Origin of the sequence: Stakelama flava, from assembly GCF_019351405.1 — a bacterium.
GTDB lineage: Bacteria > Pseudomonadota > Alphaproteobacteria > Sphingomonadales > Sphingomonadaceae > Sphingomonas > Sphingomonas flava_A.
The window spans coordinates 115,343-229,778 of the sequence record NZ_JAHWZX010000001.1 but is presented as its reverse complement, the minus strand read 5'-3'; the positions used below and the strand labels follow the sequence as shown (position 1 = coordinate 229,778).

Annotated in this window: 108 protein-coding genes, 2 tRNA genes, 1 other RNA gene and 1 pseudogene (2 of these 112 cut by a window edge); 61 read left to right on the top strand and 51 right to left on the bottom strand. The window is 62.8% G+C overall.

Annotated features, from left to right (window positions below):
- Both trmD and rplS read left to right on the top strand, forming a co-directional pair.
- A protein-coding gene (gene trmD / locus KY084_RS01050; RefSeq protein WP_219236571.1) for a tRNA (guanosine(37)-N1)-methyltransferase TrmD crosses the window boundary here: on the top strand, positions 1-390 show its 3' portion. It extends 342 nt beyond the left edge of the window; the window shows 390 of its 732 coding nt (coding positions 343-732); its start codon lies beyond the left edge, outside the window; it ends in the stop codon at positions 388-390.
- Positions 391-393: 3 nt separating this feature from the next.
- Positions 394-783 carry a 50S ribosomal protein L19 gene (gene rplS / locus KY084_RS01045; RefSeq protein WP_219236570.1) on the top strand — a complete coding sequence of 130 codons (390 nt, stop codon included), beginning with the start codon at positions 394-396 and terminating at the stop codon, positions 781-783.
- Between the two features lie 133 nt (positions 784-916).
- Here rplS and KY084_RS01040 read toward each other — a convergent pair whose 3' ends face one another.
- The gene (locus KY084_RS01040) at positions 917-2,221 is read right to left on the bottom strand and encodes an OmpP1/FadL family transporter (protein WP_219236569.1); all 1,305 of its coding nucleotides are present in this window, start codon (positions 2,219-2,221) and stop codon (positions 917-919) included.
- 139 nt (positions 2,222-2,360) lie between these two features.
- Positions 2,361-3,380, bottom strand: coding sequence for a zinc transporter ZntB (locus KY084_RS01035; RefSeq protein ID WP_246586757.1), 1,020 nt, complete (start codon positions 3,378-3,380; stop codon positions 2,361-2,363).
- A 105-nt stretch (positions 3,381-3,485) separates the two neighbouring features.
- On the opposite strand from KY084_RS01035, the gene KY084_RS01030 reads away from it, so the two are divergent.
- From KY084_RS01030 to KY084_RS01015, 4 genes are all read left to right on the top strand, one after another.
- Positions 3,486-5,735: a S9 family peptidase gene (locus KY084_RS01030; RefSeq protein WP_219236568.1), complete on the top strand. Its 2,250-nt coding sequence runs from the start codon at positions 3,486-3,488 to the stop codon at positions 5,733-5,735.
- Positions 5,736-5,789: 54 nt separating this feature from the next.
- Entirely contained in the window at positions 5,790-7,457 is a 1,668-nt protein-coding gene (locus KY084_RS01025) for an MFS transporter (protein WP_219236567.1), read from the top strand.
- Positions 7,458-7,623: 166 nt separating this feature from the next.
- Positions 7,624-8,652 (top strand): aspartate-semialdehyde dehydrogenase, encoded by a 1,029-nt coding sequence (locus KY084_RS01020; protein WP_219236566.1) that lies wholly within the window; start codon positions 7,624-7,626, stop codon positions 8,650-8,652.
- Positions 8,653-8,716: 64 nt separating this feature from the next.
- A complete protein-coding gene (locus tag KY084_RS01015) occupies positions 8,717-9,478 on the top strand; it encodes an alpha/beta fold hydrolase (protein ID WP_343227923.1) in 762 nt (253 codons plus the stop codon).
- A 435-nt stretch (positions 9,479-9,913) separates the two neighbouring features.
- On the opposite strand, the gene KY084_RS01010 is transcribed toward KY084_RS01015, so the two are convergent.
- The 3 genes from KY084_RS01010 to KY084_RS01000 form a co-directional block, all read right to left on the bottom strand.
- The gene (locus KY084_RS01010) at positions 9,914-11,353 is read right to left on the bottom strand and encodes an AMP nucleosidase (protein ID WP_219236565.1); all 1,440 of its coding nucleotides are present in this window, start codon (positions 11,351-11,353) and stop codon (positions 9,914-9,916) included.
- 82 nt (positions 11,354-11,435) lie between these two features.
- Positions 11,436-11,729: a hypothetical protein gene (locus tag KY084_RS01005; RefSeq protein ID WP_219236564.1), complete on the bottom strand. Its 294-nt coding sequence runs from the start codon at positions 11,727-11,729 to the stop codon at positions 11,436-11,438.
- A gap of 83 nt (positions 11,730-11,812) precedes the next feature.
- A complete protein-coding gene (locus KY084_RS01000; protein ID WP_219236563.1) occupies positions 11,813-12,292 on the bottom strand; it encodes a peroxiredoxin in 480 nt (159 codons plus the stop codon).
- Between the two features lie 112 nt (positions 12,293-12,404).
- Here KY084_RS01000 and KY084_RS00995 point away from each other — a divergent pair, with 112 nt between their 5' ends.
- From KY084_RS00995 to trxA, 9 genes are all read left to right on the top strand, one after another.
- Positions 12,405-12,965 carry a YqgE/AlgH family protein gene (locus KY084_RS00995; protein ID WP_219236562.1) on the top strand — a complete coding sequence of 187 codons (561 nt, stop codon included), beginning with the start codon at positions 12,405-12,407 and terminating at the stop codon, positions 12,963-12,965.
- A gap of 163 nt (positions 12,966-13,128) precedes the next feature.
- Complete coding sequence (ahcY, locus tag KY084_RS00990) at positions 13,129-14,532, top strand: adenosylhomocysteinase (RefSeq protein WP_219236561.1); 1,404 nt, start codon at positions 13,129-13,131, stop codon at positions 14,530-14,532.
- 202 nt (positions 14,533-14,734) lie between these two features.
- Entirely contained in the window at positions 14,735-17,086 is a 2,352-nt protein-coding gene (locus KY084_RS00985; protein ID WP_219236560.1) for a sensor histidine kinase, read from the top strand.
- A complete protein-coding gene (gene tsaE / locus KY084_RS00980; RefSeq protein WP_219236559.1) occupies positions 17,083-17,526 on the top strand; it encodes a tRNA (adenosine(37)-N6)-threonylcarbamoyltransferase complex ATPase subunit type 1 TsaE in 444 nt (147 codons plus the stop codon). The genes KY084_RS00985 and tsaE overlap by 4 nt, the downstream gene beginning before the upstream one ends.
- Complete coding sequence (locus KY084_RS00975; RefSeq protein WP_246586756.1) at positions 17,511-18,500, top strand: aminoglycoside phosphotransferase family protein; 990 nt, start codon at positions 17,511-17,513, stop codon at positions 18,498-18,500. Before tsaE ends, KY084_RS00975 begins: the two co-directional genes overlap by 16 nt.
- Positions 18,497-19,258: a nucleotidyltransferase family protein gene (locus KY084_RS00970; RefSeq protein ID WP_219236558.1), complete on the top strand. Its 762-nt coding sequence runs from the start codon at positions 18,497-18,499 to the stop codon at positions 19,256-19,258. Before KY084_RS00975 ends, KY084_RS00970 begins: the two co-directional genes overlap by 4 nt.
- Positions 19,251-22,217, top strand: a complete 2,967-nt coding sequence (addB, locus tag KY084_RS00965) for a double-strand break repair protein AddB (protein ID WP_219236557.1) — start codon at positions 19,251-19,253, stop codon at positions 22,215-22,217. The genes KY084_RS00970 and addB overlap by 8 nt, the downstream gene beginning before the upstream one ends.
- A complete protein-coding gene (addA, locus tag KY084_RS00960) occupies positions 22,204-25,635 on the top strand; it encodes a double-strand break repair helicase AddA (protein ID WP_425516708.1) in 3,432 nt (1,143 codons plus the stop codon). The genes addB and addA overlap by 14 nt, the downstream gene beginning before the upstream one ends.
- A 53-nt stretch (positions 25,636-25,688) precedes the next feature.
- Complete coding sequence (gene trxA / locus KY084_RS00955; protein WP_219236555.1) at positions 25,689-26,009, top strand: thioredoxin TrxA; 321 nt, start codon at positions 25,689-25,691, stop codon at positions 26,007-26,009.
- A 2-nt stretch (positions 26,010-26,011) separates the two neighbouring features.
- On the opposite strand, the gene KY084_RS00950 is transcribed toward trxA, so the two are convergent.
- Complete coding sequence (locus KY084_RS00950) at positions 26,012-26,806, bottom strand: inositol monophosphatase family protein (RefSeq protein ID WP_425516707.1); 795 nt, start codon at positions 26,804-26,806, stop codon at positions 26,012-26,014.
- On the bottom strand, positions 26,806-28,035 hold the full coding sequence (gene argJ, locus KY084_RS00945) for a bifunctional glutamate N-acetyltransferase/amino-acid acetyltransferase ArgJ (protein ID WP_219236554.1): 1,230 nt from the start codon (positions 28,033-28,035) through the stop codon (positions 26,806-26,808). The genes KY084_RS00950 and argJ overlap by 1 nt, the downstream gene beginning before the upstream one ends.
- 191 nt (positions 28,036-28,226) lie before the next feature.
- Here argJ and KY084_RS00940 point away from each other — a divergent pair, with 191 nt between their 5' ends.
- Together KY084_RS00940 and secA are read left to right on the top strand one after the other, a co-directional pair.
- Complete coding sequence (locus KY084_RS00940; protein ID WP_219236553.1) at positions 28,227-28,526, top strand: hypothetical protein; 300 nt, start codon at positions 28,227-28,229, stop codon at positions 28,524-28,526.
- Between the two features lie 118 nt (positions 28,527-28,644).
- Positions 28,645-31,404: a preprotein translocase subunit SecA gene (gene secA, locus KY084_RS00935; protein WP_219236552.1), complete on the top strand. Its 2,760-nt coding sequence runs from the start codon at positions 28,645-28,647 to the stop codon at positions 31,402-31,404.
- An 81-nt stretch (positions 31,405-31,485) separates the two neighbouring features.
- Here secA and KY084_RS00930 read toward each other — a convergent pair whose 3' ends face one another.
- A complete protein-coding gene (locus KY084_RS00930) occupies positions 31,486-32,082 on the bottom strand; it encodes a CC0125/CC1285 family lipoprotein (protein WP_219236551.1) in 597 nt (198 codons plus the stop codon).
- A gap of 196 nt (positions 32,083-32,278) precedes the next feature.
- On the bottom strand, positions 32,279-33,166 hold the full coding sequence (locus KY084_RS00925) for a LysR family transcriptional regulator (RefSeq protein WP_219236764.1): 888 nt from the start codon (positions 33,164-33,166) through the stop codon (positions 32,279-32,281).
- Between the two features lie 114 nt (positions 33,167-33,280).
- Here KY084_RS00925 and KY084_RS00920 point away from each other — a divergent pair, with 114 nt between their 5' ends.
- The 7 genes from KY084_RS00920 to KY084_RS00890 all read left to right on the top strand — a co-directional run bounded on the left by KY084_RS00920 (position 33,281) and on the right by KY084_RS00890 (position 39,590).
- On the top strand, positions 33,281-34,777 hold the full coding sequence (locus tag KY084_RS00920; RefSeq protein WP_219236550.1) for a CoA-acylating methylmalonate-semialdehyde dehydrogenase: 1,497 nt from the start codon (positions 33,281-33,283) through the stop codon (positions 34,775-34,777).
- A gap of 80 nt (positions 34,778-34,857) precedes the next feature.
- Positions 34,858-36,003 (top strand): acyl-CoA dehydrogenase family protein, encoded by a 1,146-nt coding sequence (locus KY084_RS00915; RefSeq protein ID WP_219236549.1) that lies wholly within the window; start codon positions 34,858-34,860, stop codon positions 36,001-36,003.
- A gap of 28 nt (positions 36,004-36,031) precedes the next feature.
- A complete protein-coding gene (locus tag KY084_RS00910; RefSeq protein ID WP_219236763.1) occupies positions 36,032-37,078 on the top strand; it encodes an enoyl-CoA hydratase/isomerase family protein in 1,047 nt (348 codons plus the stop codon).
- 15 nt (positions 37,079-37,093) lie between these two features.
- Positions 37,094-37,870, top strand: a complete 777-nt coding sequence (locus KY084_RS00905; RefSeq protein ID WP_219236548.1) for an enoyl-CoA hydratase — start codon at positions 37,094-37,096, stop codon at positions 37,868-37,870.
- 39 nt (positions 37,871-37,909) lie between these two features.
- Complete coding sequence (gene mmsB, locus KY084_RS00900) at positions 37,910-38,797, top strand: 3-hydroxyisobutyrate dehydrogenase (RefSeq protein WP_219236547.1); 888 nt, start codon at positions 37,910-37,912, stop codon at positions 38,795-38,797.
- Positions 38,790-39,377: an NADPH-dependent FMN reductase gene (locus KY084_RS00895; protein WP_219236546.1), complete on the top strand. Its 588-nt coding sequence runs from the start codon at positions 38,790-38,792 to the stop codon at positions 39,375-39,377. The genes mmsB and KY084_RS00895 overlap by 8 nt, the downstream gene beginning before the upstream one ends.
- 138 nt (positions 39,378-39,515) lie before the next feature.
- Positions 39,516-39,590, top strand: a tRNA-Asn gene (locus KY084_RS00890).
- Between the two features lie 68 nt (positions 39,591-39,658).
- Here KY084_RS00890 and KY084_RS00885 read toward each other — a convergent pair.
- Both KY084_RS00885 and moaA read right to left on the bottom strand, forming a co-directional pair.
- Positions 39,659-40,435 carry an NAD kinase gene (locus tag KY084_RS00885; protein WP_219236545.1) on the bottom strand — a complete coding sequence of 259 codons (777 nt, stop codon included), beginning with the start codon at positions 40,433-40,435 and terminating at the stop codon, positions 39,659-39,661.
- Complete coding sequence (gene moaA / locus KY084_RS00880) at positions 40,432-41,430, bottom strand: GTP 3',8-cyclase MoaA (RefSeq protein WP_246586755.1); 999 nt, start codon at positions 41,428-41,430, stop codon at positions 40,432-40,434. The genes KY084_RS00885 and moaA overlap by 4 nt, the downstream gene beginning before the upstream one ends.
- A gap of 98 nt (positions 41,431-41,528) precedes the next feature.
- Here moaA and KY084_RS00875 point away from each other — a divergent pair, with 98 nt between their 5' ends.
- The 3 genes from KY084_RS00875 to KY084_RS00865 all read left to right on the top strand — a co-directional run bounded on the left by KY084_RS00875 (position 41,529) and on the right by KY084_RS00865 (position 44,537).
- Positions 41,529-43,553 carry an EAL domain-containing protein gene (locus KY084_RS00875; RefSeq protein ID WP_343227921.1) on the top strand — a complete coding sequence of 675 codons (2,025 nt, stop codon included), beginning with the start codon at positions 41,529-41,531 and terminating at the stop codon, positions 43,551-43,553.
- 172 nt (positions 43,554-43,725) lie between these two features.
- The gene (locus KY084_RS00870; protein ID WP_219236543.1) at positions 43,726-44,121 is read left to right on the top strand and encodes a hypothetical protein; all 396 of its coding nucleotides are present in this window, start codon (positions 43,726-43,728) and stop codon (positions 44,119-44,121) included.
- Positions 44,118-44,537 carry an SgcJ/EcaC family oxidoreductase gene (locus KY084_RS00865; protein ID WP_219236542.1) on the top strand — a complete coding sequence of 140 codons (420 nt, stop codon included), beginning with the start codon at positions 44,118-44,120 and terminating at the stop codon, positions 44,535-44,537. The genes KY084_RS00870 and KY084_RS00865 overlap by 4 nt, the downstream gene beginning before the upstream one ends.
- 151 nt (positions 44,538-44,688) lie before the next feature.
- On the opposite strand, the gene KY084_RS00860 is transcribed toward KY084_RS00865, so the two are convergent.
- The 6 genes from KY084_RS00860 to KY084_RS00835 all read right to left on the bottom strand — a co-directional run bounded on the left by KY084_RS00860 (position 44,689) and on the right by KY084_RS00835 (position 50,111).
- The gene (locus KY084_RS00860) at positions 44,689-45,087 is read right to left on the bottom strand and encodes a hypothetical protein (RefSeq protein WP_219236541.1); all 399 of its coding nucleotides are present in this window, start codon (positions 45,085-45,087) and stop codon (positions 44,689-44,691) included.
- 109 nt (positions 45,088-45,196) lie between these two features.
- Positions 45,197-45,574: a glutathione S-transferase N-terminal domain-containing protein gene (locus KY084_RS00855; protein WP_219236540.1), complete on the bottom strand. Its 378-nt coding sequence runs from the start codon at positions 45,572-45,574 to the stop codon at positions 45,197-45,199.
- A gap of 69 nt (positions 45,575-45,643) precedes the next feature.
- Complete coding sequence (locus KY084_RS00850) at positions 45,644-46,771, bottom strand: helix-turn-helix domain-containing protein (protein ID WP_219236539.1); 1,128 nt, start codon at positions 46,769-46,771, stop codon at positions 45,644-45,646.
- Positions 46,772-46,791: 20 nt separating this feature from the next.
- Positions 46,792-47,463, bottom strand: coding sequence for a hypothetical protein (locus tag KY084_RS00845; RefSeq protein WP_219236538.1), 672 nt, complete (start codon positions 47,461-47,463; stop codon positions 46,792-46,794).
- Positions 47,464-47,534: 71 nt separating this feature from the next.
- Positions 47,535-49,832, bottom strand: coding sequence for an ATP-dependent helicase (locus tag KY084_RS00840; protein ID WP_219236537.1), 2,298 nt, complete (start codon positions 49,830-49,832; stop codon positions 47,535-47,537).
- Positions 49,833-49,907: 75 nt separating this feature from the next.
- A complete protein-coding gene (locus KY084_RS00835) occupies positions 49,908-50,111 on the bottom strand; it encodes a hypothetical protein (protein ID WP_219236536.1) in 204 nt (67 codons plus the stop codon).
- 155 nt (positions 50,112-50,266) lie between these two features.
- On the opposite strand from KY084_RS00835, the gene KY084_RS00830 reads away from it, so the two are divergent.
- Together KY084_RS00830 and KY084_RS00825 are read left to right on the top strand one after the other, a co-directional pair.
- Positions 50,267-50,464, top strand: coding sequence for a hypothetical protein (locus KY084_RS00830; protein ID WP_219236535.1), 198 nt, complete (start codon positions 50,267-50,269; stop codon positions 50,462-50,464).
- Positions 50,457-51,725: an MFS transporter gene (locus tag KY084_RS00825; protein ID WP_219236534.1), complete on the top strand. Its 1,269-nt coding sequence runs from the start codon at positions 50,457-50,459 to the stop codon at positions 51,723-51,725. The genes KY084_RS00830 and KY084_RS00825 overlap by 8 nt, the downstream gene beginning before the upstream one ends.
- Before the next feature lie 8 nt (positions 51,726-51,733).
- Here KY084_RS00825 and KY084_RS00820 read toward each other — a convergent pair whose 3' ends face one another.
- The 3 genes and pseudogenes from KY084_RS00820 to KY084_RS00810 all read right to left on the bottom strand — a co-directional run.
- Complete coding sequence (locus KY084_RS00820) at positions 51,734-52,750, bottom strand: 2-hydroxyacid dehydrogenase (protein WP_219236533.1); 1,017 nt, start codon at positions 52,748-52,750, stop codon at positions 51,734-51,736.
- 66 nt (positions 52,751-52,816) lie between these two features.
- Positions 52,817-53,362, bottom strand: a complete 546-nt coding sequence (rsmD, locus tag KY084_RS00815; protein WP_219236532.1) for a 16S rRNA (guanine(966)-N(2))-methyltransferase RsmD — start codon at positions 53,360-53,362, stop codon at positions 52,817-52,819.
- A gap of 296 nt (positions 53,363-53,658) precedes the next feature.
- Positions 53,659-54,435, bottom strand: a pseudogene (locus KY084_RS00810) (pseudouridine synthase); the annotation flags it as partial.
- A gap of 119 nt (positions 54,436-54,554) precedes the next feature.
- Between KY084_RS00810 and KY084_RS00805 the strand changes: the two are divergent.
- Both KY084_RS00805 and KY084_RS00800 read left to right on the top strand, forming a co-directional pair.
- Positions 54,555-54,986 carry a response regulator gene (locus KY084_RS00805; RefSeq protein ID WP_219236531.1) on the top strand — a complete coding sequence of 144 codons (432 nt, stop codon included), beginning with the start codon at positions 54,555-54,557 and terminating at the stop codon, positions 54,984-54,986.
- Between the two features lie 90 nt (positions 54,987-55,076).
- The gene (locus KY084_RS00800) at positions 55,077-56,420 is read left to right on the top strand and encodes an AmpG family muropeptide MFS transporter (RefSeq protein ID WP_219236530.1); all 1,344 of its coding nucleotides are present in this window, start codon (positions 55,077-55,079) and stop codon (positions 56,418-56,420) included.
- A gap of 12 nt (positions 56,421-56,432) precedes the next feature.
- Here the strand turns inward: KY084_RS00800 and KY084_RS00795 are convergent, their stop codons facing one another.
- The 7 genes from KY084_RS00795 to KY084_RS00765 are packed head-to-tail and all read right to left on the bottom strand — an operon-like array spanning position 56,433 to position 62,112.
- Positions 56,433-56,882 (bottom strand): DUF6628 family protein, encoded by a 450-nt coding sequence (locus KY084_RS00795; protein ID WP_246586753.1) that lies wholly within the window; start codon positions 56,880-56,882, stop codon positions 56,433-56,435.
- 45 nt (positions 56,883-56,927) lie between these two features.
- On the bottom strand, positions 56,928-58,247 hold the full coding sequence (locus KY084_RS00790) for a bifunctional folylpolyglutamate synthase/dihydrofolate synthase (RefSeq protein WP_246586752.1): 1,320 nt from the start codon (positions 58,245-58,247) through the stop codon (positions 56,928-56,930).
- A gap of 24 nt (positions 58,248-58,271) precedes the next feature.
- The gene (accD, locus tag KY084_RS00785) at positions 58,272-59,126 is read right to left on the bottom strand and encodes an acetyl-CoA carboxylase, carboxyltransferase subunit beta (protein ID WP_219236529.1); all 855 of its coding nucleotides are present in this window, start codon (positions 59,124-59,126) and stop codon (positions 58,272-58,274) included.
- Positions 59,127-59,136: 10 nt separating this feature from the next.
- Positions 59,137-59,976 (bottom strand): tryptophan synthase subunit alpha, encoded by an 840-nt coding sequence (gene trpA, locus KY084_RS00780; protein WP_219236528.1) that lies wholly within the window; start codon positions 59,974-59,976, stop codon positions 59,137-59,139.
- Positions 59,973-60,200 (bottom strand): hypothetical protein, encoded by a 228-nt coding sequence (locus KY084_RS00775; protein WP_219236527.1) that lies wholly within the window; start codon positions 60,198-60,200, stop codon positions 59,973-59,975. The genes trpA and KY084_RS00775 overlap by 4 nt, the downstream gene beginning before the upstream one ends.
- On the bottom strand, positions 60,197-61,426 hold the full coding sequence (trpB, locus tag KY084_RS00770) for a tryptophan synthase subunit beta (RefSeq protein ID WP_219236526.1): 1,230 nt from the start codon (positions 61,424-61,426) through the stop codon (positions 60,197-60,199). Before trpB ends, KY084_RS00775 begins: the two co-directional genes overlap by 4 nt.
- Before the next feature lie 44 nt (positions 61,427-61,470).
- Positions 61,471-62,112, bottom strand: a complete 642-nt coding sequence (locus KY084_RS00765; RefSeq protein WP_219236525.1) for a phosphoribosylanthranilate isomerase — start codon at positions 62,110-62,112, stop codon at positions 61,471-61,473.
- A 175-nt stretch (positions 62,113-62,287) separates the two neighbouring features.
- Between KY084_RS00765 and KY084_RS00760 the strand changes: the two genes are divergently transcribed.
- The gene (locus tag KY084_RS00760) at positions 62,288-62,434 is read left to right on the top strand and encodes a lmo0937 family membrane protein (RefSeq protein WP_219236524.1); all 147 of its coding nucleotides are present in this window, start codon (positions 62,288-62,290) and stop codon (positions 62,432-62,434) included.
- 86 nt (positions 62,435-62,520) lie between these two features.
- Here the strand turns inward: KY084_RS00760 and pyrF are convergent, their stop codons facing one another.
- The 9 genes from pyrF to KY084_RS00715 all read right to left on the bottom strand — a co-directional run bounded on the left by pyrF (position 62,521) and on the right by KY084_RS00715 (position 71,274).
- On the bottom strand, positions 62,521-63,195 hold the full coding sequence (pyrF, locus tag KY084_RS00755) for an orotidine-5'-phosphate decarboxylase (protein ID WP_219236523.1): 675 nt from the start codon (positions 63,193-63,195) through the stop codon (positions 62,521-62,523).
- Positions 63,192-63,581, bottom strand: coding sequence for a LapA family protein (locus KY084_RS00750; protein ID WP_219236522.1), 390 nt, complete (start codon positions 63,579-63,581; stop codon positions 63,192-63,194). The genes pyrF and KY084_RS00750 overlap by 4 nt, the downstream gene beginning before the upstream one ends.
- A gap of 71 nt (positions 63,582-63,652) precedes the next feature.
- Positions 63,653-65,944 (bottom strand): patatin-like protein, encoded by a 2,292-nt coding sequence (locus KY084_RS00745; protein WP_219236758.1) that lies wholly within the window; start codon positions 65,942-65,944, stop codon positions 63,653-63,655.
- 37 nt (positions 65,945-65,981) lie between these two features.
- Positions 65,982-66,674: an endonuclease/exonuclease/phosphatase family protein gene (locus KY084_RS00740; RefSeq protein WP_219236521.1), complete on the bottom strand. Its 693-nt coding sequence runs from the start codon at positions 66,672-66,674 to the stop codon at positions 65,982-65,984.
- Between the two features lie 37 nt (positions 66,675-66,711).
- Positions 66,712-68,067 (bottom strand): sensor histidine kinase, encoded by a 1,356-nt coding sequence (locus tag KY084_RS00735; RefSeq protein ID WP_343227920.1) that lies wholly within the window; start codon positions 68,065-68,067, stop codon positions 66,712-66,714.
- On the bottom strand, positions 68,064-68,783 hold the full coding sequence (locus KY084_RS00730) for a response regulator (protein ID WP_219236520.1): 720 nt from the start codon (positions 68,781-68,783) through the stop codon (positions 68,064-68,066). The genes KY084_RS00735 and KY084_RS00730 overlap by 4 nt, the downstream gene beginning before the upstream one ends.
- 89 nt (positions 68,784-68,872) lie before the next feature.
- Complete coding sequence (locus KY084_RS00725; RefSeq protein WP_219236519.1) at positions 68,873-69,532, bottom strand: EF-hand domain-containing protein; 660 nt, start codon at positions 69,530-69,532, stop codon at positions 68,873-68,875.
- A gap of 150 nt (positions 69,533-69,682) precedes the next feature.
- Entirely contained in the window at positions 69,683-70,453 is a 771-nt protein-coding gene (locus KY084_RS00720; RefSeq protein WP_219236518.1) for a thioesterase family protein, read from the bottom strand.
- Between the two features lie 122 nt (positions 70,454-70,575).
- Positions 70,576-71,274 (bottom strand): glutathione binding-like protein, encoded by a 699-nt coding sequence (locus KY084_RS00715; RefSeq protein WP_219236517.1) that lies wholly within the window; start codon positions 71,272-71,274, stop codon positions 70,576-70,578.
- Between the two features lie 437 nt (positions 71,275-71,711).
- Between KY084_RS00715 and KY084_RS00710 the strand changes: the two genes are divergently transcribed.
- Positions 71,712-74,474, top strand: coding sequence for a TonB-dependent receptor (locus KY084_RS00710; protein WP_219236516.1), 2,763 nt, complete (start codon positions 71,712-71,714; stop codon positions 74,472-74,474).
- A gap of 108 nt (positions 74,475-74,582) precedes the next feature.
- On the opposite strand, the gene KY084_RS00705 is transcribed toward KY084_RS00710, so the two are convergent.
- Positions 74,583-75,818 carry a TetR/AcrR family transcriptional regulator gene (locus KY084_RS00705; RefSeq protein ID WP_219236515.1) on the bottom strand — a complete coding sequence of 412 codons (1,236 nt, stop codon included), beginning with the start codon at positions 75,816-75,818 and terminating at the stop codon, positions 74,583-74,585.
- 177 nt (positions 75,819-75,995) lie between these two features.
- On the opposite strand from KY084_RS00705, the gene KY084_RS00700 reads away from it, so the two are divergent.
- The 5 genes from KY084_RS00700 to KY084_RS16650 all read left to right on the top strand — a co-directional run bounded on the left by KY084_RS00700 (position 75,996) and on the right by KY084_RS16650 (position 81,195).
- Positions 75,996-77,258, top strand: a complete 1,263-nt coding sequence (locus tag KY084_RS00700; protein ID WP_219236514.1) for an acyl-CoA dehydrogenase family protein — start codon at positions 75,996-75,998, stop codon at positions 77,256-77,258.
- Between the two features lie 142 nt (positions 77,259-77,400).
- On the top strand, positions 77,401-78,441 hold the full coding sequence (locus KY084_RS00695; protein ID WP_219236513.1) for a phosphotransferase family protein: 1,041 nt from the start codon (positions 77,401-77,403) through the stop codon (positions 78,439-78,441).
- Between the two features lie 49 nt (positions 78,442-78,490).
- On the top strand, positions 78,491-79,255 hold the full coding sequence (locus tag KY084_RS00690; protein WP_219236512.1) for an SDR family oxidoreductase: 765 nt from the start codon (positions 78,491-78,493) through the stop codon (positions 79,253-79,255).
- Positions 79,252-80,055, top strand: a complete 804-nt coding sequence (locus KY084_RS00685) for an SDR family NAD(P)-dependent oxidoreductase (RefSeq protein ID WP_219236511.1) — start codon at positions 79,252-79,254, stop codon at positions 80,053-80,055. The genes KY084_RS00690 and KY084_RS00685 overlap by 4 nt, the downstream gene beginning before the upstream one ends.
- A 198-nt stretch (positions 80,056-80,253) precedes the next feature.
- Entirely contained in the window at positions 80,254-81,195 is a 942-nt protein-coding gene (locus KY084_RS16650; RefSeq protein ID WP_219236510.1) for an energy transducer TonB, read from the top strand.
- Between the two features lie 9 nt (positions 81,196-81,204).
- Here KY084_RS16650 and KY084_RS00675 read toward each other — a convergent pair whose 3' ends face one another.
- The 5 genes from KY084_RS00675 to KY084_RS00655 all read right to left on the bottom strand — a co-directional run bounded on the left by KY084_RS00675 (position 81,205) and on the right by KY084_RS00655 (position 87,915).
- Positions 81,205-82,104 carry an acyl-CoA thioesterase gene (locus tag KY084_RS00675; RefSeq protein ID WP_219236509.1) on the bottom strand — a complete coding sequence of 300 codons (900 nt, stop codon included), beginning with the start codon at positions 82,102-82,104 and terminating at the stop codon, positions 81,205-81,207.
- Entirely contained in the window at positions 82,104-83,231 is a 1,128-nt protein-coding gene (locus KY084_RS00670; protein ID WP_219236508.1) for an acyl-CoA dehydrogenase family protein, read from the bottom strand. The genes KY084_RS00675 and KY084_RS00670 overlap by 1 nt, the downstream gene beginning before the upstream one ends.
- A gap of 65 nt (positions 83,232-83,296) precedes the next feature.
- Positions 83,297-84,487, bottom strand: coding sequence for an acyl-CoA dehydrogenase family protein (locus KY084_RS00665; protein ID WP_219236507.1), 1,191 nt, complete (start codon positions 84,485-84,487; stop codon positions 83,297-83,299).
- A 143-nt stretch (positions 84,488-84,630) separates the two neighbouring features.
- Positions 84,631-86,655 carry a 3-hydroxyacyl-CoA dehydrogenase NAD-binding domain-containing protein gene (locus tag KY084_RS00660; protein WP_219236506.1) on the bottom strand — a complete coding sequence of 675 codons (2,025 nt, stop codon included), beginning with the start codon at positions 86,653-86,655 and terminating at the stop codon, positions 84,631-84,633.
- A gap of 39 nt (positions 86,656-86,694) precedes the next feature.
- Positions 86,695-87,915 (bottom strand): serine hydrolase domain-containing protein, encoded by a 1,221-nt coding sequence (locus KY084_RS00655; RefSeq protein WP_219236505.1) that lies wholly within the window; start codon positions 87,913-87,915, stop codon positions 86,695-86,697.
- Positions 87,916-88,113: 198 nt separating this feature from the next.
- On the opposite strand from KY084_RS00655, the gene KY084_RS00650 reads away from it, so the two are divergent.
- The gene (locus tag KY084_RS00650) at positions 88,114-89,811 is read left to right on the top strand and encodes a class I adenylate-forming enzyme family protein (RefSeq protein ID WP_219236756.1); all 1,698 of its coding nucleotides are present in this window, start codon (positions 88,114-88,116) and stop codon (positions 89,809-89,811) included.
- Between the two features lie 45 nt (positions 89,812-89,856).
- On the opposite strand, the gene glpK is transcribed toward KY084_RS00650, so the two are convergent.
- The gene (gene glpK / locus KY084_RS00645; RefSeq protein WP_219236504.1) at positions 89,857-91,329 is read right to left on the bottom strand and encodes a glycerol kinase GlpK; all 1,473 of its coding nucleotides are present in this window, start codon (positions 91,327-91,329) and stop codon (positions 89,857-89,859) included.
- Between the two features lie 207 nt (positions 91,330-91,536).
- On the opposite strand from glpK, the gene KY084_RS00640 reads away from it, so the two are divergent.
- Both KY084_RS00640 and KY084_RS00635 read left to right on the top strand, forming a co-directional pair.
- Positions 91,537-92,712 carry an AI-2E family transporter gene (locus KY084_RS00640; RefSeq protein ID WP_246586785.1) on the top strand — a complete coding sequence of 392 codons (1,176 nt, stop codon included), beginning with the start codon at positions 91,537-91,539 and terminating at the stop codon, positions 92,710-92,712.
- Between the two features lie 43 nt (positions 92,713-92,755).
- Positions 92,756-92,832, top strand: a tRNA-Asp gene (locus tag KY084_RS00635).
- A gap of 51 nt (positions 92,833-92,883) precedes the next feature.
- Here the strand turns inward: KY084_RS00635 and KY084_RS00630 are convergent.
- From KY084_RS00630 to KY084_RS00610, 5 genes are all read right to left on the bottom strand, one after another.
- Positions 92,884-93,093, bottom strand: coding sequence for a DUF2842 domain-containing protein (locus KY084_RS00630; protein WP_219236755.1), 210 nt, complete (start codon positions 93,091-93,093; stop codon positions 92,884-92,886).
- Positions 93,093-93,656 (bottom strand): 5-formyltetrahydrofolate cyclo-ligase, encoded by a 564-nt coding sequence (locus KY084_RS00625; RefSeq protein ID WP_343227919.1) that lies wholly within the window; start codon positions 93,654-93,656, stop codon positions 93,093-93,095. The genes KY084_RS00630 and KY084_RS00625 overlap by 1 nt, the downstream gene beginning before the upstream one ends.
- Positions 93,657-93,687: 31 nt before the next feature.
- Positions 93,688-93,845, bottom strand: a non-coding RNA gene (gene ssrS, locus KY084_RS00620) — 6S RNA.
- A 12-nt stretch (positions 93,846-93,857) separates the two neighbouring features.
- Entirely contained in the window at positions 93,858-94,160 is a 303-nt protein-coding gene (gene zapA / locus KY084_RS00615) for a cell division protein ZapA (RefSeq protein WP_219236501.1), read from the bottom strand.
- On the bottom strand, positions 94,160-94,369 hold the full coding sequence (locus KY084_RS00610) for a hypothetical protein (RefSeq protein WP_219236500.1): 210 nt from the start codon (positions 94,367-94,369) through the stop codon (positions 94,160-94,162). Before KY084_RS00610 ends, zapA begins: the two co-directional genes overlap by 1 nt.
- Positions 94,370-94,509: 140 nt before the next feature.
- Between KY084_RS00610 and tkt the strand changes: the two genes are divergently transcribed.
- The 5 genes from tkt to KY084_RS00585 all read left to right on the top strand — a co-directional run bounded on the left by tkt (position 94,510) and on the right by KY084_RS00585 (position 101,145).
- A complete protein-coding gene (gene tkt, locus KY084_RS00605) occupies positions 94,510-96,489 on the top strand; it encodes a transketolase (RefSeq protein WP_219236499.1) in 1,980 nt (659 codons plus the stop codon).
- Positions 96,490-96,513: 24 nt separating this feature from the next.
- Positions 96,514-97,518, top strand: a complete 1,005-nt coding sequence (gene gap, locus KY084_RS00600; RefSeq protein ID WP_246586751.1) for a type I glyceraldehyde-3-phosphate dehydrogenase — start codon at positions 96,514-96,516, stop codon at positions 97,516-97,518.
- Positions 97,519-97,520: 2 nt separating this feature from the next.
- The gene (locus KY084_RS00595; protein ID WP_219236498.1) at positions 97,521-97,979 is read left to right on the top strand and encodes an MOSC domain-containing protein; all 459 of its coding nucleotides are present in this window, start codon (positions 97,521-97,523) and stop codon (positions 97,977-97,979) included.
- Positions 97,976-99,166, top strand: a complete 1,191-nt coding sequence (locus tag KY084_RS00590) for a phosphoglycerate kinase (RefSeq protein ID WP_219236497.1) — start codon at positions 97,976-97,978, stop codon at positions 99,164-99,166. The genes KY084_RS00595 and KY084_RS00590 overlap by 4 nt, the downstream gene beginning before the upstream one ends.
- Positions 99,167-99,354: 188 nt before the next feature.
- Positions 99,355-101,145: a methyl-accepting chemotaxis protein gene (locus tag KY084_RS00585; RefSeq protein ID WP_246586750.1), complete on the top strand. Its 1,791-nt coding sequence runs from the start codon at positions 99,355-99,357 to the stop codon at positions 101,143-101,145.
- Positions 101,146-101,181: 36 nt separating this feature from the next.
- Here the strand turns inward: KY084_RS00585 and KY084_RS00580 are convergent, their stop codons facing one another.
- Complete coding sequence (locus KY084_RS00580) at positions 101,182-102,372, bottom strand: MFS transporter (RefSeq protein ID WP_219236496.1); 1,191 nt, start codon at positions 102,370-102,372, stop codon at positions 101,182-101,184.
- Between the two features lie 140 nt (positions 102,373-102,512).
- Here KY084_RS00580 and KY084_RS00575 point away from each other — a divergent pair, with 140 nt between their 5' ends.
- A complete protein-coding gene (locus KY084_RS00575; RefSeq protein ID WP_219236495.1) occupies positions 102,513-103,400 on the top strand; it encodes a fructose bisphosphate aldolase in 888 nt (295 codons plus the stop codon).
- Positions 103,401-103,461: 61 nt separating this feature from the next.
- Here KY084_RS00575 and KY084_RS00570 read toward each other — a convergent pair whose 3' ends face one another.
- Positions 103,462-104,286 carry an alpha/beta fold hydrolase gene (locus tag KY084_RS00570; protein ID WP_219236494.1) on the bottom strand — a complete coding sequence of 275 codons (825 nt, stop codon included), beginning with the start codon at positions 104,284-104,286 and terminating at the stop codon, positions 103,462-103,464.
- A gap of 146 nt (positions 104,287-104,432) precedes the next feature.
- Here KY084_RS00570 and thiE point away from each other — a divergent pair, with 146 nt between their 5' ends.
- From thiE to KY084_RS00545, 5 genes are all read left to right on the top strand, one after another.
- Positions 104,433-105,113: a thiamine phosphate synthase gene (thiE, locus tag KY084_RS00565; protein WP_219236493.1), complete on the top strand. Its 681-nt coding sequence runs from the start codon at positions 104,433-104,435 to the stop codon at positions 105,111-105,113.
- Positions 105,114-105,187: 74 nt separating this feature from the next.
- The gene (locus tag KY084_RS00560; RefSeq protein WP_246586749.1) at positions 105,188-105,862 is read left to right on the top strand and encodes a M23 family metallopeptidase; all 675 of its coding nucleotides are present in this window, start codon (positions 105,188-105,190) and stop codon (positions 105,860-105,862) included.
- Between the two features lie 52 nt (positions 105,863-105,914).
- Positions 105,915-106,478 (top strand): elongation factor P, encoded by a 564-nt coding sequence (gene efp / locus KY084_RS00555; RefSeq protein WP_219236492.1) that lies wholly within the window; start codon positions 105,915-105,917, stop codon positions 106,476-106,478.
- Positions 106,479-106,482: 4 nt separating this feature from the next.
- Complete coding sequence (locus KY084_RS00550) at positions 106,483-106,833, top strand: hypothetical protein (RefSeq protein ID WP_219236491.1); 351 nt, start codon at positions 106,483-106,485, stop codon at positions 106,831-106,833.
- Positions 106,833-107,654, top strand: a complete 822-nt coding sequence (locus KY084_RS00545) for an inositol monophosphatase family protein (protein ID WP_219236490.1) — start codon at positions 106,833-106,835, stop codon at positions 107,652-107,654. The genes KY084_RS00550 and KY084_RS00545 overlap by 1 nt, the downstream gene beginning before the upstream one ends.
- Positions 107,655-107,694: 40 nt before the next feature.
- Here the strand turns inward: KY084_RS00545 and KY084_RS00540 are convergent, their stop codons facing one another.
- Positions 107,695-108,228 (bottom strand): YbjN domain-containing protein, encoded by a 534-nt coding sequence (locus tag KY084_RS00540; RefSeq protein ID WP_219236489.1) that lies wholly within the window; start codon positions 108,226-108,228, stop codon positions 107,695-107,697.
- Between the two features lie 193 nt (positions 108,229-108,421).
- Here KY084_RS00540 and ndhC point away from each other — a divergent pair, with 193 nt between their 5' ends.
- From ndhC to nuoG, 9 genes are all read left to right on the top strand, one after another.
- The gene (gene ndhC, locus KY084_RS00535) at positions 108,422-108,796 is read left to right on the top strand and encodes an NADH-quinone oxidoreductase subunit A (RefSeq protein WP_219236488.1); all 375 of its coding nucleotides are present in this window, start codon (positions 108,422-108,424) and stop codon (positions 108,794-108,796) included.
- Positions 108,787-109,323: a NuoB/complex I 20 kDa subunit family protein gene (locus tag KY084_RS00530; RefSeq protein ID WP_219236487.1), complete on the top strand. Its 537-nt coding sequence runs from the start codon at positions 108,787-108,789 to the stop codon at positions 109,321-109,323. Before ndhC ends, KY084_RS00530 begins: the two co-directional genes overlap by 10 nt.
- Positions 109,320-110,150, top strand: coding sequence for an NADH-quinone oxidoreductase subunit C (locus KY084_RS00525; RefSeq protein WP_219236486.1), 831 nt, complete (start codon positions 109,320-109,322; stop codon positions 110,148-110,150). Before KY084_RS00530 ends, KY084_RS00525 begins: the two co-directional genes overlap by 4 nt.
- Before the next feature lie 101 nt (positions 110,151-110,251).
- Positions 110,252-111,481 carry an NADH-quinone oxidoreductase subunit D gene (locus tag KY084_RS00520; protein ID WP_219236485.1) on the top strand — a complete coding sequence of 410 codons (1,230 nt, stop codon included), beginning with the start codon at positions 110,252-110,254 and terminating at the stop codon, positions 111,479-111,481.
- Positions 111,481-112,158 carry a complex I 24 kDa subunit family protein gene (locus KY084_RS00515; protein WP_219236484.1) on the top strand — a complete coding sequence of 226 codons (678 nt, stop codon included), beginning with the start codon at positions 111,481-111,483 and terminating at the stop codon, positions 112,156-112,158. The genes KY084_RS00520 and KY084_RS00515 overlap by 1 nt, the downstream gene beginning before the upstream one ends.
- Positions 112,155-112,313 (top strand): hypothetical protein, encoded by a 159-nt coding sequence (locus tag KY084_RS00510; protein WP_219236483.1) that lies wholly within the window; start codon positions 112,155-112,157, stop codon positions 112,311-112,313. Before KY084_RS00515 ends, KY084_RS00510 begins: the two co-directional genes overlap by 4 nt.
- A gap of 4 nt (positions 112,314-112,317) precedes the next feature.
- On the top strand, positions 112,318-112,512 hold the full coding sequence (locus tag KY084_RS00505; protein WP_219236482.1) for a hypothetical protein: 195 nt from the start codon (positions 112,318-112,320) through the stop codon (positions 112,510-112,512).
- Positions 112,502-113,803, top strand: a complete 1,302-nt coding sequence (nuoF, locus tag KY084_RS00500) for an NADH-quinone oxidoreductase subunit NuoF (RefSeq protein WP_219236481.1) — start codon at positions 112,502-112,504, stop codon at positions 113,801-113,803. The genes KY084_RS00505 and nuoF overlap by 11 nt, the downstream gene beginning before the upstream one ends.
- Positions 113,803-114,436: the beginning of an NADH-quinone oxidoreductase subunit NuoG gene (gene nuoG, locus KY084_RS00495; RefSeq protein ID WP_219236480.1), read on the top strand. Its footprint extends 1,391 nt past the window's final position; 634 of the gene's 2,025 nt are visible here — the first part of the coding sequence; its start codon is at positions 113,803-113,805; its stop codon lies off the right edge, out of view. Before nuoF ends, nuoG begins: the two co-directional genes overlap by 1 nt.

Genomic DNA, 114,436 nt, shown 5'->3' with positions numbered 1-114,436 from the left:
GGATTCGATGAACGGATTTTTGAAGGCCGCGCGGTGGAGCCGGTTTCGATCGGCGATTATGTCCTGTCGGGCGGCGAAATAGGCGCGTTCGTCACGCTGGACGCTTGCATTCGGCTGCTTCCCGGCGTAATGGGCGCGGCTTCGAGCGGTATGGACGAGAGCTTTGAAAACGGGCTGCTCGAATATCCGCAATATACCCGACCGCAAATGTGGGAAGGGCGCACGATCCCCGAAGTGCTGCGATCGGGGGATCATGCGAAAATAGCCGCCTGGCGCACGGCGCGGGCGGAAGATGATACACGGCTAAGGAGGCCGGACCTTTGGGAGCGCTATTGTGGCGCTCGGGCCCGTTCTCCCTCTGGTGCGCGGCGACAGACGAAGGAAGAATGAGCGATGAACCTCATCGAAACCATTGAAGCCGAACAGATCGCCAAATTCAGCGAATCGAAGTCGATCCCCGAATTCCGCCCGGGTGACACGCTGCGCATCGGCGTGAACATCGTCGAAGGCGATCGCAGCCGCGTCCAGAATTTCGAAGGCGTCTGCATTGCGCGCACCAATCGCGGCATGGGATCGTCCTTCACCGTTCGCAAGATTTCGTTCGGTGAAGGCGTCGAGCGCGTCTTCCCGCTTTATTCGCCCAGCATCGATTCGGTCACGGTCGTCCGCAAGGGCGTCGTGCGTCGCGCCAAGCTTTACTATCTGCGTGGCCGTACCGGTAAGGCGGCGCGTATCGCCGAGCGCCGCGACACCCGCCCTGCCAAGGACGCAGCGACCAAGTAAGCCGGGTCGCCACAAGGCATAAGAAAAGGCCCGCCGGTGCGTATCCGGCGGGCCTTTTTCTTTGCCCTTTGACGGGGGTGTGTCGGGGGGAAGGCCGAATCGTTCGAAACGCGGCCCTCCCTTGTCGATCACGTCAGAAGTTGAAGCGACCGCCCAGCGACAGCACCACCGCGCTGGCGTCGTTAAGCTGCCCGTCGACCACCACCGGGGTCTGCACCACCGTACCGGCATAGGCCGCCGTCGGCTTGTCGATCGGTGCGTCTTCGAAGCGGATATAGTTCGCCGCGGCATCGACCGCGAAATGATCCGATACCTTGATGCTGGCGCCGGTGGCGAAGTTCCAGCGGTCGGAATCGGGCACGCGTGGATCGCGATATCCGTCGCGGGTCGGCGTTCCGGCATATTGGACGCCAGCGCGCAGGGTAAGCTGCGGATCGACCTGAAGATCGAAGCCGCCCGCATAGCTCCAGGTATTCTTGTAGTTTTCGGGGATCGAGGTGTCGACCGGATCGCCGATGTCGATCGAATCGAACTTGCTCCAGCCATAGCGGATGACCTGCGCGTTCAGCGTCAGCTTGTCCGTCGCTGCGAAGCGAACGCTGCCGATCGCCTGCCACGGCGTCGAATAGGTAGCATGTACGCCGGAAAGGTCGAGATTCTGCGCGGCGAGCGGGCCGAGCAGGCCGGAAATGGACAGGTCGCCCTTCAAATCGTGCTCAATGCTCGATTTATAGCTGAGGCCGAGCGTCACCGGACCACCGTCGATCTGCGCCCCGGCGGACCAGCCCACATCCCATCCATCGCCGCTCAACGACTGCATCCCGTCGGGCAGCGCCGCGCTCAGATTGGGTAGCGCGTTGGTCAGCGTTGCTTCGGCATGTTCGATGTTCGCCGCGCCGCCAATGCGCAGCCACGGCGTCACTGCGAATGCGATCGAAGGCTGAATATCATAGGTGCGAAGCCGCGTGCGATCGGCGCTGTAGCGTGTCCACGCGCCGTCATCATAATCGGTGGTGAAGCTGTAAGGCGATGCGAAGGTCAGGCCCACCGCCAGCCGGTTGCCGATCGGCACCGCGATCGATCCCGAAGGAAGCACGCCGCTTTCGATCGGGTTGGTGGCGACCGGATCGCCGCCGACGCTGGCGGCCGACTGACCCGGACGCACGATGACGGTTCCATTGTTGCGGATTTCGCCTTCGGGCAGGATCAGGCTGGCGCTGATATCGCCCTGGATTCCGTCGATCCCGGCGATCGAGGCCGGATTCCACCACAGCGAGGACGGGCCGGTATCGGCGGCCTCACCCGAAAAGGCGCGTCCCGCCGCGCGAGCCGACTGTTCCTGAAGATAGAAGGCCTGTGCATGCGCCGAACCGGCGAACGCGCAGAATGAAGAAATCGCCGACGCAGCGGCGAGCGAAAGCTTGGTACGAGTGTTCATGACATCCTTTTGCGTTGCTGGCGGCTTCGGCAGCCGCGCGTTATTATTATTACTTCTCCCGATAGCGCACCGGAAACGGCGGTGGATACCGCAGGTTCCAATTTAGGCGATTGCTAAAAACGCAACCGTTCACTTTACGCTACAGCCACCGTAGGCGACGGAACAACATTAATTGAATGCCCAGCAATCCGGCAAGAATTGCGACCGTAACCCAGAAGGCATCCGGGTCGTGAACACCGGGCAATCCGCCGACATTGATGCCCAGCAGTCCGGTGACGAAGCTGAGCGGCAGGAAAATCGCCGCGACGATCGACAGCATGTACATGGTGTGGTTCGAACGGTTGGCGGCGCGGTTGTTTATGTCGTCCTGCAACACCAGCACGCTTTCCTTCGAAACGTCGATATCCTCCAGATAGCGTTTCAGCCGGTCGATCGTCTCTCGGATGTCGCGGCTGTTCGCATCGCTCATCCAGTTGGGCGGATCGCGCGCGATCTGCATCAGCGCCTCGTGCTGCGGCGACATATGGCGTTTCAGGCCAAGGCAATTGCGCCGGATGGTCGCGATGACGTCGAGTACCTCCTCGACATCCAGATCGTCTTCATCTTCCTCCAGTTCGTCGATACGCTCGTTCATGTCTACGATCGAACCGCCCATGGTGGCGACCAGCTGTTCGACGATTTCGGTGACCAGATCGCCAGCGCTGGACGGACCGGCACCGCGATGAAGCTGGTCCAGCACATCGCGCGGCGCCTGAAGGATGCGGCGGCGAAGCGTGATGACCCGATCCGCCTTTGCCCATATCTGAAGCGTGACCATATCCTCCGGCTCTGCGCCGGGATTGAAGTTGATGCCGCGCAATACGGCGATGAGCGTGTCGCCTTCGCGAAACGCGCGCGGCCGGGTCTGGTTGGATACCAGCGCCTCGACCGTCGCCTCCGAAATGCCCAGTTCGTCGCGCAACCAGTCGTCGACGCTTTCCACCGTACGGTCGAGATGCATCCACAAGGTTTCGCCCGGCGCGGCCGACCACTGCCCGGCCTCAGCCCAGTCGATCGGCCGTGCGCCGCCTTTTCCGTCGATCACCCGCGCGAAAATCAGCCCCGTATCGCGATCGGGCACCAGCATGGGGGGAAGCGTGTCGGCATCGGTTTGCATCATCGGGGCACGCTACGCGCTGATTTGGGGCCGGGCAATCCGCCCTTTACGTGGCTCGCTTCGCCCGCGATACGGAACGGCAAGACGATGATATGGAGCGAAAAGCGGATGAAGACACGGTTGGCCGGACTGGCGCTTGCGGCGATGACGGGATCGACGGCGATGGCCGCGGATATGCCGGCCGATCACAGCCCCCCCGACCTGACGCTGGAACGCCTGTTCGCCAGCCCTGATCTTTCGGGATCGGTGCCGCGGGGAATGAAGCTTTCGCCCGATGGAAAACTGCTGACCGTGCTGCGCAATCGTGAGGATGATCGCGAACGCTATGATTTGTGGGCGATGGACACCAGCACCGGCAAATGGCGGATGCTGGTTGATTCCAAAAAAGTGGGGACCGGTGCCGAACTGACCGAGGCGGAAAAGATGCAGCGCGAACGCGCGCGCATCACCAATCTGAAGGGCATCGTCGCCTATGACTGGGCGCCCGACGGCAAATCGATTCTCGTTCCGCTGGACGGTGACCTGTACCTCGCCACGCTTGACGGCGAGGTCCGTCGTCTGACCGATAGCGAAACCGGCGAGCTTAATCCCGTGATCAGCCCGGCGGGCGGATATGTCAGCTTCGTTCGCGACCAGAATCTGTGGGTGCAGCCGCTAAGTGGCGGAACCGCGCGGCAGGTGACCGATGATGGCAAGGGCACCGTGCATTGGGGCGAGGCCGAATTCGTCGCGCAGGAGGAAATGGACCGCTCGACCGGCTATTGGTGGTCGCCGGGCGACCGGCGCGTCGCGGTCGAACGCTTTGACGAAGCGCCGGTCGGCGTGGTCGCTCGCGCTGCGATCGGCGCGGAGGGGACAAAGGTGTACGACCAGCGCTACCCCGCTGCCGGGACGCCCAATGTCGATGTCTCGCTATGGGTGATGGACCCCGACGGGGCGAACCGGGTGAAGGTCGATCTGGGCAGCGAGCGCGATATCTATCTGGCGCGAACCGACTGGTCGCCCGACGGCAAATGGCTGTACGTCCAGCGTGAAAATCGCGATCAGACGCGGCTCGACATGCTGAAGGTCGATCCGGCGACGGGAAAGACGAGCGTGTTGTTCACCGAAAAGGCGGGCGACAAGAGCTGGATCAACCTGACCGACAACTATCACTTCATGAAGGACGGCAGCCTGATCTGGTGGTCGGAACGGTCGGGCCACGGCCATTTGTACCGGTTGTCTGGCGGAAAGTGGACGCAGCTCACCAGCGGCGACTGGGAAGTGACCGGTCTTGCGGGCGTCGATGAAAAGCGGGGACGCGTCTATTTCCTCGGCAACAAGGACGGCGTGCTCGAACAGCATCTTTATGCGCTCGACCTGTCCGCGCCGGGCAAGACCACGCGGCTGACCGAGGCGGGATGGTGGAACGGCGCGCGAATGGACGAAAATGCCAGCCGTGCGATCATCAGCCGGTCGAATACCGATCAGCCGACGCAGGTCTATCTTGCCGACGCCACCGGCAAGCGCATCGAATGGATCAGCAGGAACGACGTCAACGACCCCGATCATCCCTATCACCCCTATTTGCCCAGCCATCGCGAACGGAAATTCGGGACGATCAAGGGGCCGGGCGGCCAGACGCTGAATTGGGAAATGATCACGCCGGAACTGAAGCCCGGCAAGAAATACCCGGTCTGGTTCCAGCATTATGGCGGCCCGCATTCGCAAACGGTCAGCAAGGCCTGGGGCGGCGCGATGCAGCAATATATCGTCGACAAGGGCTATATCTTCTTTCAGATCGACAATCGCGGTTCGGCCAATCGCGGCACCGCGTTCGAGGATGCGATCTATCGCGCCATGGGGTCGGTAGAGGTCGCCGACCAGAAGGCGGGTGCACAATATCTGAAAAGCCTGAACTTCGTCGATCCCGACCGGATCGGCATCTATGGCTGGTCCTATGGCGGCTATATGACGCTGAAGATGCTGGAGGCGGACCCGGGCCTGTACGCGGGCGGCGTGTCCGGCGCTCCGGTGACCAAATGGGAACTGTACGACACCCATTATACCGAACGGTATATGGGCGACCCCAACAAGGTCGCGGACGCGTACAAAAAGTCGGACGCCATTCAGGACGCGACGAAGATCGCCGATCCGCTGTTGCTGATCCACGGCATGTCCGACGACAATGTGGTGTTTGAAAACTCCACCTTGCTGGCAAGCAGGATGCAGGCGAACAATGTGCCGTTCGAAATGATGTTCTATCCCGGTAAGACACATACCGCGGGAAGCGACATTCACGTCTGGACGACCATCTTCAACTTCTTCGACCGCGCGGTGAAGAAGGGCGAGCGCGAGGAATATACCCCGGAACAATAAGCCGCGTGACGGCTTCCCCTCCTCGCCGGGCGAAGAAACGGGGGAAGCATTGCGATGACTGACGAAGCGACCGGGGGGAAGCTGCCTGCATCCCCCTATGGCGTGCCGATCTATCGCATGGTGTGGAGCGCCAACCTTGTGTCGAATTTCGGCACGGTGCTTCAGGCGGTCGGCGCGTCCTGGCTGATGGTGTCGCTGTCCGGTTCGGCGACGCTGGTCGCGCTGGTTCAGGCGTCGACGACGCTTCCCATCATGCTCCTGTCGCTGGTGACGGGCGCGGTGGCCGACAATTTCGACCGGCGGCGGATCATGCTGGGTGCACAGACGCTTATGTTCGGTGCGGCAAGCCTGTTGACGCTTTGCGCGCTGCTCGACCTGCTGACGCCGTGGATGCTGCTCGGCTTCACCTTCCTCATCGGCTGCGGCACCGCGCTCAACGCGCCCGCCTGGCAGGCATCGGTGGGGGAGATGGTGCCCAAGCCGTTATTGTCGAGCGCGATCGCGTATAACAGCATGTCGTTCAACATCGCGCGCAGTGTCGGGCCGGCGATCGGTGGCGCCATCGTCGCCGCGGCGGGGGCTTCCGCCGCATTTTGCGTTAACGCGGTCAGCTATCTTGGCCTCATCACCGTGCTGCTGCGCTGGAAACGCGACGTGCCCGAAAGGCGGCTTCCGCGTGAGCGGCTGGGCAGCGCGATCGGGGCGGGCGTGCGCTATGTGCTGATGTCACCATCGCTGAAGGTGATCCTGACGCGATCAGCGACATTCGGGCTGTTCTCCTCCTCGATTTCGGCGTTGATGCCGCTTGTCGCGCGCGATCTGATCCGTGGCGGGCCGCTGACCTATGGCCTGCTGCTGGGCGCGTTCGGGCTGGGCGCGGTGGCGGCGGCGCTGACAATTCGCACGGTGCGCGCGCGATTTTCGACCGAAACGATCGTTCGCGGCGCATCGATTGCCTTTATGATCGGCGCGATCGGAACGGGGCTCAGCCGGAGCATGGTGTTCACCATGCCGGTGCTTGCGCTTGCCGGGGCGGGGTGGGTGATGGCGCTTTCGACGTTTAATGCCTCGATACAGCTGGGGTCGCCGCGCTGGGTCGTGGCGCGCGCGGTGTCGCTGTATCAGATGGTGACATTCGGCGGAATGGCGGCGGGAAGCTGGGTGTTCGGTGCGCTCGCCGATATGCGCGGGGTGAATATCGCCCTGATAACCGCAGGGTGTGCGCAGGCGATCGTGCTTGCAATCGGGCTCGTGCGTCGGCTTCCAGACATGGGCGGGGAGAATCTCGACCTTCTCGATCGCTGGCAAGAACCGGCGACGATGGTGCCGGTCGAACCCAGAAGCGGGCCGGTCGTGGTGACGATCGATTATCGCATCGATCCGGAAAACTGGCAGGCGTTCATGGACATCATGGCCGAACGCCGCCGCATCCGCATTCGCGACGGGGCGCGGCGCTGGCGTCTGTTGCAGGACCTGAACGACGAAACGCTGTGGATCGAACGGTATCAGGCGCCGACCTGGCTGGATTATGTGCGCCATAATCAACGCCGGACCCATGCCGACATGGCCAATCTGGAGGCGCTGCGCACGCTATATGCCGACGGGGAACCCCCACGCGTGCGCCAGAAAATCGAAAGGCACGCGGGCGGCGCATATCCCGGCCGGATCGAACCGATGGACGAAGTCACCCCTTCGCTTACCGATCCCGCACGCTATTCCTGATCTTTCCGCGCTCAGCCTTGCGGAGCGGCACGATAGTGCCCATTTCGAACGCAGCGCGCGAAGGCACGATTCGTGCGCCTTTATCCCGGCAAACGCATTTTTGTTGGCGCGCAGTGGCGCTTCGCGATAGGCGCCCATGCGCAACGAAGAAAGGAACAGCACGACCATGGGTTATCGGGTCGCCGTCGCCGGAGCCACGGGCAATGTGGGCCGCGAAATGTTGAACATCCTCGCCGAACGCGAATTCCCGGCCGACGAAATCGTCGCGCTGGCATCGTCGCGCTCAACCGGGGATGAGATCGAATATGGCGAGACGGGCCGAAAACTTAAGGTCAAGAACATCGAACATTTCGATCCCGCCGGATTCGACATGGCGCTGTTCGCCATCGGGTCGGAAGCGACCGAAATCTATGCCCCGAAATTCGCGGCGGCCGGTTGCACGGTGATCGACAATTCATCGCTTTATCGCATGGACCCGGATGTGCCGTTGATCGTGCCGGAGGTGAATGCCGAGGCGATCGACGGATATCGGGCGAAGAACATCATCGCCAACCCGAACTGTTCGACCGCGCAGATGGTCGTTGCGCTGAAGCCGCTGCACGATGCGGCGACGATCAGGCGTGTCGTCGTTTCCACCTATCAGTCGGTTTCCGGCGCGGGCAAAAGCGGCATGGACGAACTGTTCGAACAGAGCCGCAATATCTTTGTCGGCGATTCGAACGAGCCGGTAAAGTTCACCAAGCAGATCGCGTTCAACGTCATTCCGCATATCGACAAGTTCCTTGAGGACGGCTCCACCAAGGAAGAGTGGAAGATGGTCGTCGAAACCAAGAAGATCATGGACCCGAAGGTGAAGGTGAACGCCACCTGTGTCCGTGTGCCTGTATTTGTCGGCCATGCCGAATCGATCAATATCGAGTTCGAAAAGGAATTGTCGGCAGAGGAAGCGCAGAACATCCTGCGCGAAGCCCCCGGCATCATGCTGGTCGATAAGCGGGAAGATGGCGGCTATGTCACCCCGGTGGAATGCGTCGGCGAATATGCGACCTTTATCAGCCGCGTTCGCGATGATCCCACCATCGACAACGGCATATCGCTTTGGTGCGTCAGCGATAATCTGCGCAAGGGTGCAGCGCTCAATGCCGTACAGATCGCCGAACTGCTCGGCCGCCGACACCTGAAAAAAGCGGATTGAAAATAGGGTAAGCGGCGCGGACCTGCGGGTGCCCGCCGCTTTTTAAAGAAATCGAGGATAGTACGTGGCTGAGACGAGCATCGAACCGCAGTTTTTCGACAGTTTCGATGGGACTCGCATCGCATGGCGGGAAATGGGGCAGGGGCGCGACCTGCTGCTGATCCACGGCTATTTCTCGAACGCGGAAGTAAACTGGATTCGCTACGGTCATGCCGAGCGGATCGCGCGCGAGGGCTTTCGTGTAATCATGCCCGATCTTCGCGCGCATGGGGACAGCGACAAGCCGCACGACGCGGCCAGCTATCCGCCCGATGTGCTGATGCACGACCAGTTCGCGCTGATCGCGCATCTCGGCCTTAGCGGATACGACCTTGCCGGCTATTCGCTCGGCGCGCGCACGGCGGCACGGATGATGGCGAACGGGGCCGATCCGCGCCGCATCGTGTTCGCTGGAATGGGCCTGTCGGGCATGACCGATACTGCGGGGCGCGGCGAGCATTTCCGCCATGTCCTCAACAACCTCGGCAGTTTCGAGCGCGGATCGCCCGGTTTCATGACCGAGGCGTTCCTGAAAACGACCAAGGGCGATCCCAAGGCGCTGATCCGCATCCTCGACACCTTTGTCGATACGCCGCGCGAGACGCTGGCCGCGATCCAGCAGCCGGCACTGGCGCTGACCGGCGAGGATGATGACGACAATGGCTCTTCGGCCGACCTTGCCGACCTGCTCCCCAACGGCTGCCTCGCCGTCATCCCCGGTAATCACATGAGCGCGGTGACGAAACGCGAACTGGGCGAAGAAATCGCGGGGTTTTTGAGCGAGTAGGGGTAGTTATGGAAAGCCACTGAGACGGAGCAGCACTTTCTAACTTTGGTTTGACCAAAGCTGTGGATACGCTTTTAACGCCGCGGGGAACGGACAGGCCGCTAAGGCCGCTTACGGCGTCGACTCAGAACGATCCCGAAAGTCAGCGCTCCGCAAGCCAGAGCGAAATACAAGCTTCCTGCGATTATCCCTAGTCCCGACAGTCCGTCGTGAGGGGCGTTATGCACATACCAAATTGTCAGTGCTGCCCTCATCGGAAAGAAGCCAACGAGGGACGCGGTGGCTCCCAGCAGAATGGCGAGGCCAAGCTGTTTCAACATCATTCAGCAAAATTACTCAAATAAACGAACGTCTGCAAATGGCAGACGCCCGACCACCCTCGAACGGCTAACATTGGAGCGAATCTTGCCGGTCAGCCTATCTCTGCGCTCCCCCTCACCGGAACGGCGGTTCATTGAATGCGCGCAGCTTGCGGCTGTGCAGGCCGGGGCCTTCGCGGCGCAGTTGTTCGCAGGTTTCGATGCCGATGCGCATATGTTCATTGATCGCGCGTTCGTAAAAGCGGTTGGCCTGTCCCGGCAGCTTCAATTCGCCGTGCAGCGGCTTGTCCGATACGCATAGCAGCGTGCCGTAGGGGACGCGGAAGCGATAGCCCTGCGCGGCGATCGTCGCCGATTCCATGTCGATCCCTACCGCGCGGCTCAGCGAGAAGCGCAGCGCCGATTTGGAATAGCTCAATTCCCAGTTGCGATCGTCGGTGGTGACGATGGTGCCGGTGCGCAGCCGCCGTTTCAGCTTGTCGCCCGACTGGCCCGAAACGCTTTCGGCCGCGCGCGCCAGCGCCTGTTGCACCTCGGCGATTGCAGGCACCGGAATTTCGGGCGGCAATACGTCGTCAAGGACATGGTCGTCGCGCAGATACGCATGGGCGAGAACATAGTCGCCGATCCGCTGGCTGGGGCGAAGCCCGCCGCAATGGCCGATCATCAGCCATGCTTCGGGCCGCAGCACGGCGAGATGGTCGCAGATCGTCTTCGCGTTCGACGGTCCCACGCCGATATTGACCAGCGTGATCCCCGCCCGGTCGGGCGCGATCAGGTGATAGGCGGGCATTTGATGCCGCCGCCACGCGCTGTCGGTGACCAGCTTGTCGACATCCTCGCCACGTTCGACCAACACCCCGCCTGCACCAGACACGGCGGTAAAGCGGCTGCCCTCGCCAAGCTGCGAACAGGCCCAGCGAACGAATTCATCGACATAGCGGTGATAGTTGGTGAACAGGATGAAGCGCTGCGTATGTTCGGACGGCGTCCCGGTATAATGGCGCAGCCGGGCGAGCGAAAAATCGGTGCGCAGCGCGTCGAACAGCGCAAGGGGGCGTTCCTCCTGCTGTCCCTGCACCCAGGTGCCGTCGGCAATCTCGTCGCCGATATGGGCAAGGTCGGTGGACGGGAAATAGCGCGCCAGTTCGGTCGCCGAAACTTCGTCGAGGCTCAGCGCATGGCCGGGGTCAAGCACATAGGGAAAGGGAATTTCCTGCGTGCCGGGGACCGCGTCGACTTCAACGTCATAGTCTTCGAGCAGCAAGGTGAGCTGTTCGGTCAGATAGTCGGCGAACATTCCCGGCTTGGTAACGCTGATCAGATAGGAGCCCGGTTCGACCAGCCGCCCAAACGATCGCGCAGGCGTAGGGCGATCCGCGCCGCCGCGATAGCGAAGCCGGATTTCGGGGTAGGCGAACGACCCGTCCGAACGCGATTCGGGCGCAGGCGGCTTGCCGGTCGAAAGATATTGATCGAGCGCCGAGCGAAGACGGCTGACGGATGCGGTGTAAAGCCGATCAAGCTCGGCGACGATGTCAGAGGCTTGCGTCATCTCTCGCGGCTAATGCGTCAAGATTACGAGCGCAAGACTCTCGACGCCTCGCATCTATGTCGGTCGGTTCGCTGACGGTTGGTCAGTCGGCGCTGGGCTTCACCTTCGGCTTCGAATTCTTACCGTCCTTTTTGCCGGTAACCTTGAAGATACCGAAAGCCGCGCCGCCGATCGCGGCGAGCGTGCCGGTGGCGAGCGCTACTGCAGCATAGGGACGTTTCTTCGCCGCGGCTGAGGTGTCCTTCGCCGCCTTGCTTGCCTTTTTCTTCGCGCTCGCGGCCTTTTCGCGCGCCTTGTCCGAAAGCGTTTCCGAATCATCGGCCTTATCGGCCGAAGCGTTGGTCGGGGTGTCGGGGCTGGTCGGGGTGCTCGCCATAAATCGTCCTCCTTGTTCCACCGCCAACAACTCCGTGCTGCGGCGCCCGGTTCCGTTCCGGGCGCCGAACGAGATGCGAAGGATTACATGGTTTCAAGCATATGCTCGGCGGAACTCACGCGAAACTCGCCGGGTGCTTCCACATTGATCTGCTCCACCGTGCCGTCATTGACGATCATCGAAAAGCGTTGCCCGCGCGTGCCCATGCCAAAACCGGAACCGTCCATTTCCAGTCCCAGCGCCTTGGCGAATTCACCGTTGCCATCGGCCAGCATCGTCACATCGCCTGCCTCGTTCTGCTTTTGCCACGCATCCATCACAAACGCGTCGTTGACCGCAGTGCACGCGATTTCGTCGATTCCGGCGGATTTAAGGTCATCGGCCTTCGCCACGAAACCGGGCAGGTGTTTCGCCGAACAGGTCGGCGTGAACGCGCCCGGCACCGAAAACAGGGCAACTTTCTTCCCTTTGAAAAATTCCTGCGCCTGAACCTTGTCGGGTCCGTTTTCCGTCATGCGGACAAGCGTTGCGTTGGGAACCGTGTCGCCGGCCTTGATCGTCATATCCTGATCCTTCTTTCGATGCTGAAACCTGTATGTGCGCATGATAGCTTGGCGAGGTCAGCCGCATTTTCAACCTTGGAACCAAGCCCGTCCGTCCCCTATTCATGATTGCATGAAGCCAGAACCCTTTCTTACCGGTCAATTCCTGCTGGCGCTGCCTGGCATCGGCGATCCGCGTTTCGAACGTGCGGTGATCGCCGTTTGCGCGCATGACAGCGAAGGCGCGCTTGGAATAGGCATCGGCGCGGTGATCGATGGACTGAGCCTGCACGACTTGCTCGGCCAGTTTGACATCGATCCGGGGGAAGCGCCCGACGCGCCGATCCATTTCGGCGGGCCGGTCGAGCCGCGCCGTGGTTTCATCCTTCACTCGCTCGACTGGAGCGGGCAGGACACGGTGGAAGTCGCAGGCCGCTGGGCGCTGTCCGGAACGCTCGATGTGCTGAAGGCGATTGCTGCGGGCAACGGTCCTGACGAATGGCTGGTCGCGCTTGGCTATGCCGGTTGGGGCGAGGGGCAGCTTGATGAAGAGATGACCCGGCATGGCTGGTTCAACACCGATTCCAAGCCGGAGTTGATTTTCGACACCAGCGTTGCGGACCGGTGGGAACATGCCTTTTCCCAGGCGGGGATCGATCCGCGCCTGCTTGCCGCGCAAGGCGGGACCGCCTGATCGCTTGCCGGTTGCGACCGGGTGGTCTTATCGGGCGATATAAAGAATTCTTTATATTCGATTTGCTTTCGAATGCGCCAATCATTAGGTGAGGGGGCACATGGCGCCGGGTATTTTGCCCGACCGCCGCCGAACGACATTCACGATCCAGGAGATTTGACCAGTGGCAACTGTCGCCGAAGCCCAGGACTATGTGATCAAGGACATTTCGCTTGCCGCTTATGGTCGCAAGGAAATCGAGATCGCCGAAACCGAAATGCCCGGCCTGATGGCGCTGCGCGAAGAGTATGGCAAGGACAAGCCGCTCAAAGGTGCACGTATCACCGGGTCGCTGCACATGACGATCCAGACCGCCGTGTTGATCGAAACGCTGACCGCGCTGGGCGCCGATGTGCGCTGGGCGACCTGCAACATCTATTCGACGCAGGACCATGCCGCCGCCGCGATCGCCGAAACCGGTGTCCCCGTCTTTGCGATCAAGGGCGAATCGATCGCCGATTACTGGGATTATGTCGGCAAAATCTTCGACTGGGGCGATGAAACCTGCAACCTGATTCTCGACGATGGCGGCGATGCCACCATGTTCGCGCTGTGGGGCGCGCGTCTGGAAGCGGGCGACACCATGCCCGAACCGGAAAATGAGGAAGAGGTCGAGATGCAGCGCGCGCTGAAGGCGTTCGTTAAGGCGCGTCCGGGCTACCTCACCAAAACGGTCGAGAATATCCGCGGCGTTTCGGAAGAGACGACGACCGGCGTGCATCGCCTGTATCACCTGTCGAAGAAGGGCGCGCTTCCTTTCCCGGCGATCAACGTCAATGACAGCGTCACCAAGTCGAAATTCGACAATCTGTATGGCTGCAAGGAATCGCTGGTCGACGCGATCCGTCGCGCTACCGATGTAATGCTGGCGGGCAAGGTCGCGTGCGTGTGCGGCTTCGGCGATGTCGGCAAGGGGTCGGCGGACAGCCTGCGCAACGGTGGCGCGCGGGTGCTCGTCACCGAAGTCGATCCGATCTGCGCCTTGCAGGCCGCGATGGAAGGTTATGAAGTCGTGACGATGGAGGAAGCGGTGAAGCGCGCCGACATCTTCGTCACCGCCACCGGCAACGCCGATGTCATCACCGCCGAACATATGAAGGCGATGAAGAACATGGCGATCGTGTGCAACATCGGCCATTTCGACAGCGAGATCCAGATTTCGGCGCTGTCCAATTATAAATGGACCGAGATCAAGCCGCAGGTCGACCTGGTCGAATTCCCCGACGGCAAGCAGATTATCGTTCTGGCGCGCGGCCGTCTGGTCAATCTGGGCTGCGCCACCGGTCATCCCAGCTTCGTGATGAGTTCCAGCTTCACCAACCAGGTGCTGGCGCAGATCGAACTTTGGGAAAAGCATGACGAGTATAAGAACGACGTCTATGTCCTGCCCAAGCATCTCGACGAAAAGGTCGCGGCGCTGCACCTCGACAAGCTGGGCGTGAAGCTGACGAAGCTCAGCCAGAAGCAGGCCGATTATATCGGCGTTCCGGTCGAAGGGCCGTTCAAGCCGGATCATTATCGCTACTGATCGCGGCTTTCGCGATACGATGGCGACGAATGCGGGTCGCGACCGATTGGGGTCGCGGCCCGTTTCCTTATTTATGGCCATTTATGACCTAAACTGATGCATTTTTGCGCGGATGGGAATGCAGGTGCTTTTCGTTTGCCCCGATCATCGCCTAAGGAACGCGGATGATGGTTAAGGGGCGTCGGACAAAGGCGGTGGCGCCATGACAGGCATAGCGACGACGAACGCGGTGTTGGCGGGCGCGGGGCTGGCGATCCTCCTGATCGCTGGACTGGTCGCGTTGTTCGTCGGCCTGCGTCGTGCGCGGCGGGCCGGGGCGCTGGTCGCCGAAAACGCCCGCCACCGCGCCTTTGCCGACTCATCGCCTGCGCTGGCGATGGTCGTGCGTGCCGATGCGCGGATCGAAGCGCCGCGCACCCTGTCCGACTGGCTTGGGCTTGAAGGCGAACCCGATACGCTGAACGACCTTTCCACCGACGGGACCGGGCTGGCCCCTGACGATTTCGCCGCGTTGACCGAAGCGATCACCGCCGGGCAGAAGGCGGGGCGGCCGTTCCGCCTGTCGCTGCGCGTACAGCATGGCGCGCGTTCGCTGCTGGCGGTCGGGGAGCGCGCGCCGCATGCGCTGAATGCGCCTGGCGGTGTGGTCGTGTGGCTGTTCGACGCATCCGAGCTTCAGACACAGGTGAGCAGGCTGGGCGAGGAAGCGGAGGAATTGCGTGGCGCCTTCGCATCGCTGACCGCACTGATCGAAGCCGCGCCGATGCCGATGTGGTATCGCACCCGCGAATTGCGGCTGGCGATGGTCAACACCGCCTATGTCCATGCTGTCGATGCATCGACCCATGCGCAGGTGATCGAGCAGCAGATCGAACTGATCGAAGGATCGGGAATGGGCGGCCCGCTCGCCAATGCCGCGATCGCGCGCGACACGGGCGAACCGCAGACGGCGGCGGTCCCCGCGATCATCAAGGGCGAGCGGCGGATGCTGCGCATTCACGACCTGCCGTTGTTCGACGGCGGCGCGGCGGGTTTTGCGGTCGATATCGAGGATCTGGAACAGGCGCGCGGCGGGTTGAAACGCTTTGCGGAAGCGCAACGCGCCATGCTCGACCGGTTATCGGCGGGGGTAGCCCAGTTTTCGGCCGATCGCGCGCTGATCTTTTGCAACCAGCCGTTTCGCCGCATGTTCGCGATGCGCCCTGAATGGCTGGCCGACCGGCCCGAATTCGATCGCGTTCTTGAACGGATGCGCGAAGCGGGCCGCCTGCCGGAAGTGCGCGACTTTCCCGGTTGGAAAAAGGAGCATCGCGAATGGTTTCGCGCCGAAGGGGCGGAGATTGAGGAAAGCTGGCACCTTCCCGGCGGCAGCCATTTGCGCGTCGTGGCCCAGCCGCTGCCTGAGGGTGGCCTGCTGATCATTTTCGAAGACCGCACCGAACAGGTTCAGCTTGCCAGCGCGCGCGACACGCTGCTTCGCGTGCGTACCGCGATGTTCGACAATCTGTTCGAAGCGCTTGGCGTATTCGCCTCTGACGGGCGGCTGCAATTGTGGAACAACAAGTTTCGCCTCGCCTGGGGGTTCGACGAACAACTGCTTGCCGGCCATCCGCGCGTCGATGCGCTTGCCGAGGCGGGTGCACGCAAGCTTGCCAAACCCGATCGCGCCTCGTTGATGAGCGCGCTGGTCCGCGCCGCGACGGTCGAGCGGCAGCAGCGCGGTGGGCGAGCGGCCTTTGCCGACGGACGTCATTTCGAATTCACCGCGGTGCCGCTTCCAGACGGCAATGCGCTCTTCACCATGCTCGACATTTCGGACAGCAAGCGGATCGAGCAGGCGCTGCGTGACCGCAACGAGGCGTTGGAGGCGGCCGACCGGGTGAAGACCGCGTTTGTTGAGAATATGAGTTACGAGCTTCGCACGCCGCTCACCTCGATCAAAGGGTTCGCCGAGCTGCTGCATGGCGGCTATGCGGGCGATCTCAGCGAAAGCGGCACCAGCTATGCCGAGGCGATCCTTGAATCGGTTGCGCGGCTGTCGGGGCTGGTGGACGATGTGCTTGACCTGACCGAAGGCGATAGCGGACCGCTGCGCAAGACGGCGGTCGATATGGAGCATGTGGCGCAGGCCGCCGCCGAATCGCTTTCGCCGCTGGCAAAGGAACGCGGCATCGATCTGGTCGTCGAGGTGCGCGGATCGGCGGGCGCGGTGCAGGGCGATCAGCGTCGGGTTCGCCAGGCGATCGAGCATATGCTGCGCTTTTCGATCGGCGGGCTGAAAAAGGGCGGGCGCGTCCTTCTGCATGTCGACGGCGATGCCGATCGCGCGCGCATCGTGGTTTCCGACGACGGGCCGGGAATGAGCAGCGAGGCAGCGAAACATGCGTTCGACCGTTTCGCCCATTCGGCCGCAACGGGACGCGATACCGATCGCGCGCTCGGTCTTGGCCTGCCGCTCGCCAAGCGCTTTGTCGAAGCGCATGGCGGAACCATCGCGATGCTGTCCGAACCGGGCGAAGGCACGCTGATGACCATCGAATTGCCGCGCCAATGATTCTCGACGGGGAAGCCGCGAATATTTCGCTCGGTCGCCGGCTTGCGGGGATCGCGCGTCCCGGCGACCTGATCGGGCTGACCGGCCCGCTGGGCGCGGGTAAGACCAGCATCGCGCGCGGGCTGCTTGCCGAACTGGGGCTGGCGGACGAGGCTCCGTCGCCCAGCTTCGCCATCGTTCAGCCCTATGACCCGCCCGAGGTGCGTTTCCCCGTGCTCCACGTCGATCTGTACCGGATAGAGGATGCGGCGGAAGCGGAAGAACTGGGGCTGGAGGATGCGCGGATTGATTCGCTGCTGCTGGTCGAATGGCCGGAACGTCTGGGCGAAGCATGGCTTGCCGATGCCCTGTGTCTCACCCTGTCGATCGAGGATTCGGGCGCGCGACGCTTGACAGCCCGCGTGCCGGAGGCATGGAGGGGGCGATGGCCGTTGACATGAATCCGCCCCCCGCTGCCCCCGAATTTCTTGCAAAGGCCGGATGGGGCGACGCCGCGATCCAGCCGCTGGCCGGGGATGCCTCGTTTCGCCGCTATTTCCGCATCGTCGCGCCGGGGCGCAGTGCGATCCTGATGGATGCGCCGCCGCCGCACGAAGACCCGCGCCCCTTTATCGACATCGCTGAATGGCTTTCGCATCGCGGATTCGCCGCGCCCGAAATCCTGTCGCGCGACCTTGAACGCGGTCTGGTGCTTTTGCAGGATTTCGGCGATGCGCGGATGCGCGAAACGGTGGACGCCGCGCCCGAAAGCGAGCTTCGCCTGTACGAAGCGGCGGTGGACCTGCTGGTGCGCCTGTCCGAACATGAAGCCGCGCCCGTGCGGCCTTATGACGGAAAGGAATATCAGCGCGAAGCCGCGTTGATGACCGAATGGTATTGTCCGGCGGTCGGGCTTTGCGTCGATACTGCCGGGTATCGCGACGCGTGGGAAAAGGTTCTGGCCAAGGCGGACATTGCCGCGCCGGTCACGGTGCTGCGCGATTATCATGCCGAGAACATCATGCTGATCGACGGCCGCGCCGAAACGCTCGGCCTGCTCGACTTTCAGGACGCGCTGGCGGGCCATCCCGCCTATGACCTGGTATCGCTGTTGCAGGATGCGCGGCGTGACGTTCCCGCCGATCTGGAAGCGACGATATTGGGCCGCTATTGCCGCCGTACCGGCGCGGGCGAGGCGTTTCTCGACGCCTATCACGTGCTCGGCGCGCAGCGGAATGCAAAGATCATCGGAATCTTCACCCGGCTGTGGAAGCGGGACGGGAAGTCGCGCTATCCGGCGCTGTGCCCACGCGTGTGGCGCTATCTCGAACGCGATCTCGCCTATCCCGCGCTTGCGCCGGTGCGTGCGTGGTTCGACGTCAATATCCCGCCCGAAAAACGCGGTGATCCGCTGGCGTTTGCGGCGGGCGAATGAGCACGCGTCCCACCCGCCATCTGCGCCCCGATCCGGGCGGAAAGGTGCCCGAAACCGCGATGGTGATGGCTGCGGGCCTCGGCAAGCGGATGCGCCCGCTCACCGCGACACGTCCCAAACCATTGATCGAGGTCGCGGGAAAGCCGCTGATCGACCATGTCTTTGATCGGTTGCGTTCCGCCGGAATCGGCCGTGCGGTCGTGAACGTCCATTATCTCGCCGACGCGCTTGAGGCGCATCTTCGCGGTCGGGTAAAGGATATCGACATCGTCGTTTCCGACGAACGCAAGCAACTGATGGAAACCGGTGGCGGTCTGGTTCAGGCGCGCGAGCTGATCGGCGATGCACCGTTTCTTTGCGTCAACAGCGACAATCTGTGGGTGGACGGGCCGACCGACGCGATCCGCTCGCTCGCCGCGCAATGGGATGATGAGACGATGGACGCGCTGCTGCTCGTCGTACCGCTTGCACGCGCGAACAATCACGCCGGTCGCGGCGATTTCCATCTCGACGCATTCGGCCGGATTATCGAGCGACGGCAGCCCGGACGGCTTGCCCCCTTCGTCTTTACCGGTGTGCAGATGCTGTCGCCGCGCGTGATCCGCGACTGGCCGGAGGGCGCGTTTTCGACCAACCTGTTCTGGAACCGTGCGATAGCGCAGGGGCGCGCCTGGGCGCATGTCCATCAGGGACTGTGGTTCGATGTCGGCACGCCCGGCGCGATCCGGGCGACCGAGACGATGCTCGCCGATGGTTGAGCGGCGCGGACCGCGACTTTACACGATCCCGGCGCACCGGGCGTTCGCAGACGCGCTCGCCGACGGGCTGCTTCGCCGCTATGGCAAGGACCACATGGCGTTCGCGCGCGGCGTGATCCTGCTCCCCAACAATCGCGCGATCCGCTCTATCAGCGACGCTTTTGTCCGCGCGAGCGGGAAGGGATTGCTGCTTCCCCGTCTGGTCGCGATCGGCGATCCCGAACTGGATGAGGCGGCGGGACCGTTCATCGACCCGGCGGATGATGCCGAACCCATCCCGCCCGCGGTCGATCCGCTTCGCCGCCGGATGATCCTGGCGCGGCTGGTCAGCGAGGAGCGGCAGCGTGGCGGTGACAGCGTTGACGCGGCGGAAGCCGTGCGGCTGGCCGGCGATCTTGCGCGCACGCTGGACCAGTTGCTGGTCGAGGAAGTTGCGCCGCGTGCGCTTCGCGACCTTGATATGGGCGATGCGCTTTCCGAACATTGGGAGCGCTCGCTTCGCCTGTTCGAAATTATTCTCGAACGCTGGCCCAAAGAATTGGAGCGGCGGGGCAGGATCGACCTTGCCGATCGCCGCCGCCTGCTGCTCAATCGCGTCGCGAAACGCTGGCGCGACGATCCCCCGGCGGGGTTCGTATGCGCCGCGGGCATCACCGGATCGGCACCGGCGGTCGCGCGGATGCAGCGCACCGTTGCCGACCTGCCCGGCGGCATGGTGGTGTTGCCCGGCCTAGCCACCGGAATGCCGGACGATCAGTGGAACGCGCTCGGCCCGCACGCGCCCGACCCGGTTACCGGGCGGCGTCCGCGATCGGTGGAGACGCATCCGCAATATCACCTGAAACTGCTGCTCGATCGCATGGGCGTGGCGCGCGGCGAATTCACGACCTGGCGCGGCGGCAGCGACCATGACGCCGCGCCGCCGCGAAGCCGCGCGATCGCCAACGCGCTTGCCCCGGCCGAATTCACGCGCGAGTGGACCGACCTTCCGGCGGGCGAGCGGCGGCTTTCGGGCGTTTCGGCGCTCGAACTAGCGGTGCCAGGGGACGAGGCGCAGGCGATTGCGATCGCGCTGCGTCACGCGCTTGAGGAGCCGGGAAGAACGGCGGCGCTGGTAACCCCTGACCGTGCGCTCGCCCGGCGCGTTGCGGCGCATTGTGCGCGCTGGAACATCGCCGTGGACGACAGTGCGGGCCAGCCGCTTTCGATGCTGCCGCCCGGCACCTTCCTGCTTGCGCTGGCCGAGGCGGCGGCGCAGCAGTTTGCGCCGCTGCCGCTGCTCGCCCTGCTCAAACACCCGTTGGTGCGCGCGGGCGAGGCGCGTACCGCATGGCTGGAGGGCGTGCGCCGCCTGGATCTCGCATTGCGCGGGCCGCGTCCGGCGGCGGGACTTGCCGGGATCGACGCGCATCTGGCGGCGGACGATGGCCGGTCGGGTGCGGTGAAGCGCGCCGCGCGTGAAGGCTGGGAAGCAGCGCGCGCTCTGATCGCTCCGATCGCCGCCGCATTTGAACACGGCGCGCAGCCGTTGGCCGGGCTGATCGCCGCAATGCGTGAGGCGGCCGATCTGCTGTGCGGTGAAGGGCTGTGGTCGCGTCCCGAAGGACGACAGGCGGCCGAGCTGCTCGACGCGTTGGAACGCGAAGGCGCGGAAGGGCCGGACGTGGTTGACCCCGCAGCGCTTGCCCAGATGCTGCGCACGCTGATGGACGAAATCGCGGTTCGCCCGCATCAGGGCGGCCATCCCCGGCTCGCCATTTACGGCTTGCTGGAGGCGCAGCTTCAGACCGCCGACCTGATGGTGCTGGGCGGCCTGAACGAAGGCGTCTGGCCGGGGCTGCCAGCGCCCGACCCGTGGCTGGCGCCGCGAATCCGCGCAGAACTCGGCCTGCCGGGGCTGGAGCGGCGGATCGGGCTGTCGGCGCATGACCTGGCCGGTGCGCTGGGCGGGCCGCACGTGCTGCTGACGCGTGCCCGGCGCGATGCGAGCGCGCCGACCATCGCCTCGCGCTTCTGGTTGCGGCTCGAAGCGCTGTCGGGCGGGCTGGATCGGGCGAGCGACCTTGCCGACTGGGCGCAGGCGATCGACCGGCCGTCGGGTTTCGCGCCGCAAGACAGGCCCGCGCCCTGTCCCCCCGTGCCCGACCGGCCGAAAAAACTGTCGGTGACCGAGGTCGATCGGCTGAAGGCCGACCCGTATGCCTTTTACGCGCGCCGGATGCTGGGGTTGTCGCCGCTCGACGCGGTCGATGCCGATCCCAGCGCGGCGTGGCGCGGGACCGAGGTGCACCGCGTGCTGGAAATCTGGGCGCGAAGCGACGGGTGCGATCCGGCGAAGCTGCGCGGTCGCGCGCTGGACATGCTCGCCGGGGCGCATCCGATGATGCGCGCGCTCTGGCAGCCGCGCCTGATGGAGGCGGTCGACTGGATCGCGCAGCGGCTTGAGGATCAGGGGCGCGACGGGCGTACGGTCATCGATGTCGAGCAGCGCGGTGAAATCGACATCGCCGGCGTCACGCTTTCGGGCACCTATGACCGGATCGACAGGCTTCCCGACGGCGGGCTTGCGATCATCGATTACAAGACCGGAAAGCCGCCGTCGCCGCGCGCGGTTCGCGCAGGGTTCAGCCTGCAACTCGGCCTGCTGGGCCTGATCGCCGAGCGCGGCGGGTTCGACGGCGTTCGCGGCGACGCGCGCGCGTTCGAATATTGGTCGCTGTCACGCAACCGCGACGGCGGCTTCGGCTATGTCGATTCGCCGGTCGATCCGAAGAAGAAGGAGCCGATCCCGGCGGAGGATTTCGTCGCCATCGCAGCCGATAATTTCACCGATGCGGCCGGAGCCTGGCTGACGGGGAACGAACCCTTCACTGCCAAGCTGAACCCCGAATATGCCAATTATCCCGATTACGACCAGTTGATGCGCCGCGACGAATGGTATGGCCGTGAGCGCGGCTGAGGCGAAGCGACTGCCGCCGCTGAAGGGCGATCAGGCGCTGGCCAGCGATCCGGCGCGTCATGTCTGGCTGTCGGCGTCGGCGGGCACCGGCAAGACCCAGGTGCTGACCGCGCGGGTATTCCGCCTGTTGCTGCGCGGCGTCGATCCTGGCGCGATATTGTGCCTGACCTTTACCAAGGCAGGGGCGGCCGAAATGGCGTCGCGGATCAGCGCTCGGCTGGCCAGCTGGGTGCGGATGGACCCGCGCGACCTGTCGATGGACCTTCAGGCGCTGGGCGAGAAGGGCGATCCCGATCAGCGCGCCCGCGCCCGCACGCTGTTCGCGCGGGTGCTCGACGCGCCGGGCGGCGGCATCCGTATCCAGACCATCCACAGCTTCTGCCAGACGCTGCTCGCCGCCTTTCCGGTAGAGGCGGGGCTAGTGCCCGGTTTCCGCCCGCTCGAAGCGCGCGAGGAGGCGGTGATGGCGCGCGAGGCGCTTGCAGCGATGCTTGAGGAAGAGGCGCGGAACGGCGGCACGCGGCACGCCGATGCGGTGGGTGCGCTCAGCCTCAGAATGGGGGAGGGGCAGGCCGAGGCCTTTCTTGCGGCCTGCGCCCATGCACCCGATGCGCTGGAAGCGTTGCCGACCGGTATCCAGCCCTATCTGCGCCGCGCGCTCGATCTGCCCTCGGGCAATATCGGCGAAGCGCTGGCCGCGGCGTGCGGGGACGACAGCTTCGATTGCGTCGCGCTCCGCCGGATTATCGACGCCAATCGCACATGGGGCGCGACGACCGGCGTCAAACACGCCGATCTGGCCGAACAATGGCTCGCCGCCGATACGCAGGCGCGCGCCGCGATGCTGGATGCGCTGGTCGGCATCTTCCACACCGCGAAGGGCGAACCGCGCGCCTATTCCAAAAAACTGGTCGAGGCCGATCCGGACTATGCCGATATCGCCATGGCGCTTGGCACTTGCTGTGCCGATCTGATCGGGATGCGCGCGCGCGCCGCCTATGCCGATTTGCTGGCGTCCGCGCTTGATGCGGGGCGCGCCTATGCCGACAGCTATACCCGCGCCAAGCGGCGGGCCGGGGCGGTCGATTTCGACGATCTGATCCGCCGCACGCTTCACCTGCTGCGTCAGCCGGGAATGGGCGACTGGATCCGATACAAGCTGGATCAGGCGACCGAACATGTCCTGATCGATGAGGCGCAGGACACCAACTGGGAACAATGGACCATCATTCAGGCGATGGCCGACGAATTCTTCGCGGGCGAAGGCGCACCGTCGGGCAGCGTGCGCACGCTGTTCACCGTGGGCGATTACAAACAGGCGATTTTCGGATTTCAGGGAACCGATCCCTGGTATTTCCAGCTTGCCCATCGCCATTTCGAAAAGCTCGCCGATGTGCGCCCCGATTTCGAAAGCGATGCCCGGCCGCTCGAAACGCTCTCGCTCACCCACAGTTTCCGATCGACCCGACCGGTTCTGGAATTCGTCGATGCCGCGATCGCCGCGCTGCCCGACCCGGGGATGGGCAATTTCAGCGATGCCGAGCCGCATGCCAGCGAAGTGGCGGGGCCGGGCCGGGTGACGCTGCTTCCCCCCGTGGTGGAGGGCGGAAGCGATGCCGAGGAGGAAGGCTGGATAGACGACGCCACGCGAGAGGTCGCCCGGCAGGTCGCCCGGTCGGTCAGGCAGATGCTCGACCAGCGCCATATGCTCGAAAGCAAGGGAAGGCCGCTTCGTCCCGAAGACGTCATGATTTTGGTCAAACGGCGCGGCGAACTCGCCTCGCTGCTCGTCGCGCGGCTTTATGCCGAAGGGGTGCCGGTGGCGGGGGTCGACCGGTTGCGCCTCAACGCCCCGCTCGCGGTGCAGGACCTGCTTGCCGCCGTGCGGTTCGCGCTTCAGCCGGAAGACGATCTTGCGCTCGCCTCACTGCTCGTATCGCCGCTGATCGGATGGAGCCAGGACGACCTGATGCATGCGGCGATGCGCGAACGGCGCAGCCTGTGGCGGCACCTGCGCGAGACCCAGCCGACGGAGCGGCTCGAACCGCTTTATGCGCTGCTGCGCCGCGCCGATATTGCAACGCCCTATCGTTTCCTTGAGGAGATATTGTCGGGGCAGCTCGACGGGCGGCGCAAATTACTGCGCAGGCTGGGCGAAGAGGCGCGCGACCCGATTTCGGAGCTGCTGAATGCCGCGTTGCAGTTCGAACAGGTCTCCACGCCCTCGCTGCAACGGTTTCTCGACTGGTTCGACCGGGGCGAGGTGGAGATCGTTCGCGATCCGTCGCAGCCGCGTGACGCGGTGCGCGTGATGACCGCGCACGGCGCGAAAGGGCTTCAGGCACCGCTCGTCATTCTTGCCGATGCTACCGTCGATCCGACGCAGAACCGCCGCGACATTGTCGGCTGGTGCCCCGAAGGCGGGGAGGGGCCGCGCCTGCCGATCTTTCGCCCGCGTGCCGGGGAGCGCGGCGGCCCGCTCGCCGATACGCTTGCCGAAGCCGAGCGCAAGGAGCTGGAGGAGCATTGGCGGCTGTTCTACGTCGCCGCGACGCGCGCGGAGGAGCAGCTGGTGATCGCTGGCGCGCTGGGGCCGAAAGCGAAGGGTGAGGCGCCCGCGCTGAGCTGGTATCAGGCGGCGCGCAGCGCGATGGCCGGTCTAGGCGTCGAAGCGGACGCGGACGGAGCGATGCGGTTCGACGGGTCGGCTCGCCATGCCCCGGCAGCGCCCGCGCCGCTCGCCGGTGAAGCACCCGCGCCGCAACCCGCGCCCGACTGGCTGCACCGCGATCCGCCTCAGGAGGCACGGCCGCCGCGTCCGCTCGCGCCCTCTTCGTTGGGAGAGGACAGGGTTTCCGATCCACCGCCTTCGCCCGATATGCGCGCCGCCGCCGAACGCGGCCGTCTGCTCCATGCGCTGTTCGAACGGTTGCCCGCCCGCTCCGCCGATCAGCGTCATGCTGCCGCACTCGCCTGGTTGAAACAAAGCGCCGGGGTCGCCGATGATGCGACACGTACCGAAATCGCCGACGCGGCGGTCGCCGTGCTGAACGATCCCGCGCTGGCCGAAGTGTTCGGCGGCGATGCGCTGGCCGAAGCGCCGATCGTGGCGGTCGTTGATGGCGAGGTGATTTCGGGGACCGTCGATCGCCTTATCGTTTCCGAAACTCGGGTCCGGGTGATCGATTTCAAGACGGGACGGCGTGCACCCGAAACGTTGCAGGCGATTCCCCACTATCACGTTCGGCAGATGGCGGCCTATGCCGCCGCGCTGAAGGTTATATTTCCCGACCATGATGTCGAGGCGGCGTTGCTCTACACCGCCGCCCCGCGGCTGTTCGTCCTGCCCGAAACAATGCTTGTGCAGGCCAAGCCGGGATTGGCGGCCACAGAGGAAAGCTTGGGCGCAGGTGGTTGAGCGCGCGGCAAATCGCACATAGATATAACCCCTTGTTCCAAAGGAGTGTAGCAATGGCGACCAAGCCGATCACCGACGAGAGCTTCGAACAGGACGTCCTGAACGCCGACAAGCCCGTCCTTGTGGATTTCTGGGCCGAATGGTGCGGCCCGTGCAAAATGATCGGCCCGGCGCTGGAAGAAATTGCCGGCGAGCTGGCCGATCAGGTCACGATCGCCAAGATCAATATCGACGAAAATCCCGAAGCGCCCGGAAAATACGGGGTTCGCGGCATCCCCACCATGATCCTGTTCAAGGATGGACAGGTTTCATCGACCAAGGTCGGCGCAGCACCGAAGAGCCAGCTGAAATCCTGGCTGCAAAGCGAACTTTAAGCTCAGGCGTATAGCAGGCGCGCCGCCTTTTCCCACAAACGCGGGGACGAGGCGGCGAGCATGCCGGTCCGCGCATCTCCCAGTCGATAGGGCGTGCCGTCGAGCCGCGTGATCCGCCCGCCTGCTTCGGTCAGCAGCAACGTTCCCGCCGCATGGTCCCAGGGCAGGGTGCGTTCGAAAATCGAAATGTCATTCTCGCCCAGGATAATACGCGGATATTGCTCGGCCGCGCAACGTGGAATGTCCACGATGCGAAAATTCCCGTGCGCGCGTTCCACCACCCGCGCGCGCTCCGCATGCGGCATGAAATAGGTCGCGAGCGCGGCGACCGGCATCGCTTCCCCGCTTTCGGTTGCTTTTACAGGTTCGTCATCGATGAATGCTCCGCCGCCGCGCACGGCATGGCACATGCGCTGCCGCAGCGGATCGTAAATCCATCCCGCCGCGACATCGGCTCCATCGCCCAGCGCGACCATGATGCCGAATGGCGCTTTGCCGGCGGCGAAATTGCCGGTGCCGTCCACCGGATCGATGATCCACTGCATTCCCGAACCCAAGCGGTCCAGAATGGCGGGATCGGCGGCGCAGGCCTCTTCCCCGATGATGCGCGCTTCGGGAAGGATCGCGGCGAGTCCTTCGCTCAATCGCGCCTCGCTCTCACGGTCGGCGATCGTGACCCAGTCGTCTGGGGCCTTTTCCTCCTTCTCACCGGCGGAGAGGTTTCGGAAGCGCGGCAGCACGATGGTTTCGGCGACTTCGCGGATCAGCGCGGCGACGGGGGCGTGAAGTATATGCATCAGCTACGATAATCGGCGTTGATCGAAATATATCCATGGGTCAGGTCGCAGGTCCACACCGTGGCGCGCCCGTCCCCCAGCCCCAGATCGACCCCGATCTCCACTTCGCTGCCTTTCAGATGCTCTGCAACGGGCGTTTCGTCATAACCTTCCACCGCCAGCCCGTCGCGCGCCACCTGCGTCGCGCCGAAGCGGATGGCCAGCCTGTCGCGTTCGGCGGGTTCGCCTGCCTTGCCCACCGCCATCACCACGCGGCCCCAGTTGGCGTCCTCGCCCGCGATCGCGGTTTTAACAAGCGGCGAATTGGCGATCGACATCGCCACTCGCCGTGCGCTGTCGTCATTTTCCCCGCCCTCGACGGTGACGGTGATGAATTTCGACGCGCCTTCGCCATCGCGTACCACCAACTGGGCGAGTTGCGTGCACAGATCGGTGAGCGCCGCCCGAAACGCGTCCGCGCCATCGCTTTCATCGTCTTCAAGCTGGGTATTACCAGCCTTGCCCGTCGCGAAGGCAAGGACGGTGTCGCTGGTCGATGTGTCGCTGTCCACCGTGATGCACGAAAAACTGTCGCGATTGGCACTGCGCAGCGCTTCGGAGAGAAAGTCGGGGCTTACCGCCGCGTCGGTGAAGACAAAGCCGAGCATGGTTGCCATGTCGGGCGCGATCATGCCCGACCCCTTGATGATTCCGGTGATCGTCACGGTCTTCCCATGCACCATGGCGGTGGTTACCGCCGCCTTTGGAAAGGTGTCGGTGGTCATGATCGTCGCGGCCGCGGCTTCCCAGTCGCAAGGCTGCGCCGCAAAGGCCGCGTCCAGTCCCGCTTCCGCCCGGTCGATGGGCAGCGGCACGCCGATCACTCCGGTCGATGCGACGAAAACGTCCGATGGCTCGCACGCCAATGCGCCCGCCACGCGCGCCGCGATCGCCTCAACCGCCTCGCGTCCGCGATTGCCGGTAAAGGCGTTCGAGTTACCAGCGTTGACCACCAGTGCGCGCGCGCGGCCCAGCACCAGCGCCTTGCGGCACCATTCGACTTCGGGCGAGGGGCATTTGCTTTGCGTGGTCACGCCGGCGACGCTCGTTCCCTCATCGAGCGTGATGAAGGTGAGGTCGGTACGATCCCATTCCTTGTACCGCGCTCGCGCGACGCGACACGTAACCCCGCCGATCGGCGGCAGCGCGGGAAAACGATCAGGGGCGAGGGGGGAAATGGCGGACGACAAGGGCGAACTCCGCAAATAATAAGGATGCGCGCGGTGGTAGCGTTCCTGCTGCCAATGGCAAGGCTTTGCGGATACATCGCGCCTGACGGTTCAAATGTGGGCTTGCCGGACGGCGCTGATAAAAGTTTCGTTAGACGAACGGCACTTCGATTATTATGTCGGCTTTGGACATGTCCTGCGGGGCATGCTGGATGCGTTCACTTTCAAAAGGGCTGATTTTGCAGCTTCTGCTGTTCCTCTCCGCGCTTCTTTCCGGTCTGACCGGCGTCATCGCCGGTGACCGCGCGGTTGAGCGCAGCCAGATCGAGCGGCTGGGCGACGCCGCCGCGCAGCATGCGCGCAGCGCCGCAGAGCCGGCCGCGATCCGCGAACAGGCGGCCTATCTTGCGGCCTTGCCTCGCATCGCGCGGGCGTCGCTTCCCAGCTTCGCGATCGCGGTGCCGCGCACCGTTTTGCGCGCGATCGGCATCGATACCCGCCGGCTGGAATAGCCGCACGCGGTGGTGCGCGCACCACCGGCCCCATCGTTTCGGCCCGATCGACGGGCTTTCGAGCGTTGCCCCATGCATAGCCGGGCGGCGCCATATAATAAGCTATACAGGATCGCTCATGTTCGGCTCGCTTGCCAAAAACATCTTCGGATCGTCCAACGATCGCTACGTCAAATCGCTTCGCGGCGTCGTCGCGAAGATCAACGCGCTCGAACCAGAGCTTCAGGCGATGAGCGACGAGCAGCTTTCGCACCAGACGGTCAAGTTTCGCGAAAAGCTTGAAGGCGGCGCGAGCCTTGACGATCTTCTTCCCGAAGCATTCGCCACGGTGCGCGAAGCGTCGGTACGCGTGCTCGGCATGCGCCATTTCGATGTTCAGATGATCGGCGGCATCGTCCTCCATCGCGGCGAAATTGCCGAGATGCGCACGGGCGAGGGAAAGACGCTGGTGGCGACGCTTGGCGTGTATCTGAACGCGCTGCCGGGCAAGGGCATCCACGTCATCACGGTGAACGACTATCTGGCCGCGCGCGACGCCGAATGGATGGGCCGGGTCTATCGCTTCCTTGGCATGACCGTCGGCGTCATCATCCCCGACCTGACCGATCAGCAGCGCCGCGATGCGTATCACAGCGACATCACCTACGGCACGAACAACGAATTCGGCTTCGACTATCTGCGCGACAATATGAAATATGATCGCGCGTCGATGGTGCAGCGCCCGTTCAACATGGCGCTGATCGACGAGGTCGATTCGGTGCTGATCGATGAAGCGCGCACCCCGCTCATCATCTCCGGCCCGACCGACGATCGATCCGAACTGTACAAGAATGTCGACGTGATCGTGAAGCAGTTGGAAGAAGACGATTACGAAAAGGACGAAAAGCAGAAGTCGATCATCCTGACCGAGGATGGCACCGAAAAGGTCGAACGCATGCTGGAAGCGGCGGGCCTGCTTGAAGGATCGAACCTCTATGATTTCGAAAATACGCAGGTTGTCCATCACGTAAACCAGTCGCTGCGCGCGAATATGATGTTCAAGCGCGACACCGATTACATCGTAAAGAACGACAAGATCGTCATCATCGACGAATTCACCGGCCGTATGATGGAGGGGCGTCGTTGGTCCGAAGGGCTGCATCAGGCGGTCGAGGCGAAAGAAGGCGTGAAGATCGAGCCGGAGAATCAGACGCTCGCTTCGATCACCTTCCAGAACTATTTCCGCATGTATCCCAAGCTCGCCGGGATGACCGGCACGGCGGCGACCGAGGCGGCGGAATTCTATGACATCTACAAGATGAATGTTGTCACCATTCCGACCAACCGCCCGATCCGGCGCGAGGATAATGACGATGAATTCTACAAGACGCTGAACGACAAATTCATCGCCATCGCGCGCGCGATCAAGGAGCATGCCGAGCGGGGTCAGCCGGTGCTGGTCGGCACGGTGTCGATCGAAAAGTCGGAACTGCTCAGCGAATTCCTTCAGCGCGAAAAGGTGCCGCACAAGGTGCTCAACGCCCGCTATCACGAGATGGAGGCGCATATCGTGGCGCAGGCCGGGCGACTGGGCGCGGTTACCATCGCCACCAACATGGCGGGGCGCGGCACCGATATTCAGCTTGGCGGCAATCTGGACTTCAGGATGCGCGACGAGTTTTCGGACCTTGAGGAAGGCACGCCCGAATATGCGGCGCAGGCCGAAAAGATCGTGGCGGAAATCGAGGAAGAGAAGCAGCGCGTGCTCGACGCCGGCGGCCTGTTCGTGCTGGGTACCGAACGGCACGAAAGCCGGCGCATCGACAACCAGCTTCGCGGCCGTTCGGGACGTCAGGGCGATCCGGGTCTGTCGCGCTTCTACCTCAGCCTCGACGACGATCTGCTGCGCATCTTCGGCCCGGACACGTTGTTCGCGCGGATGATGCGTTCGAATATCGGCGATGGCGAGGCGATCGGCAGCAAATGGCTGACCAAGGCGATCGAGACCGCCCAGAAAAAGGTCGAAGCGCGCAACTACGACATCCGCAAACAGGTCGTCGAATATGACGATGTGATGAATGATCAGCGCAAGGTCATCTATGAACAGCGCAGCGACATCATGGACGCCGAAACGGTCGGCGACGTCGTGATCGACATGCGGCATGAAACGGTGAACGGGATCGTCGGCGGCTTTTGCCCTCCGGGAACCTATCCCGAACAATGGGATGTCGATGCGCTGAAACTGCGCACGCTCGAAATACTGAATGTAGAAGCACCGGTTGACGAATGGATCGAGGCGGAAGACGGCATCGAACCCGAAACGATCGAAGAGCGCATTCGCGAACGCGCCGACGCGGTGATCGAAAAGAAATCGGCGGATATGGACGATTCGACCTGGGCGCAGGTCGAAAAATCGGTGCTGCTGCAGAATCTCGATCATCACTGGAAGGAGCATCTGGCGACGCTCGACGCATTGCGGTCGATCATTCACCTGCGCGCCTATGCGCAGAAAACGCCGCTCAACGAATATAAGCAGGAGGCCTTCGCGCTGTTCGAACGGATGCTGGAAAGCATTCGCGAAGACGTTACCAAGGTGCTGGCCTTCGCCGAATTCAACATGGCGCCACCACCGCTTCCCGAAGTGCCCGATTTCGTGACATCGCATTTCGACCCGCTGACGGGGGAGGACGATACCAACGATATCGACGCCGCATCGGGCGCGTTCGAACCGCAGCCCCAGCCGCCGTTTCAGGTTGCCAATCCGGGCGGCGAGGAACTGGGCGACGATCCGGCAACCTGGGTAGGTCGGGTCGGCCGCAACCAGCCGTGCCCCTGCGGGTCGGGGCGCAAATACAAACATTGCCACGGCGCTTTGACGAACACTGCCACTGCGCTCTGACGATGACACCGGCATGAAAAAGGCCCGCTGCCAATATTCGGCAGCGGGCCTTTTTGTTTGCGTTACAGGTTACGCCCGCGATTACCGCTCACGCGGCATTTCGATGGTCGGCCCCAGATTGTCGATGACAGAGCGCGCGTCAAAGGCGCGGACATTGTCTTTGGGCTTCGGTCCCTTGCCCAGTACGATTTCGGTCATCGCCTGATATCGGTCGACGGTGCGGACATCGACCTCGTTGCCCCAGAACGGATCGCCCCAATAGGGGCTCCAGCCACGCCAGCCCCAGCCCGGGCTGTAATAGCGCCAATAGGGGCTCCAGCCCGAATACGGTCCGAATCCACCGCCGAACGGCTGATCGACATAGGTTCGCGACTGCTTTTCGGTATCGCGATCGGCCATGACGAAATAGTCATAGCCCTGCTGAAGCGTCAGTTCGGCGGCGCGATACAGCAGATAACGTTCGACCGTTTCCCGCGATGTCAGGCTGTTGCCCGAAAACATGACGCGATAGCGGTTCTGTTCGATCCGCATGTCGCTATAGCCGTTGTCATTATATCCGCCGACGCCGGTCGCCGGACGATAGGGGGTCGGCGTTGCGCATCCGGCGGTCAGCACGGCCGCGGCAAGCGCGGTGCCGGTAAGTGCGGAGCGTAGGGTAGGTTTCTTGCGGGTGGTCATCCAATCCTCCAGTGCCGGCCACGAATGCCCTTTGTGTACGCCGGCGGGCAGTCAAATCAACGCTGATCGTACCGGAACGCTCCCGGCACCAATTGCGCCGATATGTGCCATAGCGACGATTGACCGAAGCTGAACAAATCAGGAAACAAAAACAAAATAGCAGGGAAAACTGAAACTTAGCGGATGAAATAAACAATCAGCAATTGCCTGTCAGGGCGCTGCGCTGCGCCGAAACCAGATCGAGCAACCATTCATTCATCGCTTTTACCTGCGCAAAGCCGCGCGTGTCGCGATGGCTGGTCAGCCAGAAACTGCGCATGACCCGGATCGGGGGCAGGATCGCGGCAAGGCGCGGATCGGAGTCGGCGATGAAACATGGCAGCATCCCGATGCCCGCCCCGGCCGCAACCAGTTGATGCTGGGCGTTGATGCTGGAAGAGCGAAGCGTCGCATGCGCAGCAAGTGGCAGTTCGTCCAGATACCGCAGTTCGGGTGCATACACGATATCGGGAACATAACCGATGATGCGGTGCGTGTTCAGCGCGTCGATCCGATCGATCGGACCGTGTTGATCGAGATAGCTTCGCGCGGCGTAGAAGCGCAGCTGGTAATCGGTCAGCTTGCGCGCGACCAATGGACCCTTGCGCGGGCGGGCGAGCAGGATGGCAAGGTCGGTTTCGCGCCGCGACGGGCTGAGAAAGCCGCTATTCGCCACCAGATCGATTTCGAGTGCAGGATAGCGCTTGGCGAAATCGCCCAGATGCCGGCTGATGAACCAGGTTCCGAACCCTTCGGCCACGCTGATGCGGATCGACCCGGCGATGTCCGCCTCGCGTCGCGACGCTGCTTCGCCCTGCGCGGCAAGCGTCGCCATCCCTTCCACCCGCGACAGAAGGCGTCGGCCCGCCGGGGTCAATATCTGCCCTTCGGACGTCTGTTCGAACAGCCGTACGCCCAGATCGCGTTCCAGCCGCCGCAGCCTGCGCCCCACCGTCGTCGGATCGGCATGCATCGCCGCCGCGGCCTGAGCAAGCTGGCCATGCCGCGCCACGGCGAGAAAATAGGGAAGGTCGCCCCAATCCATATCCTGCAATTATGCAGCTATGACCTGCAAATCCACCCATTGTTCGCGCTTGGCGGACCTGTCACGTCGGTTGCAGGTTACAGGTATAACACAAGATCCGATCAGGAGAGCCCAATGCGTATCATCGATCATGTCATTTCCGGTCATTCGGGCGGCGGTTCGGCGCGTCAGCACGATGTTTTCGATCCCAATACCGGTGAGGTGCAGGCCAAGGTCAATCTTGGCACCCGATCGGAACTCGACCGGGCGGTTGCCGCCGCACAGGCCGCGCAGCCCGGCTGGGCCGCCACCAATCCGCAGCGCCGTGCGCGAGTGATGTTCAAATTCAAGCAGCTTCTCGAAGAGAATATGCAGGAGCTGGCCGAATTGCTTGCATCCGAACATGGCAAGGTGGTCGATGACGCCAAGGGCGATGTGCAACGCGGGCTGGAAATCATCGAATATGCCTGCGGCATCCCGCAGGCGCTGAAGGGGGAATATACGCAAGGCGCAGGGCCGGGCATCGACGTATATTCGATGCGCCAGCCGCTCGGCATCGGTGCGGGCATCACCCCGTTCAACTTCCCGGCGATGATCCCGATGTGGATGTTCGGCATGGCGGTCGCGTGCGGCAACGCGTTTATCCTCAAACCCTCCGAGCGCGATCCCAGCGTGCCGGTGCGGCTTGCCGAACTGTTTCTTGAAGCAGGCGCACCCGAAGGCATCCTTCAGGTCGTGCATGGCGACAAGGAAATGGTCGACGCGATCCTCGACCATGAAGCGATCAGCGCGGTCAGCTTTGTCGGTTCGTCGGATATCGCGCATTACGTCTATAATCGCGGTGTCGCCGCCGGAAAGCGGGTGCAGGCGATGGGCGGAGCGAAGAACCACGGCATCATCATGCCCGACGCCGACCTGGATCAGGCGGTCAACGACCTGATCGGCGCGGCCTATGGTTCTGCGGGGGAGCGCTGCATGGCGCTTCCCGTCGTGGTGCCGGTGGGGGAGGACACCGCCGAGCGCTTGCGCGAAAAGCTGCTCCCCGCGATCGAAAAGCTGCGCCCCGGCGTCTCCAGCGATCCCGAAGCGCAATATGGCCCCGTGGTCACCGCCGAACATCGCACGCGCGTTGAAAACTGGATTCAAAAGGGCGTCGATGAAGGCGCGGAACTGGTTGTGGACGGGCGCGGCTTCACGCTTCAGGGGCATGAAAAGGGGTTTTTCATGGGGCCGAGCCTGTTCGACCGCGTGACCCCCGAAATGGAAAGCTATCGCGAAGAGATTTTCGGCCCTGTGCTTCAGATCGTTCGCGCGGGTTCGTTTGAGGAAGCGCTCGAACTTCCCTCAAAGCATCAATATGGCAACGGCGTCGCGATCTTCACCCGCAACGGCCATGCCGCGCGCGAATTTGCGGGGCGGGTGAATGTCGGCATGGTCGGCATTAACGTGCCGATTCCCGTGCCGGTCAGCTATCACAGCTTTGGCGGGTGGAAGCGCTCGGCATTCGGCGACCAGAACCAGTATGGCATGGAAGGACTGCGCTTCTGGACGAAAGTGAAGACCGTCACCCAGCGCTGGCCCGACGGCAGCGCCACGGGCGAAAACGCCTTCGTAATCCCGACGATGGGATAAAAATTTCGCCAGCCGAAGAAGCGATGATTGCGCCGGGCGGGACCGATCCCACCCGGCGTCCAGGAGAGCGGAAAAAAGCAATGACCGATCAATTCGACCTGAACGAGGACCAGCGCGCGATCCAGGAAATGGCGCGTAAATTCACTGCCGATCGCATCACCCCCCATGCGGGCGAATGGGATGAAAAGCATATTTTCCCGCGCGATGTCATCAAGGAGGCGGCAGAACTGGGATTCGCCGCGATTTACGTCTCCGAAGAATCGGGCGGCATCAATCTGGGGCGGCTGGAAGCGGCGCTGATCATGGAGGCGATGGCCTATGGCTGCCCCTCAACCAGCGCATTTATTTCGATCCACAACATGGCGTCATGGATTATCGACCGGTTCGGCTCCGATGCTGTGAAGGGCAAATATCTGCCCGACCTCGTCACCATGGACCGGATGGCGAGCTATTGCCTTACCGAACCCTCTTCCGGATCGGACGCTGCGGCGCTGAAAACGCGGGCTGTGAAGGAGGGTGATCATTATGTCCTTAACGGATCGAAACAGTTCATTTCGGGCGGCGGCGAAAACGAAGTGTACGTCGTGATGGTGCGTACGGGCGAGGATGGTCCGAAAGGGATTACCTGCCTTGTCGTGGAAAAGGACATGCCGGGCGTAACCTTCGGCGCGCAGGAGAAGAAGCTCGGATGGCATTCGCAGCCTACCGCGCAGGTGAATTTCGAGGACGTCCGCGTGCCGGTCGCCAATATCGTGGGGGCCGAAGGCGAAGGCTTCCGCATCGCGATGATGGGGCTTGATGGCGGGCGTCTGAATATCGGCGCCTGCTCACTGGGCGGGGCGCAACGCTGCATCGACGAGGCGGTCCGGTATACGAAGGAGCGCGAGCAGTTCGGCAGGGCCATCGCCGATTTTCAGAACACCCAGTTCATGCTGGCCGACATGGAAACCGAGCTTCAGGCGGCGCGCTGCCTGCTCTATGTCGCGGCGGCCAAGGTTACCGCCAATGCCCCGGACAAGACGCGTTTCGCCGCAATGGCGAAACGGCTCGCCACCGACACCGGATCGAAGGTGGTCAATGATGCGCTGCAGCTGCATGGCGGCTATGGCTATTTGATGGACTATCCGGTCGAACGCTTCTGGCGCGATCTGCGCGTGCATTCGATCCTGGAGGGCACGAACCAGATCATGCGCATGATCATCGGTCGCGACATGTTGCGCCAGTAAATCCGCGCGCTTTTACAGAGGAACCATGATGACCGACGATGTTCGCATCGAAACCGACGGCAAGGCAGGGCGTATCCGCCTGAACCGGCCAAAGGCGATCCACGCGCTCAACACGCCGATGTGCATCGCCATGGCGAAGGCGCTCGACGAATGGCGCGGCGACACCGCGATCGAGGCGGTTCTGATTGATCATGCCGAGGGGCGCGGTTTCTGCGCGGGCGGCGACATCCGCATGGTCGCTGAAAGCGGGGCGGGGGACGGCAGCGCGGCGCGCGAATTCTTCCGTCAGGAATATCGCATGAACCATCGGCTGTTCACCTATGCCAAGCCGGTGGTGACGTTCATGGACGGCATCACCATGGGCGGTGGCGTCGGGATTTCGCTTCCCGCCAAATATCGCGTAGCGACCGAGAATACGAAACTCGCCATGCCTGAAACAGGGATCGGCCTGTTTCCCGATGTCGGCGGCGGATGGTATCTTTCGCGGCTGCCGGGGCGGATGGGCGAGTATCTTGCCCTTACGGGAGCGCGGATCGATGGGGCGGACTGCCTCGCACTCGGCCTCGCCACCCATTATCTGCCCTCGGACAGGCTGGATGAGGCGAAGCGTCGTATTGCCGAGGATCCGCAAGCGGTCGATACGGTGCTGGGCGAACTCTCCGTGCAGCCGCCGGAATCCAAAATCATGGCGGACCAGCAGGCGATCGACCGGCTGTTCGCCGCAGATCGTCTGGAGGACATTTATGTCGCGCTGGAAGAAGATGGCGGCGAATGGGCGAATGCGCAGCTTACCACGCTTCGCACCAAATCGCCGCAAACGATGAAGGTGGCGCTCAAATTGCTCGCGGATGGACGCACCATGCCGACATTTGAGGACGAGATGCGGCAGGAATTCGCGGTCGCGGCGCATGTTTGCCAGCGGCACGATTTCATCGAAGGTGTTCGCGCGGTCATTGTCGACAAGGACAACGACCCCAAATGGAACCCCGCTACGCCCGAAGCGGTCAGCGCGCACATGATCGATCAGATTTTTGCGCCGCTGCCTGATGACGAGGCATGGACGCCGCAGGGCTGAACGAAAGGACAAGCAATGGCCGATTACGAAACGATCACCGTCGAACAGCGCGGCCGTGTGACTTTGATTACGCTGAACCGGCCCAAGGCGCTCAATGCGCTGAACAGTCAGATTCTGATCGACCTGCTGGATGCCATGGCTGCGTTCGACGCTGATAAGGGGCAGGGCTGTGCAGTCATTACCGGCAGCGAAAAGGCGTTTGCCGCCGGTGCCGATATCAAGGAGATGCAGGCGCAGGGCTTTGCCGAGATGTACGGCAGCGATTTCTTCGCCGGATGGGAACAGTTCACCCGCACCCGAAAGCCGGTGATCGCGGCGGTCGCCGGCTATGCGCTTGGCGGCGGGTGCGAACTGGCGATGATGTGCGATTTCATCCTTGCCGCGGACACCGCGAAGTTCGGCCAGCCTGAGGTGAAACTGGCCGTCACCCCCGGCATGGGCGGGTCGCAGCGGCTCACTCGCGCTGTGGGCAAGGCGAAAGCGATGGAAATGTGCCTGACCGGCCGGATGATGGATGCCGAAGAGGCCGAACGCGCCGGTCTGGTGAGTCGTATTATCCCCGCTGCTGACCTGATCGAAGAAGCGGTGAAAACCGCAACGACGATTGCCGAAATGGCGCCGCTCGCCGTGATGGCCAACAAGGAGATGGTCAACGCCGCGTTCGAAACCATGTTGCATCAGGGGGTGCAGTTCGAACGCCGCCTGTTCCACGGCCTCTTCGGCACCGAGGACCAGGGCGAAGGTATGGCCGCGTTCGTCGACAAAAGGCCGGGCAACTGGAAGGGTCGGTAACGGCGCTTTCATCAATCATAAGCGAGAGGATTGGATTCAATGGCACGGGTAGGATTTATCGGCCTCGGCAATATGGGCGGCGGCATGGCTGCGAACCTCGCCAAGAAGGGGCATGACGTTCACGCCTTCGATCTGTCCGAAGAGGCACTTTCGCGCGCTAAACAGGCCGGATGCCTGCCTGTCGACAGCGCGGCGAAGGCGGCGGAAAAGGCCGAAGCCGTCATCACCATGCTGCCCGCCGGCAGCCATGTCGAACAGGTGTACAAGGAAAGCGTGTTCGGTATCGCCGATACCGCCGCCGTACTGATCGACTGTTCGACGATCGACGTGGAAACCGCAGTGCGCGTTGCCGATGCTGCGTCCGCAAAGGGGCTGACGGCGGTTGATGCGCCGGTATCGGGCGGCATCGCGGCCGCCAATGCCGGATCGCTGACTTTCATGGTCGGCGGTACGCAGGACGGGTTCGATCGCGCCCGGCCGTTTCTTGAAGATATGGGCAAGGCGGTGATCCATGCCGGCAGCAACGGCACCGGGCAAACTGCGAAAATCTGTAACAACATGCTGCTGGGCGCGACGATGATCGCGACGTGCGAAGCCTTTATGCTGGCGAAGCGGCAGGGCCTCGATCCGCAGAAATTCTATGACATCTCCTCGGTAAGTTCGGGTCAGAGCTGGTCGATGACAAGCTATTGCCCGTTACCGGAGGTTGGTCCCGAAAGCCCGGCGGATCACGGATATGCGGGCGGTTTCGCCACTGGGTTGATGTTGAAGGACCTTCGGCTCGCACTGGCGGCGGCGCAGGCGAGCGGCAGCGAAACGCCGATGGGCAAACACGCTGCGCAACTGTACGAAGCCTTTGCCGATGGCGGCAATGCGGGGCTGGATTTCTCCGCAATCATTAAAACGCTGGGGGATTTGGATGGGTGACGGCCCAAGCATAGTCGGAATTGGCGGGACCACACGGCCAGGCTCTTCGACCGAAATGCTGGTGCGTGCGGTGCTCGGTGAGTGCGAAATGCTGGGCGCACACACACAAATGTTCGCCGGTGCCGAACTGCTGGCGTTACCGCATTACAATCCCGGCGAACCGCAACGAACCGATGGCCAGCGCGCGTTGGTGGAAGCGGCGCGCGGTGCCGATGGCTTCGTCATCGGAACGCCCGGCTATCACGGCAGCGTGTCCGCGCTGGTCAAAAACGCCATCGATCTGCTTGAAGATACTCGTACTGACGCGCGCGTCTATATGGACGGTTGCCCGGTGGGACAGATTGTGTCGGCAGCCGGGTGGCAGGCGACTGGCGTGACGCTCAGCGCGCTTCGCGACATCATCCATTCGCTACGCGGCTGGCCCACCCCGATCGGCATCGGGGTGAACACGATCGTCCAGCGCCCCTTCGATGAAAGCGGAGCGATTATTGACGAAAGCATCGCCGGGGCGGTGAAGCTTCAGGCGCAGCAGGTCATGGAGCATGTGCGCGGCACCCATATGCGCCGCGCCGCCAAATAACCGGTTTGATGCAGGCGGAACGGCACGGCGCAAAAAGATGCGAATAAGCATATAGAGGTGCTTGCAATCCGTCGAAATCGACTGCTATAGGCGCGCCTCTCGCAGACGGTATCGTCCGCCATGCGAAGCCCAAGGCATTCCCCGGTAGCTCAGTGGTAGAGCAATCGGCTGTTAACCGATCGGTCGCTGGTTCGAATCCGGCCCGGGGAGCCACTTTTTACTGAAATTGCTTCTGATCGCCGCCATGCGGGCGCTACCTGCCGCGCATCGCTTCCGTGGCTTCAGGCGATGAACTGTTCCATGGTGATGCGGTCATCAAGGGCGTGTTCGGGATCGAAAAGCAGCTTTAGCGTGCGCAGTCGGTCGATCTCGATCGCGACATGGCGTACTTCGCGAAATTCGTGCTGGTCGGCAACGGCGCTGACCGGGCGTTTATCGGCTTCAAGCACGCGGATCGAAATGCACGCCTTTTCGGGCAGTATCGCGCCGCGCCAGCGCCGGGGCCGAAACGGACTGATCGGGGTAAGCGCCAGCAGCGATGATCCGAGCGGCAGGATAGGACCATTGGCGGACAGGTTATAAGCGGTCGATCCGGCGGGCGTCGCGACCAGAATGCCGTCGCATACCAGTTCGGGCATCACCACGCGCTGGTTGACGGTCACTTCCAGTTTGGCGGTCTGACGCGTTTCGCGCAGTAGCGACACTTCGTTGATCGCGGGAATTTCGCTCATTTCACCATCGACGGTTTCGACCCGCATGGTGAGCGGCGTGACGTTGAATGACCGCGCGCGCGTCAGCCTGTCTTCCAGGCCCTTGGGGCGCCAGTCATTCATCAGGAAGCCGACCGTGCCCAAGTTCATGCCAAAGACCGGCAGGATGCGCCGCTGCTGCAACATCCCGTGGAGCGTCTGGAGCATGAACCCGTCGCCGCCCAGCGCCACGACCAGTTCGGCATCGCTATAATCGACCCAGTCATGCGCGGCGCGAAGTTCCTCCGCGGCGGTCTGCGCGGCGGGCGTGGGAGAGGCGACCAGTGCGCGCTTGATGGCTGCGCTCATCCGCCGGTGACGCTCATATGGCGCGATACCGCCGGCGCCGCTTCGCGTTCGATACGGAAATCATGCCGGGCGGGCTTGCGGATCATCGCGACATCCAGTGCATCGTCCACCGCACCGATCCCGCCCTCGCGGAGCGCTGCCTTCAGATCAACCTGATCCTCATGGCCCAGGCACATGAACAGCTTGCCTTCGGTGGTGAGGCGCACCCGATTGCACCCGGCGCAGAAATTATTGGTAAGCGGCGATATCAGGCCAAGCCGCGTCGGCGTGTCGGCGACCTGCCAATAGCGTGCCGGACCGCCGGTATGGTGATCGGCAGGGGAAAGATCGAACCGCGTTTTCAGATCGTCGAGCACTGCGGTAAGCGGCACGAAGCGTTCGATCCGGTCTTCCTCGACCTCGCCCAGCGGCATGGTCTCGATAAGCGTGAGGTCGAACCCCTCCTCAGCGCACCAGCCCAGCATGGGAGCGATCTCTTCGTCGTTCAGCCCTTTGAGCGCCACCATATTGATCTTGATCGCCATGCCCGCCGCCTTCGCAGCGGCTATGCCGCCAAGCACGCGTTCGACATCGCCATGCCGGGTGATGAAGCGGAATGTGTCGGGGTCGCGACTGTCCAGGCTGACATTAATCCGCCGCATGCCCGCCGCGTACAAATCCGTCGCATGTTCGGCCAGCCGGTTGGCGTTGGTCGTCATCGTGATCTCGTCCAGCCCGTCGCCCAGATACCGGCCTAGCCAGCGGGTCAGTTCAACCACGTCGCGCCGCACCAGCGGTTCGCCGCCGGTCAGCCGAATCTTGCGCACCCCGCGTTCAATGAAGCGTTCGGCGATGGTCGCGATTTCTTCAAGCGAGAGCAGCCGGTCGCGCGGCATGAACTTCATGTGTTCCGCCATGCAGTAACGGCACCGAAGATCGCAGCGGTCGGTGACCGAAATGCGAAGATAGCTGATGGTGCGACCATGCTGGTCGACAAGGGCGGGCGCAAAAGCCATGGGGGAAGAGCTAAGCGTTAGCATCGCCTGCGACAACCCCGGCAAGGGCGCTTTCGCGCGGATTGGTCGAATGCTTGGCATGGAGTAGACGAAGGGGCGTGACAGGCGTGGATGCAACCGAACGGCAACCGGACGAAGCGATGGCTGGCAACGGCGTCGGGGCGGGGCGCGAACCGATCTTCCTGCTGTCCTTTCGCCATCGCGACGAACTGGCCGCGACGGTTTCGCGCGCCGGATGGAGCGTCGTGGCGGCACGGCGGCCGGAAGGCGTGGAGCAACGGTTGCTGGCGAGCGGTGCAGCGGTGGTACTCGTCGATGCGCGCGGCGCGGTGAAAGAGGCGCTGGCGGCGACGAGCCGGCTGGCCGGTCATGTCGGCGGGCGCGGGGGCGCGCTGATCATATTGGTGTCGCGCAACATGGTGGGGTCGCTCGGCGCGTTTCTTTCGGCGGGCGCGACGCATTTTCTGACCAGCCCGATCAGCCAGTCCGAACTGGTCCACGGCATCCGCTTTGCCGAGGCGCATTGTCGGCGAAGCATGCCGGGCGTGGCGCAGGCGCGGCAGGATGAGCGCGCGAGCGGGTTGCTGCAATGGCGATGGGATGGAGGGGCGACGCTGATGCTCAGCCCGGCGCTGGCGGCCGCGTTGGACTGCGACAGGACGCTGCCGGTGCGCGAAGCGCTTCGCATGGTGGCGGTGGCGGAGCGGGCGGCGCTGCTTGCCGCCATCCGCCGGTTGCGGTCAGGCGCGGTGTCGCAGGCGGTGGTCCACACGCTGGCCGGTCTCGGCAGGGTGGTGGAGCATCTGGGTCGAACGGCAGGAGGGCGCGAAATTCGTGCGCTGCTGGAACCGCCAGCGGAGGGCGTGCCGCCGCCCGTCAGTCTCGACTGGCTGACCGGCGTGCTGGATGCGAGCGGCGCGCGCGAATGGTTGCAGCGCAATTTCGCCGGGAGCGCGCCGGTATCGGGCCTGCTGGTCGGACTGGCGGGGTTCGAGATCGTCAATACCGGGCTGGGCCGCGCGGTGGGCGATGCGCTGTTGCGCGGGGTGGCGGCGAAGCTGAGCGAAAAGGCGGCGGCTTCGCTGGGCGGCGATGCCGTGGTCGCGCGGCTGGGCGGCGCGGACTTCCTGGTCGCGGCGCCGTGCGAAGGCCAACGCATGGAATTGTTCGGCGGCGAGATGCAGCATGTCCTGTCGCGCCCGCTATCGACTCCGGCGGGCGAGACCCGGGTGGGGGCGCGGCTGGCCGTGACCGAGCGGCGCGAAGGCGACGAACCGGCGACGTTCCTGCGCCGCGCCGCCGAAGCGCTGGCGCTTGCTCGGGAGGGGCAGGTGTCGGCACGGGCGGAGCCGGCGCACCAGTCGGTTGAGCAGCTTGCCGTCGATATCCGCGCCGCGCTGGACGAAGAACAGATCGAAATCCGGTTCCAGCCGCAGGTGGAAATCGCCAGCGGCGCGATCGTCGGGGTGGAGGCGCTTGCCCGGTGGCGTCATCCGGTGCTGGGCGAACTGGGTGCTGAACTGCTGCTGACTGCGGCCGAGCGGGCGGGGCTGGCCGGCGCGGTGTCGGCGGCGATCCAGCGCGCAGCACTGGATGCGGCGGCACGCTGGCCCAAGGCGCTGCAGCAGCTTCGCATGTCGGTCAACATCACCGCCGACGACGTCGCGCGACCCGGTTTCGCCGACACGCTGCTCGGCCGGATCGACGCCAGCGGCTTTCCGCGCAGCCGGTTGACGCTGGAAGTGACAGAAACCGGACTGATGGAGGACCTGGGCGCGGCGGCGGACCTTTTTTCACAGCTTCGCACCGCGCAGTGCCGCGTGGCGATCGACGATTTCGGCACCGGCTATTCCAGCCTGGCCTATCTGAAGGCGCTGCCGCTGGATTATCTGAAGATCGACCGCAAGTTGAGCCAGGATATCGGCGGCAGCGCACGCGACCGGGTTGTGGTGCGCGGGGTGATCGAAATGGCGCGGTCGCTGGGGCTGGGCCTGATCGCCGAAGGGGTGGAGACCGAAGCGCAACTCGACCTGCTGGCCAAGGAAGGGTGCCAGTTCTTTCAGGGGTTTCTGTGCGCCGAACCGCTGACCGTCGATGCGCTGGAGGCGCTGGTCAGCAAGTGAGTCGGACCGGCGCGCCGTCGACTAGCTTCGCACTTTTCGCGTAAAAGACGAAAGAATGTTATAGGCAATCGCAATACCACGTCACGAAAACCATTCGGATGGGGAGGGCGATGCGAAAGAGCGGACAGCACCAATGTGCAGCAACGCGGGCGTGTAGGACAGGCGGGCGCGCATGACAGACGAGCGCGACCTGACCGGCATCTGGTACGGCAGCTATAGCGGCGCGGCGCAGCGCAACGCCTTCATCGCCGATCTTACCGAATTGTCGGGCAGCGTGACCGGCAGCATCACCGAGCCCGACGATTTCCATTTCGGCGACCTGCGCCGCGCGATCGTCAGCGGCGCGCGCGGTGGCCCCACCGTCGCGTTCGTCAAACAATATGACGGGGCGGGGCTGTTCGCGCATGCGGTCGATTATATCGGGCAGGTAAATGCCGACGGAACCGAAGTGACCGGCACCTGGTCGGTCGACAGCACGTGCCGGGGGCGGTTTTCGATGCGGCGCGAAAAATTCGCCGCCGACGAACTGGCCGATGCGGATGCAGAGGCGCTGGAGACGCGGCAATGATCGTGGCGGCGGCGCTGGTGATGACCGCGACGCCCGCAGCGGACGCGGAGGCGGCGGCGCGCGCGGCGATCCTTCGCGAAATGGAGGCGAGCGCGGCGGGGTGGAACAGCGGCGACCTGAACCGCTTCACCGCAATCTATGCCGGGGATGCGACCTATGTGACCGGCGATGGAGTGATCCGCGGGCGGGCGAACATCGCCGCGCACTATGCCGACAGCTTTACGAAGCGCGGCAACACGCGCGGGGCGCTGCGCTTCGAACCGCTTTACTGGCGCGCCTTGGGCAATGACCGCGAATTGCTGATCGCGCGCTGGATATTGACGCCCGATCGCGGCGCGGCGAGCAGCGGTATGACGTCGCTGGTGTTCGAAAAGCGCGAAGGGCACTGGCGGATCATCGCCGATCACAGTTCGTAATATCAAGGGCTTGGTGAGGACGACTCACCCGCATTGGTAAAGTTCGCACGGTGTCATTGCGCTTTGGTAGAAGGCCGATTTAACGAACGGGCGGGGTGCGCGACGCCGCCCCGCCCGCACGCCCCGGGTAAAACAAAAGTCTCGTCCGGTGTTACCAGCCCATCGCCATGGCATTTTCCCCGGCACGGTCGAGGAAATGGTTGGCGGCACCGGGCGAGACGAAGATGCCGAACCGATCCGGGGGCAGGATACGGCGCAATTGCACCTTCAGGAGCGAAGTGGGCGTGATGAGCGCGACCCGGTCGCCGTCGCGATACAGTTCGTTCGCGCGGCGATGGATCAGGCCGATCACGGCCGGCGGCTGAACCCGCGCGCCGCGAAGATCGACCAGTGCGCGCACGCAGCCGCGTTCATGCTGATCCGCGACATGGCGGGCGAGTTCATCGAAATGGGCGGCAAGGCAGGCTTCGGTGAATGCGCCGCGCGCCTCCACCAGGATGCGGTCGGCGGCAAGCGCGATTGCCCAATTCTGGTCCTGATCAAACGCCATTGCCGGGTACTCCCAGTCACCTCTATGGCGACCGGAATATCCGACCGTGCAACCGGCGCGATATTCCGCAAGAATCAGGTGGGGCGGCGCAAGTTTTCGTAAACCATGATCATGCCGGTGCTTTTCCCATTTCCTTCAATGTCTTGAACATTTCGACAAAGCGCGGAAACACGCCCGCCTTGTAATAGGCGAGCAGCGGCAGATCGGTTTCGGGATCGACCCCGGCTTCGCGGGCATAGCGCGCGATCAGATCGTCGCTTTCGGCCGCATATTCGCCCGGGGCGACTTCGGCGGCGGGATAGCTGGGCTTGATCCCGGCATCGGTGAGGCGGCGGCGAAGATCGGCTTCGGTGTCGTCGCCCTTGTCGAAGACGATGTAATCGACACGCTCATCAAGGCCCATTTCGTTGAGCGCAATGCGCAGCTTCAGACAAAAGGGGCATTCCTTGAGCAGCCAAATGCGGGGGCGGAAGGGGGTGTTGGTCATGGGGGCTCCGGGAGAGAGGGTGGGGGTGGAACGCTTAGGCAACAGTTTTAAACGCGAGACGAAATTACCTCATTCCTTCAACCTAAATGGAACAACTTTTTGGTCCAGAACACCTTTTTCTAGTCCACAAAGTTCTTCAACATCTTCCATATTCAAGCCTAGGTTTTCCTCGATTTCGCCGATGCTACATACGCGATGCTCGATAAGCATTTTCATCGCTTCTCCCATAACGTGGGGCGAATTCACCGGAAATTTATCATCTAGAGGCTCTATTTTTCTTATTTTATGAGTATTCATCTGTCGAAACAGATAGGATTGTTGATTTTCTGAAAAAATGCTAAGCGATTTACAGCGCATGGCCATTGCGGCGATGGAAACACCCCAACGCTCTTTCAGGGATATAAAATATCCTAATGAAGTTCCCAAAACTTCTTTACTAAAAGTTTCTTGTGGCAGCAAAAATGCTCCAGCGAACGCGTGTGCTTGCTTCTCTATTTTGTCTAAATTTTCGGACGTTACTTCCACGCCAGCGTGCAAGCAGATGTGCCCTAGCTCATGCGCCAGGTTGAACAGATCGCGGGGGCCGCTTTCCACCTCTGAGGAGAGCAACGCGAGCGCCCGTCCGCCGATCCAACAACTAACGGCATCCATGTCTGAGCATTTTACCGACTCTCTGACAATAAAAATGCCATTGGCTTCCAATAGGTGAGCAAGTTGGCGAATGGGGCCGCGCCCTAGTCCCCAGTGGTCCCGCAACATCTCCGCTGCCACTTCGATTTGATCAAAATCGTCATTCCACGGATCAAATTCGAAATCTGGAAGATTCACCGAAGGGAGTTCGATAAATCTTTCCAGAAAGCTCAATATATCTCCAGCCCATTGAAGTCGCCTGTAAATTCGGCGGCGATGATGGGACTCCATCCGCTTAAGACTACGAAAGAATGGAGTCTGCGGATCAGAGGGGCGAGCCGGCAAGGTCGTAAAAAACGACAGAGATTGTCCTGTCACAGCAATAATTGCCCGAAGCGCGTCCGGACCAGGGGTGATTTGGCCAGTCTCGTATTGAGCAACAGCTTGCCGCGACACGCCAATCATTTCAGCAAGCTGCTCGCCGCTGAGCCCCCGTGCTTCGCGAGCTTCTTTAATTCGTTCGGGAATTGGTTTTCCCAAACGATTATCGCTTGTTACCGTTGGCATATAAAATCTACTTTAAAAGGTTAGGCCTTATCCGTAGCCTCACCGTCATCCTTTTTTGCGCGGAGTGTTTCCTCCACATGCTCGCGAAAGCGCAGCACGGCAGTTGGTGGAGGTGCTGACGCCTCGACGTCTGCGCTCTGCTCGACTCGCCTAAGAACATTGATACGAGCCAGCCAGTCATCGAGGCTCGCTGCTGGCATAGCCCAACATAGGTGCGTAATACTTTTGCCAGTCGCTCCAAAAGTAAGCCACGCATACATTTGTTCGAGGTCGCTAGGTGTCCGATGAAGCGGCACAACGTTTTGGTCAAACAGGCCCGGCTGATTGGTGCGGCGTTCGTCTTGACGTGTCGGCGTGTCATCAGGAAACGCTGCAGGACCATCCGTCCTGCAGATATGCGCTTTGAAGTCGCCGGATCGAAGTTCCACCCAATGGCCTCCGCCACGCGGCATTCGGTCCATCACTGAGCTAAAGGGCAAGTCACCCGCTTTGCACATCTCATGGACACGATAAAGCACTGCTGCTCGCCGAAGATGGCCTCGCAAATCGCCACCGACCAAAGTCTTTAGGAAAATCTCATTTTCCATCACTGCGTTCGCAAGGAGTATACCTTGGCGAACACCAGAAATCACAGCGCGATCAAAAGAGGCGGGAAACGCCTCTTCCAGCAGTTCTTGATATGTCGGTTCCATAACGCCCCCGATTTATAACGAAAGCAGATTACCGATTATGCAGATTCGTGTAAAGCGAATTCTCATTATGGCTAAGTCGCGGAAACAAAACTATCCATCACTCGTTTCCGCCCCGCTTGTTCGAACTCGATTTCCAGCTTGTTGCCTTCGATTTGCTCGACGCGGCCATAGCCGAATTTCTGGTGGAAGACGCGCATTCCCACCGCAATGTCGTCGCGGCCCTTATTGCCCAAACTCACCGCGCTGGCGCGGCTTTCGATGACGCGGGGGGCTTCGCGGGTGAAGGTGCGGGCGGTCCATTCGCCGCCCAGCTTTCCGGCCGCGCGTTGCCACCCCGGTCCGCGCCCGCTGCCGCGCGCGGTGTCGGCGAAGGGATCGGCATGTTCGGACCAGTTGGCGCGCCACAGGCTTTCGCCGCCCGACATGGTGGTTTCCTCCTCGACATGCTCCTTTGGCAGTTCGCCGACGAAGCGGCTGGGCAGGCTGCTGTTCCACTGGCCGTAAATGCGGCGGTTGGCGGCGTGCATGATGGTGGCGCGGCGGCGCGCGCGGGTGATCGCGACATAGGCGAGGCGGCGTTCCTCCTCCAGTGACGCGATCCCGCCTTCGTCGAGCGCGCGTTGCGAGGGGAACAGCCCTTCTTCCCACCCGACCAGGAACACCGTGTCATATTCCAGCCCCTTGGCGGCGTGGATGGTCATGATGGTGACCTTTGCATCATCGGCCACCGCGTCATTGTCCATGACCAGGCTGACATGTTCGAGGAACGCGCCGAGCGTTTCATATTCCTCCATCGCGCGGACAAGTTCGGTCAGGTTTTCGAGGCGACCGGCGGCTTCGGCGGATTTATCCGCCTGAAGCATGGCGGTGTAGCCGCTTTCGTCGAGCATCTGGCGCGCGAGTTCGGGGTGGGGCAGGTCGTTCGCCATGTCGCGCCAGCGGGCGATGTCGCCGATGAACGCGGCGAGCGCATTGCGGGCGCGCGCCTGAAGCTCGTCCGTGCCGACGAGGCGCGCGGCGGCGGTGAGGAGGGGAACCCCTTCCGCGCGGGCTACGGCGTGTATCTGGGCCACTGCCTTGTCGCCCAAGCCCCGTTTGGGCGTGTTGACGATGCGTTCGAAGGCGAGGTCGTCGGCGGGCTGGCTGATGATGCGCAGATATGCGAGTGCGTCGCGGATTTCGGCGCGTTCGTAGAAGCGAAAGCCGCCGATGATGCGATAGGGCATTCCGATCGCGATGAAGCGGTCTTCGAATTCGCGCGTCTGGTGCTGCGCGCGGACAAGGATGGCGATGTCGTCGAGGCTGGTGCCGCCGCGTTGCGCGCTTTCGATCTCATCACCCACCCGGCGCGCCTCTTCGGGGCCGTCCCACACGCCCAGCACGCGGACCTTTTCGCCCGCATCGAGTTCGGTCCACAGCGTCTTGCCCAGCCGCCCGCCATTATTGGCGATGACGCCGCTCGCCGCGCCCAGGATGTGCGGGGTGCTGCGATAATTCTGTTCGAGGCGGATGACCGCGGCGCCGGGAAAGTCGCGCTCGAACTTCAGGATATTCTCCACCTGCGCACCGCGCCACGAATAGATCGACTGATCGTCGTCGCCGACGCACGCGATGTTCTTTCGCTCCTGTGCAAGCAGGCGCAGCCACAGATACTGGACGGCGTTGGTATCCTGATATTCGTCGACCAGGATGTAGCGGAAGCGCTTCTGATACTGTTCCAGCACCTCGCGATGCGTTTTCAGGATGGTGAGCATGTGGAGCAGCAGGTCGCCGAAATCGCAGGCGTTGAGCGTCTTCAGCCGCTCCTGATATTGTGCGTACAGGTCCGCGCCGCGCCCGTTCGCATATTGCTCCGCATCGCCCGCGTCGAGATCGCCCGGCGTCAGCCCCTTGTTCTTCCACCCGTCGATCAGCCCGGCGAGCTGACGCGCGGGCCAGCGTTTTTCGTCAAGCTCGTTCGCCTGAATAAGCTGTTTGAGCAGGCGCTTCTGATCGTCGGTGTCGAGGATGGTGAAGTTCGATTGCAGCCCGACCAGCTCGGCATGGCGACGAAGCATCTTCGCGCCGATCGAATGGAAGGTGCCGAGCCAGGGCATCCCCTCCACCGCGTCGCCGACAAGCTGCCCGACGCGGTGGCGCATCTCTCTCGCCGCCTTGTTGGTGAAGGTAACTGCGAGGATTTCGCTCGGGTATGCCTTTCGCTGGAACAGGATATGCGCGAGCCGGCGGGTAAGCGCGGCGGTCTTCCCCGTGCCAGCGCCAGCGAGGACGAGCACCGGCCCGTCTGTAGTGAGCACGGCCTCACGCTGGGGTTCGTTAAGGCCGCGCAGATAGGGCGGTTCGGACGGGGCGGGGGTAAGATCGGTCACGCGTGAACAGGTAGGGAACGCGGCCGCGCGGGGCAACTGTTGTTACGCGGTGTCCTTCGCGTGCGAAGCGGCCGGTCAGCCGAGATGAACGGGTGCGGTTCCCGCCGGGCGGCCCATGACCAGACTGCCGATCGTACGCGCGGCCTGTGCGAACTGCGCGACCTGCGCGTCGGCATCGTTCGAAACCTTCGTCACCGGATTGCCGAACGCGACGATCGCGCCGGCAGCGAGTGCCATCCCGCCCGCGAGCAGAACCTGTTGAAGACGTTCGTTGCGCATGCCGGGCTCCCGTTTCCTGAACGCTTGCAATATGGCGTGGCGGGCCTTGCGCGGGGATTAACGCCGGGTGCATTTCATCGCTCCGTCCGCCCATCCGGGCGATTGCCTGCACCGCATCGATGGGGTTAGGTGCGCGGCGAGACAGGAGGGTTCGGATGGAAAATAGCGGCAGGTTCCGGCGGCGGCTGGTGATTGGGCTGGTGATCGCGGCGCTGGTGCTATTCGGCTGGACCTATCTTCGCACCCACGGGCTTCTGGGCGACAAGCCGAAATGCGAAGCGGCGCACAATGTCGAGCGCGATCCCGACGGCAAGGTGACGGCGATCACGCATACGGTGTGCATCGATGACTGACGTGCTGCACAAGCCCGGAACGCCGCGCATCCTGTTCGCCAGCCTGACCGGCACGGCGGTCGAATTCTATGATTTCTATGTCTATGCCACTGCCGCCGCGCTGGTGTTCGGGCCATTATTCTTTCCGGCGAGTTCGGCGTCGGCGCAGTTGATGCTGAGCTATGCGAGCTTCGGCCTCGCCTTTCTCGCCCGGCCGTTGGGCGGGGTGGTGTTCGGCCATTTCGGCGACCGGGTGGGGCGCAAATCCACATTGGTCGCATCGTTGATGCTGATGGGCGGATCGACTGCGGCGATCGCGTTCCTGCCCACCTATGCCGTGGCGGGATGGGTCGCGCCACTGCTGCTGTGCCTGCTTCGCTTCGGCCAAGGGCTGGGGCTGGGCGGCGAATGGGGTGGGGCCAGCCTGCTCGCGGTGGAGAATGCGCCTGCGGGATGGGAGAACCGCTACGGCATGTTCCCGCCGATGGGCGCGCCGGTGGGATTCATCCTGGCGAACGGGTTTTTCCTGATCCTCGGCGCGTTCCTGTCGGATGAACAATTCGCCGCCTGGGGATGGCGATTGCCGTTTCTGGCAAGCGCGATTCTGGTCGGCCTTGGCCTGTGGGTGCGGCTGAAGCTGGTCGAAACGCCTGCCTTTACCGAGGCAGCGAAGGCAGGCGAACTGCCCAAGGTGCCGATCGCCACGCTGCTGTCGCGGCACGGCCGGGCGACGCTGACCGCGACGGCGGCGGTGATCGCGTGCTTCGCGATGTTCTACCTCGCGACAGCATTCGCGCTCGGCTACGGCACCACCACGCTGGGCTATGGCCGCGAACAGTTTCTGGGGCTGCAGATCGGGGCGATCCTGTTTCTGGCGTTCGGCGTGATCGTCGCGTGCAGCGGGGCCGACCGGTTTCACGCGCGCTTCATGCTGGCGACAGGCTTTATCGGCACGATCGCATCGGGGCTGGCGATGGGACCGTTGCTGGGATCGGGAAGCGCATGGGGCGTGTTCGCATGGCTTGCGCTCACCCTGACGCTGATGGGGTTCGCCTATGGCCCGCTTGGCGGATGGCTGCCTTCGCTATTCCCGGCGGAGGTTCGCTATACCGGCACGTCCGTGGGGTTCAATGTCGGCGGGATCATCGGCGGCGCGCTGGCCCCCATCGCGGCACAGGCGCTCGCCAGCCGGGGCGGGCTGAACGCGGTGGGCCTGTATCTGGTCGCGGCGGGCGTGCTCAGCCTGATCGGACTGGCGGTCGCGCCGCGCGGGCGCGAATAGGCGGCGGGTCAGTCGTGCGGCCGTACCTGTTCGGGCGTGACGCGGTTGTGCAGCGTGCGTCCGGCCTCTGCATCCGATATGCTGGCCAGTGTCGTTTCCGCGATGGCGGTTAACGCTTCTTCGGTCAGAAAGGCCTGATGCCCGGTGACGAGTACATTGGGAAAGGTAAGCAGCCGCTGGAACAGATCGTCTTGAACGATCTCGCTCGACAGATCCTCGAAAAACAGGTCCGCTTCCTGTTCATATACGTCCAGCGCCACGCCGCCCAGCTTTCGCGATTTCAGCCCGTCGATCATCGCTGCGGTGTCGATCAGGCCGCCTCGACTGGTGTTGACGATCATCATGCCCGGCCGTGCCGATTGAATCGCCGCGGCATCGACGATGTGATGCGTTTCGGGCGTCAGCGGGCAGTGCAGCGTGACGATATCGACATTGCCGAGCAGCGTCGCCGGATCGACATAGCAAACCCCCGCCGCTTCCAGATCGGGATCGCGCGCGACATCGCTCGCCAGCACCTCGCACCCGAAGCCGAGCCGCAGGCTTCGCGCCACCAGCGCGCCGATCCGGCCGGTGCCGATCACGCCGACCGTGCGTTCGTGCAGATTGCGCCCGATCAGCCCGTCGAGCGCGAAATTATTCTCTCGTACGCGCGTCCATGCGCGCGCGATGTTGCGATCGAGCGCGAGCATCAGCGCGACGGTGAATTCTGCGACCGCATGCGGCGAATAGGCGGGCACGCGCACCACCGTGATCCCCAGCCTTAGCGCAGCCGACAGATCGACATTGTTGGTCCCGGCGCAGCGAAGCGCAACCAGCCGGGTTCCTCCCGCTGCCAGCCGTTCGAGCACGTCCGCGTTCAGCAAGTCGTTAACGAAGACGCAAACGGCAGGAAAACCGTCAGCGAGCACCGCCGTCGCTTCGTCGAGCCGGGGTTCGAAGAACACGAGATCGTGGCCGTGCGCTACGTTGGCCTTTGTCAGGAAGCGGCGGTCATACGCCTTTGTACCGAAAATCGCGATTCGCATTCGGCAAGCATACAGGCCGCATCGGCTCCGCGCACTGGTGCTGCCTGTCGTATGCGTCGAAGCGGCTCAGGCGGCTTCGCGGCGCAGCAGGGTCAATGCCGCCTTGCCATGGTTGCGCCGGGTCTCGATCGCGAAACCGGCGACGGAAACGTCTTCGTCACGCCCGGTTTCGATGCTGATCCAGCTATGGTCGGCGATCCAGCCAAGGCGATTCAGCCGGTCGAGCGCGACGCTGCCCGCACCCGTGCCATAGGGCGGGTCCATGAGGATGATGTCGAGCGGCTGTGTCGCCGGGCCGAGCGCCATGACCGATTGGGCGCGGATGTCCGCGCCGTGCGCGCCGAGGCGAAGAACGTTTTCGCGCACCGCTTCGATCGCGCCGCGTTCCTGTTCGACGAACAGGCAGGTGGCCGCGCCGCGCGACAGAGCCTCCAGCCCCATCGCGCCCGATCCGGCGAACAGATCCGCGACGCGCAGGCCGTCAAAATCGCCGACGCGGCTGGCGAGCATCGAAAACAGCGCTTCGCGCGTGCGGTCCGCGGTCGGGCGGGTGGTGTCGCCGCGCGGCGTGGTGAGCGGGCGGCCGCGCCATTGGCCGGCGATGATCCTCACTTCGGGCGGCCTCCGCCGGGCTTTCGGGGCCGCGCGCGCGGCTTTGCAGGGGCGTCCATGCGCGCCGCAGGTTTTTCACGAGCGGGCGCGTTGTTTTTCGCGGTCCGGTTGCCGGTGGCGGGCTTCTTTTTCCCTGCCGGCGATTTCGCATCGGGTATGGCGTCGGTGCTGCGCGGGCGTTGCGATTTCGACCGGGGGCGGGGTGGTTTTGCGCCCCGCTTTTCGGTCGCTTCTCCATCGCGGGCAGGGCGTCTGGTTCGCGGTGCCTGCCCGGCGACCGGCCGCTCGCCTTCGCGTCTGCCGCCCGACAGCGATTTGCGGAAGGTGACCAGATCGTGCTGGCGTATCTCGCCGATCTCCCCCGGTGGAAGCTCGCCGAGAACGAAGGGGCCATAGGCGAGGCGAATCAGGCGGCTGACCTTAAGCCCCAGATGTTCGAGGACGCGGCGAACCTCCCGGTTCTTGCCTTCGGCAAGGCGAAGTTCGATCCAGACATTGGCCCCTGTCCGCCGTTCCAGATTGGCGTCGATCTGACCATAGCGGACCCCGTCGATCTCCACCCCCTCGATCAGATCCTCAAGCTGCACCTGGCTGACTTCGCCATAGGCGCGGGCGCGATAGACGCGTTCGACCCCGGTCGAGGGTAATTCAAGCTGACGTTTCAGCCCGCCATCGGTGGTGAGCAGCAACAGCCCCTCGGTATTGAGGTCGAGCCGACCGACGGGCATCAGGCGGGGCAAATCCTTGGGTAGCTTGTCATAGATGGTTGGCCGCCCCTTCGGATCGCGCTCGGTCACCAGCAACCCTGCCGGCTTGTGATAGATGAAGAGGCGAGCAGGCGCGGGCGCCTTTACCGGCCGCCCGTCGACGGTGACGCCGTTCAGCGACTTTACCAATGTGGCGGGGGTATCGAGCAGCTTTCCGTCGATCGCGATCCGGCCATCGGCAATCATGCGTTCGATTTCCCGGCGAGAGGCGACTCCGGCGCGGGCGAGCAGCTTGGCGATGCGCTGAGCACCTTTAAGGGTATCTTCGGCGGGCGGATTTAAGGAACTGGACACAGGTGCCCTGATATAGGTTTCGCGCGGCGGTGCAAAAACTTTGCCGCGCGAAACGAACGTGGCGCTGATATGTTACTGATGGGTACTCCGCGCTATCGCGCGGCGGCGTAGCGTGGAGTTGGGCGGGGCTGATGCTGTTCGGGAAGAAAAAACGGCGGATCAATAATGTTCTGATCGTGGAGGATGAACCGCTGGTCGCGTTCGACACCGAACATTTCCTGGGCGACGAAGGGTTTCAGATCGTCGCCACCGTCGATTCGGTTGCGGATGCCATCGCGCTGATCGAACAGGGCGCGGAAATCGACCTTGTGCTGGTCGATGTCCGTCTGGCGGACGGCAGCGGCACCGATGTCGCGCGCGCCGCGCACGGGCACGGCATATCGGCGCTGTTCGTAACCGGCGACTGCCCCACCGATGCGCGCGACGTCGCGGCCGGATGCCTGGCCAAGCCATATAGCCAGCGCGACCTGCTCGCCGCGATCGATGCGATCGACGCGGTGAAGGGTGGGCACCGGCCCAAGAAGCTGCCCGATAATTTCAGCCTGTTCCGCTCCGCCGCCTGACGCGCCGCGCGCTGCGAAATCCGCCCTGTTTTTCGTGCGCGATATCGTTAGTCTCGCGCGGCCAACCGGATCGGGGAGCGTACTGGCGTAATGAATGACATGACGAGCGAGCGTGGCAACTGGACCGATGCGGTCCGGCCCTATCTGGAAAAGGCTCCGCTCGCGGCGCTTGCGCTCGGCATATCGTCGGGATTTCCCTTTGCGATGATCGCGGCGACGCTGACCACGCGGCTTGCCCAGGCGAATATCGAGAAATCCACCGTCACCGCGTTCAGCCTGGCCTTTCTTGTCTATGCGTTCAAATGGGCATGGGCATGGGTGGTCGATGCCATCCATATCCCGCTGCTGGGGCGTCTGGGTCAGCGGGTATCCTGGCTGATCCTCACCGGCGCGCTGGTGATCGTGGCGGTCGTCAACCTGGCACTGCAACAGCCGACACAGGATATCTACGCCACCGCGATCGCCGCCATTCTGGTCGCCTTGGCCAGCGCGACATTCGATATTGTCATCGATGCCTATCGCATCGAAATACTGGAACCGCGCCAGTTGGGCGTCGGATCGGGCATGTCGCAATATGGCTGGCGGATCGGATCGGCGGGCGCGGGCGCGATCGCATTGGTCGTGGCGGCGCGCTGGGGCTGGGAAGCGGCCTATATCGTGTGCGCAGCACTCGCGCTGCCCGCGATGCTGACCGGGCTGGTGGTGGGAGAGCCGCAACGACGCCGCGATCCCATCGAGCGCAAAGGTGTCGCTGCGATGGTCGGCACGGTGTGGGACCCGGTCGCGAATTTCTTCAGGCGCGAGGGCGCGTTTATCGTGCTGCTGTTCATTCTGGTCCACAAGATCGGGGACACGCTGGCCAACCTGACCTTTCGCTTGTTGTTCGACGATCTGGGATTTTCGAACGACGAGATCGCGTTTTTCGACGTCGGCATCGGGTTCTGGGCCTATCTGGTCGGCATTTTCGTCGGCGGCATCCTGTATGCCCGAATGGGGATGAAGCGATCGGTGATGTTTTCGCTGATCCTGATGGCGATTTCGAATGTCAGTTTCGCCGCGCTTGCCGCCGCTGGACACAGCAATATGGGCATGGCGGGCGCGATCGGGTTTGAAAACTTCGCCAGCGGTTTCGGCGGTGTCGTCGTGGTCGCGTATTTCTCGGCACTGTGCGACCTGCGATTCACCGCCTTCCAATATGCGCTTATCTCCGCAGCTGCATCGGTGGTCGGGCGAATCATTACCGGCACCACCGCAGGCGCGCTGATCGAGGCGATGGGATATGTGAACTTCTATCTGCTGACCACGCTGGCGGCGGTGCCGGGCATCCTGATCTATGGATGGATGATGTACAGCGGACTGGTGGACCGTTCGATCGGTACGGCGGGTACGCAGGGCGAGGGCGACGCGCGCGGCGACGAGACCATGACCGCCTGACGCCGCTTCGCGTCAATCACGATAAAGCGGTGCGCCGAGGTCTTCGAAGGCGGTGGCGAGGGCGGCGGCGGCGATGAGTATGCCGCCGGGATCGCGGCGGCCGACCAGGTCGGCGGCGATCAGTGCCGAGCGATCGGGGCGGGTGGTGATGCGCGCGACGCATTCGACCATCGCCGATTCGTCCGCCGTCATCCGGCAGCAGCAGGGCGGCGCGATCCGGATCGACCCGGTCGAGCTTGACGATATTTCGGCCATCAGCGTGCGAAGCAGGGTGAGCGGGCGGCGGAAGCCGGGGCCGAAGGTGGTGAACAGCGCATGCGCGGCCACCGCGTCGTGGAGGCCATTCGCGCCCATTCTTCGCATCGCGAACAGCAAAAGCCGTGCGGGCGCATGGTCCGGCTGAACATGGGGCAGCGCCTGTACGGCGCGCTTCATCGGCGAAGGGGAAGGCTGAATCGTCATGCGCACAGCCTCCTACTTCGGTTATTGCAAGTCAATAGCAACTAATCAGGCGGGGTTTTCTCCGTTCAGCGCAAGCACTTGGCCGGCGAGATAGAGCGAGCCGAGGATCAGAACGACCGATGGCCGGGTATCGCGTCGGCCCAGCAGCGATAGCGCTTCCGCAGGGTCGAACGCGCCGGAACAGTTGCGAATCCCCAGTTCGCGCGCCACCCGCGCCATCGAATCGGGGGCGTGATGATCATGTCCCGGCACCGGCACCGCCACCAGCGAGCGGGCAAAACCGGCAAAGGGAGCGAGCAGACCCGCCATGTCCTTGTTCGCCAGCATTCCGCAGACAAGATCGACGGGCCGACCGGCGGCGCGTTCGCGCAACGCGGCGCTTACGGCTTCGCCGGCCGCTTCGTTATGCCCGCCGTCGAGCCACAGTTCCGCCGGTGCGGGCAGCAGGTCGGTGAGCGGGCCGGGCCCCAGCCGTTGCATTCGCGCGGGCCAGTGCGCGGCGATTCCGGCTGCCATCAGCGCCTTGTCGCTGACCGTCACCCGGTCCTGTGCGCGCAGCATTGCGACCGCAAGCGCAAGATTGGTCGATTGGTGCGCGCCCGCCAGCAGGGGGCGGGGGACGGTGATCGACCCGCGCGCATCGGTGATGCGAACACCGGCTTCCCCATGCTCGAACCGCCAATCGCGCTCCGCCATGCGCAGCGCCGCCCCGCGCGCAAGCGCGGTTCGTTCGACTGCATCGGCGGCGTCGTCGCGATAGGACAGGGTAACGAGCGGCCGCCCTTCGCGCGCGATCCCCGCCTTTTCGGCCGCGATTTCGGCAAGCGTATTGCCGAGAAATGCCTGATGGTCGATCCCCAGTTGCGCGATGCCGCAAGCAGCCGGAGATCGAATAACGTTGGTGGCGTCGAGCCGTCCGCCCAGCCCGACCTCGATCACGCAGGCATCGACAGGTTCGCGCGAAAAGGCGAGGAGCGCGGCGGCGGTGGTCACTTCGAAAAAACTGGCGCCGACTTCGCCGCCACGATCCATCACCTCGGCCAGCAGATCGGCGAGCATGGCGTCGGCGATCAGCGTGCCGCCAAGGCGTATACGTTCGTTGAACCGCACCAGATGAGGGCTGGTGAACACATGCACCCGCTTGCCGTCCGCCTCCAGCGCGGCGCGTAGAAAGGCGCAGGTCGACCCCTTTCCATTGGTGCCCGCGACATGGAACACGGGGGGTAAGGAATCCTGCGGATTGCCCAGCCGGTCGAGCAGGCGGGCAATGCGATCAAGGCCAAGCACATCCGCGCCGGGGCCAAGCGCGGCGAGCCGGTCAAGCTGCCGCTGAACCGCCGGGTCGGCGGAGACTGCGTAATCCATGATGCCGTGTTTCCCGCAGGTGCGCTATGCCGCCTTCCTGTCGGGCGTAAGATAGTCAACGAGCTTCGTCAGCCTTTCGCGCAGTTCATGGCGATGCGTAACCATGTCGACCAGGCCGTGATCGCGATAATATTCGCTCGTCTGAAAATCGTCGGGCAGCTTTTCGCGGATCGTGTTCTCGATCACCCTGCGGCCGGTAAAGGCAAGCGTGGCGCCGGGTTCGGCGATCTGCACATCGCCGAGCATGGCATAGGCAGCCATCACCCCGCCCGAAGTGGGATCGGTGAGAACGACGATATAGGGCAGGCCCGCATCGTGCAGCATCTGGATCGCGACGGTGGTGCGCGGCATCTGCATCAGCGACAGGATGCCTTCCTGCATGCGTGCGCCGCCCGATGCGGTGAAGACGATATAGGGGCTGGCCTCGGCAATCGCCTTTTCCACGCCCTGAATAAACGCTTCGCCCACGGCCTGACCCATCGAACCGCCCATAAAGGCGAAGTTCTGAACCCCGATCACGACCTTGCGACCGCCCAGCTTCCCCGTGGCGTTCAGAAATGCGTCGGGATCGCCGGTATCGGTGCGCGCCGTTTTCAGCCGGTCGGTGTACCGTTTCGAATCGCGGAATTTCAGGGGGTCGTCGGCAACGCGCGGGGCGGCAAGGACGGTGTAGCGGGAATCATCGAAAAGCTGGTCGAACCGCTGCGCCGGTGCGATGCGGCCATGATGGCCGCAATTAGGGCAGACGTGCAGATTTTCCTCATACTCCTTGGTGAAGATCATCTGACCGCAATTCTTGCATTTGTGCCAAAGATGATCGGGCGTCTCACGCTTGGTGATGAAGGGGATCGCGTTGCGCACGCGGTTGAGCCAGGTCATGGAATAATCCTTATCTTGCGCCGCGCAGGGCCGTGGCCAGCGTCGATATATATTCGGTGATCGCGCCCGATGCATCGCCGCCATGCTTTGCGACCAGTTCGACGATCGCCGATCCGACGACCACCCCGTCGGAAACGCGGCCGATCGCTGCCGCCTGTTCGGGTGTGCGGACGCCGAATCCGACCGCGATCGGAAGATCGGTCGCGCCTTTCAACCGGGCAATCGCGCTTTCGATACTGTCCTGCGCCGCCTGTTGCAGCCCGGTAATTCCGGCGACCGAAACATAATAAAGGAAGCCGCTGGCGCCATCCACCACGGTGGGAAGCCGCCGCGCGTCGGTCGTCGGGGTGGCGAGGCGGACCAGGTGCAGCCCGGCATCGCGCAATGCGGGGCCAAGCGCTGAATCCTCCTCGGGCGGAATATCGACGCAGATGACGCCGTCTGCCCCGGCTTCGCGCGCCGCATTCGCGAACCAGTCGCTCCCCCGGCGCAGCATTGGGTTGGCATAGCCCATCAGGATCAGCGGAACGGCGGGATGACGCATTCGAAAGCCCCGCGCGACGGCGAGGATGTCGGCGGTGGTCGTGTGCGCGGCAAGGCTTCGCAGGTTCGCAGCCTGGATCGCGGGGCCGTCCGCCATCGGATCGGTGAACGGCATGCCCAATTCGACGATATCCGCGCCGCCCGCGACCAGTGCGTCGAGATTGGCATCGGTGTCGCCATGGCCCGCGGTTACGAACGTGACGAGCGCGGCGCGCCCTTCGTCACGGGCACAGGCGAAGGCAGCGGCGAGTCGATCGCGTGGCGGTACTTGTGTATCGCGGTCGGTGGCGGATGCGGCGGATTTCAAGCGAAGTCCCCCCGCGCGCTTCGCCGGCGCACCGCGCGGCGGGTGATGACCGCCGACGCGCCGATCGCGAAGAAAAAGATCAGTACCAGCACCAGTGCGGGAATGGTGACCAGCGACAGGCTGAATATCCCGGCATCGCCGATATTCCACAACAGGATTCCGACCAGTTCGATGCCAAGCGCCCAGACCATGAACGATACGATGATATATTGCAGACGGGTCATATCGTTACTCCCAGCGCATCGGCCACGGTGAAGATGTCCTTGTCCCCGCGGCCGCACAGATTGGCGAGGATGATACGATCCTCATTCATTTCCCGTGCCTTGGCCGCAACTGCCGCGATTGCGTGTGAAGGTTCCAGTGCGGGGATGATCCCTTCGGTCCGGCACAGAAGCTGGAACGCGTCGAGCGCTTCACGGTCGCTGACCGCGACATAATCGACGCGACCCTGATCCTTCAGCCAGGCATGTTCGGGACCGATTCCCGGATAGTCGAGCCCGGCCGAAATCGAATGCGCTTCGGCGATCTGGCCGTCCTCGTCCTGCAGCAGATAGGTCTTGTTGCCATGAAGCACGCCGGGAAACCCGCCGGCAAGGCTTGCTGCGTGTTTCCTGTCCAGCCCTTCGCCCGCCGCCTCGACGCCCAGCATGCGAACATCCTGGTCGTCGAGGAAGGGATGGAACAGGCCGATGGCGTTCGATCCGCCGCCGATCGCGGCGACCAGCAGGTCGGGCAGGCGGCCGGTGCGTTTTTGCATCTGTTCGCGCGCTTCGCGGCCGATGACGCTTTGGAAGTCGCGGACAAGTTCAGGATAGGGGTGCGGGCCGGCGGCGGTGCCAATGATGTAGAAGGTGTCGTCGACATTGGCGACCCAGTCGCGCAGTGCTTCGTTCATCGCATCCTTCAGCGTGCGCGCGCCGCTTTCCACCGCGCGGACCTCAGCGCCGAGCAGTTTCATGCGGAACACATTGGGCTGCTGCCGCTCGGCATCCTTGGCGCCCATATAAATGACGCAGGGAAGGCCGAAGCGCGCGCATACGGTCGCGGTGGCGACGCCATGCTGACCCGCGCCGGTTTCGGCGATGATCCGCGTCTTGCCCATGCGCATCGCAAGCAGAATCTGGCCGATGCAATTGTTGATCTTGTGCGCACCGGTATGGTTCAGCTCGTCACGCTTGAACCATATCTGCGCGCCCTTGCCCGGATTGGCGTCCTTGCGAAGCTCTTCAGTCAGCCGTTCGGCATGATAGAGCGGGCTGGGGCGGCCGACATAATGTTCGAGCAGATCGTCGAACTGCGCCGCGAATGACGGGTCGGCCCGCGCCGCGCGATAGGCGGTTTCCAGATCGAGGATAAGCGGCATCAGCGTTTCGGCGACGTAGCGGCCGCCATAATCGCCGAAATGGCCCCGCTCGTCGGGCTGGGCGCGATAGGAATTGGGCGTGGTCATATGCAAGCGGCATTTAGCAGGCTTGGCGAGCGAGCCAATCCCCTTCAGGTCCCGGCCGCCGCGCGAAGGAAGGCGAGGATGCGAGTCTCGCTCTTGACGCCGGGGGCGGTTTCGACGCCCGAAGAGACATCGACCAGCTGTGCGCCGGTGCGCGTGAGCGCTTCGCCGATATTTGCAGCGTCGAGCCCGCCCGACAGCGCCCAGGGGGCGGGATGACGAAATCCATCGAGCAATGCCCAGTCGAACCGCACCCCCATGCCGCCGGGAAGCGCCGCGCTGTCCGGCGTTTTGGCATCGTACAGGATGCGGTCGGCAGCGCCCGCCAGCGCCGATGCCTTATCCAGATCGGCGCGGGTTTTAACTGCCAGCGCGCCCCAGGTTTCGCGCCGGGTCCGGGCGCGGATCGCGGCGATCCGGTCGGGCGTGGTCTTGTGAAGCTGAAGCACGTCGAGCGCGGCGGATGCGATCGCGCCATCGATCAGATCGTCCGACGGATCGACGAAAACACCCACCCGGCGAATATGCGCGGGAACTCGCCCGGCGATCGAACGCACCTGTTCGAAACCGACATTGCGCGGGCTGGGGGGGAAAAACACGAACCCGACATGGCTCGCCCCGCCTCGAACGGCGGCATCGATCGCGGCGGGTGTAGAAAGGCCGCAGATTTTGGCGGTGGGGCGGGGCATGACGGTGGCTATAGCGACGTGCGGCGGCGGGGTAAATCTGCGAGGGCTTGCGCCATCGCGCTGGAATAAACGATAAAAGTTGACGCAGTGGCGGAACGCAATCCCGGCCGGGCTGTTACGCATCTGTACCGACGCCGCGTCGTGCGGCGCTTAAACGGGGAAGGAATTTTTCGACATGCTCTGGACGATCGCCATCATCCTGCTGATCCTGTGGCTCCTTGGCTTTTTTGCTTTCCATGTTGCGGGCGGCCTTATCCACATCCTGCTCGTCGTGGCGGTGATCGTCGTGATCTGGCAGCTGATCACCGGTCGCAGGGTCTGACCGTTTCGCGACAGGGAAGAAGGGCCGCTCCGTTACGGGGCGGCCCTTTTTGTATGCGGCAGAGGAAGATATCGAGGGACGCGGGGTCAGAGCGTCGCTTCGATTGCCCGTGCCGCTTCGTCAGGGTTCGCCGCCTGCGTGATCGGACGGCCGATGACCAGGATCGACGCGCCCGAATCAAGCGCCTGACGCGGCGTGACGACTCGTTTCTGATCGCCATGATGGCCATCGGTGGGGCGAACGCCGGGCACCACGAAAAACCCGTCCTTCCAAACGGCGCGCGCGGCCTTCACTTCTGCTCCGGAGCATACGATCCCGTCGACGCCGGACGCGCGCGCAAGCTCGGTCAGGCGCATGACCTGTTCATGCGGATCGCGCGACAGGCCGATCGAATGAAGGTCTTCGCCATCAAGGCTGGTAAGCATCGTGACTGCAACGACCTTTGTCCCCGCCGGCGCCGCCGCCTTAGCATCTTCCAGCATTGCGCGGCCCCCCGCCGCATGCACGGTGAGTATGGCGGGTTCGAGTGAGCCCAGCGCCTGGATCGCTTTGGCGACGGTGTTGGGAATATCGTGCAGTTTCAGATCGAGAAAGACGGGCAGGCCGATCGCCGCCATGTCGTGAACGCCGTGACGGCCGTTCGCCATGAAGAATTCAAGCCCCAGCTTGATCCCGCCGACATGCGCCTTCACCCGGCTGGCGATCGCCTTTGCCCGGTCAAGGTCCGGCGTGTCGAGCGCGACGAATACGGGCGAACTCATACATCATCTTTCTTCATGGGAGATTCGAACAGCGGACCGTCTTCCCGAACCGGAATGGGGTCGGGTTCGCCAAGCGGCGCGGGGGCCGCCGGCGTGATCGCAACATCGGGCGCGGGGGGCGGAACGACGGCATGCGCGGCGCGTAGATCGGCAAGCGCCCGTTCGCTATTGCTAATACGCTGACGCAGACGCCAGCGCATCGTGTAATAAGCGAGCAGCATCGGCACGAAGCCGATCAGGAAGCTGACCAGAAGCAGCAGCGGCAGGTTCACTTCGGCAATCAGGCCGCCCCACAGATGCAGGTCGACCGGCACCCAGTTATTATAGGCGAATGCCGCGCCAAGCCCGATCAGCAACGCCCAGAAAAGCGTTTTGAGAAACTGCATCGCCGCGTGGTCCTCCCGTTCCGTTGTCCCAGGCGGTAGGACCTTATGCGTTCGCGGCGCGCATGGAAAGGTCAGCCGATCTCCCCGCGGAGCGATTCGATCAGCGGGCCGACCTTGCTCAGCCTTGCTTCCTCTTCATCAAGAATGGCGTGAAATAGCGATCGCTTGATCGAATCGACCCGGCCCGGCTTGAATCGTCCGGCCGGGGGCAGGGTGGACAGGACGATATCGACCAGCCGGTCGGCACCGTGCAACCGCCCCCAAAGATAGTCATTTTCCCGGTACACCCGGCTGAAAAAAGCGCCGAAGGTGTTGAACTGAATGCCCTTTAGCGTCGCTTGCGCGCCGCCCTTGCGGATCGCGACGGCATCTTCGGGCGAAATCCGGTCGATGCGCATCGGGTCGAACTCGCCCAGCCCTTCTCCCTGCAGCAATGGCAGCGTCGCGATGTCGAAAAAGGCGAAGCCGAGATAGGCGAGCAATACCGGTCGCCGCATTTCCTTCGACAACTGGCTGAACCCCGCCGAAAGGCGATCGTCGGTTTTGGCGTCCAGCCCGGTCAGGTCCATCCGTTCGGCCAGCTTGTCGAGCAAGGGGCCGGCATCGCCTCGCAGTGCGCGGATATCGCCCTTCAGGTCGGAAAAGTTGGTCGATCGTTCGAGTTCGAGATAATCGGCAAGCGATTCGTACACCGCGTCGCGCACCGGATGGAGTTGCGCGTCGAGATGCTCCGAATCGAGATCGGTAATCCGCCGCGACAACAGCCGCAGCCGACGGATGCGGAAGGCAAGATCGTGGCTGCGCAGAAATTCCAGCGTCGCGGGCGATGGCGCGCCGGAATGATTGGCGGAAAAATCGCGCGCGCCGCGCTGATCGATTGTTCCGGCGATGGCGGAGCGTATCCGCCGCCGTTCGTCCAGTCCCTGCTGATCGGCGACGGTGTAAAACAATTCGGCAAGCTTATCGATCATGCCGTCGATTTTTAACTGGCCATAAGCGGCATGGGTGTATCCCGCCTTGTCCACCGCCGCGTTCTGGGCGCGGCGACGCCATGCGACCAGCCGTTTGGGCGTGGGATAATCAAGAAAGAGCGTATATCCGAAGAGCGAGACGACCTGGGTTTCCACCTCTTCGCGGATCGCCTCTACAATACCGAGCATCCGTTCGATCTTTTCCGATCGTTCGGCGATTTCCTCCAGATTGTCGCTGATCGGCTGCTGCCGCGGAAGTTCGGACAATGCGCCGATGATCGTCTGGAAAAAGCCCGGCTTTTGCTTCGGTTCGCGGCTGATCCCGAACCGGTGATCGGGAACCGGGTCGATAAAGACGAAGCGCCGATCGACATGGCGGCGCGCCGGGCGTTCGCGAAGCGCCTTCATCGCGGGGGCGAAGGGCGCATTGACCAGCACCGCGCCGTCGATGAGCACCACCGTATCGATCGCGTTGGCGGCATATTGGCGCGGCAGGACATGCTGCAGGAATGCGTCGCGGCTCTGCCAGTCCATCCCGCGCGCGTCGAGCGCATCGTCGAGTTCGGAGAGCATGAAGGGCGGAAAAGCGCCCGGAAAGCTGGAGGTTGCGCGCGCGGCAAAGGCAAGTTCCGCCGGATGGCCGAGCGGGGTGACTGTGGCGCCGCGATCGGTAAACGAGCAGACGAGGCGATGTTCGGTTTCGATCACTTCGGGCGGCGAATTGAGGCGCAGGCGTTCGGGATGACCGCCAAAGTCGGTGACCGTGACGAACAGGTCGAGCGGCTGGCCGTCGGGCAGCAGGCGGCCCGATTGCGGTCCGTCGCGCATCGCATCTAGCGCGTCGAACAACATTCCCAGAAACTGGGTGCCGCCAAAGGGCGGTTCGAACCAGCGCGCGCGAACGAAATGTTCGAGCTTCGCGCGTACTTCGTCGCGGGTGGCGGGTTCGACCGTCTCTTCTATGCCGTGCTCGCGCCGCGCAGCCATCCAGGCGATGGGCAATGCCCAGATTTTGGTCAGTTTCGAATCGGGCGCTGCGTCGGGCGCGAGAAGCGCTTCGACATCGGCATTTTCCAGCCACATATCGGTCAGCGGATCGAGCGACTGCCCGGTCGCGATCGCTTGCGACAAAAAAATCCCATTGATACCGCCCGCGCTTGCGCCGGAAACGATGTCGATCATCACGCGCAGATTGAGGTCGCTCGTGGCCGCCACCTCATCGAGCAGTTCGTGGTAGATTCGCTGGCTGGTATCGCCCGCATCCATACCGTCGCGGCGCGCCTTGCTGGCGCAGACGAGACGCCACAATTCCTTGGTGATGCCGTGCATGTATACGGCCAGGCTGATCCCGCCATAGCAGACCAGCGCCAGCCGCAATTCCTTGTCATGCATCGCCATAACCGCCTGTCATTCCCGCCAGGTTAATTCATTATAGCGAAATTTCGGCCCAGATGGGCAGATGGTCGGACGCGGTGCGGGCAGCGGCGCTGGCATGAACCCCCGCGGCGGCGATTTTCGCATCGCGCGAGACCATGATCCGGTCGAGCCGCGCGACAGGGCGGCGGGCATGGAAGCTGGGGCCGCAATCGGCAAAATCAAAACCGCGCGCGAAATCGCGAAGACATCCCGATTTGCGGGTCCATTCGTTCAGATCGCCCATCATGACGGTGGGCAGGCGGCGCGCGCAGGAATCGACATGGCTCATGATCATATGCGCCTGACGCCGCCGCCAAAGCCCGGACAGGTCGAGATGCATGCCCACCACGCGCACCAGCGCGCCCTTCACCCGTATATCGGCCATTACCGCGCCGCGCGGTTCGAGCGCGGGAAGGTGGATAGGTTCGCAATCCTCTATCCGCGCGTCCTTGCGCACCAGAAGGACGTTGCCGTGCCAGCCCATGCTCATCGGTCGCATGGTGACCGGCACCGGTTTCCAATCGGTATGTTCGTCGAGAAGGTGCGGGGCGATGACGCTCATGCGACGACCGAAGCGCCGATCCGCCTCCTGAAGCGCGATGATATCGGCGTCGATCTCCTTCAGCACGTTCAACGTGCGTTCGGGATCGCGGCGGCGATCGAGCCCCACCGACTTGTGCATGTTGTAACTGGCGACCTTGATCATTCCTGCGATCCAACACCTGAAGCCGCGATGGGTTTCTTCATCGGCGCGGAAGGCGGATCGTCGCGATCAGCCCGCCGGTGTCGCGATTGGCGAGCAGGATGTCGCCCCCCGCGTCGCGAACGATCGCCTGGGCGAGCGCAAGGCCAAGGCCGATGCCGCCGGTTTCGCGGTTGCGCGAACTTTCGAGGCGGGTGAAGGGATCGAAGACATCGGCCAGTTTATCTTCGGGAATACCGGGGCCGGTATCGGCAATCTCGACCCGTACCTCAGCGCCGTTGTCGACCAGCCGGACCTGCGCGCCGTTGCCGTATTTCACCGCATTTTCGATGAGGTTGCGGATCGCGCGCCGCATCAGCGTCGGGCGAAGGCGGATGCGCGTGCGCGGCGCTTCCTGCGCAACGACATTTTCCCCCAGATCGCGAAAATCCTCGACCACCGCATCGACCAGCGCGGCGAGATCCGCCTCGCCCACCGGTTCGCTGGGCCGTCCGAGCCGGGCAAGCGACAGGATGTCCTCCAGCGTGCGGTTCATCTCTTCGATAATGTCGGCCATGCGGTCGCGGTCGCTGTCATCCTCAACCGATTCGATGCGCACCCTGAGCGCGGCAAGGGGGGTGCGAAGATCATGCCCGATCGCGCCGAGCATCCGGTCCTTTTCATCCAGCATCGCGGTGACTCGCGTCGAAAGCTGATTATACGCCCCGATCACGGCGCGCACATCGCCGGGACCGCGCTCCTCGACAGGCGGAGCGGGCCGGGCGGGATCGAAACTGCGCGCTGCTCCGGCAAGGCGGTTGAGCGGACGCGCGATACGGCGGCCGAGCCAGAACATCGGGATAAGCATGACCAGATAGATGACCAGCGTCTGGGGTAGGATCTGCCAGAAAATAAAGCCGTTGCCCGACGGCCATGGCATGCGCACGTTCAGCCAGCCCCGGCCCGGCACCTGTACTGCGATGCGAAGTTCGGTCGCCGCCTGACGCAGGCGCTCGGCCCGACGCGGTTCCATATGGCGAAGGTGCCGATCATGCGGAGATATGTGGCGAATCTGCGTGGCTATCGCGCCGACGCTGAGGCCCGCATCATCAAGCGCGCTTCGCATCGCGCGTTCAACCCGGCGGGCATCGTGGTGGCCGGCGGGAATGACGGCGGTCGGCGAAAGGCTGGTCCGGCGCGCTCCACGATGATCGGACACCGGTTCGCCCGCGCGCAGCGCTTCGACCGAATCGACCACGCGGTTGACCGCGGGAACGGTATATTGGGCATAGCGAAGCTGCCGACGCCCGTTGAGCAGCAGTGCGAAATTGATCGCCTGCGCCACGAACAACAGCACCGCCACCAGCAGCATCAGCTGGCCCGGCAGGCTTTTGGGCCAGGGGAATTGCCGCCTCACAACCGTGTTACTTCCGCCGATAGCGTATAGCCGCCACCCCAGACGGTCTTGATGATTGTCGGGTTTTTGGGGTCGGGTTCGATCTTCTTGCGCAGGCGGCTGACCTGATTGTCGATCGCCCGGTCAAAGGCGGCCGCCTCCCTTCCTTGCGTCAGGTCGAGAAGCTGGTCGCGAGTGAGCACCTGTCGCGGCCGGGTGACGAGCGCGTGGAGCAGATTATATTCGCCGGTAGATAGCGCCACCGTCACGCCTTCGCGATCGATCAGGGCACGCTCGCCGGTCTTCAAAACCCAGCCTGCGAACGAAAAAGCGCCCGAATCGGGTGCGCTCTGACGGGTGCCCCCGGCATCGAGCCGACGCAGCACGACCTTGATCCGCGCGGCAAGCTCACGCGGGGAAAAGGGTTTGGTGACATAATCGTCGGCACCGATTTCCAGTCCGACGATCCGGTCGGTCTCCTCCGTCTTCGCGGTCAGCAGGATGACGGGCACTTCGCTGGTCGCGCGGATATGACGACATAGCGACAGCCCGTCCTCGCCCGGCATCATGATGTCGAGGATGACCAGATCGATGGCATAGGCGTTCAGGCGATCGCGCGCGCTTGCCGCATCGCCCGCCTGGGTAACGCGGAAGCCCTGTTTGGTGAGATATTGGGCAAGCGGTTCGCGGATCGATCGTTCGTCGTCGACCAGCAGAAGATGCGAAGGTTCGGCCATGTCCATGCGCTAGCATATCCGCGGGTAAGGGAAAGGGTGGATGGCGCCGGGCATTGGTGAACGCCCGGCGCCATCGGAGTTATGACGGATCAGTTCGCGTCGGGGCGCTCTGCCGGCGGTGGGCCGTCGCCGCGCCGGTCCAGCCCATGGCCACGACGTTCCTTCATCTTCGCATGTATCGCCTCGCGCTCCGCCTTGTCGATGCGGCCGTCATTATTGGCGTCGGCCTTTGCAAAGCGTTGCATGGCGGCGGCGCGGAATTCAGCCTGGCTGATCGACCCGTTCTTGTCGGTATCGACCCGTGCCATCATGCGCGCCTGGCGCTGACCCTTGTCGGGACGACCCTCCGGCCCCTTGCGATCGCCGTTGCGCGCCTGGCGATGTTCCTTCATGGCAGCGCGCGCGGCCTGTTTCTCGGCATCGGAAAGTTGACCGTCCTTATTGGTGTCGAACTTTTCCATCATCGCCTTTTTGCGTTCCGGGTCCATCCGATGATGGCGTCCGCCGCGGTGATGGCGGCCCATCTTCAGTTCGTCGGCGGAAAGCTGGCCGTCATGGTTCGTATCCATCCGGGCGAACATCGCGTCGGAAGCGGCGATCGCTTCCTGACGGGTGACGATGCCGTCCTGATTGGCGTCGGGGCCGAAATGCTTCTTGCCCTGCATGGCGGGAGCATCCTGCGCCGCCGCAAAGGCGACGCCGCTGATCGAGGTGGCCGCAAGCGCCGCGGCCAGGAAGACCTTCTTCATCTTTCATTCGTCCTTTCGGTTGTGGCGGGAGAACATATCGTCCCCCGAACGCTGACCGTTATGGAGGGTGCGTGTCTCGCATCTTTGTCACCAGCGCGGGAAATTGTCGCAAATTGTCCCAGCGCGGCAAAATCGGCCAAGCGTCCGCGATCAACCGAAAATCGCGACGCCTTGCATCCCTTCGGCGACCTTTTCGCCGCGCGCGTTCCAGATCGTCATGCGCTGGCTGGAATAGCCGTCGCGCGCGCGATCGGTTTCGGCCCGAAGCAGCCACCACCCGTTATCCGTATTGGGCGCAGTATCGAGCAGGTTCACGATCCAACTGAGCGAACTGAGCGGCGCGCTGCCCTCCATCAGCGTATAGGCGGCGGGCGGCAGGGCATCGGCGATCGCCATCAGTTCGACCATCGGATGAAGCCCGTCGCGCGCGCGCAGCCGTCCCCAGCGAAGCCATTCGGCATCGCCTGCCTCCCCACCGGAATCGAAAAAATCGAAATTACCGGTGAAATGGTTTTCAGGGCCGGTGAATAACTCAGCGTCATCGGGCGGCGGCGCGACCGGGGCGGGGGGCGTGGCGTCATGCGCGATGCGCGATGCGATCGCGTTCATGAAAACGAAGGTCGCGCGCAGGCCAAGACCCCCTGCGCCGGTAACGTCCGATTGGATAAAAGCCGCGTTGCGTCCGCGACGAAGCTTCGTCGCCGATATCCGCACGGTGCCCGCCAGCGGGCCGATAAACGATATCTGCGCAGATCGCAGGGGCGGCAAGTCGCTTTCAATCCCCATCGCGCCGTGAAGCGCGATTGCAGTCGAAATGCCACCATATGCGGTGCGCCCCTGCATCCAGTCGGCGGGTATATCCACCGCAAGCCCTCCATCCTTGCGGGTGGCGGCTGCAAGAATATCTGCGAGCGGGGTCATTGCGCCTCTTTCCGGCTAGTGCATAAACCCACGATGGCAGCAAGGCGGGCAGTTTCCATACGGTATATTCGAAAACAGCGAATATCCAGCGTGCCGAACGGCCCCCGCCTAGAAAATTCGGCTTATCTGGCCCGGGGTGCGCCTTGCCCGAAAAGAATCTTCTTTTGCGCTTCGGTCATCTCATTCTGCGAGGCGGGGCGGATTTCTTCGCCCCTGGCATAGGCGCGCTCGACGGCGGGGCGGGTCGCCATGCGATGGAACCAAGACTTCAGCGCCGGAAAATCGGCTAGGTCCTGTCCTTGCGCTTCGTGTGGTACGATCCAGGGATAGGCCGCCATGTCGGCGATCGAATATTCGCCGGTGATATACTCTTTTCCAGTGAGTTGCCGGTCGAGCACGCCGTAAAGCCGGTTGGTTTCCCTGACATAGCGGTCGATCGCATAGGGCAGTTTCTCTGGTGCGTAGCGCGAAAAATGGTGGTTCTGTCCCGCCATCGGACCAAGTCCGCCCATCTGCCACATCAGCCACTGGATGACGTCGTACCGCGGGTGCGGATCGACCGGCAGAAACCGCCCCGTCTTTTCGCCGAGATACATCAGGATCGCGCCGGATTCGAAAATCGCAATCGGATCGCCGCCGGTGGGGGAATAATCGACAATGGCTGGCATGCGATTGTTCGGAGCGATTTTCAGGAAATCGGGTGCGAACTGTTCGCCCTCGCCGATATTTACCGGTTTTATCCGATAGTCGAGCCCGGCTTCTTCAAGAAAAATCGTGATTTTGTGGCCGTTCGGGGTGGGCCAGTAATGAAGATCGATCATGGGTGCCTCTTCGCGTCCAGTGTCGTGCCGAGCGAGGTGGGTCGGCGACGCGCGGCCCGCAAGGCGAAATTTTTATCACTTGGCGCGACCGGATGAACGCCGTCCATACTATAGCTTCGAAAATGGATGCTTCTGCCCGATGCATCGCCGGTCCGGACGGCGCAAGCGTAGCGTTGTGCAGCCGGATAGATCGGCGACGTGCATCGCAACGGCCGGAAATGAGCCGTTAGCAGAGTGGAAGGGAAGGTGGCGAAACGTCGTTTCCAAATTCCGGTTTATGGAAATCCCGAACGGTGAGAGGCGGTGAATTCCGGCCAAATATCACTGATAAGTAGTATTTTGAAACTATAACTCTGCTTGACGGCTCATTCTTATAATGGCTGTATTCGAGTCTACGGTATGGGGCCGAAAGCGCTCCAATCGGATGGGAGAGGAAAATGACCAAGAGACACCTTCTTGTCGCTTGCGCGGTGCCCGCACTGATATTGTCGCTGGCATCGCCCGCGGCCGCTCAGGACACCGATGCAGCAGCTACCACGCAGGATGAGCCCGGCGCTCCGGCGACGCCGCAGGCCGGAGTAAGCGCTGAAAATGAGATCGTCGTCACCGCACAGGGGCGCGCGCAGGTACTTGCCGATGTTCCTGTCGCCATTTCGGCCGTAACTGCGGACAGCCTGGAAAAATCGGGCGCGACCGATATTCGCGAACTGAATCAGCTTGCGCCGTCGCTGCTGGTTTCGTCGACCGGCAACGAAGCGAACGGATCGGCGCGTATTCGCGGCATCGGCACCGTCGGCGACAATCCGGGGCTGGAAAGTTCGGTCGCGGTGTTCATCGACAATGTCTACCGGTCGCGCAGCGGCAACGCGCTGGGCGAGCTGGGACCGATCGAGCGGGTTGAAATCCTTCGCGGACCGCAGGGAACGCTGGGCGGGCGCAACTCCTCTGCCGGTCTTATCAGCATTTTCACCGCGCCGCCGGAGTTCAAATTTTCCGGTTATGGCGCGTTCTCCTATGGCAATTACGATTATATGCGCGCCGATGCGGGCATCAATGCGCCGATTACCGACTCGCTCGCAGCGCGGATCGACGGCGTCTATGTGAAGCGCGACGGGTTCTACAAGGATGTGGTCAACGATACCGACATCAACGATCGCGACCGATATCTGGTGCGCGGTCAGCTGCTGTACGAACCCAATGCCGACCTGACGCTGCGCCTGATCGGCGACTATTCGAAGAAAAGCGAATCCTGCTGCGCGGCGACCTTCGTTCAGCCGGAAGCGGCGCAGCTCGCGCGGATCAGCCCCGGCCTTGACCCGTATAACCGGCCCGAAGCGGGATCCGATGCGCTGACCAGCACATCGAACCCGATCGTGCCGGTCTTGCTGGCGCTGGGACAGGACCCGCGCGCGCTGACGCAAAGCACCTATGATCGCGATATCTATATGACGCCGGGCCGCTCTTTTGCCGGTCGGACGGAAGATTACGGGGTGTCGCTGGAGGGGGATATCCAGCTTGGCGACGTCAAGCTGACGTCGATCACCGCCTATCGCGAATATTCCAACTATCAGGGATCGGACACCGATTACACGCAGGTCGATATCCTGTACCGCGCGGCGAACAAGAACGGGCTGGCGCGCGAATTCCACACCTTCACGCAGGAACTGCGCCTGCAAGGATCGCTGTTCAACGATCGGGTCGACTGGCTTGTGGGTGGCTTTTACGCCAATGAAGACCTTCAGGTTCGCGACAATCTGCGCTTCGGTACGCAATATGGCGCGTTCGCGCCGTGCCGGGTGGTCAACGCCATCAATCCCGCGCTTGCGTCCCCGGCCAGCACCGGCTGTCTGAGCGCGTTCGGCCGCGGCGCGCTGCTCGCCGCGAACGGCGGGGCGGGAGCGTTCGGCGCGGCGACGCCGTTGATCTTCGCCGGTCTCGATAACCTCGCCCAGCTCAACGACATGGGCAATATCGTCGACGTGTATAACCAGAACAGCGAGAGCTTCGCGTTTTTCACGCATAATATCGTGCATGTCACCGACAAGCTCGATCTGACGCTTGGGCTGCGCTACACCAACGAGACGAAGGATTTCGATGCGTCGTTCCAGAACGACAACACCATCTGCCCCGCGAACCGCCAGCTGCTTTCTTCGCTTCTCGCAACGCCGCTGGCATCGCTCGCCGGCGGGATTATCTCGCTTTCGTGCCAGGGCAATTCGACCGCCGAACTCAATGGTGTGACGCTGGACGACAGCCGGGACGAAGACGAATTTACCGGCACCGCGATCCTGTCCTACAAACCGATCGACGAATTGATGGTCTATGCCAGCTATTCGCGCGGGTACAAGGCGGGCGGGTTCAACCTCGACAAATCCTCGCTCACCGGGACCAGCGCGACCGGGGTGCTGCTGGGGCCGATCGTTGCGGGTAGCACGGCGAATCTGCAATTCGGCGCGGAAACCGTGAACGCCTACGAACTCGGCGCCAAATATGCGACGCAGAATTTTTCCGCCGGACTGACCGTATACCGGCAGGAATTCAGCAATTTCCAGCTCAATACCTTTAACGGATCGGTCTATGTCGTTCAGAACGTCAACAGCTGTTCGACCGATCTGAACGGTGCCGACACCGATGCCGACGCCAGCACCGGCGCGTGCGATCCCGACAATGTGCAGGCGGGTGTGATCGCGCAAGGGGTGGAATTCGAAGCGTCGCTAAATCCCGTGCGCTACGTCAACATGACGATGGGCATCACCTATTCCGACACCAAATATCGCCACGACCTGATCGGCGACGACAGCGGAACGCCGCTCGACCCGTCGCTGCGGCTGCTGCCCGGCGACAATGTGTCGAACGCGCCCGAATGGGTGGGTACGACGTCGGTTTCCTATACCCCGCCGATCGGCAATAGCGGACTGTCGGGGCTGGTCTACGTCAATGCCCGCATGGTGGACGATTACAACACCGGGTCCGACCTGCTATATGGCAAGGAACAGGACAGCTATGTCGTGGTCAATGCGCGGATCGGTATCCGCGGGCCCGACGAACGGTGGTCGATCGAGGGTTGGGCGCAGAACCTGACCGACACCCAATATACCCAGGTCGCGTTCAATACGCCGTTCGTGGCGTCGCAGCAGACCTATTCGGCGTTTCTTGCCGAACCGCGCACCTATGGCATCACCGTGCGGGGCAAATTCTGACCGGTTGCGCCAGTCCCCTTGGCGAGCATGGAAGGCGGGGCGTCGTTCGGCGCCCCGTTTTTCGTTTGGAGCGCAATCGCGCGGTGGTCAGGATGTGTCCCGCGCTGCTCAGGCGTCGAGCATCCTATCGTCGAACATGCCGAACAATATGGTCGATGCGTACATTGCGATCGCACGGCGGCGCGGCATGGTGGCCGCCCATTTGTGCATGTCGAACGCGGCGTTCAGGATCGACATCAGCATCTGGCTGGCGACCAGCGGATCGACCGCGCGGATCGAACCTTCGGCGATGCCGTCGCTGATCGTTCCGGCGAAGCGGCGCGCGATCCGGTTCGATTCATCGACCATGGCGAGCCGCACCGTATTCGGCAGGCCGTGCAGCGCGGTGGTGCGCAGCAACGGCATGCGTTCGGAAAATTGCATGTCGAGCAGCGTCGCGATGGTGCCGGTCAGGCGGTGCCAATGGTCGCCGCCCGCGCTGTCCGCCTCGCGCTGCGCGGTAGTGATCGCTTCGAAGCTGCGATGATAGCATTGGATGACCAGATCATCCTTGGCATCGAGATGATGGTAGAAACTGCCCTTCGTCACCTTCAGTTCGGACGCGATCCGCTGCACCGACGCGCCGCGATAGCCAAGTTCGTTGATCAGCCGGGTGGCGGCCAGCAAAAATGATTCGCGCCCCGGCTGCGGCTCCCAATAGGCGATTTCCAGCAGTTCGGGGGACCATGGCGCGTCGCGCGGGGCAAGGCCGGTTTGGAACACGTCCATGAACCGCTCCTCCACCCGGCCATATTGCTCGGCCGCGTATCGACGCAGCCAAATGGGGGTCCAGAACAGGTTTTCGAGCAGGACGTGCGCGCGTGCCCCCGCCAGATCCTTTTGCGCGCGGCCGGGATTGGCGCCCCACAGGTCGCGGGTCATGCGAAAGGTTTCGCGCCATTTCGACAGCAGGAATTTCTTGGCTTCGCCATCGGTGGCGCGAAGATCGGAAAGGATCGCGAAATCACGCTCCTCACCCGATTCGATTCGGGTCAGCCGCGCCATGTTGAGGCGGACCAGCTTTGCCACCCGCGCTTGCGGCGTTGCCTCTTCATGCGCGCTTTCCAGCATCGATTGCAGATAGTCGAGCGTGTGCGAGAAGCAGGCGGTGGCAAGGTCTTCCTTGCGTTTGAAATAATAGGTGACGCTGGTGGTGTTCAGCCCGACCCGGCGCGCCACATCGGCAAAGGTCATTCCCTTTGCCGACTGTTCGTTGATCACCTCCGCCGCGGCGGCAAGGATCGCCTCGCGCTTTGCTTGAAAGCGGGCGGTGCCCTGGTCGCTATCGTCTGCGGTCGACGCCATGTAATAAAAGTCCAGCATCCGTAAATTCGAAGAATCAGTGTTACCGCCTGAATACGCAAAGGCAAGCGATTGCGCGCAGTACGTAACGACAATTTTGCGGTGGAATCGCTTTACCGAAGATCGGGTACGCTCTACACCGGTTGCCGGACGAAAGCGGAAAAGTGAGAGGACGCCCCTATGGATTTCACGCTGACCGAGCGCGAAACATATTTTCGCGATCGCGTGAAGACCTTTATCGACGCGAACATACGCCCGCGCAACGCGGAATATGCCGCGCAGGAGGCACAGGGGCCGCGTTGGAAGGTGCTTCCCGTCATTGAAGAGGTGAAAGCGAAAGCCAGGGCCGAAGGGCTCTGGAATTTCTTCATGCCGCCGCATTCGGGCCAGCCGCCGGTGGATGACAGCTTCACCTTCGAGGGCGAGCAACTCACCAATCTCGAATATGCGTTATGCGCCGAAGAGATGGGCAGGATCGGCTGGGCGAGTGAATGCTTCAACTGTTCGGCACCCGATACCGGCAATATGGAAGTCCTCCACCGCTATGGCACGCGTGTGCAAAAGGATCGCTGGCTTAAACCGCTGATGGACGGCGAAATCCGCTCCGCGTTCCTGATGACCGAACCGGCGGTGGCATCTTCCGACGCCACCAACATCGAAACATCGATGGTTCGCGATGGTGACGATTACGTCATTAACGGGCGCAAATGGTGGTCGAGCGGGGTGGGCGATCCACGCTGCCGAATCGCGATCGTCATGGGCAAGACGAACCCCGAAAATCATCGCCATCAACAGCAGAGCCAAATTCTGGTGCCGCTCGACGCGCCGGGGGTCCGCATCGAACGGATGCTCAGCGTCTATGGCTATGACCATGCGCCGCACGGTCATGGTGAGGTGGTGCTGGAAAATGTGCGTGTTCCGGCCGAAAACGTTATCCTGGGCGAAGGGCGCGGGTTCGAAATCGCGCAGGGGCGGCTTGGGCCGGGACGCATCCATCATTGCATGCGCACCATCGGCGTTGCCGAAAGCGCGATTGAGGCGATGGCGAAGCGCCTTTTGTCCCGCGTCGCGTTCGGCAAGCGGATCGCGGATCATTCGGTTTGGGAACAGCGGATTGCGCGCGCGCGCATCGATATCGAAATGACGCGTCTATTGTGCCTGAAGGCGGCCGATATGATGGACAAGGCGGGCAACAAGGCCGCCAGGGACGAGATCGCGATGATCAAGGTTCAGGCGCCGACCATGGCGCTGCAAATCCTGGACGATGCGGTTCAGGCGCATGGCGGCGGCGGCGTGTCGGGCGATTTCGATCTGGCGAGCGCTTGGGCGAACGTGCGCACGCTTCGCTTTGCCGACGGCCCGGACGAGGTCCATAACCGCGCGATCGCGCGCGCTGAATTCGGTAAATATCCCGATGCGAAGGCAGAGCTTGCGGCACGCTGACGCAGCGTGACACGGAGCGACTGACCTCCGAAATAACAGGCTTGAAAGAGAAGCTTATGAAGGCAGCCATGATCCATCCGGCGAAGTCGCCGTCGGCGCTTCCCTGGACGGGACGCGTGGCCGGTTGCGTGAGAGGCGTCGCATGAGCGGCGAGGGGACGGGAAACGACCTCGACAGCGATGCGCTGACCGCGTGGATGGATGCGAATGTGGCGGGCTTTGTCGGCCCGATCACGTATCGCAAATTTTCCGGCGGGCAGAGCAATCCGACTTATCAAATCGACGCGAAAAGCGGCGCCTATGTGCTGCGGCGAAAGCCGTTCGGTGACATCCTGCCGTCCGCGCATGCCGTCGAGCGCGAATATCGGGTGATTGCGGCACTGCATCCCACCGGCTTTCCCGTCGCGCGGCCCCTTGGCCTGTGCGAGGACAAAGGCGTTATCGGCGCACCCTTTTACATCATGGAAATGGTCGAAGGGCGCACGATCTGGGACGGGGCGATGCCCGACGACACGCCCGATCGCCGTGGTGATCGCTATGATGCGCTGGTCGATACGCTCGCCGCGCTTCATGCCATCGATTACGAGGCGATCGGGCTTGGCGATTACGGCAAGCCGGGCAATTATTTCGAACGGCAGGTCGCGCGCTGGACCAGGCAGTATCGGTTGAGCCAGACCGATGATATTGCCGAGGTCGAGCAGCTGATCGATTTCCTGCCCGCCACCGTTCCTGCTCAGACGCGAACATCGATCGTCCATGGCGATTACCGGATCGACAATATGATCTTCGCGCAAGGCTCGCCTCGCGTGCTTGCGGTGCTCGACTGGGAATTGTCGACGCTGGGCGATCCGCTGGCCGATTTCGCGTATCTTGCGATGAACTGGGTCACGCCCCCCGATGAAGGGCGCGCCGGAATATCGGGTATGACCGGTGGCGAAACCGGCATCCCGACGCTGGAGCAAATCACGCAGCGTTATTGCGAGAAGACGGGGCGAGACGGCGTGCCCGACCTGAACTGGTATTTTTCGTACAATATGTTCCGCCTGATGGCGATCGTTCAGGGGATCAAGAAACGCTGGATCGACGGCAATGCGTCAAGCGCCGATGCCGAGGCGATGGCGGCGCGTGTGCCGGGACTGGCACAGGCATCGTGGCACTTCGCGGTGAAGGCGGGGGCGGAATGACCGAAGCAAAGCGGGCCGTGCATAGGCGCGGTGCGAACGGGAGAGAGATGTGAAATTGTTCGATCTGACCGGAAAGGTCGCCATCGTTACCGGGTCGTCGCGCGGGATCGGCCGGGCGGCGGCCGAGCAGCTTGCGGCGCATGGCGCAAAGGTGGTGATTTCCAGCCGGAAACAGGATGCATGCGAAGAAGTCGCCACCGCGATCAACGCCGCGCAGGGTGATGGCAGCGCGCTGGCGATCGCCGCCAATATTTCGGACAAGGACGCGCTGCAAAACCTGGTTGATCGCACGCGTGAAGCGTTTGGCAGGATCGACATTCTGGTCTGCAACGCGGCGAGCAATCCCTATTACGGACCGATGGCGGGGATCAGCGATGACCAGTTTCGCAAGATCCTCGACAACAATATCCTGTCGAACCACTGGCTGGTGCAGATGGTGGTTCCCGAAATGCGCGAGCGCAGGGACGGCGCGGTCGTCATCATCTCCTCGATCGGCGGGCTGAAGGGATCGCCGGTCATCGGCGCGTACAATATCTCCAAAGCCGCCGACTTTCAGCTCGCGCGCAACTATGCCGTCGAATATGGCGCTGACAATATCCGGGTGAACTGCATCGCGCCGGGCGTCATCCGCACCGATTTCGCGAAAGCATTGTGGGAAGACCCCGAAAAGGAAAAAGCGGTGTCGAACGCGGCTCCGCTGCGGCGCATCGGCGAGCCGGACGATATAGCCGGGGCGGTCGTGTTCCTCGCTTCGCCCGCGGGAGCGTACATGACCGGCCAGTCGATGGTGATCGACGGCGGCACCCTGTCATGAGCACGCGCTTTTCGGGCAAGTCGATCATCGTCACCGGGGCGGGGTCGGGGATCGGGCGCGCATCGGCGATTGGCTTCGCCGCCGAAGGCGCGCAGGTGATCGCCGCCGATCGAAGCGATGCGGTGCACGAAACGGTGCGCAGGATCGAAGCGGCAGGTGGCACGGCACGCGCGTTTCAGGGCGATGCCGGATCGGAGGCTGATGTCGCCGCGATGGTTAAGGTCGCGTGCGAGTTGCAGGGCGGAATCGACGTCTTTTACGCCAATGCCGGCATTTCGGGCGGGCTGACCGGCCTGTTCGATTGCACGGTGGAGCTGTGGGAGGAGGTGCTGCGCATCAACCTGATCGGGCCGTTCCTCGCCATCAAACATGCAGCGCCGAAAATCGTCGAACGGGGAAAGGGCGCTATCATATGTACCGCGAGCGTCGCCGGGCTGCGTTCGGGGGCGGGTGGCCCGCCTTATTCGGCATCGAAGGCCGGTGTCATCAGCCTGGTGCAGACCGCAGCGCAGCAATTGTCGGGCAGCAATGTGCGGGTGAACGCCATCTGTCCCGGCCTGATCGAAACCGGGATGACGCGACCGGTCTATGACCATGCGCGCGAAGTGGGGAAGATCGACCGGATCGGACGGCTGAACCCGATGCGGCGCGGCGGCGAACCCGAAGAGATTGCGCGTGCCGCGCTGTTCCTGGCGTCTGACGAGGCAAGCTATATCAACGGGCAGGCGATCGCGGTCGATGGTGGCCTGTCGAGCAGCCATCCGGTGAGCCGGCAGGAATTCGGCAAGACATCGGCGTGAGGAAGCGTATCTTTACAATGTCATAAATGGGGTGGAAGTTCATGCCATGGTCATCGCGCTTCCCCAGTCCGCCCCGCCTGTCATCGCGGTTCCCGCGCCGCCGCCCGCCCCGGGCGGCATCGGGCAACGGCTGATCACCTATACCGGCGGAGCGGTGCGCTGCGGCGGTCGGGAAGTGGCCCCGTCTGGCGTGAGCCGGTGGTGCCGAACGGCGCCTTTATCCGCTCGGCAAGCGACAGCGCGCTTGCACCGCGGACGATCGGATTCCGGGTCGATGCGAGCGGCAGGCCGCTTGATATTCACATGCTTGCGCCAAAGTCGGATGCGCAGAGCGACGTCGAATCGGCGCTGGCCACCTGGCGCTTCGCGGGCGGTCAGGCCTTGTCCGATTGCACCGTAACCTTCACTCCGCAGGCCTATTCGCCGGACGCCGCGCCGCGAATCGACGCGATGCGCTATGCCGCGGTGCCCAGTCTGAACGTTGGCGGGATCAATGTCTGGCCTTCGTTTGAACCGGCGGGATCGACCTGTATCGAAAGGCGTCCGGCGCGGCGGGTGAGCGTGTATCCGCGCTTCGACCGGATCGAGCAACCTGCCGGACGGTTGTCGGCCAGCTTCTATACCTTCGACGTTACCGCCGACGGCAAGCCGCGTAACGTCGCGTTGATGGGATCGACGGGGAATGGCGCGCTCGATGCGGCGGGGAAGAAAGCGATGAAGCAGTGGCGGTTCGTCGAGGGTCAGGAATATCAGGGGTGCCGATATTTCTTCTGGCGGGGCAGCATGCCGATCATGGTCGCGCCGGAAATTCCCGATGCGTTGGGCCCCAATGGCGAGCGCTGCCCCGATTATGGCGACTGGAAATATCTTCCGCCGCTCCAACGCTATTTCCCGGCCGGGTTTCGTCGCCGCGCGATCGAAGGCTGGGCGGTGGTGCGCTTCGATGTCGCGCCATGGGGCGAAACCGGTGATGTCGAGGTGATCGCGAGCGAACCCGCTGACGTCTTCGGTGATGCGGCGAAAACAATCGTGTCGCAGGCGCGCCTGCCGAAAAGCGATGCGAGCCGGATCGGCTGTGTCGAGCGGGTACGATTCAAACTGCCCGATGCGTCTGAGCGCGTTCAGGCGGATCGTGACTGACGCAAGCCGTCAGTCACGCAGGCGAATCAATCCTTCCTGCGCGACACTGGCGACCAGTCGCCCGTCGCGAGTGAAAATCTGCCCCCGGTTGAACCCGCGCGCATGGCCCGTCCATGGGCTGTCGCACGAATAGAGCAGCCATTCGTCGGCACGAAAATCCTCGTGCAGCCATAACGCATGATCGAGACTGGCGCTTTGCAACTTGTGCGATGTCCAGTGCAGCCCGTGCGCGAGCAGCGACGTACCAAGCAGCGTCATGTCGGAGGCATAGGCAAGGATCGCCCGGTGCATCGCCGGATCATCGCCGGTAGGGCCGGCGAGGCGGAACCAGCAATGCTGCTTCGGATCGCGCGTGTCGTCCGCGCCGCCAAGCCATGCGCGCGGTTCGACGGGGCGAATGTCGATGGGACGGTCGCGCAGCATCATGCGACGAAACGCTTCGGGGATACGGTCGGCATATTTGCGGCGCAGATCCGTTTCGGATGCGAGGCCGTCAGGGCCAGGCACATCGGGCATCGCATCATGGTGATGCAGTCCGTCTTCGGGCCGCTGGAACGATGCGATCATGTTGAGGATCGGCTTGCCCTTCTGCATCGCGATCACGCGGCGATTGGCGAACGAACCGCCATCGAAATCGCGCACCACGCGGTAGATGATCGGGAAATTCTCGTCACCCGCGCGCATGAAATAGGCATGTAGCGAATGCGCCACCTTGTCGCCATCAATCGACCGCTGGGCCGATTGCAGCGCCTGCGCCACAACCTGCCCGCCGAACACGCGGCCTTCGCCACCGGGCTGTTGGCCACCGCGATACAGATCGGTGTCGATGGTTTCGACGTCGAGGAGCCGGGTCAGCTCCTCGACAAGCTCGGCAGGGGAACGCGGTTCGTCGGCGTCGTTGGTCTTCATCAATATCCCGCAGCTTCGGCCAGAAGGTTCGCATGATAATTGGCGTCGCCGAACAATTCCGCAAGCACACGCGCGCGCTTCATGTAAAAACCGATATCATATTCGTCGGTCATGCCGATGCCGCCATGCATCTGGATGCCTTCCTGAACCGCCAGCGTGGTGGCGAGTCCGGTCATCGCCTTTGCAATCGATACGGCGTGGTCAGCCGCTTGCGATCCAGCGTCGAGAAGCTGCTGCGCCTTCAGGACGGCGGCACGGGCGACCTCCATTTCGCAATAGAGATGCGCGGCGCGGTGCTGAAGCGCCTGGAAGCTGCCGATGCGCGTGCCGAACTGTTTGCGCTCCTTCAGATACTCGACCGTCAACCCCATCGCGCCAGCACCGACGCCGAGCATTCCGGCCGACGCTCCGGTGCGTCCGGCAGCAAGCAGCGATTTGAGCGCGACGCTTCCCCGATCGACGTCACCGATAACCGCGTCTGCGTCGACTTCGACCCCGTCAAACGTCATGCGCGCGGCGAGGCTGGAATCGGCGAGGCGTTCGGCCTCGGCGGTCATCCCGGCTGCGTCCTTGGGCACCGCGAACATCGTGATGCCGTCCTCATCATTGGCGGAACCAGCAGTGCGCGCGGCGACCAGGATCAGGTCAGCGACATGGCCATGACCGACAAACTGCTTGCTGCCCGACAGTTTAAAGCCGTTGCCGGAACGTTCGGCGCGCATCGCGATTCCGGTGCCGTGCTTCGCCTTTTCATCGATCGCGATCGCGGCGACGGTTTCGCCCGACAGGATGCCGGGGAACCAGCGTTCGCGCCGGGCCGAGCCTTTCAGCGCCTCGACCGCGGCGACGGCGGTGGACAGGAATGGCGAGGGGGTGAGGTTGCGGCCAATTTCCTCCAGCACCACGCCCGCTTCGACATGGCCGAGGCCGAGTCCGCCATCGTCTTCACCGATCAGGATGCCTGTGAAGCCCATTTCGGCGAACTGTTTCCACAGGTCGCGCGAAAAACCGTCGGGATTGTTGCTGTCGCGAAGTTCGCGTAGGTGCTTCACCGATGCATTTTCGCCGACAAAATCCTTTGTGGTGTCGGCAAGCATCGTCTGTTCTTCGTTAAGGTAGAGTGGCATCTTCTCTCTCCATCGTCCCTGATGGTCTGCGTGCCTGCGGCACGGATTATATTGGCGCAGGGCGGTCAGTTCGACGGCAGTTCAAGGATCCGTTTGGCGATGATATTGAGCTGAATCTCACTGGTCCCGCCTTCGATCGAATTGGCCTTGGTGCGAAGCCAGGTGCGCGCCTTTGCGCCATTGTCCGACCGGTCGCTTTCCCATTCAAGCGCATCGGAGCCACCGCCGGCCATGACCAGTTCGTGGCGCGATTTGTTCAGCTCGGTCCCGTAATATTTCATCATCGACGGCTGAGCAGGGTGCGCGCGGCCCGCTTTCAATTCGTCGATAAAGCGTTCGGACATCGCCGAGAACGCTTTCGAGCGCACTTCGAACAGCGCGATCTGCGCGCGCAGAACGGGATCAGCAAGGCGGCCCTGATCATCAAGACCGATGGTCGCGATCGCGCCATCGATCAGCGGGTTGCCGCCGGTGGTGGACAGTCCCATGCCCGAAATCATCTCGCGCTCATGCCCCAGCAGATATTTGGCGACGTCCCAGCCCTTGTTAAGGTCGCCGACCAGATTTTGTTTCGGCACCTTCACATCGTCGAAAAAGGTTTCGCAGAACGGCGAATAGCCCGAAATCAGCAGGATCGGCCTGGTCGAGACGCCTTCGCTTTCCATGTCGAACAGCACGAAGCTGATCCCGCCCTGCTTTGTGCTTTTATCGGTACGCACGAGGCAGAAAATCCAGTCCGCCTGATCGGCATAGCTGGTCCACACCTTTTGCCCGTTGACGAGGAAATGGTCGCCCTTGTCTTCGGCCGAGGTAGCAAGCCCCGCAAGGTCGGACCCGGCATTGGGTTCGCTATAGCCCTGACACCAGCGGATTTCACCGCGCGCGATCTTGGGAAGGTGCTCGCGCTTCTGCTCCTCATTGCCATATTTGAGCAGCGCGGGGCCGAGCATCGAGATACCGAAGCTGTTGAGCGGATTGCGCGCATTGATCCGGCGCATTTCTTCGCGCACGATCTTGGTTTGCGCAGGCGACAGGCCGCCACCGCCATATTCCTTTGGCCAGTCGGGCACGGTCCAGCCGCGGCTCGCCATGCGGTCCATATACAGCTTCTGATCGGGGTTCTTCGAATAGTCGGCGCGGCGACCGCCCCAGTTCACGTCTTTTTCGCTGCGAAGAGGCAGGCGCATCGAGGCGGGGACATTCTCTTCCAGCCAGTTGCGTGTCTGCTCACGGAAGGTTTCGGGGTCTTCGGTCATCTCTCTCTCCCATTCTTCCCGGTAAGCAGGAAGGAGGGCGGGCCTTGGGCCGGTGGTAAGGGGCTGGCGGTATCGTTCGGGGCCAGCCCCCTCCACCATGCCGCTACGCGCCATGGCCCACCTCCCCGCAAGCGGGGAAGATTTTAGTTGAACTTCTCGCCCTTTTCCGCCTTGTCCTTCAGCAGCTTCGACACGGTGAAGCCGTGCTTTTCGAGCGCGTCGACGATTGGCTTCAGGCCGACGGTATCGGCCCAGAACATCGGCCCGCCGCGATAGACGGGCCAGCCATAGCCGTAGATCCAGACCACATCGATATCGCTCGCGCGCTGCGCCTTGCCCTCTTCAAGGATCAGCGCACCTTCATTGACCATGGGGTACAAGGTGCGCTCGACGATTTCCTGATCCGAAACCTCGTGCTGCGGTGTGCCGGTCTTTGCGCGCCATTCGTCGATAATCTCCATCACGCGCGGCGAAGGCGAGGGATTGCGCTTTTCGTCATAGTCGTAAAAGCCCGCGCCCTTTTTCTGGCCCCAACGCTCCTCTGCACAGAGCGCGTCGCGAACGTCCTCGATCCGGTTGGGGTCGCGGTGCCAGCCGATATCGACACCGGCGAGGTCGGCCATCTGGAACGGTCCCATCGGCATGCCGAATTCGACATGCACCTTGTCGATCTGACTGGGCGTCGCGCCTTCCATCAGCAGCTTATTGGCTTCGACCTGACGCGGCATCAGCATGCGGTTGCCGATAAAGCCGTGGCACACGCCGGCGACCACCGCCACTTTTCTGATTTTCTTCGCCAGCGCCATTACGGTCGCCAGCACGTCCTTATCGGTCTTGTCGCCGCGAACGACCTCAAGCAGTTTCATGACATTGGCGGGCGAGAAGAAGTGCATCCCCACCACATCGCCGGGGCGTGAGGTGCTGGCGGCGATTTCGTTGATGTCGAGATAGCTGGTGTTCGAAGCGAGGATCGCACCGGACTTCGCAAGTTTGTCGAGCCGCCCGAAAATCTCCTTCTTCACGTCCATATTCTCATACACCGCCTCGATGATGAGGTCGCATTCGCCAAGCGCGTCGAAGTCGAGCGTCGGGGTGAGCAGGCCCATCGCCTTTTCGACCTGATCGCTGGTGATCCGGCCCTTCTTCGCAGTATTTTCGTAATTTTTGCGCATCACGCCAGTGCCGCGGTCGAGCGCTTCCTGGCTCATCTCGACGATGGTGACGGGAATGCCCGCCGAAAGGAAGTTCATCGAAATGCCGCCGCCCATCGTGCCCGCGCCGATGACGCCAACGCGTTTGATGTCGCGCTTTTGAATGTCGTCGGGAACATCGTCGATCTTCGACGCCTTGCGTTCGGCGAAGAAGATGTGGCGCTGCGCCGCCGACTGCGTTCCCATGATGAGCTTCATAAAGCTCTGGCGTTCGCGCTCCGCACCCTCTTGAAACGGTTTGTCATAGGTGGATTCGATGACCTGAATGATCTCTTCGGGAGCTTCGAAGCCACGGAATTTGCGCGCGTTGGCCTTGCGAAAAGCGTCGAACACGCCGGCTTCGGCATTGGCGGTCATCTGGCTGGTGACGGGGAGGGGACGTTTGTCCGCAACGTCGTTCGCGAAGGCGATCGCATCGTCGGTCAGGCTGTCTTCATCGGCCAGCTTGTCGACGATGCCATATTCCTTCGCCTGTTTGGCTGAGATGGGGCTGCCCTTGGTCGCCATTTCGAGCGCGACCTCCACTCCGGCAAGGCGCGGCAGGCGCTGCGTGCCGCCCGCACCGGGCAGGATGCCCAGTTTCACTTCGGGAAGACCCAATTTCGCGGAGGGGACGGCAACGCGATAGTGGCAACCAAGCGCGACTTCGAACCCGCCGCCCAGCGCGGTGCCGTGAACCGCGGCGATGACCGGCTTTTCACACGCTTCGATCATGTTGACCACGGTGGGAAGGCCCGGCTCCTGCAATGGTTTGCCGAATTCAGTGATGTCCGCGCCGGCGAAGAAGGTGCGCCCGTCGCAGCGGATCACGACCGCCTTTACCGTGCTGTCGCCCTGTGCTTCCTTGATCCCGGCTTCCAGTCCGGCGCGCACGTCGAAGCCGAGCGCGTTCACCGGCGGATTGTTCGCGGTGATGACGAGGATATCGCCCTTTCGTTCGGTGGTGACTGCGGACATGTGGTTCTTCTCCTTGATGGTCTGGGGTTCGCGCGGCGGTCAGGCGAGCGCCGAATAGATCAGCGTCTTCAATTCGCGGCGAATTGGGTAGGTGTTCGACGGGCTGAACTGCGTCATGAAGACCATGTGCAGCCGCTCGACAGGGTCGATGAAAAAGGCGGTCGAGAACATGCCGCCCCAATAATATTCGCCCGCCGATCCGGGGATCATCGTCTTCGCCACGTCCTGATTGACCGCGAAGCCGAGGCCGAAGCCGGTCCCGGCATTCGCCGCTTCGCTAAACAGCGAGCGCGACAGGGTGGCGAGGTCCGATTTTCCCGGCAGATGGTTCATCGTCATCAACTCGATGGTCTTGCGTCCGACGATCCGGGTGCCGTCCAGCGTGCCGCCGTTCAGGCACATGGCGCAGAAGCGATGATAGTCGAGCGCGGTGGAAACCAGGCCGCCGCCGCCCGAAAGCTGGGTGGGCGGTTTCAGCCAGGCCGATGTCTCGCCCCGATCATACATCACCCGGCCTTTGCCCGGAGCGAGCGCGTAGCAGTCGGTCAGCCGGTGCGCCTTTTCGGCCGGCACCTGGAAAAAAGTATCGTCCATGCCGAGCGGCGCAAGGATGTTTTCGCGGAACACCTCGTCCAGCGGCTTGTCGGCGAGCCGCTGGATCACCGCGCCGAGCACATCGGTGGACACCGAATAATTCCACGCTTCGCCGGGAGAGAATTCGAGCGGGAGCTTGCCCAGTTCGGCGACCATTTCATCGAGCGTCAGATCGCCGAACCAGTCGTCCAGCTTTTTCGCGCGATAGGCGGCGTCGATATTGGAACGGTTCTGGAAGCTGTAGGTGAGGCCTGAAGTATGGCGCAAAAGGTCGATCATCCGCATCGGCTGCGCCGGGCGCTTCGTCATAAACGGAGCACTGCCGCCGCCGCCGTCATATACGCCGACATGCTCCAGTTCGGGCAAGACGCGATGAACCGGCGTGTCGAGGGCAACCTTGCCGCGTTCGACCAGCTGCATGAACGCGATCGACGTAATCGGCTTCGTCATCGAAGCAATACGGAACAGCGAGGATTTGTCGATCTTCGCGCCCTCTTCGCGCGCCGGTCCCTGATGCGAGAAATGTGCGATCCGGCCGTTTCGTGCGATCAGCAGCTGGGCATGCGGAAGCAGGCCGGTGTCGAGATAACGGCTTTTGATAAAAGCGGGAATGCGCGCCAGCGCTTCGTCATCAAATCCAGCGTCTGCGGGATCGCGTTCTGCCATTCGTCGCTCCATACCCTTGTTTCGAACCGTTGGTTTCGCGGTGAGTTTACGCCTTCGATTTCCTATTGCCTTGAGCGGCGCTCGAATCAAGAATAACGTTTACGAACACGAACAAAAATACCAAACCCGACATTCAATACCGGAGAGTTTGCCTTGGGCACCCAACCGCTTGTCGCACTTCCCCCCGATTGGCCGAAGATGACCCTGGCCGAGGTTGACGCGGCGCTCACCGCGCCGGGATCGAAGTTTGAGATCGAGACGATTGATATTCGAGGCGTGCCAACGCGCGTATGGAAGAACGCACCGCCCAGCCTTGCGTTGCTGGCGCAGGCGGCGCGCACATTCGGACAGCGGACCTTCACCGTCTATCGTGACGAGCGCGTGAGTTATGAAGCGAATTACCGCGCCACGGCGGTACTGGCCGAAAAACTGCGGGCTCTGGGTGTGGGAAAGGGCGATCGGGTCGCGCTCGCCATGCGCAACCTGCCTGAATGGCCGATGGCGTTTTTCGCCATCGTCAGCCTGGGCGCGATTGTGGTGCCGCTCAACGCGTGGTGGACCGGAAGCGAACTGGAATATGGCATCGCTGATTCAGGCGCGCGTGTTCTGATCTGCGACGCCGGGCGCCATGCGCGGCTTACCGAGCATTATGGCGACCTTCCCGAATTGAAGGACGTGATCGTCACGCGCTGGGAAGAGCCGCTTTCGGGGCGTTTCCACCGGCTGGAGGACATTGTCGGCGCTACCGGTGACTGGGCGGCGCTGCCCGATACGCCATTCCCGCAAGCGGAAATCGCGCCGGATGACGATGCGACGATCTTCTACACCAGCGGCACGACCGGCAATCCGAAGGGCGCGCTGGGCACGCATCGCAACATCACGACCAATATCCTGTCGAGCGGCTATACCAGCGCGCGGGCGTTCCTGCGCAGGGGCGAAATGCCGCCCGACCCCGAACCCAGGGTATCGTTGCTGGTCATACCATTATTCCATGTAACGGCATGCAGCGCGGGATTGATGGCGGCAATCGCGACGGGGTCGAGCGTCGTCTTCATGCACAAATGGGACGTGGTCGAAGCGATGCAGATCATTGAGCGTGAAAAGGTGTCCTTCACCGGCGGTGTGCCGACCATTGCCTGGCAATTGCTGGAACATCCCGACCGGGCGAAATATGATCTCTCCTCGCTCGACACTATCTCCTATGGCGGCGCGCCCTCGGCCCCCGATCTGGTGCGTAAAATTCATGAAGAGTTCGGCGCGCTTCCCGGCAATGGCTGGGGGATGACCGAAACGATGGCGACGGTTACCCAGCATGGCGGCGAGGATTATCTCAATCGACCGACGAGCTGCGGCCCGCCGGTTCCGGTGGCCGAGCTGAAAATCCTGTCGGAAGACGGCGTACGCGAAATGCCCGCGGGCAAGACCGGCGAACTATGGGCCAAGGGGCCGATGGTGGTGAAGGGATATTGGAACAAACCGCAGGCAAGCGCGGAAACCTTCGTCGACGGGTGGGTGCGCACCGGCGATATCGCGCGGCTGGACGAAGAGGGGTTCTGCTACATCGTCGATCGCGCCAAGGACATTATCATCCGCGGCGGCGAAAACATCTTTTCTTCCGAGGTGGAGGACGTGCTGTACGCCCATCCTTCGGTCACCGATGCGGCGCTGATCGGCATTCCGCACCGCACGCTGGGCGAGGAGCCGGCGGCGGTGGTGCATCTGGCACCCGGCAGCAGTGCGAGCGAAGCCGAATTGCAACAATGGGTTCGCGACCATCTGGCCGCGTTCAAGGTGCCGGTGGCGATCCGTTTCGTGGACACCATCCTGCCGCGTAATGCCAATGGCAAGATCATGAAACGCGACCTGAAGGCGCTGTTCGCGGCGGAGGCAGCTTAGCGGCGGACGCCCACGCGTTCAGCGGCGAGCCGCCGTGCAGGCGCGTCAGTCGTGCGCGTCGCCGATGACGCTGTGCACGGCGAGGTGCCAGCCGTCGAGTCGCTTTTGCCGCGCGGCCTTGCCCAGTTGCGGTTCGAACTGATCGACCGCGCCGCGCATCGCCGCGGCATCCTCCAGCGTGTCGAACCAGCCGCAACCGACCCCGGCCAGCATGGCGGCGCCGAGCGCGGTGGTTTCGGTGAAGCGCGGCCGCTCCACCGGCAGGTTGACGATGTCGGCAAGGTCCTGCGCCATCCAGTTGTTGGCAACCATCCCGCCGTCGATGCGCAGCCGCGCCCAATTGGTCTTGTCCGACGCGAAGGCGGTTTTCAGGTCCTGGGTCTGCAGCGCCATCGCCTCCAGCGCGGCACGCACGATATGCGCGCGCGTCGTCGAAAAGCTGAGTCCCGAAATCGTTCCGCGCGCATCGGCCTCCCACCAGGGGGCGCCGATTCCGGCCAGTGCCGGTACGACATAGACGCCGCCATTGTCGGGAACGGCATTGGCCAGATCCTCGGTCTCCGCCGCGACATCGATCATGCCGACCGAATCGCGAAGCCACTGGATAAGGCTGCCCGCCACGAAGATCGACCCTTCCAGCGCATAGGTTCGCTGCCCGTTCAGTTGCCAGGCGATGGTGGAAAGCAGGCGGTTGCGCGATTTGGGCGGGGTGTTGCCGGTATTGGTCAGCACGAACGCGCCGGTTCCATACGTCCCCTTGGTATCGCCGCGTTCGAAACATGCCTGTCCGATCAGCGCCGACTGCTGATCGCCGGCAAGGCCGCAGATCGGAATTTCGCCGCCAAGCAGGCTGGTCGTGCCGAACCGGCCCGCGCAGTCAACGATCTGCGGCAAGGCGCTGCGCGGCGCGCGAAACATCGCCAGCAGGCCATCGTCCCAGCTGCCGCTGCCCAGCGCCATCAACAGCGTGCGCGACGCGTTGGTGGCATCGGTAATGTGCAGCCCACCGGTCAGTTTCCACACCAGCCAGCTTTCGATCGTGCCGATGGCGAGATTGTCGCCCGCTTCGGCGAGTTGCGGCCAGTTTTCCATCGCCCAGGCGATTTTCGATCCCGAAAAATACGGATCGAGCAGCAGCCCGGTCCGCGCCTGTACGGTTGTTTCCTCCCCGCCCTGACGCATCTTGCGGCACATCGCGGCGCTGCGCCGGTCCTGCCAGACAATGGCGGGGGCCAGCGGCTCTCCGGTAGCCTTGTCCCAGAACACGATCGTTTCGCGCTGATTGGTGATGCCGATCGCGGCGATCCGGTCCGGGCCGCCGACCGCTTCGATGGCCCCGCGCGCGCATGCCAGCGTCTTTTCCCAGATTTCGCCCGCATCATGTTCAACCCGGCCCGGTTCGGGATAGTGCTGGGTGAGATTGGCCGAGCGGGTTTCCACGGCCGCGCCGGAAGGATCGAAAAGCATCGCGCGGGTCGAGGTCGTGCCCTCGTCAAGCACAAGGATCAGATCAGCCATGCCCTCTTGCCTAGGGCCTGAGGGCGCAATCGGCAACGGCTGGCATCGGTCGCGACGCGCGGGATTATCAGCGCCGCGAAAAGCCGCTAGATGCAAGGTCATGATTCACAGGGGGTTCGCTTGAACGATCAGCCGGTTTCGGACCGCGAGGCACAGGAGGCGGTGGGCACGGACACGCCGACAGCGGCGAATCCGCCGCGTGGCGGGCTGTTGCGTCCACGCGGGCAGACCGGCCAGGCTGAGCTGGACGATGAACTTCGCCGCGACCGGTTGCTCGCCGGACTGACGCTGATCGCCGGGCTGGGGCTTATCATCGCGCTGCCCTTCGCCCTGAAGGCCGGATCCGAATTCTTCCTGCCGCTTACCGCCGCGCTTGTCATCGCGATCGCGCTGGTGCCGGTGCTCGAATGGCTTGAGCGCCATCGCCTGCCGTCACCGGCGGCGGCGCTGATATGCGTCCTGTTATTCCTGATCGCGGCAAACGTGGCGCTGGCGTCGATCGTCGTCCCCGCCTGGGGATGGGCGCAAATCCTGCCCGAACGCATCGACCAGATTCAGGCCAATATCTCCCCGTTGATCGATTTTTATTCGAATCTGCAGAATTTCGTGAACAAGCTGATCCGCAACGTGGCCAGCGCGCCGCCGGTGCCCGAAACCTCGCTCGCCGCCGCTCAGCCGCCGCGATCGCTGTTCGATCTGTTCACTACCTCCGCGCCCTCCGCGCTGCTGGAGATGTTTTTTGCGATCCTGATCATCTTCTTCTTCCTGTCGGGATGGACCCGGCTGCGCAGAAAGGCGATCACCAGCCGGTCGAGCTTCGACGGCGCGATGGCGACCGCGCGCGTCATTCAGGACGTTGTCGACGACACCTCCGCCTATATCGGAACGATAACGGTCATCAACCTATCGCTTGGCCTGATCGTCGCGGGGGCGCTGGGGGCAATCGGAATGCCGACGCCGCTGATGTGGGGCGGGATCGTCGCACTGCTCAACTATATCCCCTATCTGGGGCCGATCGTCGCGGCGATCCTGATCGCGGTCGGCGGTCTGATGACCTTTACCGATCTTTGGTGGGCGCTGCTTCCCGCCGCAGTGATGGTGGGCGCGCACCTGATCGAGGCGAATCTGATCACCCCGACGATCGTCGGACACCGATTGACCATCAATCCCATCCTGATTCTGATTTCGCTGAGCTTCTGGGGCTGGGTATGGGGCACGCCGGGCGCGCTGCTGGCGGTTCCGCTGCTGATTATCATCCAGACCGTGGTGGAAGCGGCGGGAAGCCCGGATATCGCAGGATTCCTGTTCGAGCACGGCACGCTGGTCAACGATCCGGCGCGTGAGGAAAACAATGTTTCGGGGTCATCGCCTTATTCTGGTTGACACCCCGGAATCCCCCCAGTATCAGCCGCCTCCTCGCTAGAGAGCGGGTGTAGCTCAGTTGGTTAGAGCGCCGGCCTGTCACGCCGGAGGTCGCGGGTTCGAGTCCCGTCACTCGCGCCATTTTCCGTCGGATTTCGGCATGGAAAATGGTCGCGATTTGGCTGGCGGCGGCTATTCGCGCCAGCGACCGGTTTCCATCCAGCGAAGCAATGGTTTCAGCGGCGCGATCCACATAATTCCTGTTACGAAATAGATGAGCGCCTGTAGCGGCCAGGCCAGCGCGGCAATTTGCGACGAGAAGCTGGCCACCAGAATCACCCATGCTACGATCAGCGCGAGAATGGCGAACATGCCTGCTGGTTTGCGCCATGTCGGTTGCATCATATCTCCGCCGGTTCGAACAAACCGCGTTCGGTAATCACGGCGTGGAGCGGCACGTCCCATGGATCGACGGGAATGGTATCGACCTGTTGAACCGACCATGCCAGCCCGATGCGCAGCGCGTTCGGGTGCGCAGCAAAGGCGCGATCGTAAAAACCTCCGCCTTGCCCCAACCGGTTGCGCCGGTCATCGAACCCTACCAGCGGCGTCAGGATGATATCGGGGGCAAGTTCTGGCGCGCTCATCGGGGGTTGTTCGATGCCCAGCGCGTTGGTTTCCAGCGGATCGCACGGTTCCCAGCCGAGGAACAGCATCGGCTTTTTCATGCTCTCGACATGGGGCAGCGCGATTCGCGCGCCGCGATTCAGGCACGCGCCGATCAGGCCCCGGCAATCCGCCTCGAACCGCTGGGGCAGATACCCGGCGACGATCGTTTCGGCATTGATATGCGCCGCCAGCCTGTCGGAAAGCGGGATCGGCGCGGCGTTGCCCGCCGCCACGAAGGCGCGGCGGCGCGCGCGCAGTTCGGTGCGCAGCCGATATTTGGGTTCGGCAGCGTTCACCGGACGACGGGATGACGAAAGGCGGGAAGGTGACGGGACCGCCATGGCCGTTTGCCTGAATATCCTCTGACGCCAGTAACGTCAGGTGGGCGCCGTGTGCATCGGGCCAGGGCCCGAACAGGGACAGCTCCCTTGGATGTCTCTATCGCCTCAGGGATAATCGCTAAGGCTCGTACCGGGCAGTTCCCGTCGCCCGATGATTTAGGATGCCGCGTCATCGTCCTCAAGTACCGACGCGACCGATTCGAGGCGCTCGGCCAGCCGGACGAGCAATTCAGGCGACAGGCCTTGCGGTGGATTGCGCTCCATTTCGGTCAGTTCGTCGGCAAGGATCAGCGCGATCAGCAGCAGGACGCGTTCCGGCGAACCATTGCCCGACGCGCGAACCGCGGTATCCGAATGGCGCTCCAGCCGTTCGGCAAGGTGGCGCAGATGCGCTTCCTCGCCATCGCGGCACGCGACGATATGGGTTCGCCCGGCGACCTGTAGCGAGACTTCGGCCATCAGGGCTGGTCTTCCCGATCATCGTCGTGCGCCTGACGCAGAATCAGCGAATCGAGCGCTTCGATCGCCGTTTCCACACGCTGGCGCAGCGTTTCGTGGCGTCTGCGGATGCGGTCGATATCGAAGGCACGCGCGTTCGCCGCCTTCTCAATCCGTGCGAGGGCCGCTTCGATACGCTCGACCCCGATGTGCAAGTGGCCGTCGGACATGGATAAAAGGGATAGGCATGTCCGCGCCGCTGGGCAAGCGCCGCGCGGCGGTTGACGAAGCGGACCCTGCGTCCCAAAGGCGTCGCACCATTTGATTCGCTGGCGCCACCCATCCGCGCGCCGCGGCCAGGGAGAGCAGAATGAGCGTTTCCGACACCGATCTCGCCAACGCCATCCGGGCCTTGTCGATGGACGCGGTAGAGGCGGCCAATTCGGGCCATCCCGGCATGCCGATGGGCATGGCGGACGTCGCGACCGTCCTGTTCACCAAATATCTGAAGTTCGATCCGGCCGATCCGCACTGGGCCGATCGCGATCGCTTCGTGCTGTCGGCGGGGCATGGATCGATGCTGATCTATTCGCTGCTCCACCTGACCGGCTATGCCCGGCCGACGATCGAAGATATCCGCAATTTCCGCCAGGTCGGGTCGCCCTGCGCGGGGCATCCGGAGAATTTCGAACTGCCCGGCGTCGAATGCACCACCGGGCCGCTGGGGCAGGGGCTGGCCATGTCGGTCGGCATGGCGATGGCGGAGCGTCATTTGAACGCCGTGTTCGGCGATGACCTTGTCGATCATCGCACCTGGGTGATCGCCGGCGACGGGTGCCTGATGGAAGGCATCAACCACGAGGCGATCGGGCTTGCCGGACATCTGAAACTCGCGCGCCTGAACGTGCTGTGGGACGATAACCGGATCACCATCGACGGGTCGGTCGATAAATCGTCGAGCGAGGATGTCGTCGCCCGCTATGCGGCGACCGGATGGCACACGGTCGAGTGCGACGGGCACGACATGGCGGACATTGCGCGCGCGATGGAGGCAGCGATGGCGGCCGATGCGCCGTCGCTGATCCGGTGCCGCACGATCATCGGCAAGGGCGCGCCGAACAAGCAGGGCACGGCCGCGACGCACGGCGCTGCACTCGGCGCAGAGGAAGTCGCCGCCGCGCGCAAGGAGCTGGGCTGGCAACATGCGCCGTTCGACATTCCCGATGCCGTGCGCACGGCATGGCTGTCCGCCGGCAGCCGCGCTTCCGATCTTCATAATGGGTGGAAGGATCGGCTTACAAGCCATTCGGAAGCCGCCGAATTCAAGCGACGGATGGCGGGCGTCCTGCCCGATGGTTTCAGCCTCGACGCATATGTGAAGGGGCTGCTCGCCGAACCCAAAAAGGTAGCCACGCGTAAGGCGTCCGAAATGGCGCTGGAGGCGGTCAACGCGGCGCTTCCCGAAACGATCGGCGGATCGGCGGACCTTACAGGATCGAACAATACGCTGACCAAGGGACTGGGGACGTTCGAGCCAGCCGATTACAGTGGGCGCTATGTCTATTACGGCATCCGCGAATTCGGCATGGGCGCGGCGATGAACGGCATGGCGTTGCACGGCGGCGTCATTCCCTATGGCGGCACTTTCCTGGTATTTTCCGATTATGCGCGACCCGCCATCCGGCTGTCGGCGCTGCAACGCGCGCGTGTCGCCTATGTGATGACGCATGATTCGATCGGGCTGGGCGAGGACGGGCCGACGCATCAGCCGATCGAGCATATGATGAGCCTGCGCGTCATTCCCAATCTCGACACCTATCGCCCGTGCGACACGATCGAGACGGCGGAATGCTGGGAACTGGCGATGTCGCGCAAGGAGGGTCCGTCTCTGCTCGCGCTGTCGCGACAGAATCTGCCGCAGCTTCGCGAGGAGGCAAGCGAGAATCGCACCGCGCGCGGCGCGTATCGCCTGCGTGCGGCAAAAGGCGAACGCCGGGTGATCCTGATCGCCACCGGGTCTGAGGTCGAGGTCGCGGTAACCGTTCGCGAGCGGCTTGAAGCGCGCGGGATCGGTGCCGATGTAGTGTCCATGCCCTGCTGGTCGCGTTTCGACGCACAATCCGCCGAATATCGCGAGGATATTCTGCCCGACGTTGCACCCGATACGATTCTGCGCGTTTCGATCGAGGCGGGAACGACGATGGGCTGGGAACGCTACACCATGGTGAACGGCCTGCGTTTCGGGCTTGACCGCTACGGCGCGTCCGGCCCGGCGTCGCGGCTGTACGAACATTTCGAACTGACGCCCGATCATATCGAGGCACGGATTATCGCCACGCTGGGCGAGTGAGAATTCAAGCGACAGGAGACAATCATGACGAAGGTTGCGATCAACGGTTTCGGACGCATCGGCCGCCTGGTGGCGCGGGCCATTTTGGAGCGCGCCGATAGCGGGCTGGAACTGGTGACGATCAACGATCTGGCCGATGCCGAATCGAATGCCTGGCTGTTCAGCCGCGACAGCGTTCACGGTCGCTATCCCGGTGAGGTGAAAGCCGAAGGCAACGACCTCGTCATCGACGGCAAGCGAATCAAGGTGACGGCGGAGCGCGACCCGGCGAACCTGCCGCACGCCGAAAACGGCGTCGAACTGGTACTCGAATGCACCGGTTTCTTTACCAAGCGTGCCGATGCGCAGAAGCATATCGATGCGGGCGCGAAAAAGGTGCTGATTTCCGCGCCGGGCAAGGACGTGGACCTGACCGTCGTCTATGGCGTCAACCATGACAAGCTGACCGCCGACCACGCAATCGTTTCTAACGCGTCGTGCACGACCAACTGCCTTGCGCCGGTCGCCAAGGTGCTGAACGATGCGATCGGCATCGAGCGCGGGCTTATGACGACGATCCACGCCTATACCAACGATCAGAAGATCCTCGACCAGATTCACAAGGATCTTCGCCGCGCCCGTGCAGCAGGCATGTCGATGATCCCGACGACCACCGGTGCCGCCCGTGCGGTGGGTGAGGTGTTGCCCGAACTGAAGGGCAAGCTGGACGGGTCGGCGGTCCGTGTGCCGACGCCCGACGGCAGCCTGGTCGACCTGACCTTTCAGCCGAAGCGCGACACGAGCGTCGAGGAAGTCAACAAGCTGCTGAAGGAAGCCGCCGACGGTCCGCTCAACGGCGTATTGCACTTCACTGACGAACCGCTGGTATCGATCGACATCGTGCATACGCCGTACAGCTCGACCGTCGACAGCCTTGAGACCGCGGTGATCGACGGCAAGCTGGTCCGCGTGGTCAGCTGGTACGACAATGAATGGGGCTTTTCCAACCGTATGGTCGATACGGCCGGTGCGATGGCGAAGCTGGGCTGACGATGGCGGCCCGGCTTGCAGGGATAGCCCGGCACGCCCGGCCGCGCGGGCCGATGGAAGTGCTCGACCACGTCGCCGTCACCATCGACGGCGGCGTGGCGGGTGATTTTCGCGGCACCGCAAAACCCGGCAGCAAGCGCAAGCGGCAGGTCACGCTGATCGAAGCGAAGGACTGGGTCGCGGCGATGCGCGAAACCGGGCACGACATCGCCTGGCAGGAACGCCGGGCGAATCTGCTGGTCGAGGATTTCGACCTGCCGCAACGGGTTGGCGCGCGATTGCAAATCGGCGAGCGCCTGATCCTGGAAATCACCGGCGAATGTGATCCGTGCAGCCGCATGGAGGAAATTGCCAAGGGGTTGAAAGCGGCGCTGGAACCCGATTGGCGGGGCGGCGCGCTGGCGCGGGTGATCGAGGGCGGCGATATAGGCGTGGGCGACGAAATAAGGATGATCGAATGAATCGCGGTTTCAAGACACTCGACGATATTGGCGACATCAACGGCAAGCGAGCGCTGGTTCGCGAGGACCTGAACGTTCCCATGGCCGATGGCGAAGTCACCGACGACACGCGGTTGAAGGCCACTGTCGCTACCGTCACCGAACTGGCCGATGCCGGGGCGAAGGTTGTCGTGCTCGCGCATTTCGGCCGGCCAAAGGGGCAGCGCAATCCCGAAATGTCGCTGGCGATGGTAACGAAGCCCTATGAAGCGGTGCTGGGCCGTCCGGTTCGTTTCATCGACTGGGACGGCGCGGCCGAGGCGATCGACATGATGGCGCCGGGGGATATCGCGGTGTTGGAAAACACGCGTTTTCTGGCGGGTGAGGAAAAGAATGACGGCGCGCTGGCCGATGAATGGGCGAAGCTGGGCGACCTGTATGTAAACGACGCCTTTTCCGCCGCGCATCGCGCACATGTTTCGACCGAGGGGTTGGCGCATCGGCTGCCCGCTTTTGCCGGTCGTGCGATGCAGGCCGAACTAGACGCGCTGGAAAAGGCGCTCGGCGACCCGAAACGTCCCGTCGCTGCAGTGGTCGGCGGAGCGAAGGTTTCGACCAAGCTGGATGTCCTGAAAAATCTGGTCGGTCGCGTCGATCATCTGATCATCGGCGGGGGCATGGCGAATACGTTTCTGGCCGCGCGCGGAGTCGATGTCGGCAAGAGCCTGTGCGAGCATGATCTGACCGATACCGCCGATGCAATCATGGACGCCGCGGACACGGCGGGTTGCACGGTTCACCTTCCCTATGACGTGGTCGTCGCCAAGGAGTTCAGGCCGAACCCCGAAACGCGCACCGTCAATGTTCATGAGGTCGGTGCGGAGGAAATGATCCTCGATATCGGACCAGCCGCGACCGAAGCGCTCGCCGATGTACTCAAAACCTGTCACACGCTGGTGTGGAACGGGCCGCTGGGCGCGTTCGAAACGCCGCCTTTCGATGTTGCGACGGTAACGCTTGCCCAAACGGCGGCGGCGCTGACCAAGGAAGGATCGCTGACGTCGGTCGCGGGCGGCGGCGATACCGTCGCCGCGCTGAACAAGGCCGGTGTTGGCGACGACTTTACCTTCGTATCGACCGCAGGTGGCGCATTCCTCGAATGGATGGAGGGCAAGGAACTGCCTGGCGTGGCGGCATTGCATGATTAACGCGCTATTGTAGATAACCGATGAAGACGCAGTATTGTTACGTAGCGCTACTCTTCCCGTCGAGTGCGCTCATCCATAATGAACTGAAATAGCGTTCAGTTTTTCCGGAATACTTTCGGCCTATCTATAAATGGACTTTGGCGGACACGGGGGGTGGCCGCCGGGGACCGTTTATAGCGGGGCGGGAAATGCTGAAATCCTTACCGATACCGAAGAAACTGGCGCTGGCCTTTTTGACGGTGATGGCTGCTGCATTATGTACGCTTGCCTTCATCTATGTCGCATCGTCACGCGTTTCCAGTCTGACCGAAGTCAACGATCGCATTGATCATGAACAGGCACTGTCGGCCAAAGTGGAAAATTCACTTTTGCTGGCCGTTGCCAATCTGCGCGGTTTCGCGATGACCAAGGACCCGGCCGAAGCCGCTGCCTTCAAGCGCAACATGGCCAGTTTCCATGCTGCCGTGAACGAATTGCGGCCGCTACTGAAAGAACCGGATGACGCGCAATTGCTCGAAAAAACGGTCGCCGAGGCTGAGCGCTGGGAGCGGCAGGACGCGACGCCGATACTGGCGCAGATGAGTTCGGCCGAGCGCACGCGCGCGGACGATCTGCTTCGCCGTGCGCAGGGATCGGCAACGGTGCGCAATCTGGTCGCGGGGGCGGAAACACTGCGCAAACAGAAATATGACGCGGTTCAGGGCAGCCTTGAAAAAATGCACAAGGCCGCAGTGGCCGAGGAATGGGCGGTATGGGTCGGCGCGATCGTCATGATCGCGGTCGCGATGGGCCTGTGGCGGCTGCTGTGCGGCCTGCTGGGTCAGCCGGTCGTCAAACTGACCGAAGTGATGCGTACGCTGGCCGGCGGCAACAATAATGTCGACGTGCCCGATGCCGAGCGTGGCGACGAACTGGGATCGATGGCCAAGGCGGTGCTGGTGTTCCGCGATACGGCGCAGGCGAAAGAGGCGGCCGACAAGGCGAAGGCGAAGGCCGACGCCGAACAGCTGATGGTGGTCGACACGCTGAAGGACCGGCTGGGCCGGATCGCCGATGGTGACCTGACCGCATCGATCGACGCGGACTTCCCGACCGATTACCGCGAGGTGAAGGAGAATTTCAACAAGGCGCTAGCCAGCCTGTGCGAACTGATCGGCACGGTAATCTATAGCAGCGCCACGATCCGCGGCAGTTCAGGGGAAGTGGCGGACGCGTCCGAAGACCTGGCTCGGCGCACCGAAACCAATGCTGCCAGCCTGGAACAGACTTCCGCCGCGCTCAGCCAGATGAACGACCGGGTGAAGGCGACCGCCAATGCTGCGGGAGGCACGGCGCAAAGCGCGGGCGATGCGTTGACTGCCGTGGAAAGCGGCCGGGGGGTGACCGACGGCGCGGTGACTGCGATGGCGCGCGTCGCGGAACAGGCAAAGGGCATCGACGATGTGATCGAGGGCCTCGACAAGATCGCGTTCCAGACCCGCGTGCTCGCGATGAACGCTGCGGTCGAAGCGGGCCGGGCGGGTGAAGCGGGGCAGGGCTTCGCGGTGGTCGCCGATCTGGTGTCCGCGCTGGCCATGCGTGCCGAGGAAGAGGCAAGCCGCGCGCGCGAACAGCTTTCCGCCACTCGCGAGGAGATCGGCAGCGCGGTCGATGCGGTGCAGCATGTCGATGATGCGCTGAAATCGATTTGCGACGGCGTGAACAATGTGCACCGTCTGGTCGCCTCGATCGCGCAGGATAATCAGGCGCAGGCCGATGCAGTGAACGAGATCAGCGACGTGATCGAACAGATGGGTCATTCGACTCAGCAGAACGCGGCTATGGTCGAGGAAAGCTCGGCCGCCGCACGGACTCTGGCGGGAGAGGTGGCGGTGCTGGCCGATCAGACGGCGCGGTTCACGATTCCGTCAAAGCGTACACAGCCCAGGCGTGCCGCCGCCCGGAACATGGATGCGCCTGCAATGGCCGCGGCGCATTGATATCGGGGCGGGCAAATGTTCCTTTCTGTCAAAGAATTACCCTGGATTACTCGCACCTTTATCGAAGAAGAGAAAGACGAGCAGCGTCACGCCACCGATTCCCGCCCCGGCAAGCGCGCTCGCGGTCCAGCCGACCATTTCGAATGTGGCTGAACCGACCAGCGATCCGGACGCGCCCACGGTGAACATCGCGGTCATATAGGCCGCGTTTACTCGGGCGCGCGCTTCGCTCGACAGTGCGAAGATGATCTTTTGCCCGGTGATCTGGTTGAGCTGAACAGCGGCGTCGATCAGGATCGCGGCGATGACGAAGGCTATAACGCTTCCGGCGGCGGCGAGATCGGCGCCGATGAAGCCCAGCGTGAGGATCGCCAGCGCGCCAAGCGTCGTCCACCAGATCAACCCGCGATCGGCAAGGTTGCCCGCGATCGGTGCGGCGAGCGCCCCGCCGGCTCCTGCAAGCGCGAACCAGGCCACTTGCTGCTGATCGAACCCCATATGATGCAGTAGTTCGAGCGGTGCCGCCGTCCAGAACAGGTTGAAGGCAGCGAACAGTGCGGCCTGGTAAAAGGCGCGCAATCGCAACGCCCGGTGGCGGCGAAACTGTTCCCAGACCGATGCGATGATCCTGCCATAGCCAAGTTTCGCGTCGGGCAATCGCTGCGGACAAAAGGCGAACAGCAGCACGCCGATCGCCGCAGTGATCCCTGCCGAAATGAGAAAGACCGCGCGCCATCCGATCATATGCGCGCAAAAGCTGGCCAGCGGGCGCGAAAGCATGATGCCGAACAGCAGTCCGCTCATGATCGTGCCGATGACGCGCCCCTGCCGTTCCGGGCGGGCGAGATGGGTGGCGAGCGGCAGCACCACCTGCGCTCCCGTCGCGCAGATGCCGGTTATGAGTGAAGCGATAAGAAACGTGGCAGGGCCGCCAGACAGTGCGATTGCGAGGCAGCCTATGACCGTGCCGATCACCGAAAGCAGCGCCAGCCGCTTGTTTTCGAACAGATCGCCCAGCGGTACGAACAGGATCAGCCCCACGCCATAACCGAGCTGGGTCAGCGTCGTGATTGTCCCGGCGATGCGCGGCGACAGGCCGATTTCCGGTGCGATCGTGTCGATCAGCGTCTGCGCATAATACAGGTTCGCCACCATCGCGCCGCATGCCGCAGCCATCAGCAACAGCAGCGGGCGGGGCAGGCCGGTGGGGTGTGCTTCATGCTTCATTCGTGTGCCCAAGCGGTAAAGCGTCATCTTTGCAACCGTTGTGAACGATCACCCGGCCCGGACGGGGCGTTGCGTGATTGCGGCGCGCGCCAGCGCTGGATAACAAGGTCACCGACCGGTGATAAACATGGGGGCAATCGATGCAGGACGCGGAAATGAAGAACAAGATCGCGCAAGGGAAGGGCTTTATCGCCGCGCTCGATCAAAGCGGCGGTTCGACGCCAAAGGCGCTTCGCGGCTATGGCGTGGAAGAAAGCGAATATTCGAACGATGAAGAGATGTTCGCGCTGATCCACGAAATGCGCAGCCGCATCATCACCTCGCCGGTGTTCACTGGTGAAAAGATTCTCGGCGCGATCCTGTTCGAACGAACGATGGACGGCACCGTTGGCGGAAAGCCGACGCCCAGCGCGCTGAAGGACAAGGGTATCGTACCCTTTATCAAGATCGACAAGGGGCTGGAGGCGGAGGACAAGGGCGTCCAGCTGATGAAGCCGATGCCCGAACTCGACAAGCTGCTCAGCCGGGCGAAGGGGCTTGGCGTTTTCGGCACCAAGGAGCGGTCGGTCATCAACCTTGCCAACCGCGAAGGCATCGCCGCCGTGGTTGCGCAACAGTTCGAAGTCGCGCGGCAGGTGCTCGATTACGGACTGATGCCGATCATCGAACCCGAAGTGAATATCAAAAGCATTGAACGCGCCGACGCCGATTCGATCCTGCGCGACGAAATTCTTGCGGCGCTGGAGGCCATGCCGGATGGCGAGCAGGTGATGCTGAAGCTGTCGATTCCGGCAGAGCCGCGATTGTATGACGACTTGATCGACCATCCCCATGTGCTTCGCGTGGTGGCGTTGTCGGGCGGGTTTTCACGTGCCGAGGCATGCGCCGAACTTGCCAAAAATCCGGGCATGATCGCCAGTTTCAGCCGGGCACTGCTCGCCGAGTTGCGCGCCCAGATGAGCGATGCCGAATTCGACGCCGCGCTTGGCGAAGCGATCGACGAAATCTACGCGGCGTCGACCAAGTAAAGCACGCTGTGCCTCAGGCGGCTTTTGCGATTGGAAGCGGAAAAGCCGCCTGAGCGTCGAGTCAGGTTTTAAGGAAGGTGAGAAGGTCGCTCGTCAGCTTGCCGCCATCGGTCGCGAACAGGCCGTGCGGCGATCCTTCATATTCCCTCAGCGTTGCGGTGGGCACGGCGTCGGCCACCGCGCGGCCGGTGGCCTCGATCGGCACCGTATTGTCCCCGGTGCCGTGAATGACCAGCGTCGGCAGCGTGAAGGCCGAAAGGTCGGGGCGGAAATCGGTGGTTGCAAAGGCCTTCGCCGCCTGCAGCGTCGGGATCAGCCCGGCCTGCATGCACAGCCCCCATGCCCAGTCGAGATATGCGTCGCTGACGGGACTGTTGAGCATCCCCACACCAAAAAAGTCCTTCAGGAAGGACCGAAAGAAATCGGGCCGATCGTTTTTCATCCCCGCCGTCATCTCGTCGAACACTGATTGTTCGACGCCGTCGGGATTGTCGGCGGTTTTGAGCATGTACGGCACGACCGAGGAAATCAGCGCGACGCTGCGCAGCTTGTCAGGGCCATGGCGTGAGAGATACCGCGCCACTTCGCCGCCGCCCATCGAAAAACCGACAAGCGAGGCATCCGATTCGACCCCGCGCGCCGCCATCACCTCGGCCAGATCGTCGGCGAAGCGATCATAGTCATATCCGCCGGGCGGCTGCGAGGAACGGCCGAAACCGCGCCGGTCATAGGCGATGACTCGCATGCCCGCGTTCGACAGAGCGAGAATCTGATCGTCCCAGCTATCGGCGTTCAACGGCCAGCCATGGATCAGGATCAACGGGCGACCCTGTCCCGCCTCTTTTACATAAAGTTGCGCACCATCGGACGTTTCCACCATTGCCATAGCCATTGCTCCTTTCGCCGCGACAACGCGTCGGCACGCAGCCGGGTCCGGCACGCCGACCGATCATGTGATGTTTTGCCGTTTCGGCAAGGGGCGCGTGCGAAGCGCACTTGCGCGCCGGTGCCGCGCGCGGCTAGTTCGAAGGAGTGAACGACGATCTTTCCCAGACGCCCGAACGGTATTTCGCGGATGATTTTCAGCGCGATGGCGCGAAATCGCGCTGCGAACTATATCTGATCTCCCCGCCGGACATGGACGATGGCTTTGTCGACCGGCTTGCGCGCGCATTCGATGCCGGGCCGGTCGCGGCCTTTCAGTTCCGGGTGAAGGATGTCGACCAGCATCGCGCCGCGAAGATAGCCGAACCGTTACAGGCGCTTTGCGCCGATCGCGATGTCGCCTTCATCGTCAACGACAGCGTCAGCCTGGCCAAGCGCCTGGGGGCGGATGGCGTGCATCTGGGGCAGGAGGATGGCGATCCGGCCGAGGCGCGCGCGGTGCTGGGGCCGTCGGTGCAGATCGGCGTGACTTGCCATGACAGCCGCCATATGGCGATGGAAGCGGGGGAGGCGGGCGCGGATTATGTCGCTTTCGGCAGCTTCTATCCCACCACGACAAAGATTGTCCGGCATCATCCCGATCCGGCCATCCTGACATGGTGGTCGGCGGTGTTCGAACTGCCCTGCGTCGCCATTGGCGGGATTACGCCCGGAAATGCGCGGCCGCTGATCGATGCTGGCGCTGATTTCCTGGCGGTTTGCGGCAGTGTCTGGAACGGTGACGAAGCAGCGGCGGTGCGCGACTTCACCCGCCTGCTGGACCAATAGCGGATGGCTGGCGCTTGCGTTGACAGGCCCGGCAAGCGGAAGGTTTGCGCGAAAATCGGCGGGGCCAGGTTGCGATGATCCTGTCGCGCTTCGGCTGGATCATGGCGGCGGTGCTGGCATGCGTGATCGTCTTGCTGGCGCTGACCGTCCGGATCGAGCCTGCAAATGACAGCGCGCCGCAGCCGGTGCCAAGCCACGCTCCCGACATTGCGCGCGCGCCATCGGGCGACGGGGCAAAAGCGGGCGATGTGGTCGCGCAGCCGGGTGAGGGCGGCGCGCGGCAGGTCGGCATGACCGGTGCGCCGCGCCTGATCGTGCCGGTGCAGGGCGTTGCGAAGCGCGATGTCGAAGACACGTTCGGCGATCCGCGCGGCGGCGGCACCCGCACGCATGAAGGCATCGATATCATCGCGCCGCTGGGCACGGCGGTGCTGGCCGCAGCGCCCGGCACGATCGAGAAACTCTATTTCAGCGAAGGCGGCGGCGGCATCACCCTGTACGAACGCTCGGTCGATGGCAGGTGGATGTTCTATTATGCACATCTGCAAGGCTATGCGCCGGGGGTGAAAGAGGGAATGCGGGTGAAGGCGGGCGATAGAATCGCCTATGTCGGCGATAGCGGCAATGCGCCCGCCGGCGTGTATCACCTTCATTTCGGCGTATCGCGCGTGGCAAAGGACGATGGCTGGTGGCAGGGCGCGCCGGTCGATCCCTATCCGCTGCTTGCGGGAAAGGCGGCCGGGCGTTAAAGGCCCGCCCCACAGCTATTTCTCAAATCCGTTAAAAGGTTGATGGATCGCCATGAAGATCAGCGGCGTCGATATTCGTCCCGGCAATATCATCGAATATGAAAAAGGCATCTGGCGTGCGGTGAAGATACAGCACACCCAGCCCGGCAAGGGCGGTGCCTATATGCAGGTCGAGATGAAGAACCTCATCGATGGCCGAAAGACGAACGTGCGGTTCCGCTCGGCCGAGACGGTCGAACGCGTACGGCTGGACACCAAGGATTTCCAGTTCCTGTTCCAGGACGGCGAAATGCTGACCTTCATGGACAAGGATACGTTCGAACAGATCACGCTGCCCACCGACATTCTGGGCGATGCCGCTGCGTTCCTTCAGGACGGCATGGACGTGACCATGGAGCTGTACGAGGAAAAGCCGATTTCAGTGCAGCTTCCCGACCAAATCGAGGCCGAGATTGTCGAGGCCGACGCGGTCGTGAAGGGGCAGACCGCCTCTTCTTCCTATAAACCGGCTGTTCTGGACAATGGCGTGCGCATCATGGTGCCGCCGCACATCACGTCGGGTACGCGCGTGATCGTCGATGTTTATGAACAGGCCTATGTCAAAAGAGCGGAGTAGTCTTTTGCGTTTTATCCTTTTTCCTGCCGCCATCGCCCTGCTTGCTGCGCCCGCCGCGGCCGCGCCGCAGGACAAGGCGCCCAGCAAGGCGGAGATCGAATCCGCGCAGAAAACGCTTGGCGTGATCATCGGCGGTCTTCAGTCCGACAAGGTCCCGGCGAACGTCAAATCGGCGATTTTCGGGTGCCTGTACCAGAATTCGCTCAGCGCGATTTCGGAAGATACGACCAAGGTGCTCGCCGACAACAAGAAGCTGGATGCCAGCGATCCGACGACTCGCCTGACGGTGGTTGCGCGCGTGTGCGGCGTGGCACCCGAAAAGGCCGGTGCGGCCGATACTTCCAAGGGACGCTGATGGTATCGCATTCGGGCCTTTTGACGGTGATGGAGCGCGCCGTCCGCAAGGCGGCGCCGCGCCTGCGCCGGGATTTCAACGAAGTTTCTCACCTTCAGGTCAGCCGCAAGGGCCCGGCCGATTTCGTTTCGATGGCCGACAAACGTGCTGAGGAGACGATTGTCGAGGAACTGCAAAAAGCGCGGCCCGGCTGGCGGATGCTGGTCGAGGAATCAGGCGAGATCGAAGGTGACCCGGACAAGCCGCGTTTCATCGTCGATCCGCTCGACGGGACGAGCAACTTCCTGCACGGCATCCCCCATTTCTCCATCTCCATCGCGGTGGAGGACCCGCACGGTCCGCAGGGCAAGCCCGAAATCACCACGGCGCTCGTCTATCAGCCGCTGACCGATGAAAGTTTCTGGGCCGAAAAGGGCAGGGGCGCCTGGCTTCAGGATCACCGGCTGCGCGTATCGGCGCGGCGCGACCTTTCCGAAGCGCTGATCGCGACCGGGATTCCCTTTCTGGGCCATGGCGATTTCGTGCAGTGGAATCGGATTTTCGGCGCGATCGCGCCGGAAATTGCAGGTATCCGTCGCCTGGGATCGGCCGCGCTTGATCTTGCCTGGGTCGCGGCGGGGCGGTTCGACGGGTTCTGGGAATCGGATCTTCAGCCGTGGGACGTTGCAGCGGGCATATTGCTGGTGAAGGAAGCGGGCGGTTTCGTGACCGATTATCGCGGCACCGACCTGGCGATGGAGCGCAGGCAGCTTCTGGCCGCCAACGACACGCTGCATTCGAAACTGCACAAGCTGGTGGCAGGCGCGCTGCGCAACAAATAATATGCTGTTCGGGCCGGGCACCCGCTGCCCGGCCGTTCGCCTATTGCCCGGTTGACGAATCGCGCTGTTCGGCGTCGTTCCAGCCGATATGCTGCTTGAACGCCGCAAGGAGGCGAATCCATACGCGGAAATTCTCGACAAAATTGCCGCGCGCGACGCCGCCCCCGGCCATGTTGATATCCATTTCCAGCCGCGGGTCGTTCTGATCGTCGATATACGCCTTGGCGAACCGCTTCTGCTGGTTCCAGCGATTGATCAGGTCTAGCTTTCGCGGGGTGGAAACCGAAAAACCGGCATAGAACTGCACCGTGCGGCAAGCCTTGCCCGCGATGCAGTTGTTAAGGAAAATCGTGAAGGGCGTCCCGTCGACATCGGTTTGAAGAAACGGGTTGCCGTCATCGGTGTGATCGATCGTCACCTTGTACCCTTCGGCGCGGACCAGCCGGGCCAGCGCGTCGGGATCGGCGGTGATATTGGCGCGGGTGCGGACGGGCATTACCTGCTGCGCGCCCGACGGAGCCGCGCCCAGCACCGCGCCGGTCAGGAAAATTGCTGCCGCCAAGCCCTTACGCATAATGCTCCTCGTGATGATCACGCCGGTGCGTCTACCCCGTCGCGCGCCACTTCGCCAAGCGGCAAGGCGAGTCGGCGGCCGATGACGCGGTGCGGGCGAGGATTTCGCGCAACATATTGGGCTCAGGCCCTTGCCCCTGCCGGGGCGGCGTCCTAGAAGCGCGCCATATTTTTCCGCAATCGCGAGATGGATTTTGGTCGACCTGTCGCAATATCTGCCCATTCTGCTGTTTCTGGCCGTTGCGCTGGGGCTGTCGGTCGCATTTGTCGTGCTGCCGATGATCGTCGGCCGGCTTACCGGGGCGCACAATCCGTATCCTGAAAAGCTGACCGAATATGAATGCGGCTTTCCCGCGTTTGAAGACCCGCGCAACCAGTTTGACGTGCGCTTCTATCTCGTCGCGATTCTGTTTATCATCTTCGATCTGGAAGCCGCGTTCATCTATCCTTGGGCGGTCAGCGTGTTTTCGCTCGGCTGGACGGCGTGGATTTCGATGATGGTCTTCATTGCCGAGCTCGCGCTTGGCCTTGCCTATGCCTGGAAAGTGGGAGCCCTGGAATGGGAGTAGAGCTAAGCCCGCCGCCGGCCGGCACCGCGCCCGACCAGCGGTTCTTTAACGACCTGAACGGCGAACTGACCGACAAGGGGTTCCTCGTCACCTCGACCGAGGAACTGTTTCAGTGGGCGCGCACCGGTTCGCTGTGGTGGATGACGTTCGGTCTTGCCTGCTGCGCGGTCGAGATGATTCATGTGAACATGCCGCGCTATGACATGGAGCGGTTCGGGGCAGCGCCGCGCGCTTCGCCGCGTCAATCGGACGTGATGATTGTTGCGGGTACGCTGTGCAACAAGATGGCGCCCGCGCTTCGCCGCGTATACGATCAGATGTCGGACCCGAAATACGTCATTTCGATGGGAAGCTGCGCCAATGGCGGCGGCTATTATCACTACAGCTATTCGGTCGTCCGCGGATGCGACCGGATCGTGCCGATCGACATCTATGTGCCCGGCTGCCCACCGACAGCAGAGGCGCTGCTGTACGGCGTGATGCAATTGCAGCGGAAAATCCGCCGGTCGGGAACGCTGGAACGATGAAAGCATCTGCCCCCCGCTGCGCGCCAAATGACGGCGTGATCGCTGCCGCGACCGTGGCGCTTGGCGACATGCTGGTCGATGCGGTCGATGCTGTGAACGAAGTCACCGTGATCGTCGATCGCGACCGGCTGGTCGAAGCGATGATCGCACTTCGTGACGATCCGATGCTGCAATATCAGCAGCTTATGGAGGTCGCCGGTGTCGACTATCCGGAGCGCGCAGAGCGCTTCGAAGTTGTCTACCACCTGCTGTCGGTGACGAAGAACCATCGCCTGCGGGTGAAGGTGATGACCGATGAGGTGAAGCCGGTGCCGTCGGTGACCGGTATCTGGCCGGTCGCGGGCTGGCTGGAGCGTGAAGTCTACGACATGTACGGCGTGCTGTTTTCGGGCAATCGCGACCTTCGTCGTATCCTTACCGATTACGGCTTTCGCGGCCATCCGCAGCGCAAGGACTTTCCGTTGTCCGGCTTTGTCGAGCTTCGCTATTCGGAAGAGGCCAAGCGCGTGGTGTATGAGCCGGTCGAACTGGCGCAGGATTTCCGCACGTTCGATTTCATGAGTCCCTGGGAAGGCGCGAAATATGTCCTTCCGGGCGATGAGAAGGCGGGCGCTGAGCCTGAGGCCAAGGGCGCGCCGTCGCCGGTAACCGCCGATCAGGTGAAAAAGGCCGACGAGGCGAAGGTCAAGGCCGAAGCGGAAGAGCCCAAGACGACAGAGAGTCCCGCTCAGACCGGCGCCGGTCAGCCGCATCCGGGCAACAAGCCGGAGGAAAAGCCCGACGATGCCGATGTGGTGCCGCCCAAGGACGGGGGGCAGAATCAGTGACGGGCAGCGAGGACAAATTGCATCCTTTCGCGCATCGTGCGGCGAAGGGCATCGCGCGGCGCTGCGACGCGGCCGGCTCGAACCGGTGGGAAGGCTGAGTTATGGCTGACTATATCGAAGAGCTTCTGGAGGAGCATGGTCCCGGTACGCCGGGCGATGTGGAGATCCAGAATTACACGATCAATTTCGGACCGCAGCATCCGGCGGCGCATGGCGTGCTTCGCCTTGTCATGGAGCTGGACGGCGAGATTATCGAGCGGATCGATCCGCATATCGGGCTGCTCCATCGCGGCACCGAAAAGCTGATCGAATACAAAACCTATGCGCAGGCGCTGCCCTATATGGACCGCCTCGATTATTGTTCGCCCTTGTGCATGGAGCACAGCTTCGTGCTGGCGGTCGAAAAGCTGCTCGACCTCGAAGTGCCGCTGCGCGCGCAATATCTGCGCGTGTTCTTCGCCGAACTGACGCGCATTTCGAACCACATGCTCAACCTTGGCAGCCATGTCATGGACGTGGGCGCGATGACGCCGAACCTGTGGATGTTTGAAATCCGCGAGGATTGCATGAACTTCTTCGAGCGGGTTTCGGGCGCTCGCATGCACTCCAACTATTTCCGGGTCGGCGGGGTGCATCAGGATGCGCCGCTCAAGCTGCTCACCGATATCGCCGACTGGCTCGACACGCGGCTGCCCAGGCTGTTCGGCGATGCCGTCAGCCTCGTCGCGGAAAACCGCATCTTCAAGCAGCGCAACGTCGATATCGCGGTTGTCAGCCGCGAAGACGCGCTGAAATGGGGTTTTTCGGGGCCGATGATCCGGGGCGCGGGCATCCCGTGGGATATTCGCAAATCGCAGCCCTATGACGTGTATGACCGGATGGAATTCGACATTCCCGTCGGCACGAAGGGCGATTGCTATGATCGCTTCATGGTTCGGGTCGAGGAAGTGTACCAGTCGGCGCGGATCATGAAACAATGCCTCGCGCAAATGCCCGAAGGCCCGACCATGACGACCGATCGCAAGGTCGGACCGCCAAAACGCGGCGAGATGAAGCATTCGATGGAAGCGCTGATCCATCACTTCAAGCTGTATACCGAAGGCTATCATGTGCCCGCGGGCGAAGTGTATGTCGCGACCGAAAGCCCCAAGGGCGAATTCGGCATCTACATGGTCAGCGACGGATCGAACAAACCCTATCGCTGCAAGATTCGCCCGACCGCGTTCAGCCATTTGCAGGCGATGGATTTCATGTCGAAGGGCCACATGCTCGCCGACACCACCGCCATTCTGGGCGCGATGGACATCGTGTTCGGGGAGTGTGATCGCTAATGGCTGCCAAGACTATTCCAGACACCCCGGAAATCCGCGAGCGCTGGAGCGGTTTCGCGTGGACGCCGGACAATGCCGCCAAGGCGAAGGAAGTGCTTGGGCGCTATCCCGAAGGGCGGCAGCAATCTTGCACGATTCCGTTTCTTGATATTGCCCAGCGGCAGGTCGGCGCGGAAACGCAGACGCAGGGCTGGCTGCCGGTTCCGGTGATCGAATTCGTCGCGCGCGAACTGGGCCTGCCTTATGTCCGCGTGCTCGAAGTCGCGACCTTCTACACCATGTTCAACCTGCAACCGGTGGGTAAGTATCACGTGCAGGTATGCGGCACGACGCCGTGCTGGCTGCGCGGGTCGGACGAGGTATTTCGCGCGTGCAAGTCAAAGGGCATGAAGAAGGGGCATACGACCGAGGACGGGCTGTGGACGCTGACCGAAGTCGAATGCATGGGCAATTGCGCTACCGCGCCGATGGTCCAGATCAACGACGATAATTACGAAGACCTCGATTATGAGCGCACGATCGCCGTGCTCGACGCGCTGGCCGACGGCAAGCAGCCCAAGCCGGGCACGCAGGAGCCGGGGCGCCAGACCAGCGAGCCGGTGGGCGGCCCGACCACGCTGACAGCCATGGTGGACGAAAACCATGACTATCGCGGGGAGTGGGAGACCGCTTCTTGAACCTGCTGATCGCCATTGCCGTCGGCATTCTGGCCATCATCATTCTGGTGGCGCTGCTGAAAATCGCGCTCGGCCTGATCGCAATCGCGGTCGGGCTGGCGGTGGCAGTTGCCGTGTATTTCTTTGCCGAAAAACTCATTGGAAAGGGCCGCTGATCCAATGGGTATCGTAACGCTGATCGTCGCCGTCGTGCTGATCTTCCTTGCGTTTCGCTTTATTGCCGGCGCGTTGAAGATCATTGTCATCCTGGCGCTGATCGCCGTTGCGGCGTGGCTGATTTTCGGTGGTGTGGCGCAGGCAGAACCGTCGCACGCGAACGCGATCAAGATGGAAATGAATACCGATGCTCGCTGACAAGGACCGCATTTTCACCAATCTCTATGGCTTTCAGCCATGGGGGATCGACGCCGCGATCAAGCGCGGCGACTGGGATGCGACGAACAAGCTGCTCGAAATCGGGCAGGACGAGATTATCGATCGGGTAAAGGCATCGGGCCTTCGCGGGCGCGGCGGTGCGGGGTTCCCCACCGGCGTCAAATGGGGCTTCATGCCCAAGGAGCCGAAGCCCGACCGGCCGAACTTCCTGGTCATCAACGCCGACGAATCCGAACCGGGATCTTGCAAGGACCGGGAAATCATCCGCCACGATCCGCACAAGCTGATCGAAGGCGCGCTGATCGCAGGGTTCGCGATGCGCGCGCGTGCGGCGTACATCTATATTCGCGGCGAATATATTCGCGAGGCCGAGACGCTGTTCGCCGCGATCGCCGAGGCATACGATAAGGGGCTGATCGGCAAGAACGCCTGTGGGTCCGGCTATGATTTCGACGTATTCTGCCACCGCGGTGCCGGTGCCTATATTTGCGGCGAAGAAACCGCGATGCTCGAAAGCCTTGAGGGCAAGAAGGGCCAGCCGCGGCTGAAACCGCCATTTCCAGCAGGTGCGGGGCTGTACGGCTGCCCCACCACGGTCAACAATGTCGAATCGATCGCGGTCGTCCCGACGATCCTGCGCCGCGGTGCCGACTGGTTCTCCTCTTTCGGGCGGGAGAATAACAAGGGCACGAAGCTGTTCCAGATTTCGGGCCATGTTGAACGCCCCTGCGTCGTCGAAGAGGCGATGGGTATTTCGTTTCGCGAACTGATCGAAACGCATTGCGGCGGGATCAAGGGTGGTTGGGACAATCTGCTCGCGGTCATTCCGGGCGGATCCTCGGTGCCGCTGGTTCCGGCCGAGCAGATCATGGACGCGCCGATGGATTTCGACGGGCTGAAGGACCTGAAATCGGGTCTCGGCACCGCTGCGGTCATTGTAATGGACAAATCGACCGATGTGGTTCAGGCGATCAGCCGGATCAGCTATTTCTACAAGCATGAAAGCTGCGGCCAGTGCACGCCGTGCCGTGAAGGCACCGGCTGGATGTGGCGCGTGATGGAGCGGCTGCGCACCGGTGACGCCGATATTTCCGAAATCGACACGCTGTGGGAAGTCACAAAGCAGGTTGAAGGCCACACCATCTGCGCGTTGGGCGACGCCGCCGCCTGGCCGATCCAGGGCCTGATCCGCCATTTCCGCCCCGAACTGGAGCGCCGTATCACCGAAAAATGCGGTGGCGCCGAGCCGATGATGGAAGCTGCCGAATAATGCCTAAAGTAACCGTCGACGGAACCGAGATCGAAGTCCCGCAGGGGGCGACCGTGCTGCAGGCGTGTGAGCTTGCCGGCAAGGAAATCCCGCGCTTCTGTTATCATGAACGCCTGTCGATCGCGGGCAATTGCCGCATGTGCCTGGTCGAGGTGAAGCCCGGTCCGCCCAAGCCGCAGGCGAGCTGCGCGCTTCCGGCGAGCGAGGGGCAGGAGATCCGCACCGACAGTGCGATGGTGAAGGCCGCGCGCGAAGGCGTGATGGAGTTCCTGCTGATCAACCATCCGCTCGACTGCCCGATCTGCGATCAGGGCGGCGAATGCGACCTGCAGGATCAGGCAATGGCCTATGGCAAGGGCCATAGCCGCTATGACGAGAACAAGCGCGCGGTCACCGAAAAATATATGGGTCCGATCGTAAAGACGATCATGACCCGGTGCATCCATTGCACCCGTTGCGTCCGGTTCGCCGAAGAGGTCGCGGGCGTGGAGGAAATCGGCGCGATCTATCGCGGCGAGGATATGCAGATCACCAGCTACCTCGAACATGCGGTGTCGAGCGAGCTGTCGGGCAATGTCGTCGATCTTTGCCCGGTCGGTGCGCTGACGAGCAAGCCCTATGCGTTCGAAGCGC

Bases quoted from the DNA above. Each gene is read 5' to 3' on its own strand.
- KY084_RS01040 (WP_219236569.1), bottom strand. From the start codon at position 2,221: ATGAACACTCGTACCAAGCTTTCGCTCGCCGCTGCGTCGGCGATTTCT.
- KY084_RS00830 (WP_219236535.1), top strand. From the start codon at position 50,267: ATGGAAAATAGCGGCAGGTTCCGGCGGCGGCTGGTGATTGGGCTGGTG.
- KY084_RS00940 (WP_219236553.1), top strand. From the start codon at position 28,227: ATGCGTTCACTTTCAAAAGGGCTGATTTTGCAGCTTCTGCTGTTCCTC.
- KY084_RS01030 (WP_219236568.1), top strand. From the start codon at position 3,486: ATGAAGACACGGTTGGCCGGACTGGCGCTTGCGGCGATGACGGGATCG.
- KY084_RS00725 (WP_219236519.1), bottom strand. From the start codon at position 69,532: ATGAAGAAGGTCTTCCTGGCCGCGGCGCTTGCGGCCACCTCGATCAGC.
- KY084_RS00595 (WP_219236498.1), top strand. From the start codon at position 97,521: ATGGCGGCCCGGCTTGCAGGGATAGCCCGGCACGCCCGGCCGCGCGGG.
- KY084_RS00715 (WP_219236517.1), bottom strand. From the start codon at position 71,274: ATGATCGATCTTCATTACTGGCCCACCCCGAACGGCCACAAAATCACG.
- moaA (WP_246586755.1), bottom strand. From the start codon at position 41,430: ATGGCTTTTGCGCCCGCCCTTGTCGACCAGCATGGTCGCACCATCAGC.
- KY084_RS00700 (WP_219236514.1), top strand. From the start codon at position 75,996: ATGGATTTCACGCTGACCGAGCGCGAAACATATTTTCGCGATCGCGTG.
- KY084_RS00525 (WP_219236486.1), top strand. From the start codon at position 109,320: ATGAAAGCATCTGCCCCCCGCTGCGCGCCAAATGACGGCGTGATCGCT.
- KY084_RS00705 (WP_219236515.1), bottom strand. From the start codon at position 75,818: ATGGCGTCGACCGCAGACGATAGCGACCAGGGCACCGCCCGCTTTCAA.
- KY084_RS00865 (WP_219236542.1), top strand. From the start codon at position 44,118: ATGATCGTGGCGGCGGCGCTGGTGATGACCGCGACGCCCGCAGCGGAC.
- KY084_RS00530 (WP_219236487.1), top strand. From the start codon at position 108,787: ATGGGAGTAGAGCTAAGCCCGCCGCCGGCCGGCACCGCGCCCGACCAG.
- KY084_RS01020 (WP_219236566.1), top strand. From the start codon at position 7,624: ATGGGTTATCGGGTCGCCGTCGCCGGAGCCACGGGCAATGTGGGCCGC.
- KY084_RS00850 (WP_219236539.1), bottom strand. From the start codon at position 46,771: ATGCCAACGGTAACAAGCGATAATCGTTTGGGAAAACCAATTCCCGAA.
- KY084_RS00775 (WP_219236527.1), bottom strand. From the start codon at position 60,200: ATGACCCGTCTGCAATATATCATCGTATCGTTCATGGTCTGGGCGCTT.
- KY084_RS00930 (WP_219236551.1), bottom strand. From the start codon at position 32,082: ATGACCACCCGCAAGAAACCTACCCTACGCTCCGCACTTACCGGCACC.
- KY084_RS00720 (WP_219236518.1), bottom strand. From the start codon at position 70,453: ATGACCCCGCTCGCAGATATTCTTGCAGCCGCCACCCGCAAGGATGGA.
- KY084_RS00820 (WP_219236533.1), bottom strand. From the start codon at position 52,750: ATGCGAATCGCGATTTTCGGTACAAAGGCGTATGACCGCCGCTTCCTG.
- KY084_RS00630 (WP_219236755.1), bottom strand. From the start codon at position 93,093: ATGCAACCGACATGGCGCAAACCAGCAGGCATGTTCGCCATTCTCGCG.
- pyrF (WP_219236523.1), bottom strand. From the start codon at position 63,195: ATGAGTTCGCCCGTATTCGTCGCGCTCGACACGCCGGACCTTGACCGG.
- KY084_RS00610 (WP_219236500.1), bottom strand. From the start codon at position 94,369: ATGTCCGACGGCCACTTGCACATCGGGGTCGAGCGTATCGAAGCGGCC.
- KY084_RS00750 (WP_219236522.1), bottom strand. From the start codon at position 63,581: ATGCAGTTTCTCAAAACGCTTTTCTGGGCGTTGCTGATCGGGCTTGGC.
- KY084_RS00825 (WP_219236534.1), top strand. From the start codon at position 50,457: ATGACTGACGTGCTGCACAAGCCCGGAACGCCGCGCATCCTGTTCGCC.
- secA (WP_219236552.1), top strand. From the start codon at position 28,645: ATGTTCGGCTCGCTTGCCAAAAACATCTTCGGATCGTCCAACGATCGC.
- addB (WP_219236557.1), top strand. From the start codon at position 19,251: ATGGTTGAGCGGCGCGGACCGCGACTTTACACGATCCCGGCGCACCGG.
- KY084_RS00835 (WP_219236536.1), bottom strand. From the start codon at position 50,111: ATGCGCAACGAACGTCTTCAACAGGTTCTGCTCGCGGGCGGGATGGCA.
- KY084_RS00685 (WP_219236511.1), top strand. From the start codon at position 79,252: ATGAGCACGCGCTTTTCGGGCAAGTCGATCATCGTCACCGGGGCGGGG.
- KY084_RS00860 (WP_219236541.1), bottom strand. From the start codon at position 45,087: ATGGCGTTTGATCAGGACCAGAATTGGGCAATCGCGCTTGCCGCCGAC.
- tkt (WP_219236499.1), top strand. From the start codon at position 94,510: ATGAGCGTTTCCGACACCGATCTCGCCAACGCCATCCGGGCCTTGTCG.
- gap (WP_246586751.1), top strand. From the start codon at position 96,514: ATGACGAAGGTTGCGATCAACGGTTTCGGACGCATCGGCCGCCTGGTG.
- KY084_RS00795 (WP_246586753.1), bottom strand. From the start codon at position 56,882: ATGACGATTCAGCCTTCCCCTTCGCCGATGAAGCGCGCCGTACAGGCG.
- accD (WP_219236529.1), bottom strand. From the start codon at position 59,126: ATGACCTGGCTCAACCGCGTGCGCAACGCGATCCCCTTCATCACCAAG.
- KY084_RS00695 (WP_219236513.1), top strand. From the start codon at position 77,401: ATGAGCGGCGAGGGGACGGGAAACGACCTCGACAGCGATGCGCTGACC.
- KY084_RS00580 (WP_219236496.1), bottom strand. From the start codon at position 102,372: ATGAAGCATGAAGCACACCCCACCGGCCTGCCCCGCCCGCTGCTGTTG.
- KY084_RS00710 (WP_219236516.1), top strand. From the start codon at position 71,712: ATGACCAAGAGACACCTTCTTGTCGCTTGCGCGGTGCCCGCACTGATA.
- KY084_RS00575 (WP_219236495.1), top strand. From the start codon at position 102,513: ATGCAGGACGCGGAAATGAAGAACAAGATCGCGCAAGGGAAGGGCTTT.
- KY084_RS00655 (WP_219236505.1), bottom strand. From the start codon at position 87,915: ATGGCAGAACGCGATCCCGCAGACGCTGGATTTGATGACGAAGCGCTG.
- KY084_RS00515 (WP_219236484.1), top strand. From the start codon at position 111,481: ATGGCTGCCAAGACTATTCCAGACACCCCGGAAATCCGCGAGCGCTGG.
- KY084_RS00765 (WP_219236525.1), bottom strand. From the start codon at position 62,112: ATGCCCCGCCCCACCGCCAAAATCTGCGGCCTTTCTACACCCGCCGCG.
- KY084_RS00675 (WP_219236509.1), bottom strand. From the start codon at position 82,104: ATGAAGACCAACGACGCCGACGAACCGCGTTCCCCTGCCGAGCTTGTC.
- glpK (WP_219236504.1), bottom strand. From the start codon at position 91,329: ATGGCTGATCTGATCCTTGTGCTTGACGAGGGCACGACCTCGACCCGC.
- KY084_RS00925 (WP_219236764.1), bottom strand. From the start codon at position 33,166: ATGGATTGGGGCGACCTTCCCTATTTTCTCGCCGTGGCGCGGCATGGC.
- KY084_RS00790 (WP_246586752.1), bottom strand. From the start codon at position 58,247: ATGGATTACGCAGTCTCCGCCGACCCGGCGGTTCAGCGGCAGCTTGAC.
- KY084_RS00870 (WP_219236543.1), top strand. From the start codon at position 43,726: ATGACAGACGAGCGCGACCTGACCGGCATCTGGTACGGCAGCTATAGC.
- KY084_RS01005 (WP_219236564.1), bottom strand. From the start codon at position 11,729: ATGGCGAGCACCCCGACCAGCCCCGACACCCCGACCAACGCTTCGGCC.
- KY084_RS00885 (WP_219236545.1), bottom strand. From the start codon at position 40,435: ATGAGCGCAGCCATCAAGCGCGCACTGGTCGCCTCTCCCACGCCCGCC.
- KY084_RS00995 (WP_219236562.1), top strand. From the start codon at position 12,405: ATGAAGCCAGAACCCTTTCTTACCGGTCAATTCCTGCTGGCGCTGCCT.
- KY084_RS00585 (WP_246586750.1), top strand. From the start codon at position 99,355: ATGCTGAAATCCTTACCGATACCGAAGAAACTGGCGCTGGCCTTTTTG.
- KY084_RS00650 (WP_219236756.1), top strand. From the start codon at position 88,114: ATGACCCTGGCCGAGGTTGACGCGGCGCTCACCGCGCCGGGATCGAAG.
- KY084_RS00540 (WP_219236489.1), bottom strand. From the start codon at position 108,228: ATGCGTAAGGGCTTGGCGGCAGCAATTTTCCTGACCGGCGCGGTGCTG.
- KY084_RS00745 (WP_219236758.1), bottom strand. From the start codon at position 65,944: ATGCATGACAAGGAATTGCGGCTGGCGCTGGTCTGCTATGGCGGGATC.
- KY084_RS01010 (WP_219236565.1), bottom strand. From the start codon at position 11,353: ATGACGCAAGCCTCTGACATCGTCGCCGAGCTTGATCGGCTTTACACC.
- KY084_RS00760 (WP_219236524.1), top strand. From the start codon at position 62,288: ATGCTCTGGACGATCGCCATCATCCTGCTGATCCTGTGGCTCCTTGGC.
- KY084_RS00975 (WP_246586756.1), top strand. From the start codon at position 17,511: ATGGCCGTTGACATGAATCCGCCCCCCGCTGCCCCCGAATTTCTTGCA.
- KY084_RS00590 (WP_219236497.1), top strand. From the start codon at position 97,976: ATGAATCGCGGTTTCAAGACACTCGACGATATTGGCGACATCAACGGC.
- KY084_RS00805 (WP_219236531.1), top strand. From the start codon at position 54,555: ATGCTGTTCGGGAAGAAAAAACGGCGGATCAATAATGTTCTGATCGTG.
- trpB (WP_219236526.1), bottom strand. From the start codon at position 61,426: ATGACCACGCCCAATTCCTATCGCGCCCAGCCCGACGAGCGGGGCCAT.
- KY084_RS01025 (WP_219236567.1), top strand. From the start codon at position 5,790: ATGACTGACGAAGCGACCGGGGGGAAGCTGCCTGCATCCCCCTATGGC.
- KY084_RS00505 (WP_219236482.1), top strand. From the start codon at position 112,318: ATGGGTATCGTAACGCTGATCGTCGCCGTCGTGCTGATCTTCCTTGCG.
- KY084_RS00915 (WP_219236549.1), top strand. From the start codon at position 34,858: ATGACCGATCAATTCGACCTGAACGAGGACCAGCGCGCGATCCAGGAA.
- efp (WP_219236492.1), top strand. From the start codon at position 105,915: ATGAAGATCAGCGGCGTCGATATTCGTCCCGGCAATATCATCGAATAT.
- KY084_RS00730 (WP_219236520.1), bottom strand. From the start codon at position 68,783: ATGGCCGAACCTTCGCATCTTCTGCTGGTCGACGACGAACGATCGATC.
- trxA (WP_219236555.1), top strand. From the start codon at position 25,689: ATGGCGACCAAGCCGATCACCGACGAGAGCTTCGAACAGGACGTCCTG.
- KY084_RS00545 (WP_219236490.1), top strand. From the start codon at position 106,833: ATGGTATCGCATTCGGGCCTTTTGACGGTGATGGAGCGCGCCGTCCGC.
- KY084_RS01035 (WP_246586757.1), bottom strand. From the start codon at position 3,380: ATGATGCAAACCGATGCCGACACGCTTCCCCCCATGCTGGTGCCCGAT.
- KY084_RS00920 (WP_219236550.1), top strand. From the start codon at position 33,281: ATGCGTATCATCGATCATGTCATTTCCGGTCATTCGGGCGGCGGTTCG.
- KY084_RS00845 (WP_219236538.1), bottom strand. From the start codon at position 47,463: ATGGAACCGACATATCAAGAACTGCTGGAAGAGGCGTTTCCCGCCTCT.
- nuoF (WP_219236481.1), top strand. From the start codon at position 112,502: ATGCTCGCTGACAAGGACCGCATTTTCACCAATCTCTATGGCTTTCAG.
- KY084_RS00665 (WP_219236507.1), bottom strand. From the start codon at position 84,487: ATGACCGAAGACCCCGAAACCTTCCGTGAGCAGACACGCAACTGGCTG.
- KY084_RS00855 (WP_219236540.1), bottom strand. From the start codon at position 45,574: ATGACCAACACCCCCTTCCGCCCCCGCATTTGGCTGCTCAAGGAATGC.
- KY084_RS00660 (WP_219236506.1), bottom strand. From the start codon at position 86,655: ATGTCCGCAGTCACCACCGAACGAAAGGGCGATATCCTCGTCATCACC.
- mmsB (WP_219236547.1), top strand. From the start codon at position 37,910: ATGGCACGGGTAGGATTTATCGGCCTCGGCAATATGGGCGGCGGCATG.
- zapA (WP_219236501.1), bottom strand. From the start codon at position 94,160: ATGGCCGAAGTCTCGCTACAGGTCGCCGGGCGAACCCATATCGTCGCG.
- KY084_RS00800 (WP_219236530.1), top strand. From the start codon at position 55,077: ATGAATGACATGACGAGCGAGCGTGGCAACTGGACCGATGCGGTCCGG.
- KY084_RS00950 (WP_425516707.1), bottom strand. From the start codon at position 26,806: ATGCATATACTTCACGCCCCCGTCGCCGCGCTGATCCGCGAAGTCGCC.
- KY084_RS00570 (WP_219236494.1), bottom strand. From the start codon at position 104,286: ATGGCAATGGTGGAAACGTCCGATGGTGCGCAACTTTATGTAAAAGAG.
- rplS (WP_219236570.1), top strand. From the start codon at position 394: ATGAACCTCATCGAAACCATTGAAGCCGAACAGATCGCCAAATTCAGC.
- KY084_RS00520 (WP_219236485.1), top strand. From the start codon at position 110,252: ATGGCTGACTATATCGAAGAGCTTCTGGAGGAGCATGGTCCCGGTACG.
- KY084_RS00670 (WP_219236508.1), bottom strand. From the start codon at position 83,231: ATGCCACTCTACCTTAACGAAGAACAGACGATGCTTGCCGACACCACA.
- KY084_RS00895 (WP_219236546.1), top strand. From the start codon at position 38,790: ATGGGTGACGGCCCAAGCATAGTCGGAATTGGCGGGACCACACGGCCA.
- KY084_RS01000 (WP_219236563.1), bottom strand. From the start codon at position 12,292: ATGACGATCAAGGCCGGCGACACGGTTCCCAACGCAACGCTTGTCCGC.
- KY084_RS00905 (WP_219236548.1), top strand. From the start codon at position 37,094: ATGGCCGATTACGAAACGATCACCGTCGAACAGCGCGGCCGTGTGACT.
- tsaE (WP_219236559.1), top strand. From the start codon at position 17,083: ATGATTCTCGACGGGGAAGCCGCGAATATTTCGCTCGGTCGCCGGCTT.
- KY084_RS00970 (WP_219236558.1), top strand. From the start codon at position 18,497: ATGAGCACGCGTCCCACCCGCCATCTGCGCCCCGATCCGGGCGGAAAG.
- KY084_RS00910 (WP_219236763.1), top strand. From the start codon at position 36,032: ATGACCGACGATGTTCGCATCGAAACCGACGGCAAGGCAGGGCGTATC.
- KY084_RS00560 (WP_246586749.1), top strand. From the start codon at position 105,188: ATGATCCTGTCGCGCTTCGGCTGGATCATGGCGGCGGTGCTGGCATGC.
- KY084_RS00985 (WP_219236560.1), top strand. From the start codon at position 14,735: ATGACAGGCATAGCGACGACGAACGCGGTGTTGGCGGGCGCGGGGCTG.
- KY084_RS00740 (WP_219236521.1), bottom strand. From the start codon at position 66,674: ATGATCAAGGTCGCCAGTTACAACATGCACAAGTCGGTGGGGCTCGAT.